Origin of the sequence: Paenibacillus elgii NBRC 100335 (assembly GCF_004000865.1) — a bacterium.
GTDB lineage: Bacteria > Bacillota > Bacilli > Paenibacillales > NBRC-103111 > Paenibacillus_G > Paenibacillus_G elgii.
This window is the reverse complement of record NZ_BIMB01000011.1, coordinates 57,672-172,823: the sequence shown is the minus strand read 5'-3', so window position 1 is coordinate 172,823 and position 115,152 is coordinate 57,672. Positions and strand designations below refer to the sequence as shown.

Annotated in this window: 98 protein-coding genes (1 of these 98 cut by a window edge); 63 read left to right on the top strand and 35 right to left on the bottom strand. The window is 56.3% G+C overall.

Features of this window, described 5'->3' with window-relative positions:
- Nucleotides 1–825, top strand: an 825-nt coding sequence (locus PEL01S_RS11335; protein WP_174806931.1) for an S-layer homology domain-containing protein, incomplete at its 5' end; no start/stop codon positions are given.
- Between the two features lie 79 nt (nucleotides 826–904).
- Here PEL01S_RS11335 and PEL01S_RS11330 read toward each other — a convergent pair.
- Nucleotides 905–1,393, bottom strand: coding sequence for a DUF6022 family protein (locus PEL01S_RS11330; protein ID WP_127460378.1), 489 nt, complete (start codon nucleotides 1,391–1,393; stop codon nucleotides 905–907).
- Between the two features lie 164 nt (nucleotides 1,394–1,557).
- Here PEL01S_RS11330 and PEL01S_RS11325 point away from each other — a divergent pair, with 164 nt between their 5' ends.
- Entirely contained in the window at nucleotides 1,558–2,259 is a 702-nt protein-coding gene (locus PEL01S_RS11325; RefSeq protein WP_239551271.1) for a MerR family DNA-binding transcriptional regulator, read from the top strand.
- A gap of 81 nt (nucleotides 2,260–2,340) precedes the next feature.
- Here PEL01S_RS11325 and PEL01S_RS11320 read toward each other — a convergent pair whose 3' ends face one another.
- A complete protein-coding gene (locus tag PEL01S_RS11320; RefSeq protein WP_127460376.1) occupies nucleotides 2,341–2,778 on the bottom strand; it encodes a DUF6843 domain-containing protein in 438 nt (145 codons plus the stop codon).
- Complete coding sequence (locus tag PEL01S_RS11315) at nucleotides 2,772–3,677, bottom strand: LysR family transcriptional regulator (RefSeq protein WP_063179940.1); 906 nt, start codon at nucleotides 3,675–3,677, stop codon at nucleotides 2,772–2,774. Before PEL01S_RS11315 ends, PEL01S_RS11320 begins: the two co-directional genes overlap by 7 nt.
- A gap of 233 nt (nucleotides 3,678–3,910) precedes the next feature.
- On the opposite strand from PEL01S_RS11315, the gene PEL01S_RS11310 reads away from it, so the two are divergent.
- The 5 genes from PEL01S_RS11310 to PEL01S_RS11290 are packed head-to-tail and all read left to right on the top strand — an operon-like array spanning nucleotide 3,911 to nucleotide 8,757.
- The gene (locus tag PEL01S_RS11310) at nucleotides 3,911–5,290 is read left to right on the top strand and encodes a GntP family permease (RefSeq protein WP_127460375.1); all 1,380 of its coding nucleotides are present in this window, start codon (nucleotides 3,911–3,913) and stop codon (nucleotides 5,288–5,290) included.
- Between the two features lie 25 nt (nucleotides 5,291–5,315).
- Nucleotides 5,316–6,101 carry a 3-hydroxybutyrate dehydrogenase gene (locus tag PEL01S_RS11305; protein WP_063179941.1) on the top strand — a complete coding sequence of 262 codons (786 nt, stop codon included), beginning with the start codon at nucleotides 5,316–5,318 and terminating at the stop codon, nucleotides 6,099–6,101.
- 35 nt (nucleotides 6,102–6,136) lie between these two features.
- Nucleotides 6,137–6,838, top strand: coding sequence for a CoA transferase subunit A (locus PEL01S_RS11300; RefSeq protein WP_063179943.1), 702 nt, complete (start codon nucleotides 6,137–6,139; stop codon nucleotides 6,836–6,838).
- Nucleotides 6,839–6,856: 18 nt separating this feature from the next.
- The gene (locus PEL01S_RS11295; protein ID WP_127460374.1) at nucleotides 6,857–7,528 is read left to right on the top strand and encodes a 3-oxoacid CoA-transferase subunit B; all 672 of its coding nucleotides are present in this window, start codon (nucleotides 6,857–6,859) and stop codon (nucleotides 7,526–7,528) included.
- Nucleotides 7,529–7,569: 41 nt separating this feature from the next.
- On the top strand, nucleotides 7,570–8,757 hold the full coding sequence (locus PEL01S_RS11290; protein ID WP_127460373.1) for an acetyl-CoA C-acetyltransferase: 1,188 nt from the start codon (nucleotides 7,570–7,572) through the stop codon (nucleotides 8,755–8,757).
- Between the two features lie 80 nt (nucleotides 8,758–8,837).
- Here the strand turns inward: PEL01S_RS11290 and PEL01S_RS11285 are convergent, their stop codons facing one another.
- The 4 genes from PEL01S_RS11285 to PEL01S_RS11270 all read right to left on the bottom strand — a co-directional run bounded on the left by PEL01S_RS11285 (nucleotide 8,838) and on the right by PEL01S_RS11270 (nucleotide 14,238).
- Entirely contained in the window at nucleotides 8,838–10,262 is a 1,425-nt protein-coding gene (locus tag PEL01S_RS11285; RefSeq protein ID WP_127460372.1) for a sugar porter family MFS transporter, read from the bottom strand.
- Between the two features lie 220 nt (nucleotides 10,263–10,482).
- Nucleotides 10,483–11,829, bottom strand: coding sequence for an AraC family transcriptional regulator (locus PEL01S_RS11280; RefSeq protein WP_127460371.1), 1,347 nt, complete (start codon nucleotides 11,827–11,829; stop codon nucleotides 10,483–10,485).
- Nucleotides 11,804–13,258 (bottom strand): sensor histidine kinase, encoded by a 1,455-nt coding sequence (locus PEL01S_RS11275; RefSeq protein ID WP_127460370.1) that lies wholly within the window; start codon nucleotides 13,256–13,258, stop codon nucleotides 11,804–11,806. The genes PEL01S_RS11280 and PEL01S_RS11275 overlap by 26 nt, the downstream gene beginning before the upstream one ends.
- The gene (locus PEL01S_RS11270; RefSeq protein WP_127460369.1) at nucleotides 13,255–14,238 is read right to left on the bottom strand and encodes a substrate-binding domain-containing protein; all 984 of its coding nucleotides are present in this window, start codon (nucleotides 14,236–14,238) and stop codon (nucleotides 13,255–13,257) included. Before PEL01S_RS11270 ends, PEL01S_RS11275 begins: the two co-directional genes overlap by 4 nt.
- 286 nt (nucleotides 14,239–14,524) lie before the next feature.
- Between PEL01S_RS11270 and PEL01S_RS35215 the strand changes: the two genes are divergently transcribed.
- The 5 genes from PEL01S_RS35215 (at nucleotide 14,525) to PEL01S_RS11245 (ending at nucleotide 20,271) form a co-directional block, all read left to right on the top strand.
- Nucleotides 14,525–14,611, top strand: coding sequence for a putative holin-like toxin (locus tag PEL01S_RS35215; protein ID WP_220388992.1), 87 nt, complete (start codon nucleotides 14,525–14,527; stop codon nucleotides 14,609–14,611).
- Between the two features lie 219 nt (nucleotides 14,612–14,830).
- Complete coding sequence (locus PEL01S_RS11265) at nucleotides 14,831–16,060, top strand: serine hydrolase domain-containing protein (RefSeq protein ID WP_127460368.1); 1,230 nt, start codon at nucleotides 14,831–14,833, stop codon at nucleotides 16,058–16,060.
- A gap of 1 nt (nucleotide 16,061) precedes the next feature.
- Nucleotides 16,062–16,682, top strand: coding sequence for a TetR/AcrR family transcriptional regulator (locus PEL01S_RS11260; RefSeq protein ID WP_127460367.1), 621 nt, complete (start codon nucleotides 16,062–16,064; stop codon nucleotides 16,680–16,682).
- A gap of 130 nt (nucleotides 16,683–16,812) precedes the next feature.
- The gene (locus tag PEL01S_RS11250) at nucleotides 16,813–17,997 is read left to right on the top strand and encodes a hypothetical protein (protein ID WP_163767783.1); all 1,185 of its coding nucleotides are present in this window, start codon (nucleotides 16,813–16,815) and stop codon (nucleotides 17,995–17,997) included.
- A 228-nt stretch (nucleotides 17,998–18,225) separates the two neighbouring features.
- Nucleotides 18,226–20,271, top strand: a complete 2,046-nt coding sequence (locus PEL01S_RS11245; RefSeq protein WP_127460365.1) for a methyl-accepting chemotaxis protein — start codon at nucleotides 18,226–18,228, stop codon at nucleotides 20,269–20,271.
- Between the two features lie 19 nt (nucleotides 20,272–20,290).
- Here the strand turns inward: PEL01S_RS11245 and PEL01S_RS11240 are convergent, their stop codons facing one another.
- Entirely contained in the window at nucleotides 20,291–21,940 is a 1,650-nt protein-coding gene (locus PEL01S_RS11240; protein WP_127460364.1) for an FAD-dependent oxidoreductase, read from the bottom strand.
- A 337-nt stretch (nucleotides 21,941–22,277) separates the two neighbouring features.
- On the opposite strand from PEL01S_RS11240, the gene PEL01S_RS11235 reads away from it, so the two are divergent.
- The 8 genes from PEL01S_RS11235 (at nucleotide 22,278) to PEL01S_RS11200 (ending at nucleotide 31,980) form a co-directional block, all read left to right on the top strand.
- The gene (locus PEL01S_RS11235) at nucleotides 22,278–23,681 is read left to right on the top strand and encodes an ABC transporter substrate-binding protein (protein ID WP_127460363.1); all 1,404 of its coding nucleotides are present in this window, start codon (nucleotides 22,278–22,280) and stop codon (nucleotides 23,679–23,681) included.
- A 70-nt stretch (nucleotides 23,682–23,751) separates the two neighbouring features.
- Complete coding sequence (locus tag PEL01S_RS11230; RefSeq protein WP_127460362.1) at nucleotides 23,752–24,690, top strand: carbohydrate ABC transporter permease; 939 nt, start codon at nucleotides 23,752–23,754, stop codon at nucleotides 24,688–24,690.
- A complete protein-coding gene (locus PEL01S_RS11225) occupies nucleotides 24,687–25,502 on the top strand; it encodes a carbohydrate ABC transporter permease (protein ID WP_025849374.1) in 816 nt (271 codons plus the stop codon). The genes PEL01S_RS11230 and PEL01S_RS11225 overlap by 4 nt, the downstream gene beginning before the upstream one ends.
- Before the next feature lie 58 nt (nucleotides 25,503–25,560).
- The gene (locus PEL01S_RS11220) at nucleotides 25,561–26,619 is read left to right on the top strand and encodes an NAD(P)-dependent alcohol dehydrogenase (RefSeq protein ID WP_127460361.1); all 1,059 of its coding nucleotides are present in this window, start codon (nucleotides 25,561–25,563) and stop codon (nucleotides 26,617–26,619) included.
- A 31-nt stretch (nucleotides 26,620–26,650) separates the two neighbouring features.
- Nucleotides 26,651–27,658 carry a zinc-dependent alcohol dehydrogenase family protein gene (locus PEL01S_RS11215; protein ID WP_127460360.1) on the top strand — a complete coding sequence of 336 codons (1,008 nt, stop codon included), beginning with the start codon at nucleotides 26,651–26,653 and terminating at the stop codon, nucleotides 27,656–27,658.
- A gap of 41 nt (nucleotides 27,659–27,699) precedes the next feature.
- Nucleotides 27,700–29,826, top strand: a complete 2,127-nt coding sequence (locus PEL01S_RS11210) for a BglG family transcription antiterminator (protein WP_127460359.1) — start codon at nucleotides 27,700–27,702, stop codon at nucleotides 29,824–29,826.
- Nucleotides 29,823–31,709, top strand: a complete 1,887-nt coding sequence (locus PEL01S_RS11205) for a PTS sugar transporter subunit IIA (RefSeq protein ID WP_127460358.1) — start codon at nucleotides 29,823–29,825, stop codon at nucleotides 31,707–31,709. The genes PEL01S_RS11210 and PEL01S_RS11205 overlap by 4 nt, the downstream gene beginning before the upstream one ends.
- Before the next feature lie 13 nt (nucleotides 31,710–31,722).
- Entirely contained in the window at nucleotides 31,723–31,980 is a 258-nt protein-coding gene (locus PEL01S_RS11200) for an HPr family phosphocarrier protein (protein ID WP_063180028.1), read from the top strand.
- A 607-nt stretch (nucleotides 31,981–32,587) separates the two neighbouring features.
- Here the strand turns inward: PEL01S_RS11200 and PEL01S_RS11195 are convergent.
- Complete coding sequence (locus PEL01S_RS11195; RefSeq protein WP_127460357.1) at nucleotides 32,588–33,037, bottom strand: DUF441 domain-containing protein; 450 nt, start codon at nucleotides 33,035–33,037, stop codon at nucleotides 32,588–32,590.
- Between the two features lie 144 nt (nucleotides 33,038–33,181).
- Here PEL01S_RS11195 and PEL01S_RS11190 point away from each other — a divergent pair, with 144 nt between their 5' ends.
- On the top strand, nucleotides 33,182–34,096 hold the full coding sequence (locus tag PEL01S_RS11190; protein ID WP_127460356.1) for an ArsR/SmtB family transcription factor: 915 nt from the start codon (nucleotides 33,182–33,184) through the stop codon (nucleotides 34,094–34,096).
- Nucleotides 34,097–34,173: 77 nt separating this feature from the next.
- Here PEL01S_RS11190 and PEL01S_RS11185 read toward each other — a convergent pair whose 3' ends face one another.
- Nucleotides 34,174–34,770, bottom strand: a complete 597-nt coding sequence (locus PEL01S_RS11185; RefSeq protein ID WP_127460355.1) for an HD domain-containing protein — start codon at nucleotides 34,768–34,770, stop codon at nucleotides 34,174–34,176.
- 380 nt (nucleotides 34,771–35,150) lie between these two features.
- Between PEL01S_RS11185 and PEL01S_RS11180 the strand changes: the two genes are divergently transcribed.
- From PEL01S_RS11180 to PEL01S_RS11160, 5 genes are read left to right on the top strand one after another with little or no spacing between them, the layout of a single operon-like run.
- Nucleotides 35,151–36,914: an ABC transporter substrate-binding protein gene (locus tag PEL01S_RS11180; RefSeq protein WP_127460354.1), complete on the top strand. Its 1,764-nt coding sequence runs from the start codon at nucleotides 35,151–35,153 to the stop codon at nucleotides 36,912–36,914.
- Between the two features lie 55 nt (nucleotides 36,915–36,969).
- On the top strand, nucleotides 36,970–37,926 hold the full coding sequence (locus tag PEL01S_RS11175; RefSeq protein ID WP_063180040.1) for an ABC transporter permease: 957 nt from the start codon (nucleotides 36,970–36,972) through the stop codon (nucleotides 37,924–37,926).
- A 12-nt stretch (nucleotides 37,927–37,938) separates the two neighbouring features.
- Complete coding sequence (gene opp4C / locus PEL01S_RS11170; protein ID WP_108530171.1) at nucleotides 37,939–38,880, top strand: oligopeptide ABC transporter permease; 942 nt, start codon at nucleotides 37,939–37,941, stop codon at nucleotides 38,878–38,880.
- A gap of 6 nt (nucleotides 38,881–38,886) precedes the next feature.
- Nucleotides 38,887–39,864 carry an ABC transporter ATP-binding protein gene (locus PEL01S_RS11165; RefSeq protein ID WP_127460353.1) on the top strand — a complete coding sequence of 326 codons (978 nt, stop codon included), beginning with the start codon at nucleotides 38,887–38,889 and terminating at the stop codon, nucleotides 39,862–39,864.
- Nucleotides 39,861–40,826, top strand: coding sequence for an ABC transporter ATP-binding protein (locus PEL01S_RS11160; protein ID WP_108530173.1), 966 nt, complete (start codon nucleotides 39,861–39,863; stop codon nucleotides 40,824–40,826). The genes PEL01S_RS11165 and PEL01S_RS11160 overlap by 4 nt, the downstream gene beginning before the upstream one ends.
- A gap of 571 nt (nucleotides 40,827–41,397) precedes the next feature.
- Here PEL01S_RS11160 and PEL01S_RS11155 read toward each other — a convergent pair.
- Entirely contained in the window at nucleotides 41,398–42,330 is a 933-nt protein-coding gene (locus tag PEL01S_RS11155; protein WP_127460352.1) for a DMT family transporter, read from the bottom strand.
- A gap of 255 nt (nucleotides 42,331–42,585) precedes the next feature.
- On the opposite strand from PEL01S_RS11155, the gene PEL01S_RS11150 reads away from it, so the two are divergent.
- Nucleotides 42,586–43,953, top strand: a complete 1,368-nt coding sequence (locus tag PEL01S_RS11150; RefSeq protein ID WP_127460351.1) for an MATE family efflux transporter — start codon at nucleotides 42,586–42,588, stop codon at nucleotides 43,951–43,953.
- Between the two features lie 41 nt (nucleotides 43,954–43,994).
- Nucleotides 43,995–45,338, top strand: coding sequence for an APC family permease (locus tag PEL01S_RS11145; RefSeq protein ID WP_127460350.1), 1,344 nt, complete (start codon nucleotides 43,995–43,997; stop codon nucleotides 45,336–45,338).
- Between the two features lie 12 nt (nucleotides 45,339–45,350).
- Here the strand turns inward: PEL01S_RS11145 and PEL01S_RS11140 are convergent, their stop codons facing one another.
- Together PEL01S_RS11140 and lhgD are read right to left on the bottom strand one after the other, a co-directional pair.
- Nucleotides 45,351–46,049, bottom strand: a complete 699-nt coding sequence (locus PEL01S_RS11140; protein WP_063180059.1) for a FadR/GntR family transcriptional regulator — start codon at nucleotides 46,047–46,049, stop codon at nucleotides 45,351–45,353.
- An 18-nt stretch (nucleotides 46,050–46,067) separates the two neighbouring features.
- Nucleotides 46,068–47,282 carry an L-2-hydroxyglutarate dehydrogenase gene (lhgD, locus tag PEL01S_RS11135; RefSeq protein ID WP_127460349.1) on the bottom strand — a complete coding sequence of 405 codons (1,215 nt, stop codon included), beginning with the start codon at nucleotides 47,280–47,282 and terminating at the stop codon, nucleotides 46,068–46,070.
- Nucleotides 47,283–47,530: 248 nt separating this feature from the next.
- Here lhgD and PEL01S_RS11130 point away from each other — a divergent pair, with 248 nt between their 5' ends.
- Entirely contained in the window at nucleotides 47,531–48,790 is a 1,260-nt protein-coding gene (locus tag PEL01S_RS11130) for a cation:dicarboxylate symporter family transporter (RefSeq protein ID WP_127460348.1), read from the top strand.
- 298 nt (nucleotides 48,791–49,088) lie between these two features.
- Here the strand turns inward: PEL01S_RS11130 and PEL01S_RS11125 are convergent, their stop codons facing one another.
- Together PEL01S_RS11125 and PEL01S_RS11120 are read right to left on the bottom strand one after the other, a co-directional pair.
- Nucleotides 49,089–50,327 carry an MFS transporter gene (locus tag PEL01S_RS11125; RefSeq protein WP_063180065.1) on the bottom strand — a complete coding sequence of 413 codons (1,239 nt, stop codon included), beginning with the start codon at nucleotides 50,325–50,327 and terminating at the stop codon, nucleotides 49,089–49,091.
- Between the two features lie 56 nt (nucleotides 50,328–50,383).
- Nucleotides 50,384–50,842: a MarR family winged helix-turn-helix transcriptional regulator gene (locus PEL01S_RS11120; protein WP_063915643.1), complete on the bottom strand. Its 459-nt coding sequence runs from the start codon at nucleotides 50,840–50,842 to the stop codon at nucleotides 50,384–50,386.
- Nucleotides 50,843–51,130: 288 nt separating this feature from the next.
- On the opposite strand from PEL01S_RS11120, the gene PEL01S_RS11115 reads away from it, so the two are divergent.
- The 10 genes from PEL01S_RS11115 (at nucleotide 51,131) to PEL01S_RS11075 (ending at nucleotide 61,019) form a co-directional block, all read left to right on the top strand.
- Nucleotides 51,131–52,639 (top strand): spore germination protein, encoded by a 1,509-nt coding sequence (locus tag PEL01S_RS11115; RefSeq protein WP_204343499.1) that lies wholly within the window; start codon nucleotides 51,131–51,133, stop codon nucleotides 52,637–52,639.
- Entirely contained in the window at nucleotides 52,632–53,720 is a 1,089-nt protein-coding gene (locus PEL01S_RS11110; RefSeq protein ID WP_127460346.1) for a GerAB/ArcD/ProY family transporter, read from the top strand. The genes PEL01S_RS11115 and PEL01S_RS11110 overlap by 8 nt, the downstream gene beginning before the upstream one ends.
- A 41-nt stretch (nucleotides 53,721–53,761) precedes the next feature.
- On the top strand, nucleotides 53,762–54,988 hold the full coding sequence (locus PEL01S_RS11105; RefSeq protein WP_127460345.1) for a Ger(x)C family spore germination protein: 1,227 nt from the start codon (nucleotides 53,762–53,764) through the stop codon (nucleotides 54,986–54,988).
- Nucleotides 54,985–55,209, top strand: a complete 225-nt coding sequence (locus tag PEL01S_RS11100) for a hypothetical protein (protein WP_127460344.1) — start codon at nucleotides 54,985–54,987, stop codon at nucleotides 55,207–55,209. The genes PEL01S_RS11105 and PEL01S_RS11100 overlap by 4 nt, the downstream gene beginning before the upstream one ends.
- Nucleotides 55,210–55,467: 258 nt before the next feature.
- Complete coding sequence (locus PEL01S_RS11095) at nucleotides 55,468–56,070, top strand: flavoprotein (protein WP_127460343.1); 603 nt, start codon at nucleotides 55,468–55,470, stop codon at nucleotides 56,068–56,070.
- A gap of 38 nt (nucleotides 56,071–56,108) precedes the next feature.
- Nucleotides 56,109–56,231, top strand: coding sequence for a hypothetical protein (locus PEL01S_RS35210; RefSeq protein ID WP_255320100.1), 123 nt, complete (start codon nucleotides 56,109–56,111; stop codon nucleotides 56,229–56,231).
- 64 nt (nucleotides 56,232–56,295) lie between these two features.
- Complete coding sequence (locus PEL01S_RS11090; protein ID WP_127460342.1) at nucleotides 56,296–57,687, top strand: radical SAM/SPASM domain-containing protein; 1,392 nt, start codon at nucleotides 56,296–56,298, stop codon at nucleotides 57,685–57,687.
- 25 nt (nucleotides 57,688–57,712) lie between these two features.
- Nucleotides 57,713–58,942: an MFS transporter gene (locus PEL01S_RS11085; RefSeq protein WP_127460341.1), complete on the top strand. Its 1,230-nt coding sequence runs from the start codon at nucleotides 57,713–57,715 to the stop codon at nucleotides 58,940–58,942.
- Between the two features lie 379 nt (nucleotides 58,943–59,321).
- Nucleotides 59,322–59,885 (top strand): HNH endonuclease, encoded by a 564-nt coding sequence (locus PEL01S_RS11080; RefSeq protein ID WP_127460340.1) that lies wholly within the window; start codon nucleotides 59,322–59,324, stop codon nucleotides 59,883–59,885.
- 153 nt (nucleotides 59,886–60,038) lie between these two features.
- Nucleotides 60,039–61,019: a YihY/virulence factor BrkB family protein gene (locus tag PEL01S_RS11075; protein ID WP_255320099.1), complete on the top strand. Its 981-nt coding sequence runs from the start codon at nucleotides 60,039–60,041 to the stop codon at nucleotides 61,017–61,019.
- A 55-nt stretch (nucleotides 61,020–61,074) separates the two neighbouring features.
- On the opposite strand, the gene PEL01S_RS11070 is transcribed toward PEL01S_RS11075, so the two are convergent.
- The 4 genes from PEL01S_RS11070 to PEL01S_RS11055 are packed head-to-tail and all read right to left on the bottom strand — an operon-like array spanning nucleotide 61,075 to nucleotide 66,469.
- Nucleotides 61,075–61,299 (bottom strand): hypothetical protein, encoded by a 225-nt coding sequence (locus PEL01S_RS11070; protein WP_010493440.1) that lies wholly within the window; start codon nucleotides 61,297–61,299, stop codon nucleotides 61,075–61,077.
- Between the two features lie 3 nt (nucleotides 61,300–61,302).
- The gene (locus PEL01S_RS11065; RefSeq protein ID WP_063180078.1) at nucleotides 61,303–61,488 is read right to left on the bottom strand and encodes a hypothetical protein; all 186 of its coding nucleotides are present in this window, start codon (nucleotides 61,486–61,488) and stop codon (nucleotides 61,303–61,305) included.
- Nucleotides 61,478–61,786: a hypothetical protein gene (locus PEL01S_RS11060; RefSeq protein WP_063915644.1), complete on the bottom strand. Its 309-nt coding sequence runs from the start codon at nucleotides 61,784–61,786 to the stop codon at nucleotides 61,478–61,480. The genes PEL01S_RS11065 and PEL01S_RS11060 overlap by 11 nt, the downstream gene beginning before the upstream one ends.
- A 27-nt stretch (nucleotides 61,787–61,813) precedes the next feature.
- Complete coding sequence (locus PEL01S_RS11055) at nucleotides 61,814–66,469, bottom strand: cation-translocating P-type ATPase (RefSeq protein WP_127460339.1); 4,656 nt, start codon at nucleotides 66,467–66,469, stop codon at nucleotides 61,814–61,816.
- Nucleotides 66,470–66,627: 158 nt separating this feature from the next.
- On the opposite strand from PEL01S_RS11055, the gene PEL01S_RS34465 reads away from it, so the two are divergent.
- Together PEL01S_RS34465 and PEL01S_RS11050 are read left to right on the top strand one after the other, a co-directional pair.
- Entirely contained in the window at nucleotides 66,628–66,792 is a 165-nt protein-coding gene (locus PEL01S_RS34465; RefSeq protein ID WP_164824272.1) for a hypothetical protein, read from the top strand.
- Between the two features lie 93 nt (nucleotides 66,793–66,885).
- Nucleotides 66,886–67,230, top strand: a complete 345-nt coding sequence (locus PEL01S_RS11050) for a glycine zipper domain-containing protein (protein WP_063180081.1) — start codon at nucleotides 66,886–66,888, stop codon at nucleotides 67,228–67,230.
- A gap of 46 nt (nucleotides 67,231–67,276) precedes the next feature.
- Here PEL01S_RS11050 and PEL01S_RS11045 read toward each other — a convergent pair whose 3' ends face one another.
- The 4 genes from PEL01S_RS11045 to PEL01S_RS34460 all read right to left on the bottom strand — a co-directional run bounded on the left by PEL01S_RS11045 (nucleotide 67,277) and on the right by PEL01S_RS34460 (nucleotide 71,486).
- On the bottom strand, nucleotides 67,277–68,305 hold the full coding sequence (locus PEL01S_RS11045) for a phosphotransferase enzyme family protein (RefSeq protein ID WP_127460338.1): 1,029 nt from the start codon (nucleotides 68,303–68,305) through the stop codon (nucleotides 67,277–67,279).
- Between the two features lie 140 nt (nucleotides 68,306–68,445).
- Nucleotides 68,446–70,377 (bottom strand): hypothetical protein, encoded by a 1,932-nt coding sequence (locus PEL01S_RS11040; protein ID WP_127460337.1) that lies wholly within the window; start codon nucleotides 70,375–70,377, stop codon nucleotides 68,446–68,448.
- Nucleotides 70,378–70,396: 19 nt separating this feature from the next.
- Nucleotides 70,397–71,335, bottom strand: a complete 939-nt coding sequence (locus PEL01S_RS11035) for a hypothetical protein (protein ID WP_063180093.1) — start codon at nucleotides 71,333–71,335, stop codon at nucleotides 70,397–70,399.
- On the bottom strand, nucleotides 71,325–71,486 hold the full coding sequence (locus PEL01S_RS34460; protein ID WP_157244031.1) for a hypothetical protein: 162 nt from the start codon (nucleotides 71,484–71,486) through the stop codon (nucleotides 71,325–71,327). Before PEL01S_RS34460 ends, PEL01S_RS11035 begins: the two co-directional genes overlap by 11 nt.
- 209 nt (nucleotides 71,487–71,695) lie before the next feature.
- Here PEL01S_RS34460 and PEL01S_RS11030 point away from each other — a divergent pair, with 209 nt between their 5' ends.
- The 8 genes from PEL01S_RS11030 (at nucleotide 71,696) to PEL01S_RS10995 (ending at nucleotide 86,184) form a co-directional block, all read left to right on the top strand.
- Nucleotides 71,696–73,474, top strand: coding sequence for a vWA domain-containing protein (locus tag PEL01S_RS11030; RefSeq protein ID WP_127460336.1), 1,779 nt, complete (start codon nucleotides 71,696–71,698; stop codon nucleotides 73,472–73,474).
- Between the two features lie 38 nt (nucleotides 73,475–73,512).
- On the top strand, nucleotides 73,513–76,902 hold the full coding sequence (locus tag PEL01S_RS11025; RefSeq protein WP_127460335.1) for a tubulin-like doman-containing protein: 3,390 nt from the start codon (nucleotides 73,513–73,515) through the stop codon (nucleotides 76,900–76,902).
- A gap of 268 nt (nucleotides 76,903–77,170) precedes the next feature.
- Nucleotides 77,171–79,588, top strand: coding sequence for a hypothetical protein (locus PEL01S_RS11020; protein ID WP_127460334.1), 2,418 nt, complete (start codon nucleotides 77,171–77,173; stop codon nucleotides 79,586–79,588).
- A complete protein-coding gene (locus tag PEL01S_RS11015) occupies nucleotides 79,578–80,120 on the top strand; it encodes a GNAT family N-acetyltransferase (RefSeq protein WP_127460383.1) in 543 nt (180 codons plus the stop codon). The genes PEL01S_RS11020 and PEL01S_RS11015 overlap by 11 nt, the downstream gene beginning before the upstream one ends.
- A gap of 21 nt (nucleotides 80,121–80,141) precedes the next feature.
- Nucleotides 80,142–81,440 carry a vWA domain-containing protein gene (locus PEL01S_RS11010; RefSeq protein ID WP_127460333.1) on the top strand — a complete coding sequence of 433 codons (1,299 nt, stop codon included), beginning with the start codon at nucleotides 80,142–80,144 and terminating at the stop codon, nucleotides 81,438–81,440.
- 17 nt (nucleotides 81,441–81,457) lie between these two features.
- Nucleotides 81,458–82,096 (top strand): hypothetical protein, encoded by a 639-nt coding sequence (locus tag PEL01S_RS11005; protein ID WP_239551347.1) that lies wholly within the window; start codon nucleotides 81,458–81,460, stop codon nucleotides 82,094–82,096.
- A gap of 15 nt (nucleotides 82,097–82,111) precedes the next feature.
- Nucleotides 82,112–83,377, top strand: coding sequence for a TRAFAC clade GTPase domain-containing protein (locus tag PEL01S_RS11000; RefSeq protein ID WP_063180105.1), 1,266 nt, complete (start codon nucleotides 82,112–82,114; stop codon nucleotides 83,375–83,377).
- Nucleotides 83,374–86,184 carry a GAP1-N2 domain-containing protein gene (locus tag PEL01S_RS10995; protein ID WP_127460332.1) on the top strand — a complete coding sequence of 937 codons (2,811 nt, stop codon included), beginning with the start codon at nucleotides 83,374–83,376 and terminating at the stop codon, nucleotides 86,182–86,184. Before PEL01S_RS11000 ends, PEL01S_RS10995 begins: the two co-directional genes overlap by 4 nt.
- 75 nt (nucleotides 86,185–86,259) lie before the next feature.
- Here PEL01S_RS10995 and PEL01S_RS10990 read toward each other — a convergent pair whose 3' ends face one another.
- Entirely contained in the window at nucleotides 86,260–87,759 is a 1,500-nt protein-coding gene (locus PEL01S_RS10990) for an oligosaccharide flippase family protein (RefSeq protein WP_163768006.1), read from the bottom strand.
- Between the two features lie 78 nt (nucleotides 87,760–87,837).
- On the bottom strand, nucleotides 87,838–88,950 hold the full coding sequence (locus tag PEL01S_RS10985) for an amidase domain-containing protein (RefSeq protein WP_127460330.1): 1,113 nt from the start codon (nucleotides 88,948–88,950) through the stop codon (nucleotides 87,838–87,840).
- A gap of 262 nt (nucleotides 88,951–89,212) precedes the next feature.
- On the opposite strand from PEL01S_RS10985, the gene PEL01S_RS10980 reads away from it, so the two are divergent.
- The gene (locus tag PEL01S_RS10980; RefSeq protein ID WP_010493405.1) at nucleotides 89,213–89,440 is read left to right on the top strand and encodes a hypothetical protein; all 228 of its coding nucleotides are present in this window, start codon (nucleotides 89,213–89,215) and stop codon (nucleotides 89,438–89,440) included.
- Nucleotides 89,441–89,454: 14 nt separating this feature from the next.
- Here the strand turns inward: PEL01S_RS10980 and PEL01S_RS10975 are convergent, their stop codons facing one another.
- Nucleotides 89,455–90,261 carry an AraC family transcriptional regulator gene (locus PEL01S_RS10975; RefSeq protein WP_127460329.1) on the bottom strand — a complete coding sequence of 269 codons (807 nt, stop codon included), beginning with the start codon at nucleotides 90,259–90,261 and terminating at the stop codon, nucleotides 89,455–89,457.
- Between the two features lie 138 nt (nucleotides 90,262–90,399).
- On the opposite strand from PEL01S_RS10975, the gene PEL01S_RS10970 reads away from it, so the two are divergent.
- Nucleotides 90,400–91,173: a sugar phosphate isomerase/epimerase family protein gene (locus tag PEL01S_RS10970; protein ID WP_127460328.1), complete on the top strand. Its 774-nt coding sequence runs from the start codon at nucleotides 90,400–90,402 to the stop codon at nucleotides 91,171–91,173.
- A gap of 29 nt (nucleotides 91,174–91,202) precedes the next feature.
- Nucleotides 91,203–92,222 (top strand): Gfo/Idh/MocA family protein, encoded by a 1,020-nt coding sequence (locus PEL01S_RS10965; RefSeq protein ID WP_127460327.1) that lies wholly within the window; start codon nucleotides 91,203–91,205, stop codon nucleotides 92,220–92,222.
- A gap of 64 nt (nucleotides 92,223–92,286) precedes the next feature.
- Here the strand turns inward: PEL01S_RS10965 and PEL01S_RS10960 are convergent, their stop codons facing one another.
- Nucleotides 92,287–92,772 carry a CcdC family protein gene (locus PEL01S_RS10960; protein ID WP_127460326.1) on the bottom strand — a complete coding sequence of 162 codons (486 nt, stop codon included), beginning with the start codon at nucleotides 92,770–92,772 and terminating at the stop codon, nucleotides 92,287–92,289.
- Between the two features lie 254 nt (nucleotides 92,773–93,026).
- Here PEL01S_RS10960 and PEL01S_RS10955 point away from each other — a divergent pair, with 254 nt between their 5' ends.
- The 5 genes from PEL01S_RS10955 to PEL01S_RS10935 all read left to right on the top strand — a co-directional run bounded on the left by PEL01S_RS10955 (nucleotide 93,027) and on the right by PEL01S_RS10935 (nucleotide 100,172).
- A complete protein-coding gene (locus PEL01S_RS10955; RefSeq protein WP_063180122.1) occupies nucleotides 93,027–94,085 on the top strand; it encodes a BMP family lipoprotein in 1,059 nt (352 codons plus the stop codon).
- Nucleotides 94,086–94,175: 90 nt separating this feature from the next.
- Nucleotides 94,176–95,711: an ABC transporter ATP-binding protein gene (locus tag PEL01S_RS10950; protein ID WP_127460325.1), complete on the top strand. Its 1,536-nt coding sequence runs from the start codon at nucleotides 94,176–94,178 to the stop codon at nucleotides 95,709–95,711.
- On the top strand, nucleotides 95,704–96,780 hold the full coding sequence (locus PEL01S_RS10945) for an ABC transporter permease (protein ID WP_063180126.1): 1,077 nt from the start codon (nucleotides 95,704–95,706) through the stop codon (nucleotides 96,778–96,780). Before PEL01S_RS10950 ends, PEL01S_RS10945 begins: the two co-directional genes overlap by 8 nt.
- Nucleotides 96,781–97,743: an ABC transporter permease gene (locus PEL01S_RS10940; protein WP_127460324.1), complete on the top strand. Its 963-nt coding sequence runs from the start codon at nucleotides 96,781–96,783 to the stop codon at nucleotides 97,741–97,743.
- Between the two features lie 191 nt (nucleotides 97,744–97,934).
- Nucleotides 97,935–100,172: a PAS domain-containing sensor histidine kinase gene (locus tag PEL01S_RS10935; protein WP_163768004.1), complete on the top strand. Its 2,238-nt coding sequence runs from the start codon at nucleotides 97,935–97,937 to the stop codon at nucleotides 100,170–100,172.
- A 74-nt stretch (nucleotides 100,173–100,246) separates the two neighbouring features.
- Here the strand turns inward: PEL01S_RS10935 and PEL01S_RS10930 are convergent, their stop codons facing one another.
- From PEL01S_RS10930 to PEL01S_RS10920, 3 genes are all read right to left on the bottom strand, one after another.
- Nucleotides 100,247–100,978 carry a nucleotidyltransferase domain-containing protein gene (locus PEL01S_RS10930; RefSeq protein WP_063180132.1) on the bottom strand — a complete coding sequence of 244 codons (732 nt, stop codon included), beginning with the start codon at nucleotides 100,976–100,978 and terminating at the stop codon, nucleotides 100,247–100,249.
- A gap of 85 nt (nucleotides 100,979–101,063) precedes the next feature.
- The gene (locus PEL01S_RS10925) at nucleotides 101,064–101,786 is read right to left on the bottom strand and encodes a class I SAM-dependent methyltransferase (RefSeq protein ID WP_127460322.1); all 723 of its coding nucleotides are present in this window, start codon (nucleotides 101,784–101,786) and stop codon (nucleotides 101,064–101,066) included.
- 65 nt (nucleotides 101,787–101,851) lie between these two features.
- Nucleotides 101,852–102,580, bottom strand: coding sequence for a polysaccharide deacetylase family protein (locus PEL01S_RS10920; RefSeq protein ID WP_082866888.1), 729 nt, complete (start codon nucleotides 102,578–102,580; stop codon nucleotides 101,852–101,854).
- 202 nt (nucleotides 102,581–102,782) lie between these two features.
- Between PEL01S_RS10920 and PEL01S_RS10915 the strand changes: the two genes are divergently transcribed.
- The 5 genes from PEL01S_RS10915 (at nucleotide 102,783) to PEL01S_RS34455 (ending at nucleotide 108,148) form a co-directional block, all read left to right on the top strand.
- Complete coding sequence (locus tag PEL01S_RS10915) at nucleotides 102,783–103,913, top strand: hypothetical protein (RefSeq protein ID WP_127460321.1); 1,131 nt, start codon at nucleotides 102,783–102,785, stop codon at nucleotides 103,911–103,913.
- 127 nt (nucleotides 103,914–104,040) lie between these two features.
- On the top strand, nucleotides 104,041–105,615 hold the full coding sequence (locus PEL01S_RS10910) for a spore germination protein (RefSeq protein WP_127460320.1): 1,575 nt from the start codon (nucleotides 104,041–104,043) through the stop codon (nucleotides 105,613–105,615).
- 40 nt (nucleotides 105,616–105,655) lie between these two features.
- Complete coding sequence (locus PEL01S_RS10905) at nucleotides 105,656–106,762, top strand: GerAB/ArcD/ProY family transporter (protein WP_127460319.1); 1,107 nt, start codon at nucleotides 105,656–105,658, stop codon at nucleotides 106,760–106,762.
- Nucleotides 106,755–107,978 carry a Ger(x)C family spore germination protein gene (locus tag PEL01S_RS10900; RefSeq protein ID WP_163768001.1) on the top strand — a complete coding sequence of 408 codons (1,224 nt, stop codon included), beginning with the start codon at nucleotides 106,755–106,757 and terminating at the stop codon, nucleotides 107,976–107,978. The genes PEL01S_RS10905 and PEL01S_RS10900 overlap by 8 nt, the downstream gene beginning before the upstream one ends.
- 11 nt (nucleotides 107,979–107,989) lie before the next feature.
- Entirely contained in the window at nucleotides 107,990–108,148 is a 159-nt protein-coding gene (locus tag PEL01S_RS34455; protein ID WP_164824271.1) for a hypothetical protein, read from the top strand.
- Between the two features lie 186 nt (nucleotides 108,149–108,334).
- On the opposite strand, the gene PEL01S_RS10895 is transcribed toward PEL01S_RS34455, so the two are convergent.
- The 4 genes from PEL01S_RS10895 to PEL01S_RS10880 all read right to left on the bottom strand — a co-directional run bounded on the left by PEL01S_RS10895 (nucleotide 108,335) and on the right by PEL01S_RS10880 (nucleotide 112,130).
- A complete protein-coding gene (locus PEL01S_RS10895) occupies nucleotides 108,335–108,964 on the bottom strand; it encodes a chromosomal replication initiator protein DnaA (protein ID WP_127460317.1) in 630 nt (209 codons plus the stop codon).
- A 149-nt stretch (nucleotides 108,965–109,113) separates the two neighbouring features.
- Complete coding sequence (locus tag PEL01S_RS10890) at nucleotides 109,114–109,533, bottom strand: hypothetical protein (RefSeq protein WP_127460316.1); 420 nt, start codon at nucleotides 109,531–109,533, stop codon at nucleotides 109,114–109,116.
- Nucleotides 109,534–109,660: 127 nt separating this feature from the next.
- Nucleotides 109,661–111,070, bottom strand: a complete 1,410-nt coding sequence (locus tag PEL01S_RS10885; RefSeq protein WP_127460315.1) for a hypothetical protein — start codon at nucleotides 111,068–111,070, stop codon at nucleotides 109,661–109,663.
- A gap of 241 nt (nucleotides 111,071–111,311) precedes the next feature.
- Nucleotides 111,312–112,130, bottom strand: a complete 819-nt coding sequence (locus PEL01S_RS10880) for a Cof-type HAD-IIB family hydrolase (RefSeq protein WP_127460314.1) — start codon at nucleotides 112,128–112,130, stop codon at nucleotides 111,312–111,314.
- A 558-nt stretch (nucleotides 112,131–112,688) separates the two neighbouring features.
- Between PEL01S_RS10880 and PEL01S_RS10875 the strand changes: the two genes are divergently transcribed.
- Nucleotides 112,689–114,977 carry a putative bifunctional diguanylate cyclase/phosphodiesterase gene (locus tag PEL01S_RS10875; protein ID WP_239551346.1) on the top strand — a complete coding sequence of 763 codons (2,289 nt, stop codon included), beginning with the start codon at nucleotides 112,689–112,691 and terminating at the stop codon, nucleotides 114,975–114,977.
- A 52-nt stretch (nucleotides 114,978–115,029) separates the two neighbouring features.
- Here PEL01S_RS10875 and PEL01S_RS10870 read toward each other — a convergent pair whose 3' ends face one another.
- Nucleotides 115,030–115,152, bottom strand: the final stretch of a protein-coding gene (locus PEL01S_RS10870) for a 5'-nucleotidase C-terminal domain-containing protein (protein ID WP_127460312.1). The gene runs 2,061 nt beyond the window's last position; the window shows 123 of its 2,184 coding nt (coding positions 2,062–2,184); the start codon falls outside the window, past its right edge; its stop codon occupies nucleotides 115,030–115,032.

Below are 115,152 nucleotides of genomic sequence, written 5' to 3'. Positions count from 1 at the left end.
TCGTACCGCGTGACGGGTCTGAGCAGCGACACCCGCTACACGTTCCAAGTCGAAGCGGTAGACGCCGCGGGGAACTGGACGGCCGGCCCGAGCGTCGCCGTGCGGACCGAAAGCTCATCTTCGAGCAGTGATGACAGCAGCGGTAGTAGCAACGGAAGCGGCAGCGGGGCCAATCCGGGAACTCCGGCTAAACCGGAGCAGCCGAAGCCGGAGCAGCCGGCATCTCCGAAGCCGGGCAAGGAAACGCCAACGGCTCCGACGCCTGTACAGGCAGCAAATCCTTTCCGCGATGTGACGGAGAGCTACTCGTGGGCCGGCGAAGCGATTGCCGTACTGGCTTCCAAAGGAATTATTCAAGGCACCTCCGACACGACGTTTGAGCCGGGCCAAAACATAACAAGAGCCGATTTTATCACCCTGTTGGTACGCACTCTTGGCTTGAAAGGCGATTTCGATGCCAACTTCAGCGATGTGAATCCGAGCGATTATTATTATCAGGCCATCGGCATTGCGAAGAAGCTGGGCATTACCGACGGAATGGGAGACAATAAATTCAACCCGAAAGAAAAAATATCGAGACAAGATTTGATGGTGCTTACGGCAAGAGCGCTGGATGTATCCAAAAAGCTCGAAATTCGGGGAGCTGCGGCAGATCTGGTTTCCTATAGCGACAAAGCCGCCGTTGCTTCGTACGCAACGAACAGCGTGGCCGCTATGGTCAAAGCCGGCATCGTGGAAGGCAACGGCAGCGGACTGAATCCGCAAGGACAGGCGACCAGAGCCGAGACGGCCGTCATCCTGTACCGGATCTTCAAGAAGCTGTAATTCATCCTGTTGTATTAAATAAGGGGTTTCGCATACTAGACATATCTAATATGCGAGACCCCTTATTGTTTCCCTCCCACTACTCCTTAAGCTGCCGAATCCCTTGAATGATCTGCTCCTTGACGCTCTCCCGTATCGTGTAAAACACCGGTGCTGAAGGGATATCAAACTTCAAATGAGAGTGGGGAATATCTGTCAGTAAAGCTCCAACCGGTTGACCTTGCTTATTTCGGACAACGTTCCAGAATACACGCGATCTATTGTCTTCCGGTCCCCATTTTTCAAGGGAGTTTCGAAAAATCAAGTTTTTGCCGATGACAAAATCGTCCGCCTCCAGGGTCTCCGATACTTCGAATCCGACTTCTTCCATCCTCTCAAATACAACCGGCATCAATTGATCCAGGAAAAGACCGTACGCCGCATCCTCGATTTCAAGAAAAGCATCGGTCAATTGGACATACATCGACTCGTACAAGGCCCTCCATTCAGATGCAATGTATCGGTTGCCTTCCGCCCCGATTTCTTCGATTGTCATGTCGCAATGGTAGGTGGGAAATGGTTTACTCATCCTAATTGAATACACCTCTTTTCTCAAATCTACTTTCATTCTATAACATATAAGCCAATTGAAAGGTTTGTCGCAAAAGAAGAAGGAAAATCAAATGTGATTCCAGAAAATCTTACAACTAACTTTAATTTTGGTCTTTTTAGGGGAGAGATCGCGAGTTGACCATGCGTCCAAAAAAACTGGCGGCCACGTTCAAGATTAGCGCCAGCACCTTGCGGAATTACGAGGCCAAAGGCCTCATTCCTCCGGCAGAACGATCCGTCAATGACTATCGTATTTATACGGACCTGCATGCAGCATACTTGGCATGTATTCAAGCTATGGCTCCGGCTTTTGGGATGGAAGCGACAACCGAAGCGCTTCATTATCTTCAGCAGGGCAAGACGCATGATGCTTTGTGGGTCATTAGGGAAAAAGAAGTCGCTTTATACGAGGACAAAGAGAAATTAGAGAAGCTGATCGAGGATATTCGACGACAAGTGAACGAAAATACATCTCCATATAAAAAAGAATGCTTCACCATCCATGAAGTGTCTGAGCTGACTCATGTACCTAAATCGACGATTCGCTACTGGGAGCAAGCAGGTTATGTAACGGTGAACCGAGACCCTGAAAACCGTTATCGTTGTTACGATGGAGCTCATCTGCTAAAAGTCAGGTTGATCCAAATGCTTCAAAATTCCGTTTATTCGGAGGAAACCGTAAAATTTAAACAATCAATCGCCGCTGCCGAACATACGGATCTGCAGATGCTCATGAAGATAGCTGAGAAAATCCGCACTTACCAAGATAAGAGGATCGAGTCCCAAATGTGCGGGATATCTTGTTTTTACAAATTAATACAATTGGCAAAAGCACCGATCTGACTCGGACGGAATCATACGTTCATGGGGCCACCCGATTACGTCCGCGGCGGCCCCATGATTTGTTTTAATAGAAAGCACGCTTCAATTGCGGCTTCTCTCCTCATTCCATTGCTGTTCCGTACCGACGAAAAAAACATTGACTGAGAGTTCTTCCTCGGTTCCGTTTGAGCTAAGAACGTATTTCGTTTTCATCGCCTGGGTGCGGATCATGTCAAGTTCAATTTTTTTACGGTTCCCCAGCTTGTCGAGATAATAAAATTTCATTTCTCCCGATGTGGGCGAATCCGACGTATTCAAAATCCCCGTGCGAGGAATGAGGTTGACATACTCCTCCCCCTCGCGCGGCAGCGGAGGACTGCCTTCCTGCTCATATCTAATTTCGACCCATCCCGTATAGCCGTCCGGCAATACATAAATATGGCTTTGCTGATCGTTAATCCCGTAATTCCCGATAACAATTGCACCGATGGAGATTCCAAAAAAGACGACAAGATAGACCACATATAATTTTTTCAACATACGGGCTCACCGCCGGCCGGGCCGGAGGTCTGTTCGACGAACCGGAGAAATTCGCGCATCGCGTAGGAAACGTAGCGCTCCTTGTTCCAAATAACGACGAGATTCCACGGAATCGCCGGATTCGTCATTGGCAGAACCCGTACGTCCGGGTTCACGACCTTGGAGCAGATCGCTTCAGGCAGCAGAGCGACGCCCAGTTCGGCGGCGACCATCTCCACAAGCAAGTCCCATTGGGAGCTTTCGTGCGCGATGAGCGGATGAAAGCCGGCCTGATGGCACGCTTCGAGCACGTGATGGCGGACGCCGAAGCCTTTGGCGAACATGAGGAACGGCTCCCGGCTTAGGTCGGCCAGCTTCACGGGGGGATGCTCCGCCAGCGGATGCGACCGGTGGAGCACCAGTGCCAATTGCTGCCGAATAAAAGGCATCGTCCCGAAGCCCGCTTCCTCGTCGGGAGAAATGACGACGCCCAGATCGATTGATCCGTTCAGGACCCGCTGCTCGACGTTTTTAGCGCCTTCTTCGACCATCTCGAATTGGAGCCGGGGATACAGCTTCTGAAACGGCGCGATGACGCGCGGGAAAAAAACGGAGCTGATCACGGGAGGCAGTCCGATCGTAAGCGTTCCGGTCTTCAGCTGGGAGACGTCGTCGAGTGTAATATACAGATCGTTCACCGCTTGCAGGATGTGATGGATTTGCTGGATCGCCGCGCTGCCCGCATCGGTTAATTTGACCTGCTTGCCCGAACGGTCGAACAATGTAACGCCCAGCTCTTCTTCCATGCTCCGGACCAGCTTGCTTAACGTCGGCTGCGTCATATGAAGCGCTTCTGCGGCTTTGGTGAAATTTTGCAGCTTGGCAACCTCAAGAAGATAAGTTAAGTTTCGCAAATCCAAAAAACTCATCTCCACCTATAATATTTTGGCATCGTTGTTATTCGATGTATGAATTTTACCTCGTGACGTTCCTCATTGTAAACTGGAAGAGCCGCGAGAACTTCCAATTTCGGGATGCAAAATTTCCAAAACAAAACAGCTTCGACAACCCGGTGGTCCAAGATTTTGTAATCGCTATTTTTGGAAGGGTTTGCAATGTATTCATCTTAGAGAGAAAAGAGGACAAGCGCGAGATGATCATCGAAGTTCTGGCCATTGTGTTCGCTTTGGGATTGCTCATGTTTTTTGCTTACCGGGGCTATCCGGTCATTGTATTTGCTCCGATTTTCACCTTGCTGGCCGTCGTCATCTCGGGCAATGCGCTCATGCCCAGCTATACGGAAACGTATATGACGAACGCGGCCAACTATGTAAAAAACTTTTTCCCCATATTCCTGCTGGGGGCCATATTCGGTAAAGTGATGGAAATGAACGGGGCGGCGGCTTCCATTGCGCAGTCCATCGTGCGGGCGCTCGGCTCGAAGCGGGCGATTCTGTCCGTCATTCTGGCCTGTGCGGTGCTGACGTACGGCGGCGTTTCGTTGTTCGTGGTTGCGTTTGCGGTGTATCCGTTTGCCGTGGCGATTTTCCGGGAAGCGAACGTGCCGAAACGGTTAATTCCGGGGACGATCGCGCTTGGCGCCTTTACGTTTACGATGGACGCGCTGCCGGGCACGCCGCAAATTCAAAATATTATTCCGACCAGCTATTTCGGGACAGACGCCTATGCCGCGCCGATCGTCGGGATCGCCGGCAGTCTGATGGTATTTTTCGGCGGACTCTGGTGGTTGGAACGCCGGCGCAAGCAGGCCGAAGCCGCAGGAGAAGGGTATGGCACGGATCATAAGAACGAGCCGGAGCTGCTGACAAACCAGACGTATCCGAGCCTGTGGATCTCCGTGCTGCCGCTGCTGCTCGTGCTCGTCTTCAACTATTTGCTCAGCCGCGGCTTTTTGGACGTAACGACCTGGTATAATGCGGAGCTGCTAAAATCGTTTAATATCGCCAGTGTGAAAACGGTTGCATCATCCTGGGCGCTCATTATCGCGCTGTGCATCGGGATCGTCAGCGCCTTGTGCATTAATATTCGCCAGGTGCAGAGCAAGCTGGCGGCCGGACTGACGGCGGCGGCGATGGGGTCGCTGCTGGCGATTTTCAACACCGCCTCGGAGGTCGGCTTCGGAAACGTGGTCAAGACGCTGCCCGGCTTTAAATTGATTCAGAATTGGATCATGGGGCTAAGCTCGCAGCCGCTCATCTCCGAAGCGGTATCGGTGAACATTCTCGCAGGCGTGACCGGTTCGGCCTCCGGCGGGTTATCCATTGCACTTGAAGTGATGGGCAAAACGTACATGGCCGCGGCCCAAACAGCGGGCATCAGCCCGGAGCTGCTGCACCGGATCGCTTCGATGGCCTCCGGGGGTATGGATACGCTGCCTCACAACGGCGCGGTAATCACGCTGCTGGCGATTACCGGCTTGACGCATCGCCAATCGTACAAGGATATTTTTGCGGTTACCGTGCTGAAGACGTTAACCGTGCTCATTTTGGCCGTAATCTTCTCGTTTATTTAATACATACCCAGCGGAGGGATGGACTATGGGAAATTTCTTAACGAATAAAGTCGCGTTAATTACGGGGGCGGCCAGCGGCATCGGCCTGGAAATGGCCCGCACCTTTGCCAAGGAAGGGGCCCGCGTGGTCGTCTCTGACATGCACGGGGACAAAGCGGAGAGCGCGGCGAAAGAGCTGCGGAGCGCGGGCCACGAAGCGATGGGCGTGAGCCTCGACGTGACGCGGGAGAGCGATTTTGCGGCTGCGGTCGAAGCGGCTCGCGGCGCTTACGGGAGACTGGATATTCTGGTCAACAATGCGGGACTGCAGCATGTCGCGCCGATTGAGGATTTTCCGGTGGAGAAATTCGATTTCATGCTGAGGGTGATGCTGACCGGCGCTTTTATCGGGATCAAGCACGCGTTCCCGATCATGAAAGAACAGGGCTGGGGCCGCATCATCAACATGGCATCCATCAACGGGGTGATCGGCTTCGCAGGCAAAGCCGCCTATAACAGCGCCAAGCACGGGCTGATCGGCCTCACGAAGGTCGCGGCCCTGGAAGGGGCGGCGCACGGCATTACCGTCAATGCGCTGTGCCCGGGCTACGTCGATACGCCGCTCGTTCGCGGCCAGCTGAACGATCTGGCGAAAACCCGTCAGGTGCCGCTGGAGCGGGTGCTGGAAGAGGTCATTTACCCGCTCGTCCCGCAAAAGCGGCTGCTGTCGGTCGAAGAAATCGCCGAATTCGCTGCGCTAATCGCCAGCGACAAAATGAAGGGCGTCACCGGAGCATCACTGCTGATCGACGGAGGCTACACCGCGCAATAAACCATAATCTACCAGATTCTAGAGGAGGAGAGGACATGGGCACAAGTAAAGTGATGGGCTCCATGGCGGAAGCCGTACGGGATATTCAGGACGGAGCCGTGCTGATCGTCGGTGGCTTCGGGCTGTGCGGCATTCCGGAGCATCTGATCGCGGCATTGAAGGAGCAGGGGACGAAGGATTTGACCGTCGTCAGCAATAACTGCGGCGTCGACGACTGGGGATTGGGGCTGCTGCTCGCCAACCGGCAAATTAAGAAAATGGTGTCTTCCTACGTTGGGGAGAACAAAACGTTTGAGAAGCAGTTCTTGAGCGGCGAGCTGGAGGTCGAGCTGGTGCCGCAGGGCTCGCTCGCGGAACGGATTCGGGCAGGCGGCGCGGGGATTCCCGGCTTTTACACGGCGACCGGCGTGGGGACTCCGGTTGCGGAAGGCAAGGAGCACAAGACGTTCGACGGACGTACGTACCTGCTGGAGCGGGCGATTGTCGGGGATTTTGCCTTGGTCAAAGCTTGGAAGGCCGATCCGATGGGGAATCTCGTCTTCCGCAAAACGTCGCGCAATTTCAATCCAATGGCCGCCGCGGCGGGCAAAATTACGATTGCGGAAGCGGAAGAGATCGTCGGCGTCGGGGAGCTGGACCCGGATGAGATTCATACGCCGGGCATTTACGTGCAGCGTGTCGTACAGGGCGGAAGCTACGAGAAACGGATCGAGCGGTTGACGGTCCGCAGCGTGTAAAAGAGGAGGATTCCACACATGAGCGATAGCCGAACCAAAATTGTGAAACGGGCCGTTCAGGAAATTCGAGACGGCATGTATGTGAATTTGGGCATCGGGATGCCGACGCTGGTCGCTGACGAAATTCCGGCTGAACTGAGCGTCATGCTGCACTCGGAGAATGGGCTGCTGGGGATCGGACCTTATCCGAAGCAAGGCGAGGAAGATCCGGACTTGATCAATGCCGGGAAAGAAACGGTCACGGCGATCCCGGGCGCTTCGTATTTCGATAGCGCAGAGTCGTTCGCGATGATTCGCGGCGGCCATATCGATCTGGCGATTTTGGGCGGGATGGAAGTGTCCGAAGGGGGCGATCTGGCCAACTGGATGATTCCCGGCAAAATGGTCAAAGGCATGGGCGGCGCGATGGATCTGGTGAACGGAGCCAAGCGGATCGTCGTCATTATGGAGCATGTCAACAAGCACGGGGAAGCTAAGGTGAAAAAGGAATGCACGCTCCCGCTGACCGGCCAAGGCGTCGTGCACCGACTCATTACCGATCTTGCCGTCTTTGACTTTACCGCTCAAGGGATGGTGCTGGTCGAATTGCTGGTCGAATTGCTGGACGGAACAGGGCTGGATGAGGTTCGGGCGAAAACGGAAGCTTCATTCACGGTCGATCCCCGGCTGGCGGAGAAGCTGGGCAATTAAATTCGAAATGTCGTTTGAACAAAGCTTTAAGGGAGGTTCTCATGAATAACGATGCGGTGATCGTAAGCGCCGTCCGTACGGCGATCGGCGGGTTTCAAGGAGGGCTGTCGGGTATTCCCGCTACGGAGCTCGGCAGCCTTGTGATCAAGGACGCGCTGGAGCGGGCGGGCGTCAGCGAGGAGCAGGTCGACGAGGTGATTATGGGCAACGTGCTGCAGGCGGGGCTCGGACAAAATCCGGCGCGCCAAGCGTGGCTGAAAAGCGGCTTTTCCCATGCGGTTCCCGCGGTGACGGTGAATAAGGTGTGCGGCTCCGGCCTCAAGGCCGTCATGCTGGCGGCGCAAAGCGTGCGGCTGGGCGATGCGGAGATCGTTGTGGCGGGCGGCATGGAAAACATGAGCCAAGCGCCTTACTTGCTGGAAGGCGCCCGTTCGGGGCTGCGTATGGGCGACGGGAAGCTGGTCGATTCGATGGTCCGGGACGGACTATGGTGCGCCATGTGCGACATTCATATGGGGATCACGGCGGAAAATATCGCGGACCGGTATGAGCTTACCCGGGCGGAGCAGGACGAATTTGCCGCTTGGAGCCAGCAGAAAGCGGAGCAGGCGATCCAATCGGGCCGTTTTCGGGATGAGATCATCCCCGTATCGATTCCGCAGCGAAAAGGCGATCCGGTCGTCTTCGACACCGACGAGCATCCGCGCTACGGTACGACGGCGGAGACGCTCGGCAAGCTTCGCCCTTCGTTCCGCAAGGACGGCACCGTGACCGCCGGGAACGCGTCGGGCATCAACGACGGAGCGGCTGCGCTGGTCGTCATGTCCGCGGCCCGTGCAGCGCAGCTCGGACTGAAGCCGCTGGCGCGGATCAGAGGCTATGCGCATGCGGCCTTGGACCCTTCGGTCATGGGACTCGGTCCTGTCGATGCGGTCCGCAAGCTGCTTGGCAAAACCGGCGTGTCGATGGATGACATCGACCTGCTGGAGCTGAACGAAGCGTTCGCCGCCCAATCGCTTGCGGTCGGACGGGATCTTAGCGTGCCGCGGGAGAAGCTGAACGTGAACGGTGGCGCCATCGCGCTCGGCCATCCGATCGGAGCGAGCGGCGCGCGCGTGCTCGTCACGCTGCTCCATGAGCTGGGCAAGCGCGGAGGGAAGCTTGGCCTCGCGGCGCTGTGCATCGGCGGAGGGCAAGGGGTTGCGATGCTGGTGGAGCGGGAGGCATAACGGCTAACGCGATATTTGTACGTAAAAAGAGGAGCGCTCAAGGGAGCGACTCCTCTTTTTGATATCGATATGCAAGGCCCTTAATCGACCGCTGAAGCCAGAGCCGGTTGGTCGCCCGTTTCGGCTTTCGCTTTGGCTGACCAGACGGCTTCGATTTCCTCCAGCGATTTGCCTTTCGTCTCGGGCACGACGCGCCACGTGAACAAGAACGTAACGAGCGACAGCGCGCCGAAAATCCAGAAGGTCATCGCAGGCCCCGCGGTATTCAGCATCGGCGGGAACGACTGGGATACGATATAGTCGGCCGCCCAGAGCGACATGGAAGCGATCGCCGTCGCCCGGCCGCGGATGCGGTTCGGGAATATTTCGGACAAAAGTACCCAGACGACCGGACCGAGCGAGATGGCGAAGGCGGCGACATAGATCAAAATAAAGACCAGCACCAGCGGACCCGATGTCTGCCCGCTATGGAATGCGATGCCGATAACCAGCAGAGAGACGGTCATCAATGCCGAGCCGACCAGCAGCAGCGCTTTGCGCCCCGCTTTATCGATCAGCCACAGGGCCAAAATCGTGAACAGGAAGTTGATCAGCCCCACCAAAATGGTTTGAACCAGCGAGGCATTCGTTCCGGCTCCGGCTTGTTTGAAAATTTCCGGGGCATAATACATGATGGCGTTAATTCCCGTCACCTGTTGCAGCACGGCCAGCACCACACCGACGAGCAGAGCGGTGCGCAGCCCGGGGGTGAACAGCTGGCGGAGCGAGGCGTTTTCCTGCTTGAACGACTCCTTGATGTCCAGCACTTCCTGCCGGGCCAGATCGTCGCCGTGAATTTTGAGCAGGATCGGCAGCGCCTCAACCGGTCTTCCCTGCTTGATCAGCCAGCGGGGGCTCTCCGGGACGAAAAACAGCAGTACCAGAAACAGCACGCCCGGAAGCACTCCGACACCGAACATCCAGCGCCAGCCGGTGGCGATATTCCAGGCGTCATCAGCGTAGCCAGCAATGCCCGAGTTGACGAAGTAAACGAGGAAAATGCCGGTCACGGTGGCAAACTGGTTCAGCGCCACCAGACGGCCGCGGTACCGGGCCGGAGCGATTTCCGCGTTATATAGCGGGCACAAGGTAGAGGTGATGCCGATCCCGATCCCGCCGATCATCCGGGCAATAATGTAGCCGGTGAATGTCGCCGGGATGGCGGAGCCGACCGAGCCGATAATGAACAGCGCCGCTGCGGCGATCAGCACCTTTTTCCGGCCGAATCTGTCGCTCAGCATGCCGGAAAGGGCGGCCCCGACGATGCAGCCGATAATCAGGCTGGAGACGGCCCAGCCGACCTCCAGTTCGTTCAAAGCGAAGCGCTGCTTCATAAAACCGATTGCGCCCGATACGACAGCCGTATCAAACCCGAACAATAAGCCGCCCAATGCGGCAACGATAGAAACAAGCGTGACGAACTTCATGCTGACTTGTCCGTTTGGCGTGTTGGGAATCGTGCTCATCATACATTCTCCTTTCCGTGAATCCGGAAGTGGGTTCATTATAGCACGCGAATCTGCGCGTCTTACCTCCAATTACCCGCACTTATTTGTGCTCTATCCGCATTTAATTCGGAATTCCCTTGCTTCGTCCGCCGCACAGCGCGGGCTAGCATTTTCTTGTTCTCCGAACGCAAAAAAGTCCATGCCTTCTTAAGAGAGCATGGACATCCGCATGATTCGTTTATTTCGTTTGGCTCCGGTAGTCGGTTGGCGTTACGCCGGTCACTTTTTTGAACACGCGGCTGAAGTAATTCGGGTCTTTATACCCGACCTCGAAGCATACTTCCTTCAGGCTTAAATCCGTCGAGGCCATCAGCTCCTTGGCTCTGCCGATTCGCAGGTTCGTCACAAAGTCGATAAACGTTTCGCCTACCTGCTGCTTGAAAATTTTACTGAAATAGTGGGGATTCAAATGCACGAAATCCGCTACTTCCTCCAGCGACAGCTCTTCGGCAAACCGTTCTTGAATATAGCCCTTGGCTTTGTCGAGGACGGTGACCGTCTGCCGCTCGCGCTCTTCCCGAATGCGCTGCAGCGCCAAGATCACGTACGACTGACGCGCCGTATCTCTGGAGCCGGACCTTGCTTCGGGCTCTTGGATCACGCCCGCCTTGGCTTCTTTCAGTTCGTCGAAAAGGCATACTTTGCCGCCCTGCTCGAAATAAGTGGAGGCAAAAACGGCCTCGAAATACGAGGTGCGAAGCCCTTCTGCCTGCTTGCGGACCGATCCGATGCCGACCGATACCGACAATTCGAGCTGCCGCTCGGTTAATTCGCACAGCTTTGCTCCGAACAGCTTGATTTTTTCCCTCCATGCGGCCTCCGAAGCTTCTTCCGGGTTCTTGCGCACGAAAATTGCCATGTGGCGGTCGATCAGCGAGCTGACGATGCAAGGCTCCCCCTGAGCCTTGACAAAGCTGCGGATGAGGTCGTAAATTTTCTTCTTATCCGGTATGAGGGCAAGCTCCGGGAAAGCGACGACCATCGCGCAGCCCTGATCGAGAGGGAAGCCGAGCCATTCGGACAATTGCCCGGCGCCGGCGTCCAGCACTTGGTCGACCATGAACATCAGAGCCAGCTCGTTTTCCATCAAAGGGAGCTGCTGAGACATTTTGTCCCGGAGCTCCAGTTCTTCCGTCCGCTTGCGCTTCTCCCGTTCCAGTTCCTCGACGAGCTGCTGCAAAATGCGGACGATTTGCTCCCGTTTCGCCGGTTTTACAATATATTCTTTTACGCCGAGCGACAAGGCTTCCTTGGCATAAGCAAAATAGTCGTAGGCCGTGACCACGACCAGCTTCGCGTCGGGCAGCCGCTCCTTAATTTCGCGCAAAGCGGCCAAGCCTTGAATGCCGGGCATATTGACATCCATCAAAATAATATGCGGACGATGCTCCTCCGCCAGCTCAATGGCTCTCCGTCCGTTCTCGGCATGAACGACCCGGAACGTATCCGGCATCGCGCGCCGGACGATCCATTCCAGCCCTTCGCGCTCCAGCGCTTCATCATCTGCGATCATCAACCGGTACATACGCCGTCTCGCCCTCCTTTCTGCGGGGAATCCGGATCATCACCGTCGTTCCCTCTCCCGGTTTGCTATCGATGTCTACCAGATCGCTACGCCCGAAAAACAGCTGCAGCCGCTTGAACACGTTGCGCGTTCCGAGCCCGGTGGATTCCTTTTTTGCCGCGCCTTGCTCGGGTCTTGCGCCGTTGTCGTCCTCCAGCCTCAGCAAGGCTTGCCGGACTTCCTCGCTCATGCCGTGGCCGTTGTCCGAGACGGTCAGACACACGTGCTCCGGCTCCTGCCGGACCGCTAGGCGGATCACGGCGCCATGCTCCATCCGTTCGATGCCGTGTACAAACGCATTCTCCACGATGGGCTGAAGCGTCAGAGCCGGGACGGGCTCCTGCAGCGCGGACTCGTCGATGTCCGTCTCAAACCGGAACCGGTCGCGGAAGCGGGCCTGCTGGATCGTCACGTACTCCCGGACGTGCTCCAGCTCTTCGCGCAGCGTCACCGGTCGGTCCAGCTTGCGCAAATTGTAGCGCAGCAGGTTCGACATCGACACGATCAGGTCGCTTGTCCGCTCCGCGCCTTCGAGCAGCGCCAGCTTGGAAAGCGCATTGAGCGTATTGAACAGAAAGTGGGGATGAATCTGGCTTTGCAGCGCCTGAAGCTCCAGCTCCTTCACCAGCCGGCCCATCTCCAGCCGTTCTTTATCCTTCTCGATCAACAGCTTGAGGTCGGCCAGCATCCGTTTGAAAGCATCTGATAAAATGCCCAGCTCATCCTCCGATTGCAGCGGCGGAGGCTCCGGATTCAGATTTCCCCGGGAAATTTGCCCGGCCATCTCGACCAGCCGGTTGACCGGCCCGGTAACGCTGCGGGAGATCCAGATCGCGACTACGACGCTGAGCAGCGTAATGACGACGAATACGGCTGCGGCCAGCTGGTTCATACGGTCGTTTTCCGCCTGAATCTGCTTATAAACCGGCTGATACGAGCTCAGCTCCAGATCGACGAGATGCTGCTCCTCCTCGCGGATAAAGCGGGTCGTGGTCTCCGCTTCCTCGTAACGGGCCGGGGCGCCTCCGGGCAGGGCAGCGAGCGCCTGCTCCATCTGCGTATCGAGCAGATGGAGGTAGCCGGTCAGCTCCGACGTATGGGGAGACGCGCCGCTCAGCCCGGCAAGCGCAGCCCGTAGCTCCAGCAGCTTGGCCCGCTCCCGGTCAAGCTCCGCTTTCCGGTCTTCGCCCGGATTCAGCAAATACGCATAGAGCGTTTTGAGATGATCCTCCGCCGCTTGGGCGGACTGCTTGTACAGCAGAATCCGGTTCATCATCAGATCGTAGCTTTGCTGCACGACTTTTCCGCTTTGGAATAAAAAGAACGTGACCGAGTTGACAAGCAGCACGAGCAGGGGAATAAACAGCAGCAGCTTTTTACGGATCGTCATGGGCAGCTTCCCCCGATCCCCAAGGCGCTGCGGTCGAGCACGGACGTAGCGGTATAGTGCTGCGGCTGCGGCGTTTTTCCTTGAAAATAATCGTGCAGCAGCGCTACGGCATCGAAGCCCATTTGACGCGGCTGTTGGACGATCGTAGCGGCAAGCTTACATTGCCGGATGCCTTCCTTCGTTTCCGGCAGGTCATCGAACGCGAAAATGCGCAGCCCTTGCGGCCGGACGCGCCCTGCGGCTTCCAGCATGCCCGGGCCGTCCAGGGCGCTGAACCCGACCAGATAGCCGGTCCGGGGCTGTGCGCTCAGCATGGCTGCCGCTTGCTCGGCCGCTTGCAGGCGCGAAATGTTCGACGAGCGCACCTCGGTGATCTCTAGCTTCGGATAACGGCCGATTACCGCCCGGAAGCCTTCGAGCCGCAGCCGTTGATTGGGCGCTTCGCTTCCGATCAGAACGCCGATCGTTCCCGAGCCTCCCGACGCCTGCGCTACAAGCTCGCCCATCCGTTTTCCGGCTTCCGTATTGTCCGTGCCCACATAAGCCAGCCGCCGGCTTTCCGGCTCGTCCATATCGACGGCGATCACAGGAATGCCGCGGCCGGCCGCTTTGTCGATCAGTCCCCGGTACTGCGGGTCGCCGATGCCCTGAAGCAGAATCGCATCGGCTTTGGCTGCGATCGCTTTTTCCAGCAGCCTGGACTGTTCGGTCGGGTTGATGCGGAACGGTCCGGTATAGTCCAGCTCCATGCCGTACTCCCGGGCCGCCTCGCGGGCGCCTTGCTCGATAGACCGCCAATACGGGTTATCCAGCTCCTGAGGGATCAGGACGATATGGCGGGGGCGTCCGTCCGAGGGACCGGATTCGAGCGGCCGGACCAGCTCCCTAATGCGCAGCGTAGAGAACACAAATTGCAGCAGCAGGCAAGCAAAGACGGCAAAGAGGAGAAGAAGTCCCAAATTCCATTTTCGATTTGACATGCGGACGCTCCTTATATTCCGCGTTGAAATATAGGCTCATTATACGTGACGGCTTCCCGGGAGTAAACGTAGGACTACCCGGAATTTGCATGCTTGTCATTCCCGACGGTTCGTCAAGCTTGCACCTAGTATTCCCTGACAAGCCAACATTCGCTAGCGAAAAATGTTGAAACAAAAAGTTCAAAAATAGTTCTTAATGTTCTACCAGTTTTAACCATTTTGGGCTAAATTTAAAGTACAACTTGTAAGATGGTGGAGCAGCTCTTCGAAAGGAGGAGGCTGTTAAATGGATTTATTTCAGGCTCTTTCTGTTCTCTTCGCGTTCGGAATGTTTATAATTACATTGTTGGGTTATATTGAAAAGAGGAAATAATCCGCTTGGTTCTTGTTTTGGTGTGAAACCATACTGACTGAGAAACATCCGCCAATTACAAGTTGATTAATGAGTTGGATCATCCGATCTGACTCATCTTTTTTGAGGAGAGAATTCGATTTCTGTTGAATGGGCTTCGGTAAGAAGCTTTTTTATTGCTATTTATATGACTATAAATTATAATTTGGTCATATAAAACGAATATGAGGCGACATTATCATGATACGATCGAAGAAGTCCACCCTCGTTGGCGGAACGGTTAAGCGGGGCTTTGAGGGTGTAAAAGAGGCTTTTGTCCGCAATTTCGAGTGGCTTGGGGAAACCGGTGCCGCGTGCGCCGTCTATTGGCGAGGCGAGAAGGTGGTTGACCTGTGGGGAGGCTACGCGAACCCAGCGCGGCGGATTCCGTGGGAGGAGCATACGATGGTGCCCGTGTTTTCCAGTACGAAAGGGTTCGCGGCCCTCTGTGCCGCCGTAGCTCATTCGCGAGGCTGGTTCGGTTACGACGACCCGGTAGTGCAATATTGGCCGGAATTCGGGAAGCACGGGAAAGAGCGGATCACAATCCGGCAGCTGCTGTCCCATCAGGCCGGCTTGTGCGCGCTGGATGGGCTGGAGCTCCATAGGTATGCGGATTTGGATACGGCGAATGTTGCAAGCCGACTGGCGGAGATGAAGCCGGAATGGGAGCCGGGCTCGGCGCACGGTTATCATACGTGGACGATCGGCTGGTTTATCGGCGAGCTGCTGAGGCGGACCGATCCCCGGGGACGAAGCCTCGGACGGCTGCTGCAGGAGGAAATTTGCTGGCCGTTGCAAGCGGAATTTTACATCGGCTTGCCGGACGAGGTGCCGGATTCGAGACTCGCCAAGATCCGGGGGATCGATAGTCCCTTGGACTTATTGTTTCACCTTCATGAAATCCCGATGGCGCTGTTCGCCGGATTTTTGAATCCGAGATCGCTTACGTCCCGCAGCATGGTGGACCGCAGACGGCTGGTGGCCAACGCGAACTTCAACGATCGGGACATGCTGTCAATCGAGTTCCCGTCAGGCAACGGAATCGGCGAGGCCCGGGCTATGGCGCGGATTTACGGCGAGTTCGCTACGGGTGGGGAGAAGCTCGGGCTGGCTGCCTCTACGCTGAAGGAGCTGTGCCGGCCTGCGGAGCCGCCTGCCTCGGGCTGGTTCGACCGGGTAAACCGGGTCGACCTCGGGTATTCGCTCGGGCTGTGGAAGCCGATCCCCAAGCGGATGTTCGGCAGCAGCCTGCACGCGTTCGGGCATCCCGGCGCGGGGGGCTCGTTCTGCTTCGCGGACCCCGATCATGGGATCGGCTACGCCTACGTTTTGAATCGGATCGGCGGGTATATGGACCGCAATCCGCGGGAGAATGCCGTGCGCCGCGCGGTGTATGACTGTCTGAAATCAATGGGGGAGGAAGAGTAAGATGCCCAAATTTCGCAAAGAGGAAAAAGAAGCGATTCGCGAATGCTTGTTATCCAAAGGAAAGGAGCTGTTCGTCCAGTACGGCTTGAAGAAGACGAGCCTGGACGATATCGTGGCCGCTTGCGGCATCGCGAAGGGCTCATTCTACAGCTTTTTTGCCACCAAGGAGGAATTGTACTTCGAGATCGCCAAGCGGGAGGAAAGCTTCAAAGACCGGCTGTTGGCGGACATGCTGTCCTCGGAGCTTCCGCCTAAAGTCCTGCTCCACGAGCTGTTCCGGACAAGCTTCGAGACGATTGATGCGAATCCTTTTCTGCAGCGGGTATTCCGGCAGGATGAATGGGAGCAGCTTGTCCGGAAGCTGCCGCAGGAAACGCTGCAGCAGCATGCGGAGGAGGATACCCGTGCCGCACAGCAGCTCTTCGAGAAATGGCAGAGCCAAGGGGCCATGCTTCCGCTGGAGCATGAGGTCGTGGCCGGGCTGCTACGAGCGGTCGTCTTCGTCTCGCTGCACAAAGCCGAGCTCGGGGACGTCTACAAGCGGGTAGTGGAGCTGCTGATCCGTTTCGTCGTTAACGGGCTGACGGCTTCGGATACCGATGGAACGAGAGAAGGCCAATGAACCGGCGCGTGGACGTTTGCCGTTTTGAAGACCAGCTACTGGAATACTCGGTTATAGGAGAGGGAGGGCCGATTCTTGTGATGCACGGTTACGCTTTATCGGCTGGAAAAAGGAGGCGTTCCGCCCCGACTTGTCCGGGTCCAACCCGCGGAATCGCGCGTATACGGCGACCCTGCCCGATTTCCCGGTAACGATAAGCAACAGCTATATCGATAACGGGAGTGAGCCGTTTCCATTGCTGGAATGGAACGACGTCACTTATTTGCCGTTGACTTGGAAATACGCACACGACATGCTGGGGCTGGAGCTCGTATGGGACGAAACCAAGGGACTGAACGTCATCGGCGGACAGCAGCAGGTGCTCGGGGCGATTTACTATGACGATAAGGATTACTTGTATATGTACCCCGAGCTTGTTACGGAACCGGGCCGCGGCGGCCTGAAAGTAAAAAAGTCATTGGAAGAGACGCCGATATGGATGACCGAAGAAGAGACGGGGGAGCTGCGAAAGCGCGTCGAGGAGCTGGAGAGGAAGAACGCAGGCGAACCGGTTTCTTTGGAGACGAAGGATGACGGGCTGTATTATCAAGGGCTGCGGCTGATGACCAAGGAGCAGATGACGGTAAGTCCGGGAGAAGCGGGCATGGCGCATATCAGGGAACTGAAGGGGGCGCGTTTTGATCTGTCTTCCGGTATAACGTTGGTGTCCGTTGAAAAAATCACGGCTTACAACATTGGACGTTCATTATATGAATATCGTACGTTCCTCATTCTTGGAAAAGAGGTATCGGAAATCATGGAGCTGAAGCAACCTCTGGATCGGATCATTGCAAATGACGACGGGAGCTTCTGGCTGGTATCAAATGGAATGCCTACGCATGGTCGGATTATGACCGGCACCCAACGGATCGCACTGCTGGACGCCAAGGGTAACGTCCGTCTGGCGAACGAGGCGCTGAATGAATCGGACATTGTGGCGCCCGGCGTATCGACATCGGGACTGAAGGACTTGTTAACGGATGATGGAAAGCTGCTGATTTACCGCAGCGGCATAAGCAATGACGGGAAATTTACACCGAAAGATACGCAAGGGTATTATTGGCTGGACACTAGTTTCAACGTCTCCAAAGTGGACGCTCTGGATGCGCTGGCGAAGGAAGTGAATTCTCCGGACCGTCCGAGCCTGAACAAGAGTGTCTACATGGGGAGCGACCGCAAATTTTACCTCCTACGCACAAAGAACAATACGATATTCAACTACTCGGATAACAAAACGGGCAGATGGTATGATGCTGAGCTGCTCGCCACGCAATAAGTAGCATGATGCTATAAGCGCTCGTGACCGCTCTAGCCCCAGTCTTACAAATCCGGACTGGGGCTTTTTGCGATTCATCGACCGGCCGAATAGAGGGAGCTGAGCCGCTGCTTGGGCGAAAATATAAATGCTTTGTAAACTTGCGGGAGCCAGAGGGTTTTGGCGAAATATGTCGAATTATGTTCAGCATATTCCTCTAAATTTTGCGTCTAAAAGGGAGCTGCCTTCATGAGACTTCGAAGCGTCAAAGCCAAAACGTTCCTCTTGTTTATGCCCGCCGTGCTTGTTTTGTTTGCTGCCGTCCTAGTCGCCGCTTATGTTTATGCCAAAGGGATCATTCTCGACCAGAGCCGGTATGGCATGAACGAGCAATTGAAAAGCATCGCGAACGACATCGACACCCGGCTCGTTGCGCATACGAGGCTGCCCGAGATGATCGCCCATTCGGTCGAGGATACCTATACAAAACTTACGCTTCAGGATTACCAGTCCATGACGAAGGGCGGTTTGCAAGTGAACGGGGAGACGTTCGGTCTCGGGATTTTTTTCGAACCCGGCGCCTATAACGCGAAAACAAAATATTTCTCCACGTATGCCTTTCGGGATAAGGATAGCATCAAATCGACGGAAGACTACAACGATCCCAACTACGATTATTTGAGCAAAAACTGGTACAAAGCCGGCGTCAATCAAAAGGCTGCCGTTTATACCGATCCGTATTACGATGAAATAACGAAAGTGTCTATGGTGACGGCGTCGGCTCCCGTCTATAATGCCGGGAAACAGTTTATCGGCGTGGTGACGGGCGATATCGACCTGTCCACGCTGCAAAAGACCGTGTCGGACATGAAGGTCGGGGCCACGGGATGGGCGTTACTTATCCATAAGGACGGCACCTATTTGGCCGGCCCGGATCAAGGAAAAGTCATGAAATCCAAACTCCAGCAGGACCCCGACTCCGCCTTGGCCGGTTTGGGTCAAGAGCTGCTGCAAAACAAAAACGGGAACACGACGTATGCAGGCGCAAACGGCGTGAATCATGTTTTCTATAAAGAAATTCCAAGGACGCAGTGGATTCTCGCGGTCGTGATGCCGGACAAGGAATTAACGGAGCCGCTTTCGCAGCTGCTGTTTAAGCTTTGTCTGATCGGATTGGCGGGGATTGTGCTGATCGCGGCGGTCATTCTGATCTACAGCCGCGGGATTACCGTTCAAATCGCCAAGCTGAACAAGCTGTCCGAGAAGCTGGCGGCCGGGGATTTCACGCATCACATTACAGTCTCGAGCCGAGACGAATTCGGGCAAATGTCCGAGCATTTCAACCGGACGACCGGCGAGCTTAGACAGATGCTGAATAAGGTGTCCGAGCATACGCTGCATGCCGCGTCCACCTCCGAGCAGCTGTCCGCCAGCGCCGAACAGACCAGCAAAGTGGCGGAAAACATTTCTACGACGATTCAGGAGGTGGCGATGGGTTCCGATGTGCAGCTTCGGGGAGCGGAGGAAACCGTCCGGGCGATGGATGAACTGACGCTCGGGATTCAGCGCATCGCCGAGTCGTCTTCCTTAGTCCGCGATTCCTCCGAGGAAACGACGGCGAAAGCTTCGGAGGGCAACGAAAAAATTCAGGAAGCGGTAGCCGGTATGAATCACGTTAACGAGAACGCCAAGCAGACGGCCGACATCATCCGGCAGCTCAACGCGCGCTCCCGGGAAATCGGCAAAATTATGGAAGTGATCACCGGGATCAGCAACCAAACGAATCTGCTCTCGCTGAACGCGGGGATTGAAGCGGCTAGGGCCGGGGAGCACGGCAAAGGGTTTGCCGTGGTGGCCCACGAGATCCGCAAGCTGTCCGAGCAAACCAAGCAATCCGCCGAGCAGGTCGGAGAGCTGATCGGTCAAATCCGGAGCTTCGCCGCGGAGGCCGCCGCTTCGGTGGAAACGGGCGCCGAAGAGATGGAGCGGGGGACCCGCCTGGTTGGTCAAGCGGGCGAGGCGTTCCAAGCTATTCTGGACCACATTCATGCGATGGACGACCAAATCCAAGAGGTTTCCGCCGCTTCCCAGCAAATGTCCGCCAGCTCCGAGCAGGTGAACGCAACGACGCAGGAGCTGTCCCGGATCGCACGGGAGGCTGCGGCCAATGCGCAGCATGTGGCCGCCTCCAGCGAGGAGCAGCTCGCGGCGATGGAGGAGATTGCCGCCTCCTCCGAATCGCTGACGCTCATGGTCGAGGAGCTTCGGGAATTGATGTCCCGGTTTAAGGTGTGACCCTCTCCTTGCTCTGTCGTTAAACGTCCTGGGTCGAGTGCCCGCCGGATTCGCGGCTCAGAATCTGCACCAGCGCCGGTACGAGCTCCTGTTCGTGATCGTCCGTGACGCCGTCGCTTCGCCAAGCGACGAAGCCGTCCGGGCGGACCAGCACAGCCCCGCCGGGACTCAGCCTGAACGCCTCCTGTCCGAGACCGTCAGGGTCCGAGAGATCGCCATCCGGGCCGAGCAGATAGACCTCGATGCCGATACCGAGGCGCTTGCGAGCCGTGTCGGCGGCTATACGCCATGGCGCCCCGTCGGGTCCGGCCACAAGCACGAAGCTCCGTTCGAACAAGTCCAGCGTGGAGATTCGGCCGCTCCGATGCCCGACCCAGACGTGCGGGGCCCGGGTGCCGGGAGCTGCGTGAAACTCCGGCTGGTCTTGCGGCGCTTCGCACTCGTCGCTAGCAAGTACGGCGGTCGACTTGTAACGGTACCCCATGGCGGTGACGAGCACGTTGGCGAGTGTTCCCTCCGTTCTCCCTTTGAACAAGGACAGCATGCTGTTCGCCGCAATCAAGCCGGCCTGCTTTGCCGTAAACCGGGCGACGGGCCGGCGTTCGTTTTCATACGTTTCCAGCAGCCCGGGGCCTGCATGACCGCGCAGCACCGCCGCCAGCTTCCAAGCCAAGTTGTGCGCATCTTGCACACCGGTATTCGCTCCGAAGCCGCCAGTCGGCGGCATGACGTGCGCCGCGTCTCCGGCGAGAAACACGCGGCCCGCTTGGAATCGCTCGGCTACGCCTTCGGCGGCTTCCCAAGGCAGCACGCTGAGGATTTGAATGTCGAGGCCGGTGAAGCCGAGCGCTTTGGCGATCAGCTCCTTGCACCGCTCCGGCGTATAATCCTCCGGTGATTCGGCCCGCGGGTCGTAGGGGGCATGGAAGCACCAGCGGTCGCTGTTGTTAATGGCAACGAGCATTCCGGTCGCTTCTGGATGCATGATGTTGCAGATGCTGAATTCACGCCCCTGCACCATATCGCGGAGATCCGCCTGAAAGTAGATATTGATCAGAAAACCGTGCGAGTATTCATCCGTCATGGAGATGCCTAAGGCCTGCCGGACCGGGCTTTTCGCTCCGTCGGCAGCGATCATGTAGCGGGCCCTGACGGTTGAGGCTGTTCCCGTAGCCCGATCGACCAGCTCGGCAGTGACCCCGTCGCGATCCTGTCGGAAGGAGCGAAGCTCCGTCGAAAAGCGCAGATCGCCGCCACGGTCGCGGGCGGCCTGCAGCAAGAGCGGCTCGACGCCGTCCTGGGTGCATCGGTTTCCTCGCGTGGGGCTGATGTCGTCGTTCGGAACGAACGGGTTCATAAGGCGAAGCGTCGATTCGGGCACGCCGTTTTGGGGCAGATCCAGCTCGGCGGCGGCCAGCGTTTCCGCCGTATACATCCCTTTGCTTTTCGATAAGGAAGCGCCGGCCTCGCGGATTGCCTGCTCCAAGCCTAAATTCCGGTACAGCTCCATCGTGCGCAGATTGAAGCCGCGGGCCCGGGGATGGATGGACGTGCGGGAATGCCGCTCCGCCAATAGATAAGAAATGCCCTGCCGGTTTAGAAACAAGGCGGCGGACAAGCCGACCAAGCCTCCTCCGACGATAATCACGGGTACGCTGTACGTTGTCATCAAAATGACTCCTTTCACGAGTGGGATTGAATGTAAAATGTAAAAGATGATTCTGCGCTTAAGCTTACTGCACGTTTTTAAATACAGTGTAAATAAATTACAATTTGTTCTCGGCAAGCTGGCGTCCGTAGTAATCGGCGCCGGCTTTTTTTCATCACTAGGCCCCGGACTATTTAATCCTGGCATCAATGAGATGGCGTCAAACTTCCGTATGATGTTATATACATCACATTTTTACCCCCGTTATAATAGCTTCAAGGGATCGCATAATTAAAAATTGTCATGATTGCCATCATGGATCGTCTCCATGAGAGGTCCCTAACCAGAACAGGGGGTAATGATCTTGAAGAAATGGACAACATCGCTCGGGCTGCTTTCTTTGTCCGCGTTGGTAGCGCTTACGGCTTGCGGGACGCCGGCGTCCCCGGGAAAAGAAAGCAAAGATGCCGCAACCGGCGAAGCGGCTGCGGACGGCGGCAAGAAGACGCTGACGATCGCGACGGTGAACAACCCTGATATGGCCATCATGCAGAAGCTGGCCAAAGACTACGAGAAAGAAACCGGGACCACAGTGAAGTTTTCGGTGCTGCCGGAAAACGATCTCCGCAAGCAGGTGACGGTCGACGTCTCTATGGGCGGGGGTAAATACGATATTGTGACAATCGGCAACTACGACGCGGCAATCTGGGCCAAAAACAAATGGATCGAGCCGCTTACGTCCTACTTCGACAGCATGCCTGCCGATGCGAAAGCGAAATATGATCTGGAAGATATTTTTCCGGCTGTCCGCGACGGCCTGACTTACGACAAACAATTGTATGCGCTTCCTTTCTACGGCGAAAGCAGCATGCTCTACTACAACAAGGACATGCTGGCTAAAGCCGGCGTGACGATGCCGGAGCATCCGACCTGGGAGCAGGTGGCGGAGATCGCCAAAAAAGTGAAGGCGGCCAACAACGTGCCGGGGATCGTGCTGCGCGGGCTTCCGGGCTGGGGCGAGGTGCTTGCGCCGCTCAACTCGATCATCCATGCGTTCGGCGGCTCTTGGTACGACATGAACTGGAATGCGAAGCTGAACAGCCCGGAAACGGTCAAAGCCGTAAAGTTTTACGCGGATCTGCTGAAGGAAGCGGGGCAGCCCGGAGCGACGACGACTGGCTTTACGGAAGCGCTCACGCTGATGTCGACGGGTAAAGCGGCCATGTGGTATGACGCGACGGTTGCGGCCGGATTTTTGAACAATCCGAAAAACTCCCAGGTCGTGGGCAAAATCGGCTATGTAAAAGCGCCTTCGGCAGCCAAGGACAACACCGGCTGGCTGTGGTCCTGGAACCTGGCGATCGAAGCGGCGAGCAAAAACAAAGCGGAAGCGTTCAAATTCATGACGTGGGCAACGAGCAAGGAATACATCGCCAAAGTCGGCGAAAGCGAAGGCTGGGTCGTCGCGCCTCCGGGCACGCGCAAGTCGACGTACGAGAATCCGAAGTACAAGGAGGCGGCGCCGTTTGCTGACATCGTGATGCAGTCGATGATATCCGCGGACTACAAGAAGCCAGCCAAAGATCCGGTGCCGTACCAAGGCATTCAATTCGTGTCCATTCCGGAGTTCCAGCAGCTCGGCACGGAGGTTAGCCAAGACATTGCCTCCGCGCTGACCGGCAGCATCAGCGTCGAGGATGCAATGAAGAAGGCGCAGGAAAAAGCGGAAAAAGTCGCCGTCAGCGGCGGATACAAGAAATAAACCCATCCGGCGAAAGGGGAGCGGCCGGTCCGTTCCCTTTTGCCGCACTACATCACGCGAGGAGAGGCGAATGAACACGGTAGAATGGAGTAAAGCCGATATGAAACCTTATACCGCGAAGGCCAGACGGGCGGACAATACGTCCGCCGCGGCAAAAGGGCTATTGTGGCCGGGCATCGCTTTTGTCGCTTTAATTACGCAGATCCCTTTTCTCGTCACCCTGTATTTGAGCGTCCATCAGTGGAACCTGATGCGGCCGGATCAAGGCATTACGTTTGCGGGGCTGTCCAATTTCGTTGCGATTTTGGGCGAAGCGGCCTTCTGGGAAGTGTTGAAAAATACGTTTTTGCTGACGATTCTTTGCTTGGCGTTATGTCTGGTCGGTGGCATGGGGCTGGCGCTGCTGCTGAACCGTGACTTTTTTGGCAAGGGCATCATCCGTACGCTGTTTGTTTCGCCCTTCTTCATCATGCCCGCCGTGTCCGGCATCGTATGGAAGACAGTCATTTTAAATCCGAATTTCGGCTTTAGCGCGTATTTGTCTGCGAAGCTGGGCCTGCCTCCGGTCGATTGGCTCGGACAGTATCCGCTGGAAACGATTATTTTCGTCGTCGCCTGGCAGTGGATTCCGTTCTTCATGCTGGTGCTGCTCGCCGGATTGCAGTCGGTTTCCCCCGATCTGATGGAAGCCTCCGTCTTGGACGGCGCCAACCGGATTCAGCAATTTTTCCATGTGACTATTCCTCATCTGTTGAGATATATAGAGGTGGCTTTGCTGCTCGGCTTGATTTTTATTATGGGAACATTCGGCGAAATTTACGTCACGACGGCGGGCGGCCCCGGCTATGCGTCGACGAACTTGCCTTTTTATCTGTACCGGATCGGGTTCCAAGGCTGGGATATCGGCGGCGCTTCGGCGGTCGGCGTCATGATCGTCATCCTGATGACGGTGTTTATGACCGTGCTGTTTAAGTTTATGCGCAGAACGTTTGGAGGGGAATTGTCATGAGACGACCGCTGTCCATGCTGCTGACGGCCGGAACGTATGTGCTTGCGCTGATTTATTTTTCCCCTGTGCTGTGGCTGCTGATCACCGGCTTCAAGCAGGAGGGGGATGCCGTGGCGATGCCGCCGTCGCTCGTGTTCCAGCCAACCTTGGACAATTACCGCTTGATCTGGGATTCGGGCGCGGGCTCGTTCATGGGGCATTCGGCAATCGTCTCGATCGTCTCCACGATCTTTGCGCTCGCATTCGGCGTACCGGCCGCATATGCGCTCGCCATGTTCAAGATCAAGAAGGCGGACGACATTTTGTTCTGGTTCATCTCGACCAAAATGCTTCCGGCGGTCGGCGTCATCATTCCGCTTTATCTGGTGTTTAAGCAGCTGCATTTGCTGGATTCGTTAACGGCGCTGATCGTGCTGTATACGGCGATGAACGTACCGCTGGTCGTCTGGATGATGCGCTCGTTCTTCAAGGATATCCCTTACGAGACGATCGAGGCGTATCAGGTGGACGGGGCGACCGGCCTGCAGGGCTTTTTCAAAATTACGCTGCCGCTGGTCCGGCCGGGGATCGTCTCGACGTCGCTGCTCTGTCTCGTCTTCGTCTGGAACGAGTTTTTCTTCGGGGTCAGCCTGACCTCGACGGACGCGGCCACGATGCCGGTCTATATGTCGTCGTTCATGACGCAGGAAGGGCTGTTCTGGGCCAAAATGTCGTCCGTCGCCACGCTGGCCGTTCTGCCTGCGCTTGTGCTGGGCTGGTTTACCCAGCGGCAACTGGTCCGCGGCTTGACGATGGGCGCGGTGAAGGGCTAGCTGTGAGCTAGACGAGAAGATATATATAAATTTCCAAATTCGGAAGAGGGAGAACCATATGCAAAAGCAAATGATGAAAGCGGCGGTGTTGGACCGCCCGTTATCGATTGAAGTTAAGGACGTGCCGATGCCCGAGCCGCGTCCGGACGAAGCGTTGGTGAAGGTGCACTGCATCGGGATTTGCGGCTCGGATGTACATTATTACGAGCATGGCCGGATCGGGCGATACGAGGTCAAGCAGCCGATCATCCTCGGGCACGAGGTGGCCGGCACGGTGGTGAAGGTCGGCAGCGCGGTGACGAATGTCGCGATCGGCGACCGGGTCGCCGTGGAGCCGGGCGTGACGTGCGGCCGGTGCGATTACTGCAAGTCGGGCCGGTATAACCTGTGCCCGGACGTCGTCTTCATGGCGACGCCGCCTGTGGACGGGGCTTGGGCGGACTACGTCGCAGTGCGCAGCGACTTCCTGTTCAAGCTGCCGGAAGCGATGAGCTTTGAAGAAGGCGCGCTGCTGGAGCCGCTGTCCGTCGGCATTCACGCGATGACCCGGGGGCGCGTCAAGCCGTCCGACCGCGTGCTCGTGACCGGGCTCGGGCCGATCGGCCTGCTGGCGCTGGAAGCGGCCAAGCTGTTCGGCGTGACCGAAATTTACGGCAGCGACGTGATGGAAAGCCGTCGGGCGCTGGCGCTGGAGATGGGCGCGGCCGGAGTGCTCGACCCGGCGGGTGCGCCGGTGAAGGAGCAGCTCGACCGCTTGACGGGCGGCGAGGGCGTCGACGTCATCGTCGAAACGTCCGGCAGCGCCAGAGCGATCGCCGATACGATCGGGCTGGCGAAGCGGGGCGGGCGGATCGTCCTGGTCGGACTGCCGACGAGCGACGCGATTCCGCTGGATATCCCGGCGCTGGTCGATGCGGAGCTGGACGTGTACGGCGTGTTCCGCTATGCGAATACGTACCCGGCGGCGATTCAATTGCTCAGCCATCGCGAGCACAGCATCGCCAAGACGATTACGCACCGGTTTCCGCTTAGCCGGATTCGCGAAGCGGTGGAAACCGCGCGGACGCAGAAGGACACGAGCATCAAAATCATGATTTACCCGAATGAGAATGAATGAAGAAATGGAAGCGAATAGGGGGAAGCTTATCATGAAAGCTCTGGTCATCGAAGGGCCGCGCCGGGCCGTGGTCAAGGAAGTGCCTTATCCGGCGCCGAAGCGCGGCGAAGTAACGATTCGAGTCAAAAACGTCGGGATTTGCGGCACCGATTTTCATATTTTCGAGGGCGAATTTATTTCCCCTTACCCGATTATTCCCGGACATGAGTTTTCCGGCATTGTGCACGAGGTGGGCGAAGGCGTCACCGGCCTGCAGCCGGGAGACCGGGTCAGCGCCGATCCGTCGCTGTTTTGCGGGGCCTGCGAATTTTGCCTGACTCACCGAAGCAACCAATGCGAAAATTGGCAGGCACTCGGCAACACGGTGAACGGCAGCATGGCCGAATACGTGGCCGTTCGGGCAGGCAACGTGGTGAAGCTGCCGGATTCGATGTCGTTCGAGGAAGGCGCGTTTATCGAGCCGCTGGCCTGCGTCGTGCACGGCATGAACCGGCTGCAATTGCAGGTCGGCAGCCGCGTGCTGCTGTTCGGCGCAGGCGCGATGGGTCAGCAGCTCGTTCAGGCGATGGCCCGGGCGGGAGCGTCGGAGCTGGTCGTCGTCGATGTGGCGCAGGAAAAGCTCGATATGGCCTTGCGCTATGGCGCGACGAAGGGCGTGCTGAGCCGCGACCTGGAAGCCGAGCTAGGCAAGGACACGTATCCTTATGGGTTCGACGCAGTGGTGGACGTGACCGGGATTCCGGCGGTGATTGAGCAAGCGCTGGGATATTTGGGGCCAACGGGCAAGTACCTGCAATTCGGCGTGACGGCGGAGAGCGCAAGCATCCGGATCAACCCGTTCAAGCTGTACAACAAGGATTGGACGCTGCTCGGCTCGATGGCGATCAACCAAACGTTTATCCCGGCGTTTCATTGGCTCAAGGAAGGCCGGATCGACGTCCGCCCGCTCATTTCCCGGACGATTACGCTGGAAGAGACGGTCGAATTTCTGGAAAAGCCCAAAGCGCCCGATCTGATGAAGGTGCAAATTGTGATATAATCGATTGCAAGACAACGAAGGAACGGAGGAGGTACGCTGCAATGGAGCCGCGCTTAACGTTAAATTCCAGACAGAAGCAAATGTTGGCGCTGCTTCTGCAGGCCTCGGCTCCCGTTACGCTGAAAGAGATGGCGGGGGAACTGGGGCTCAGCGTACGCACCATGCAAAGGGAACTGGAAGGGATAAGCCGGAGGCTTGTCCCTTTCGGCGTCACATTGATCAAAAAGACAGGCGTCGGCCTGAGCGTCGAAGGAAGCGAAGCGGCCAGGAAGCAGCTGCTCCAGCAGCTGTCCGTCAGCCCTTCGCTCAAAATTTTTTCCCCGGAGGAACGCAGGCATCTGCTGATCCGGCTGCTGCTGACGAAGCGGGAAGCGGTCAAGCTTTTTTACTTCAGCAGCAAGCTGGACGTGACGGAAGCGACGGTCAGCAACGATCTGGACAAGCTGGAGCCGTGGTTTGCGAAGCATCGGATCGCGCTGGTGCGGAAGCCGGGTCTTGGCGTCTACATCGAAGCCGACGAGAAAAGCATCCGCGCCGCGATGATCGATCACTTGTACGAGCATCTGTCGCAGGAGCAGCTAATGGATATGCTGTCGTCGTATTCGCTGTCGTTTACGAACCAGCGCAAGCTGGAGCTGTCCATCCGCAATCACCTGCTGCATTTTATCGATCCCGGCATCATCGGCCAGATCGAGGAAATCGTCCGCAGCAGCGAAATGCGGCGCGGCTACGAGATGACGGACAGCGCCTACGTCGGCTTTGTCGTACACATTGCGCTGGCTGTGCAGCGGCTCAAGAGCGGGGAAAACATCTCGATTGACGCCGAAGCGCTGGACAAATTAAAGGCGGCGGGCGAGTTCAAATGGGCGCAGCAGATGGCGGAAGAACTGAGCGCCCGCCTGGACATCGACATCCCCGAGAGCGAAGTTGGCTATATTACGATGCATTTGCTTGGAGCAAAGGGAAAGCGCATACTTACGCCGGCCGGGGAACCGCAGGAGAGGGGCGCGGAGGCTTACGCCGCCCGGATGATCCGGATCGTGGAGAACGAGCTCAAGCTGACGCTGGAAAACGATCCGTCCCTGTACGAGGCGCTGCTGGTACATTTGGAGTCGGCGATCAATCGCATCCGCCTGCACATGGAAATTCGCAACCCGCTGCTCGCCCATATCCGCGAAACGTACCCGGATATTTTTGCGGCTGCGGCGAAGGCGTCCCGTTATCTGCAAGAGGAGCTTCAGGCCGAGGTGCCGGAGGAGGAAATCGGCTATCTGGCGATGCATTTCGGAGCGGCCGTCGTTCGGACGAAGACGACCTCGCCGCAGCGCTTCCGCGTGCTCCTCGCCTGCAGCAGTGGCATGGGCACCTCCCGGCTGTTGGCGGCCCAGATCGGCAAAAGCTTTCCGCATATTCATATCGTCGATACGGTGTCTTTGCTGCAGTTGGAGGCAGCCATCCGCAAGCATTCGCCGATCGATCTGATCGTCTCGACCGTGCCGTTCGAGCATGAGACGCACCGTGTCGTGGTGGTCCATTCGTTTTTGGAGCAGGACGACATCGAGCTGATCGAAACGCATTTGCACGGGCTGCCGCTCATCGGGACCACGGCCCGTGAAGCTTATACAGAAATCGAGGATACCGTAATGACCGTGAATCGTTATGGCGAAGGCGTCGTTCAATTGACGAACCACCTGTTTTTTGCCGACGGGCTCGAAGCGGCGTCGAAGAGGGAAGCCATCGCGGCGGCGGCCGCTTTTGCCGGTTCGGTCGTGCCTGGCATTCCCGCGCCGCAGCTGGAGGGCGACTTGCTTCAACGGGAAGAGCTCGGGGGCATCGTCGTGGAGGAAAGCAAGCTTGCGATGCTGCACTGCCGCAGCACGGCCGTCCCGGTGCTGATGGCTTGCGTGCTGCGGTTCGCGCAGCCTCTCTCCTGGCAGGCGCCCGGCCAGGACGCCGACGTCCGGACGGTGCTGCTGCTGCTGGCTCCGCGTTCCGCGCCGAAAGAGCATATCGAGATGATCGGCGAGATCAGCGCGATGCTGATTGAGGAAGACTTTGCCGAGACGGTGGCCGGCGCCCCCTTCGACCTGGTGCAGAAGGAGCTGAAATCGGTGATCGGGCAAGGATATATGAATCGAACCGGCGTCTTCTTTCGGGGGACGCAATGAACCGGATCAATCGAATCGGCCGCTTTTTAAGCTATCTGGTGTTTCAAAATATCGCCGGTCTGATCGGCCTGGGCCTGATCCGCGTCCTGTTCGGGGAGCGTGGGTGGTTCCCGAACCCGGCGGTGCAGGACATTATCAATCCCGTTCTAAAATATTTCCTGCCGCTCCTGTTTGCCTATACCGGAGGGCGGATGATCGGCTCGCACCGCGGCGGCGTGATCGCCTCCTTCGTCATGATGGGCATGATCGCCGGGAACACGACGGATTACAGCATGCTGATGCCTGCCATGCTCGTCGGACCGCTGACCGGCTGGATCATTGCCCGTACGGACCGATGGCTGATGGACCGCATTCCGGTAGGGCTCGAGCTGCTGTGCTATAATGTAGCTGCCGGTTTGATCGGCGTCGTGCTGTGCCTGTTCTGCTATGCGGAGGTGGCCCATTGGTTCGTCTTCGGCATGCAGGGCATTCATGGCGCGGCCAGGCTTGTGCTAGAATCCAACTATTTGCCTTGGGTCGCGCTCGCGGTGGAGCCGGGCAAGGTGATGTTTTTGAACAATGTGATGAATCACGGCATTTTTGAGCCGCTGGGCATCCAGCAGGCGAAGGAATTCGGCCAATCCGTGTTCTTTTTGCTGGAAACGAACCCCGGTCCCGGGGCCGGCTTGCTGCTGGCCTATTATATGCTGTTGAAAAACAAACCGCGGGACAACGCCCGCTCGTCGCTGCTCATTCATTTTGTCGGCGGCATTCACGAGGTGTATTTTCCGTATGCGCTGATGCGTCCGCTTGTCATTGTGCCGCTAATCGCGGGGGGACTGGCCGGCAATTGGGTGTTCGTGCTGCTGCACGCCGGATTGGTCGCGACCCCTTCGCCGGGAAGTTTCATCGCGCTCATGCTGATGGCTCCGAAAGGGATGCACCTCCCGGTGCTGGGCGGGGTGCTGGCTTCCGCCGCGGTCAGCTTTGCGGGCTGTTACCTGGTGCTTTCGTGGAAGGGCGGGCCGGCTTTCGACGATCCGGCGGCTTTGGCAACGGTTCATCACTTATCCGAGAAATCCGAGAAATCTGAGGACGAGATTCCCTTGAAAGAAGAGTCACAGCGGAAGACGATCCGCAAAATTTATTTTGCCTGCGACGCCGGCATGGGCTCCAGTGCGATGGGAGCTGCCCTGCTGCGCAAAAAAATAAAGCAAGCCGGCCTGCCCGTTGAGGTAAGCAACTGCTCCGTGGACGGCATTCCCGCGGATGCGGATCTGGTCATTTCGCAGACTATGCTGACGGCGAGGGCGCAGGAAGCTGCACCGCGTTCGGAGCATCTGTCGATGGTCTCCTTCGTCGACGCCGCGTTTTACGACAGTCTGATCGGCCGTCTTCGCAGCGAGGGGCTGCAGGGCCGCTTGGACGAGCAGGAAATCGGCGGAAGCGGGGCGCTGTTTACGCCGGACCATGTGCTGATCGGGGCGCAAGCCGCCGACAAGTGGCAGGCGATCCGGCAGGTTGGCGGCTTGCTGGTTCGGCTGGGGCTTGTCCGCGACGATTATATCGATCGGATGATCGAGCGGGAGCGGGTGCTGTCCACCTTCATCGGCAACGGCGTCGCCCTGCCTCATGGCGTCGGCGCTGCCGATCCCGGCATCTTGAAGCCGGGCGTCGTGATCGCCCAGTACCCGGATGGGGTGACATTCGACGAAGGGAACAAAGCTTATTTGCTTATTGCGGTGGTCGGCGGGGAACAGCAGATGGGACTGGTCTCGCGGATCGCTTTTATGATCGAGAATCCAGACACCGTCCAAGCTCTCGTGCGCGCTGGGAGTCCTCTGGAAATGCACCGTCGGGTCTCCGCCTTTTTGCAGGAGCCGGCAAGCGAAACGAACGAATGAAAGGGGAAGGGGCATGGTTACAGAAGGAGTCACCGTGAGATGCCAGGCAGGCCTTCATACCCGCCCCGCCAAGCTGTTTGCTCTTGCCGCCCAACGATTCCGCGCGGACATTACGGTGGAATTCGAAGGACGGCAGGCGAAGGGAAAAAGCATCATCAGCCTGCTTCAGCTGGGAGCGCCGAAAGGGAGCCGTCTGTGGGTCAGCGCGGAGGGCGAGGATGAACGGGAAGCGGTCCGGGCGCTGTGCGAGCTGCTTCGCGGTTGCGAGTAACGGGCGGTGCGCGGGTGCGGCGAGAGAGGGATCGCCCCCTGTGCCGTCCCAACCGCGCGTCGAATGGGCACACACGCCTGCACTTGGGCCCGGCTTGCGCCAGCCAGGCAGACAACCCGTAAAATTAGCGGAACTACAAGTGCTCTATTTGGCTCAATATGCTGGTTTGGATAAATTAGAGGAACTGGGATGTGCTAATAGGCCAATTTCGGAGGGTGTGAACATTTTTCGACACGATTAATACCCTCTGAGTTCCTCTAACAATCATGGAACGATTGAATCACCCCTTTTAGCGCACCCTACTTCCTTTATTTTTAAATTGCGGAGGGGTCAAATCCAGAAACCTCGCGGAACCTTGGACTGTTTTTTCCCAAGCTTGCGATCCGAGAGGAGTTTGCCGAAGGTTTGTTCATTGGTTCCAACCCGCAACACAAGCTCAAGGCCGGGCAGGCGTCCGGCCTTTTTCGCATTGCGCAACCCGCGGTGGCCTATCGGAGAGGGGACCGTACAGAGCCCTTCTGTATGGGCCGTTTCACCGGTGCCGCCATCGAGCGCTTCAGCGAGTCTGTCGGCGATCCGCCTTCCCGTCGAGCGCTTCGACGGCGCGTCATTTCGCGATGAGCAGCGACAAAATCCCTGCCGCGATCAGCGGTCCGACCGGGACGCCCCGGAAAAAGGTCACGCCGAGTATCGTCCCGAGCAGCAGCCCCGTGACGACGGTCGGCTGACTCGCCATCAGCGCGGCGCCGCGGCCGCCTAAGTAAGCGACCAGCACGCCGACGCCCACGGCCAGCAGCGACTTCCAATGCAGGAACGAATGCAGCAGGTCCTGCAGGTTTGTCTTGCCGGAAGCGATCGGCGTCAGGATGCCGATGGTCAGAATGACGATTCCCCAGGTCAGTCCGTACTTTTCCAGCCAGGGAAACGTTTGATGCAGGTTCGTTACCCGCAATAAAAGCAGCACGAGCACGGCAATCGTAATGGACGAATTGCTGCTTAGAATGCCGAGGGCGGCAAACAGCAGCAGCACCAGAGAAGACGTATCGAAGGGAGCCATCGGCGGCCATACTCCTTTGTCGAGGGATTTTCTTTGTTCCGATGAAGTGTTAAAATCAAAATTGCTTAAAAATCGAAATACCGTTTTCCGGATCGCCAAAGTCTGAAAACGATACCCGAAAATGGCTTGAAGGAGTGTTCCGGAATGTCGTACGAACTGGAAGTGGCGTTCGGTCCCGCTAATGAGCTTTTGAACAGCCTCCATACGTATCTTTGCAAAAAGTTCTACAAAAAAACCGACCTCGGCTCCCCATGGGCCGGGCAAACGGAGCGGAAGCTCAGCCCAACGTTTGCCTCGGCGCTGGCCGAAACCGAAATTTCGGCGGAGTGGAAGCTGATGTATTTATTTCTGTACCTGTGTCCGCATAAGGAAAACGCAGAGCGTTTCCTGGCCTGGTTCGAACGGATGACGGCGGGCGAAATGTATGAGCTGCTGGCCCCATATATGAGCTCGTTCCCCGGCGAGCTGGGAGCGATCCGGGACCGGTGGCTGCACCTGCTGTCCGAATGGAACCGACAGTATTTCGCGGGCACCGACCCCAAGCTGCTGGAATGGCTAAGTGATGACGCCGCACGCAGACACGCGCAAATCGGAACGCTGCCGCCGGACGCGCTGGCTGAGCAGATTACGAACGGGCTGTATTTCGAGCCGGGAGCCGAGTGCGAAAAACTGGTATTGTCGCCGCAGTATCATTTTCAACCGGCCAACATTATTTATACGTTCGGCAGCTTGACCGTTTGCCAGTATGCCGTCGACGGCTCCTACGACGACCCGGCCGACGAGCCGTCCCGCCGCCTGTACCGCCAGCTTCGCAGCCTCAGTGAAAAAAGCCGCCTGCGTATCCTGCGCTATTTGAACGCCGGACCGCGTAGCTTTACCGAAATCGTGCGTTATATCGGCATTTCCAAAGGAATTACGCACGACCACATTTTCAATCTTCGTTCCGCCGGTTTGCTGCGCGTTCACATGTCCGGAGAATCAGCCGTAGCTTACAGCCTGCGGAAGGAGGCGATCGGCGGGCTGCAGGAATCGCTGCTGGGCTATCTGCTCGCCGATTGACGGCAGGCCGCAGCTCGCCGACGCCTTTGGCGCGAACCTTGCGATGATGATGCATCGGAAGGTTCTTTGGCGTTGGCCTATTCCCGAAACGGGGCGTTCGTTACCCAGTCCGCAAACCCCATGCGAAGCAGCGTCGAGCTCAAATTATCCGGAAGCAGGGCTTCTTTCAACCCGGCATCGTATTGAATCAGTTGAATCATCGCTTGCTTGAAGCCAAGTCTAGGGTAAGTCTCCACAATGTAAAGGAACGCTTCCTCCGGAATATCCTCTTGACGCAAACCCAGAACATCCATCCCCGCTCCGAAATGAACCATGGCGATTTCCGGCTGTTTTGCTGCGGCGATTTCCGAGGTATGCCAAATAATAGCTTCGCGCACCAATTCGATTTTATCTTGAGCAAAACCGTGGGTATGAAGGAAACGCTCCGCGTGATCGGCGCCCTCGTACTCAAATGAATGTTTGCGGCACACGTGGTCGGTCAGCCCGACATCATGCAGGATTGAAGCAAGATAAAATAGCTCCCGGTCGTACTTGAAGCCGTAATGATCCCCTAAAGTTCCGCCAAATGCATAGGTCCTCATGCAATGATTATAAAGAAATTGCGGTGAAATATCATATACCAATCGAGTTGCTTCTTGAGCTGCTTTACTGTCAGGAATCAGCAGATTATACATCCTTTCTCCTCCTTGGATAAGAACATCGATATGAACTAAAAAAGAAACCAACTGGTCTCTTTTTTAGTGTAAATCCACCGATCCGAAAACGCTATCCACAAATGTTGCAAATTTCCAACAAGGGTCAAGCGAAAAGGTGACGTAAAGCGTCTGCCTAGTCTTATTGGCTTTTCATTCGCCGCTCCTCTTCTTTTTATTCGGTTTCCGTCATAAATTCTTCAAATAAAGAAAATTTTTATTGTTCTCTATTTACAGAACAAAGTAAAATATTTATAATGATGCTTATCCATAGCAAAACATATTATACATATCGGAATTATAAAATTAAAGGGGAGCTGGAACTATTTCCTTCTTCCCGATCATGCCGGAGGGGATCATTTATGAAGAGAAAAAAAGCCTTGACGCTGTCCGTGTCGGCGATTGTCGCCTGCTCGCTGCTTCTGTCCGCCTGCAGCGGCCAAGATGCGGCGCCGCCGCCCGGAGGCGGCGATGCCAAAGGCACGGAAGCCGTAGGAACGCCTGGCGCGGGTCAGAACGGGGTGACCGGCATTAAGGATGGCTTGATACCGGCCTCCGACAAATCGAAAATTCCGGAGGCTGCGAAGAAGCGCACGGATACGTTCGTCGTCTCGCTCACCGAGCCGGGCGGCATTTTCAACCCGTACTTTTATCAGAACGGCTACGACGGCAACGTCAACTCTGTCTTGTTCGCCCAACTCGTGGACATCGACAAGAACGGCAAGCCGATTCCCGGGATGGCGGAGAAGTGGGAGCTGTCGGACGACCAGTTGACGTATACGTTCAAGCTGCGCGCCGGGCTTAAATTCAGCGACGGCTCGCCGCTTACGGCCGACGATGTCGCGTTCACGCTGACGCTGCTGCACGACCCTGCGTACGACGGGCAAACCGACATTGCCCAAGCCGCCGTCAAAGGGGGCAAGGACTACAAAGAGGGCAAAGCTGCGACGGTCGATGGCATTCAGGTCGTCGATCCGCAGACGATCAAGATTACGACGGACAAGGTCAACGCGCAAGCCTTGTACCTCCTCGGCGGACAGGTGCTGTCCAAAGCGTACTATGGCAAAGACTACAAGCCCGGCAAGCTAGACTCGATCAAGCAACTGCACGGCAAGCCGCTCGAATCGGGCCCTTACAAGCTGGAGAAGTTCATTCCGGGACAGGAAGTCCGGTTCGTGGCCAACCCGAATTTTTATAAAGGCAAACCGGCCGTCGAGCACTTCATCTACAAAACGACGGAAGGCGACGCCACCCAGTTTTTCCAAACCGGCGAGACGGATTATTCCGGCTTTACGGGCAACCAGGACAATATGGAGCTGCTCAAGTCGCTCGGCTTTGCCAATATCGACGTCTATACAGCCAGCTCGTACTCGTATATCAAGTTCAACCACTCGAAGCCGTTCTTCAAAGACAAGCTAGTAAGGCAGGCGTTCATCTACGGGCTGGACCGTCAAAAAATCGTCGACACCATTTACCAAGGCTACGGGCAGGTGGCGAATGTGCCGGTGTCCCCGATCTCTTGGGCGTACACGGAAGAAGGCGTCAACCCGTACCCGTTCGACCAGGAGAAGGCGAAGAAGCTGTTGGACGAAGCCGGCTGGAAGCCGGGCAAGGACGGCATCCGCGAGAAAGACGGACAGCGTCTGTCGGTTCGCTTCTTCGGCTCCAAAGGGAAAGTAACCGATATTTTGATCCCGATTGCCAAAGAAAACTACAAAGCGGTCGGCATCGATTTCCAGACCGAATTGATGGACTACAACGCCCTGCTGGCCAAATCGAAAAAAGGCGAGCACGATCTGGTTTCGTTCTCGACCTCGATTCTGATCGACCCGGACGACGGCGTGCAATCGTTCAACTCGAAATATAAAGGCAGCTTCACGGACACGAACGGCTACAGTAATCCGAAGGTCGACGAGCTGGTGGCCAAAGCGGTCGGCACGCTCGATATCGAGAAGCGGAAGCAGGCCTACAAGGAGCTGTACAAAGAGCTCAGCGACGACCCGCCGTACATTTTGCTGAACTACCGCAAAATTCTCGGCGCTTCGAACGGCCGGATCAAAGGGCTGGAGCTGAACGGCTTCAACAGCGTGAACGCCAGCCTGCCGACGGTCCAAATCGAGCCGTAACCGCAATTTACGCCCAGCCGGTCAAGGCTGGGCTCACTTTCTTGGGGGGACGATCATGAAATCGTATATCGTTCGCAGGCTGCTTTTAATGATCCCGATGCTAGTGGGGGCGTCGCTGCTTATTTTTGTCGTCTTCGCGATGACGCCGGGGGATTTCGTCGATACGAATCCGAAGCTGACGCTCGAGCGGGCGCAGGAGCTTCGGACCCTTTACGGGTTGGATAAGCCTGTGCTGGAGCGCTATTTTATTTGGCTCGGCAACTTGTTGACGGGCAACCTCGGATACTCGATGCAGTATCAGGAGCCGGTGTCGGACCTTCTGGGCAAGTTCATCTGGAACTCGTTTTTGATCGCGGTGGTGTCGATGATTTTGACGTGGACGATCGCTCTGGTGGTCGGCGTGTTCTCGGCCGTGAAGCAGTATTCCTGGTTCGACGGGCTGGTGACGCTGGGCGTGTTTGCGGCGATGTCGTTCCCGTCCTTCTTCCTCGGGCTCCTGATGATCAAAATATTCGCCGTGGACTTTGGCTGGCTTCCTCCGGGGGGCATCACGAATACAGGCAGCCAGACGGTTGGATGGGCGCGTGTCTGGGAAATGGCGCATCATATGATCCTGCCCGTGACGGTGCTGACGCTGCTGAGCGTCGGGTCGCTTACGCGGTATTTCCGCACGAACATGCTGGAGGTGATCCGCCGGGATTTCGTCCGGACCGCCAGAGCCAAAGGCTTGAAAGAGCGGGTCGTGCTGTTCAAGCACGCGCTGCGCAATGCGCTGCTTCCGGCGATTACGCTGCTCGGCTTCGAGCTGCCGGGGCTGTTCGCAGGCGCGATTATCACGGAGAAAATCTTTCATTGGCCGGGCGCGGGCTACATTTACTTCGGGGCGCTCAGCGTCCGGGATTATCCCGTACTGATGGGCTTCACCATGTTTCTCGCGCTGCTGACGGTGCTCGGCAATTTGCTCGCGGATCTGCTCTACGGGGTGGCCGATCCCCGGATTCGGTTAAAGTAGGGGGACGTCATGATGATCGATGCAAAAAGAACGGCCGGTCCCGGATTGCCCGGCGCTGCGGTGCCCGCCCGGAAGACGGCGGCGGATTCGCCGTGGAGGCAAGCGGCGCGCCGGCTGCGTAAAAACAAGCTGGCTTTGTTCGGCCTGGCGTTTTTGGTGTTTATGATTTTGTTTTGCTTCCTCGGGCCTTATTTGTCGCCTTACGCGAATGGCAAGGTCGACGTCGCCCGGCTCAACAAGCCGCCCAGTGCGCTGCATTGGCTCGGGACGGACGGTCTGGGCCGGGACGTACTGACCCGGCTGATGCAGGCCGGGCGCATCTCGCTGACCGTCGGCGTGGCCTCGGTCGTCCTATCCGTAGCGGTCGGCTCGGTGCTCGGCGCGCTCGCCGGCTTTTACCGCGGGATCGTCGATCAAGTCATTATGCGTTTTGCGGACGTGCTGCTGACCATTCCGAGCCTTCCGCTGCTCATTATTATGGGGGCGGTCATGTCGGAGTGGAAGGTGCCGTCGGACTACCGGATTTATATCGTCATGCTGATGCTGAGCTTCCTGGGCTGGCCGGGCTTGGCGCGGCTTGTCCGCAGCGAGCTGCTGGTGCTGCGGGAGCAGGCGTATATGCAGGCGGCGGAAGCGCTCGGGCTGCGAGATCGGCGCAAAATGTTCCGGCACCTGCTGCCGAACACCGTGCCGACCCTGATCGTGGTCGCTACGCTGCATGTCGCGGGCGCGATTATCAGCGAATCGACGCTCAGCTTCCTCGGACTGGGCGTCGTTCCGCCGACGCCGTCCTGGGGGAATATGCTCGATGCGGCGAACTCGCTCATCGATTTCCAGAAGCGGCCGTGGGTGTGGATTCCGCCGGGCGTGGCGATTTTGACCACCGTCATCGCCATCAACCTGCTTGGCGATGCGCTTCGGGACGCGCTCGATCCCCGATTGAAAGGAAGGTAAGCGGCATTGAACAAAACACTCGTCGAATTCAAACACGTACATACGTATTTTCATACGGAGTCCGGCGTCGTCAAGGCCGTCAACGATGTCAGCTTCCGCATTCGGGAAGGGGAGACCGTCGGCATCGTCGGCGAATCGGGCAGCGGCAAGAGCGTCACGGCGCTGTCGCTTATGCGGCTGGTCGCCGATAACGGGAAGATCGAAAGCGGAGCCGTCGAGATGGACGGTCGGGACCTGCTCTCGCTGAAGCCCGAGGAGATGCGGAGACTTCGCGGCAGCGAGATCGCGATGGTGTTTCAGGAGCCGATGTCGTCCCTCAATCCGGTGCTGACGATCGGCGAGCAACTGATGGAGCCGCTGATGGAGCATCGGCTGCTCAGCCGCAAGGAAGCGAAGGCGGAAGTCCTATCGCTGATCGGAAAAGTCGGCATACCCGACGCACCGCGCGTGTTCGCCGCCTATCCCCACGAGCTGAGCGGCGGCATGCTGCAGCGGGTCATGATCGCTTCGGCGCTCGCATGCAGTCCGAAGCTGCTCATCGCCGACGAGCCTACGACAGCGCTCGACGTGACGATCCAGGCGCAAATTCTCGATCTGCTCCGGCAGGTCAAGGAGCAGTACAACACGGCCATTCTGCTGATCACGCACGATCTGGGCGTTGTCGCGGAGACGGCGGATTACGTCGTCGTGATGTACGCGGGCAAAGTGATCGAGGAAGCGCCGGTAGTCGAGCTGTTCCGCCATGCGAAGCATCCGTATACGCAGGGCTTGCTGAAATCGAAGCCCGTCATCGGCGAGCGGAAGGACCGGCTGTACTCGATCCCCGGTCAGGTGCCGAACTTGATCGGTCTGGGGGACTCGTGCTATTTCAGCGACCGGTGCGAGCACTGCATGGACATCTGCCGCACGAAGCAGCCGCCGATGCGGGCGCAAGGCGCGGAGCATCGGGTCGCCTGCTGGCTTTATGAGGAGGAATCGCGATGACGGACGCCCTGCTGAAGGTTCAAGAGCTCAAAACCTACTACCCGATCAAAGGCGGCGTCTTCGGCGGCCGCGTCGGCGACGTCAAAGCGGTGGACGGCGTCAGCTTCACGATCCGACGCGGCGAGACGTTCGGACTCGTCGGCGAGTCCGGCAGCGGGAAAAGCACGATCGGCCGCACCGTGCTCCGGCTGACGGAGAAGACGGCGGGCGACGTCTATTTCAAAGGGACGGACTTGTACGGCCTGTCACGCGACGAGCTTCGCAAGCTGCGGCCCTCCATGCAGCTCGTGTTCCAAGATCCGTTCAGCTCGCTGAATCCGCGGATGCGCGTCGGCGAGGCGATCGGCGAAGCGCTGATCGACCACGGGCTGGCGTCGAAGGCGGAGGCCCGGGAGCGGGTGCGGGAAGTGCTGGCCGTCTGCGGCCTGCTTCCCGATCACTACGACCGGTACCCGCACGAATTTTCCGGCGGCCAGCGGCAGCGGATCGGGATCGCCCGGGCGATCATCCTGAACCCGGACTTCGTCGTAGCCGACGAGCCGGTGTCCGCGCTGGACGTGTCGATTCAGGCGCAGATCGTCAACCTGTTCAGCGACCTGCAGGAGCGCAGCGGAGTGACGTATCTGTTCATCTCCCACGACCTTAGCGTCGTGGAGCATCTGTGCACGCAGATCGGCGTGCTGTATCTCGGCACGATGGTGGAGCAGGCGCCGAGGGATGAGCTGTTTGCCCGCCCGCTGCATCCTTACACGCAGGCGCTACTGTCGGCGGTGCCGGTGCCCGACCCGACCGTACGGCGCGAGCGGATCGTGCTGAAGGGCGACATTCCGAGCCCCGCCAACCCGCCTTCGGGCTGCAAGTTTCATACACGCTGCCCGCTGGCGCAGCCGGTCTGCCGCGAGCAGGTGCCGGATTACCGCGATGTCGGGGGCGGCCATTACGTGGCCTGCCATCTTGTGTGAGTGAGAGAGGGGAGCGGGGGGAATAGAGCACTGCGGATGCGTTATTGCGTCAGGTAAGCCTTCGCACTGCGTAATAGAGGAACCCCGATGCGCTAAGGGGGCATGATTTGAGCATTATTATTTTTTTCGACACGCATAGGGAATCTGAGGTGTTCTATTTTTCTTTTAAGCCGGACCTCACGAGGCTTAACGCATCTCTGTTCCTCTATGCTGCTCAAATTGTCTATGATACGACTATTTCGGATATTTTTCAGAATCGCCTCCCGGGGGAGGCGATTCTTTGTCGTTTGCCGAAAAGGGTTGAGGTGCTTCCGAATGCGCTCTCTTCAACCAGTCGGCGGCAAAGATTCGTTTGCCCGGTTCGAGTATGTCCAGCACCGTAGAGCCTGCTCTTCCGGACTGTATTCGCCGTTGCTGCATATCGCCCGAATGACTGGATCGGGTGCCGCCACCCGCTTTTGCAAGATGCAAAAACTCGGGTTCCCGCTGCGTTACTTCCGGTTAGACGCTTTCTTCCGCTCATTTTGCGAAGGCTTCAAGCTGCAAAGTACCCGGTCGCCGGAAGACGTCTTCACGAGCCTTTGGTCTGCGCCGCCACGGGGGCTCTCCGCTTCGTCCGGGAGGAGGGCAATGTCGCAAACGCAATCCCGGCAAAGACGAAGGCAATCCCCAGAAAATGGTACCAGTAAAACGACTCATGCAAAAACAACGCCGACATGACGATGGTGCTGAGGGGCATCAACGCGGTAAAAGCCGCCGACGAGCCCGCCGAAATTTTCGCCATCCCCTGGTTGAGCAATATCGTGGCGATGACCGTAATGACGGCGCCCGTGTACAGTACAAGCAGCCAGTCCGTCGTGCTCACCGCGGCAAAATCGAAGCTTGCCGCATTGTAGGCCGCGAACGGCAAAAAAAACGCCGAGCCGAGCAAGCTCGTCATCGTCGCGATGGCGATCGGGCTGACCTGCTTGGAGACGAGCTTGCCGAACGTCAAGAACACGCCTTCCCCGGCAACGGCCAACAGCACAAGCAGGTTTCCCCACAACGTATGCAAGCTCCAGGACGCATTGAACATGCCGCCGAAAATATTGATGGCGAGTGCCCCAAGGACGGCGCATACGATGCCTGCCGTTTGATTCCACCGCAGCCGTTCCCTGAAAAACAACAGCGAAATGAGCCCGACCATCACCGGGGTCATGCTTGTGATGATGCCGCTCTCCAGCGCCGTCGTGTAGGTTAAGCCGTACAGCATAAAGAAGCTGAACAGAAATACGCCGATAAACGATTGGAAAAATAAAACGACCCAATCTCTCTTCGTCAGGGCCGGAAAACGTCCTTCGCGGACGAGCAGAAGCAGCGTCATAATGATGGCGCCGGTTAACAGCCGAAGCTCGGAGGCCAAAAACACGGGAAACGTGCGGATAATGATTTTATTGACGATGACAAAGCTTCCGACGATCAGCATCGCCGCCGCGACTTGCAAATAAGGAACTGCCGATTTCATGACTTCTCGAGTCTCCCCCATAATTTGGTACTTATTGTATTATGAATCTTGAAGAGAGCGTTGTAAAGAAGCAGCATCGATCATCTTGGTGATTAAGGCCGTCTGCTCGTTGATTTGATTGCCCGCTTGCCTTGTTTCCCGTATGGTCCTCCCACAGCCGCCTCGCAAAAAAATCTTGCCTGTAATCCCTTTCATCGCATAAACTGAAACGATGCGGCTGCAAGAAAGGTTAAAGGGGGTTCGGAATTTTTAATCATGAAATCGACAGACAAGCTATCTCAAAAAATAAAACAATTGTTCGTCATTTTGCTTCCCATCCTGGTGACGCAGCTTGCGATGTTTGCGATGAACTTCTTCGATACGTTCATGTCGGGGCATGTGAGCGCCAAGGATTTGGCGGGGGTGGCGATAGGCACCAGCATCTGGATTCCGATACAGACCGGACTCAGCGGCATCTTGTTTTCCGTTACGCCGATGGTCGCCCAGCTGGTAGGGGCGGGCCGTAAAGAGGAAATTCCATTTAAGGTTGTGCAGGCGCTCTATTTGGCCGTGGCCGTATCGGCTGTGGTGCTGTTGGCCGGAGCGTTCGCGCTGAATCCGATTTTGGAGAACATGAACCTGGAGGAGCCGGTGCGCCGGATCGCCCGTTTGTTCCTGATTTCGATTGCGTTCGGCATATTGCCGCTGTTTTTATATACGGTACTGCGCTGCTTTATCGATGCTCTTGGCCACACGAAGGTGACGATGTTCATCACGCTGTTGTCGCTTCCGGTGAACGGGGGGCTGAACTATGTGTTGATTTACGGCAAAATGGGGCTGCCCGCGTTGGGCGGTGCGGGAACCGGTGTCGCTTCGGCGATTACGTACTGGGTCATTTTTCTCGTGGCTCTGGCCGTGGCCGCCCGGATGCAGTCGTTCGCTGCGTTCGGCATTTTCCGCAAGCTGTATCGCGTCTCGATGTCCGTCTGGAAAGAGCTGCTGAAGATGGGCGTGCCGATCGGCTTCGCCATTTTGTTCGAAACGAGTATTTTCGCCGCGGTCACGCTGCTGATGAGCAACTTCAACACGGTAACGATCGCGGCGCATCAAGCGGCGATCAACTTCGCCTCGTTCCTGTACATGATTCCGCTCAGCATCTCCTTGTCGCTGACGATCCTGGTCGGCTTCGAAGCCGGGGCGGGACGGTACAAGGACGCCAGACAATACGGCTATCTGGGCATCGGCCTCGCGGTCGGAATGTCGCTGCTCTGCGCGGTCGTATTATGGCTGTTTAACGAGCAGGTGGCCGGAATTTACACAAGGGAACCGGACGTGCTCGCTTTGACGCAGCATTTTCTGATCTACGCGATTTTCTTCCAGCTGTCGGATGCCATCGCCGCCCCAATTCAGGGAGCGCTGCGCGGTTACAAGGACGTAAACGTGACCTTTATCGTTGCCCTTGTTTCGTATTGGGTCGTCGGTCTGCCGGTCGGCTACGGGCTGGCGAATTATACCGATCTCGGCGCTTACGGCTATTGGATCGGTCTAATATCCGGCTTGGCTCTGGGGGCGTTCGGCTTGTTCGCCCGGCTGGCGAGCGTCCAACGGAAGGCGCGGCTCGGACTTGCGGCTTTCGCCAAGTAACATCAATAGAAATGTGTATCTTAGAATAGGTGGAGGATCGCATGGAACAAAAAGCGGTATTGCAGCGTCGGCTGAAGCTGTGGCATATTGTGGCGATGGGGGTCGGCTATATGGCCCCGATGGCCGTATTCGATACGTTCGGCATCGTATCCGAAGTGACGGCGGGGCATGTGCCGGCCGCGTATCTGCTTACGATTGCGGCGGTGCTGTTCACGGCGATGAGCTACGGACACATGGTGAAGGTGTACCCGTCTGCGGGAAGCGCCTATACGTATACCCGGCAGACGCTTGGGCCGCACGCGGGCTTTATGGTCGGCTGGGTCTCGCTGCTCGACTATTTGTTTCTGCCGATGATGAACGCGCTGCTCACCGGGATTTATTTATCGTCGGCGTTCCCCGATGTGCCGCAGTGGGTATGGGTCGCCGGATTTGTGGTGCTGATTACGACGCTGTGCTTGTTTAACGTCAACGTCTCCGTCTCGGTGAATGCGCTGTTCGTGGCGTTTCAATTTCTTGTCGTGGCGCTGTTCGTCGTACTGGCCGCGTACCGGCTGAGTGCGGGCGGAGAGGCACTCGTATCGGCGCAGCCGCTGCTGTCCGCGGATGCGAGCTGGGGGGCGCTGCTCACCGGAGCGTCGATCTTGTGCTTTGCCTTCCTCGGCTTCGATGCGGTGACGACCTTGTCCGAAGAAACGGTAGAGCCCCGCACGACGATTCCAAGAGGTATTTTATGGATCACGATGCTCGGTGGCGGACTGTTTTTCACCGCCTCGTATTTCGCACAAAGGCTGTTCCCGGACGTGTCCGTGTTGAACAACCCGGAAGGTGCGTCCGCCGAAATCGCGCTGGCGCTCGGCGGCGTCTTGTTCCAGTCCGTGTTCCTGGCCGCCGCGCTCACCTCCACGCTTGCCTCGGGGCTCGTGTCGCAGCTCAGCGGATCGCGTCTCCTGTTTGCGATGGGGCGGGACCGGACGCTGCCGGGTCCGGTGTTCGGCTACATCCACCGCTCGCTCGGCACGCCGGTGTTCAACATTGTGCTGATCGGCCTCATTTCGCTGACGGCGCTCGTGCTGGATCTGCTCGTCGCCACGTCGTTCGTCAATTTCGGCGCGCTGACGGCATTTACTTTTGTAAATTTATCCGTCATCATCCACTATATATTCCGGGAAAAGCAGCGGTCCTGGCTGGCACTCCTGCGCTACTTGCTGCTTCCGCTGGCCGGCATCGGCTTCGTCTTGTTTTTCTGGACACATCTGGAGCCCAATTCCCTTATGCTCGGCGGCGCTTGGACACTGCTCGGCCTGCTGTACCTGCTCTGGATGACGCGCGGCTTCCGCCGGGAGCCAGGAACGATTCGCTACGAAGCGGCCGAGGGCAGCGGCTGACTCACGATTCACTCACGTTTCAAGAAACAAAAAGAGCTTCTTCTCCACATTCCGGACGTGAATCACGGACTGCACCTTCGCCAGCTCCGGCTCTCCGGCTTCGATCGCCAGCAAAATATTTTCGTGCTCGTTGTAGACGACTTGCTTTTTCCGTTTCAAGCCGATGTTTTGCTTGAGCGTAATTTCGAGCGATTTGCGGTACAGCGAAGATAGACTTTCCATCATGCGGATCAGGATCGGATTGTTCGTCGCCGCAATAATCGAGCGGTGAAATTCAAAATCCGCTTCCTGCGCCGTTCCGCCCTCCGTGTTTAAATCGTCCTCCATTCGCTTCAATGCCTCGCGGATGCTTGTGAGCTGCTCCGGCGTCCGTCTGGCCGCGGCGAGAGCGGCGGCTTCCGGCTCCAAAATTTTGCGCATTTCAAACAAGTGCCGGATGCTTTCGGCATCGGCATATTGAATTTGAAAGTGCTGGAGCAGGGAAGAGGGGATGGCGTCTTCCACATAGCTTCCGCCGCCCTGCTGCGAGGAGACGATTCCCATCGCCTGAAGCACGCTGAGGGCTTCCCGGACCGGCAGCCGGCTGACGCCGAAATGCGCAGCCAGCTCGGTTTCCGTGGGCAGCTTGGAGCCCGCCGGAAACCGTCCTTCCTCAATCATCGCGAGCACGTCGCGCACAATTTTTTGCGAAATCTTCTCTTTTTTGGCCATATCGTTTCCTCATCCTTCTTACCCTACGGCATAGGGAATGGAATGCTTCGGCTCCGGAATGCGCTCGCTGATCGATTCTCCGATGGCAATCGATGCGGTCGCGGCCGGGGAGGGCGCGTTGAGAATGTGGATGGAGCGCTCGTTCTGCACGATCAGAAAATCGTCGGCGAGCTTTCCGTCCTTCGTTAACGCCTGCGCGCGCACGCCGTTCGCGGACGGGATCAAGTCGTCCTCCCGAATTTCCGGGATCAGCCGCTGAAGGCTGCGCACGAACACGGCCTTGCTGAACGAGCGGAAGATTTCCTTCAAGCCTTCTCCCATGTTCTGCTTGGCGATTTTCCAGAAAGCCGGGTACGTCATCACTTCCATAAAATCGCGGAGGTCGAAATCCGTCTTCCGGTAGCCTTCCCGCTTGAGGCTCAGCACGGCGTTCGGCCCGGCGTGAACGTGACCGTCGATCATCCGTGTAAAATGCACGCCCAGAAAAGGGAAGTTGGGATTCGGCACGGGATAAATCAAATGCTTGACCAGTCCGTGCTTCTCTGGCTTCAACTCGTAATATTCTCCGCGAAAAGGAACGATCTTCATGCCGGTCTCTAGGCCCTGCATGGCCGCGATCCGGTCGCAGTGCAGCCCGGCGCAGTTGATCAAATAATGCGTCCGGTAGGTCCCGTTATTACATTCGACCTCGATCCCTTCGCTTCCTTCTCGGATGCGCTGTGCCTCGGTGTTCAAGAGAACGTCGCCGCCCCGCTGCCGAATGACGTCCGCGAACGCCACGGCCACTTTTTTATAATCGACGATCCCGGCTGCGTTGACGCGAATCGCCCGCAGACCGGCAGCGTGAGGCTCGATGGCGTGAAGCTGTTCGGCGTCGATCAGCTCCAGGTCCAGCTTGTGCTGCAGGCCGCGTGCGTACAAGTTTTCCAGCAGCGGCAGCTCCTCCGGCTCCGTAGCGACAATCACTTTCCCGCACATGTCGTAAGCAATCCCGTGCTGGTCGCAGAAGCGGCGCAGCGCATCCCCGCCTTCTTTGGAAAAACGCGCCTTCAGGCTGCCGGGCTTGTAATAAATGCCGGAGTGGATGACGCCGCTGTTATGCCCGGTTTGATGAAAGGCAAGCCGGCCCTCCTTTTCCATAACGAGAATTTTCGCCTGCGGATAACGGCGGGTGAGCGCATATCCCGTCGAAAGTCCGACAATGCCGCCGCCAATCACAATGTAGTCATACATATTTTGTCTCTCCTCTCGAGTCGTTCATTCCGATGTCCTTATAAGTTGTTATACAAAAATGAATTTAAAATTAGCTATAGACAAAATGAAAACGCTTTTGTATGATGTGAATGTGAAATTTGTCATACACATATCGCTATCATACGCGATGGGTTGTCGAAAATGCAAGTGTTTTGTCGGGAATTTGTATAACAACTTATGCGTGGTCTGATGCTTTTGTTCAACAACTTAGAAGGTGGGGGGACGTTATGAAAAAGTTTGGAATCGCGTATCAAATCTTCGCGGGGCTGGTGGCGGGAATTATCGTCGGCATCATTTTTTACAAAAACCCCGGGGTGGAAACGTACTTGAAGCCGCTCGGCGACATGTTTCTCCGGCTGATCAAAATGATTGTCGTCCCGATCGTCATCGCCAGCATTGTCGTTGGCGTCGCAGGGATGGGAAATGCCAAACGGCTCGGAACGCTCGGCTTCCGCACAATACTGTATTTTGAAATCGTCACGACGCTGGCGATTGTCGTCGGCTTGTTTTTCGCAAACTTTTTCCACCCCGGCGCCGGTGTCAACATGCAGGAGCTGACCAAAGGGGATATCTCCAAATACGTCGAGACGACGAATCAAGTCGAGGCCAAAGGGCATTTCGATATGCTGATCAACATCGTCCCGACCAATATCGTCGACTCCATGGCGAAGGGAGATTTGCTGGCGATCATCTTTTTCTCGGTTATTTTCGGGCTGGGGCTGGCAGCGCTCGGGGAGAGAGGTGCACCGCTGGTCGCCATGTTCAAGATGGTGTCCGAAACGATGTTCAATGTCGTCGGGTATGTGATGAAAGCGGCTCCATTCGGGGTGTTCGGGCTGATCGGGGTGACGGTGTCGAAATTCGGCGTGCAATCGCTGCTTCCCTTGGGTAAATTGATTCTCGTGACCTACGGCGCGATGGCTTTCTTTGTCGTCGTTTGCTTCGGGGCGGTGGCCAAGCTGGTGAACATCAAGCTTTTCGCCTTGCTCAACCTGCTGAAGGACGAGCTGATCCTGACCTTCTCCACAGCCAGCTCGGAAACCGTACTACCTAAGCTGATGGAGAAGATGGAAAAATACGGATGTCCGAAATCGATCGTTTCCTTCGTCATTCCGCTTGGCTATACCTTCAATCTGGACGGGTCCACCTTGTATCAGGCGCTTGCTTCCATCTTTATCGCTCAGCTTTACGGCATTCATATGTCGATTGGCGAGCAGCTCTCGCTGCTGCTGGTGCTGATGGTCACTTCGAAAGGCATCGCTGGGGTAGCCGGCCTATCGTTCGTCGTGCTGCTGGCGACGCTGAAATCGGTCGGGCTTCCGCTCGAAGGGCTGGCGTTCATTGCGGGCATCGATTTCCTGCTCAATATGGGACGAGCTACCGTCAACGTGATCGGCAATGCGCTGGCTACGATTGTGGTCTCGAAATGGGAGAAGCAGTTTAGCCCGCAAATGAGCGCCAAGCTGGTCCGGCAAAAAAGCGCGTAGCAGCTATAATATAAAAAGAGAATTGACCGCTGAGTTGCCTTAGTCTTGGCGAGAAAGTTGTCAAATGATGAAATAGAAGTTACGAGGGGGTGGGGTATCCACTTCCAACCGCTCTTGTCTTCGGGAAATTTGATTGGAAGCCGCTTAGTAGCGGACATTTCCCGAAGACAAAGGCGGCCGCTATCGCTTCTCCAGTGGATACCCCACCTCCGTTTGCATCTCTATTTTTGTCAAAACCACTTTCTTGACAAGCCTGCCTGACGGTCAATTCTCTATCGCTCTATTTATCCGCGTCATCTCATGCCGCGGCGGACTCTTCGGGTTCGTCCGCTTTTTTGCGGTACGCGATGATAATGATCAAACACGGAATCAGGCAAAACAAGCCGCACAGGAAGAACGCGCCGTTGGCCCCGTAATGATCGGCCGCGTAGCCGGCGAACAGGTTGCCGACCGGTGTCGAGCCGGCGAAGACGAGCGAGTACACGCTCATGACCCGGGCCCGATACTCTTCCTTGGAATGAATTTGCAGCGACGAGTTGCAGTTGGTCGAGAACAGGATGTTGCAGAAGCCCTGCAGCGCCAGCAGCAGGCCGAACGTGTACACGGAGCCAGCCATCCCGTTCAACAGCAGGAAAACCGAGATGAGAAGGCAGCAAGCGATGATCACGGACAGCCGAGGGCCTTTTTTGCTGCGGAACGACATCATCAGCGCCCCAAGCAGCGACCCGGCGCCGAGGCAGGACATCATCAGCCCGTACGTCTTCTCCTGCATATGCAGCACATCTTTCGTGAAGACGGGAATAAGCACGCTGAAGTTATAAGCCATGGTGCCGACGACGGCAACGAGCAGCAGCGTGCGCGCCAACAGCCGGTCCTTGGAAATGTACACGATACCGTCCTTAATCTCCTTGAGCAGCCCGGTGTCTTTTTTCTTCTCGCGGACGTAAGGCGTCGTACGGATTTGCAGCAGCCCGTAGATGACGGCTATGAAGCTAAGTCCGTTGAGCAGAAAGCACCACCCGGCTCCAAGGTAAGCCATCATGCCCGCGCCGATCGCCGGTCCCACGATGCGGGCCAGATTGAAGGTCGTCGAATTGAGCGCGATCGCGTTCATTAAGTCTTCCTTGCCGACGATTTCGATATTGAACGCCTGCCGCGTCGGCATGTCGAACGTGTTCGTCAGCCCGAGCAGAAAAGCAAGGACCAGAATATAGCCGTACTTGACCGTGTCCGTAAAAACAAGAGCAGACAGGATCAAAGCCAGAAACATCGATACCGTCTGGGTCACGATCAGAATGTTCCTTTTCGGAAACTTGTCGATGAGCGCTCCCGCAAATAGTGAAAAGCAGGTAACGGGCAAAAATTGGATCGTTCCTACCAGCCCGAGCAGCAGGGGCGAGCCCGTCAGCGTCAGCACGAGCCAGGATTGGCCGATGTTTTGCATCCAGGTGCCGATTAGGGAAACGCATTGTCCAAACCAAAAGTAACGGTAGTTTTTATGGGTCAGGGCATGAAAGTTGTTATTGACTACCCTCATCCCCGCATGCCTCAGATTCACAAGCGTTCACCTGCCTTCCAATGTAATTTCTCTGCTTATGCTTTCGGCGTCTTATCGTTTTCCTCGTTAAACCGGGCCGCATTGCTGCCCATCTTCTCCAGCAGTTCCAAGGCGAGCCGCTGCTCTTCCTCCGTCAAGCCGTCGGACAAGATGTGCCTCCAGTCAGTGAGTACCCCGCGCACCTCGTCCTTGATCCGCCAAGCCTTCTCCGTCAAAAAGACGCGGTAAGAACGCTTGTCCTCCTCCCGTACCTGCCGGAGCACATAGCCTTGCGCCTCAAGTTTTTTCAGCGCTTTGGCCGTTGTTCCTTTATCGATTTTCAAATAGCTCGACAGCTCCTCTTGACTGAGGCCGTCTTCTTTATACAGCGCGTTCAGAAAAATATGCTGGCCTTTGCCGATACCATGCGCTTTGAGCCGCTCGCCGATGTACATTTGTCCGTAACGGTACAGCAGCGATACCCACCTTGTAATCGTATGGCGCTGATCGATCATCCGGCTTCCTCCCGCTCTCAAAATAGTTGCACATGCCACTAATTACAGTATAGAAATAACTTGCCGCGTTGACAAACCGGACATACGCCGGATTTTACCCTTTTCAGCGAACAGGGCCCGAATTATCGAAGAAATTAACCGTCTCTCTTAGGGCCATCGGGTTGGATAAAATATTTCCAGCCAGGGAAACATGTGTACAAAACCCGCATCAGCGAGAGAGGATCTGCCGTGAACTTATTTTCCAAGCTCTTTTCGAAGCGGTTCGGCTCTTCTCGACAAGCAACTGGGATGCAGCAAGGGCCCGAAATGCGGACAGACGAGCTGTCGCTTAGTCTGGTGGACAACCTGGAGACATTAACCGCGCTGTATGAAAATTGTGCGGATGTCATTTTTCATCGTTTTCTCATCTACGGGCAGACGGACGCCGTCCTGATTTTCGTCGAAGGCATGTGCGATACGGGAATAATCGACGAGCATATTTTGGCTCCGCTTAAGCAGGACACCGGGCAGCTGGAAACTCCGTTCATGAAGCGGATCGCGATTTCTCATGCCCAGAAAATCAATACGGTAGAGGAGATCAACGATCATATCGTGAACGGCAATCCCGTCCTGCTTGTGGACGGAGAGAAGGAAGGCGTTTCACTGTGCGTAGCCAAATGGGATAAAAGAAGCATCGACGAGCCCGTGGCCGAAGCCGTCGTCCGCGGTCCGCGGCAGGGGTTTATCGAGACGCTAAACGTCAATACCACCTTGATCCGCCGTATCATCAAAACGCCTGCCCTTAAAATAAAAAAGGTCAAGATCGGGCGTTATACGCAAACGAAGACCGCCATCGTGTATGTCGAAGGCTTGGCCGATGCTTCTTTGATCGATGAGATTGAGAAACGGCTGGGGCGCATCGACATCGACGGCATTCTGGACAGCTCCTATATCGAAGAGCTGATCGAAGACAATCCGCGGTCCGTTTTTCCGCAGCTTCTGTCGACCGAGCGTCCGGACGTGGTCTGCGCGAATTTGCTGGAAGGCCGGGCCGCCCTGTTGATTGAGGGCAGTCCGTTTGCTTTAGTGATGCCGATTACGTTTTTCTCGCTGATGCAATCGCCGGAAGACTATTACGAGCGTTTCTGGGCGGGAACCTTGATCCGTTGGCTCCGCTACCTCTTCCTGGCGATCGCGCTGATCATTCCGTCATCGTATGTAGCCATTTTGACCTTCCATCAGGAGATGATCCCAACGACGCTGCTGCTGAGTGTCGCCAGATCGCGGGAAGAAATTCCGTTTCCGGCCCTGGTGGAAGCACTCCTGATGGAAGTATCGTTCGAGGCGCTGCGCGAAGCCGGTGTCCGGCTGCCGAAGCAGGTCGGCGCGGCTGTCAGCATCGTCGGTGCGCTGGTCATCGGCCAAGCGGCGATCGCCGCAGGGCTCGTCTCCGCCCCGATGGTCATGGTGGTGGCCATTACGGGCATTGCATCGTTTACGATTCCGCGGTACACGCTGGGTATTTCGGTCCGGCTGCTCCGGTTTCCGCTCATGTTCCTTGCGGGCATGCTCGGGCTTCTCGGCTTGATGCTCGGAGTCATTTCGATTGTTGTCCATATGAGCGCGCTGCGCTCCTTCGGCGTGCCGTATCTGGAGCCGGTTGCCCCGATGAAGTGGGGGATTTTCAAAGAAGTACTGTCGCGGGCGCCGCTATGGACGCACAACACGAGGCCGCATTTGACGGGCAGCTACAATCCGGTCCGGCAGTCTTCCGGACTGAAGCCGGGGCCGGAGCAAGGGGAGAACAAGCATGATTGAACGCGGGAAAATATCCGCTTTTCAGATGGGACTCCTGATGTACGCGGCGATTTTGGCTACGGCCATTCTTATCGTGCCCTCTCTCACGATGGAGCGCGCGGGCCGCGACATGTGGCTCTCCCCGGTCTGGGGCCTTTTTCTCGGGCTTGCGCTGATCTTAACGACGCACCGCTTGCATGCGCTGAACCCGGGCCAGACGCTGATTGCCATCGGCGAGCGGGTACTCGGCCGGCTGCTTGGCAAGCTGTTCGGCTTTCTGTTTTTTTTCACCTATTTGCACGACCTTGGTTTTGTAGCCCGGGAATATAGCGAATTTGTCGTAGGGAGCTTTTTGCCCCGGACGCCGGCCATCTTCGTGGTCAGCTGTATGATAGCCGTGTGCGCTTATGCCGTCCGCGGCGGCTTGGAGGTCATCGCCCGCTGCGCCCAGCTGTTTATTCCGTTTTTCGTCTTTATTCTGCTGCTGTTTATCGCTTTGCTGATTCCGGATTTCAATCCGGAGCATATGTTTCCCATGCTGGAAAACGGCATCAAGCCTTCCATCAAAGGCTCGCTCGTGCTTCAGAGCTGGTTTGCCGATTTTTTCATCCTTTCTTTTCTATTCCCTTTCGTGGCTGACCGCCCGAAGAGCCTGCGCTGGGGACTGCTGTCGCTTCTCGCCGTCACGGGGACGATGGTGGTCACCAATATTGCGGTCTTGCTGCTGTTCGGCGATATTACGGTGGGGTTTACTTATCCGCTGATGATTGCGACCCGCTATATCGCGCTGGCGGATTTCATCGAGCATTTGGAAGCTTTCCTGATGGCGATTTGGCTGCTGGGGATGTTCGTCAAAATTTGCGTTTACTACTACTTACTGGTCTACATAGCTGCGGAGTGGCTCGGTCTTTCCGATTATCGTCTGATCGTTCCGCCGATCGGATTGCTGGTAACGGTATTCAGCGTCTGGGTCACGCCCAATTTGCAGGTCATGGCTCATTTCTTCGCGACGAGCGGGGCGATCTATTTGTGGGTGGTCAAAGGGGCCTTGCCGATGCTGCTGCTGGGCGTGGCTTTGGTACGGCAAAAAGCGGGAGGGTAACCGCCGAACGAATCTGTACCAAAAGAAAGGAGGCATATTCCATGGTACCGGGAGCCGGTTGGAAGGGGCTCAGGCTTGCGATGACGGCATCGGCTGCGCTGCTGCTCTTGCTGCTGCCCGGCTGCTGGGATCGGAAGGAGGTCAACGATCTGGCGATTATTATGGCTGCCGGTTTGGATAAGGCAGAGGGCGGGCTCGTCAAGCTGTCGGTTCAGCTCTTCGTTCCGCGAGTTTCCGGAGGCGGTGGGCAGGATAGCGGAGGCTCCGGGGGAGGCGGAAAGACGTCTACCAGCGGGCAAACGATTCTTCGTTCGGCAACCGGCTATACACTGGCCGATGCGATGACCAAGCTGCAGGAGAAGCTATCGCGGCGTATATTTTGGGGACACGGCGAGGTTTTCGTTTTTGGCGAAGCGCTGGCGAGAGATGGCATCCGCGAGAACATCGATTTTATAATGCGGGACCCGGGTCCGCGGGAACGGGCGGAGATGTTCATATGCAAAGGGCGTGCGCAGGACATTTTAACTCTGATGCCTCCACTGGAGCGAAGCTCGGCCGAGTCGCTAAGGGAAATGGCTAAGTCCCAGACCGGACTTAAGGTCACGGTCAAAGATTTTGCGGAAATGCTCGTTAGCGATGCCGGAGCGGCGGCCCTTCCCTGGATCGAAACTTTGCCGGCGCAGCCCGGAAGTGATCCGAAACGGACGGATGCGTACATTAACGGCTCGGTCATATTGAAGAAGGACCGGATGGTCGGCTTCATTGACGATCGGGTGACTCGGGGGCTGCTCTGGCTCCGCGACGAGGTGGAGGCGGCTACCGTTACCCTTGCCCCCAAGGAAGGAAAGGGGCTCATCTCGTTCAAAATTTTGGACAGCCGGACAAAGCTGCTTCCCCTTATTGAAGGGGACCGGTGGAGTGTGACCGTCCGGATTCAAACGGAAGATGGCGTCATCCAAAACACGACAAACATAAATCTGGTGGACACGAAAGTGACGGAAAGCTTGGAAAAGCAGCTGTCCGCAGAAATCGAGAAGCGTATCCGCGAGGCGCTGGTTCATCCGCAAAAGGAGCTGCACGCGGATATATTCAACTTCGCAGAAGCGTTTCACCGCCGCTATCCGCAGCTCTGGAAAAAAGAAAAGCAGCGCTGGGAGGAACGTTTTCCGCAAGTCGAGGTACGTATCGAATCGAGGGCGCGTATTGTCCGCACCGGGATGGCTACGGTCCAGGCAAGCCGGCCCAAAAACGAGGTGAAACCGAAATGAAGTGGGGGTCTGTTGTCGTTGTGACTGTGGCCGTCTTGTTCATGATCGGATACGAATGGCCTAAATTCCGGCAATATTCCAAACGGGAAAAGCGGGCTTTCGCTATGCTTACGGCGATAGGCTGGGTATTGACCCTGCTGCTTGTTCTTTTCCCGGACCTGCCCGGGCCGACGCAGCTTGTCGACTTCCTTTTCGGACCGTTTGGCAAGCTGCTGGAGTGACCGGGGGAGGTCCATGATCGCGCGTTGCGACACGGAGGGATATATTCGTTTAAATTGATAAAAAAACTAAAAAAGTAATATTTTATTTAAAAAGTAATTTACAACCATGTTCTCGTGGTGTATATTATGTTTCAAGAACTCCTCAATCGAATATGTTAATTAAGAGAATCTACCTTCTGCAGACGGATGGATAGGAACTCCCCTCGACGCTTTTTTTAAAATTTTAAATGGAAGCGATTACATCATTCGTCCGCAACGATGCGTCGAATGGATTTGGATTATACCAAGGAGGGGGAATCTATGAAGCTGCTGATCGGAGCAAGCGCCTCTTCGGCGATCATCGAATTGCCGTATTATATACGGATTTTTCAGGACAAGCTGCAAGCCGAAGTAAGGGTCGTCGTTTCGGACAATGTTTCCAACTTCATCAACCCGCAATTTTTGGGCGCACATATCGAAGGGAAAGTCTATCAAAAAATGCTCGACCCTGCATATGACGTCGCCGTGCCTCATTCGTTCCTTGCCTCGTGGGCGGACATGTTCATCGTACTGCCCTGCACCGCCAACACGTTAGCCAAAGCTGCCAACGGAATCACTGATAATCTCCTGACGATGCTCATCCTTTGTTTTCCTAGACCTGTCTTGTTCTTCCCTACGATGAATATGAACATGTACAACACGGCCGTCGTACAAGCCAATGTGCAAAAGCTGCTGGATTTGGGCCACCGCGTTGCCATTCCGGACGGAAATGTAACCGTCACCGCAACGGGAGAAAAAATGTCGGGAGGCCATCCGCCTAATCCGTATACCTGCGCGAAATACATAAACAACATGTACGAGCTTTATTGTACTACCACATGATGATCCATCTTTTTCTTCATGAAAGGAGGTGATATCACATGAAAATGGAAAATACTTTCCATGGTGTAGACGTATTGGACGAGGCTGTAGATTTGGCGGAATTGTCCTCGATTATCGGCGGCGAAGATAGCGATGCGAACGATAACTGTAACAATTGCTAAGTATCACGGAGCTGGAGACATTCGTTTCCAGCTCTTCTAACTCTTAAAGAGGGCGGTGAATGGAATGGAACCATTTACAGTATTGCCGCAGCGCGAAGGGTCAACCGGTAAAAAAAGGTATCGCGCCTCCCGCTATAACATTAAGGCGGCGGAGCCGGATGGAAGCATGTACATCACGAATACGATGTCAGGCGCATTTATGCATATTTCGGCCGAGCAGGTTCCCTATATCGATCAACTGCTCAAGCTAGGAGCGGATGAACCGTTGGAGGGCGCGGCCGCCGTCTTGAAGAAGCAAGGCTTCCTCGTCCGCGAGGATATCAACGAGTTTTTTCGCGCCCGCATGCTGCACGAAATGATCGGGAGAAGCGAGCAGAAGCTCAGGCTCATCTTTTTGACGACCGAGCAGTGCAACTTCCGGTGCAAATACTGCTATGAGAAGTTCGAAAAAGGCAAGCTGCAGCCGGAGGTCATTCAAGGCATCAAAACGTTCCTTCGGCACAAAGTCCGCTTTCTTAACCATTTGCAAATGAGCTGGTTTGGAGGCGAGCCCCTCCTTGCGCTTGATGCGATAGAAGAAATCTCACGGCATATCATTCCCTTGTGCGACGAGTACGGCGTGAAATACCGGTCGAACATGACCACGAATGCATACCTGCTGACGAAGAAAACGATTGAGCGGCTGTTTGCCTGTCGCGTATTCGCTTTCCAAATTACGCTGGACGGCGACGCCGAGCAGCATAACGCCAACCGGTATTTGCAGAACGGCGCTCCCACGTTCGAAACGATTTTTCAAAACCTGCTGCACCTCAAGGAACGCCCCGAACCGTTCCGCTGTAAAATCCGCATTAACTTTGACCAGACGAACGTGCATCAGATTCCAAGCTTTATCCAAAAGCTCCGCGTCCATTTCGGAGAAGATCCGCGGTTCCGCATCGATTATTTCCCGATCGGCAAATGGGGGGGGAAGAACGACGACAATCTGGAAGTGGTGTCGCTCAAGGAGTCGGTGAAGCATCAATTGAATTTGTGCACGATGGGCCTAGAAGAAGGGCTTGGCAACGACCTGGAAGACATTTTGAAGCCGGGCGGTTACGTTTGCTATGCGGCCAAATCCAACTCCTTCGTCATTGGTTCGGACGGTATCGTCTACAAATGCACCGTAGCCTTGTACAACGAAAACAATCAAATCGGGCGCATCACGCCAGACGGACAAATGCAGCTCGATGCCGACAAGCACGCGCTGTGGATTATGAACGACGAGTCGGAAGATTCCGGCTGTAAATCCTGCTTCCTGCGTCCTTCCTGTCAAGGCGCGTCGTGTCCGCTTGTGCGGATCGAGAAGGGGGTAGCCCCCTGTCCCCCGCTGAAGTCCAAAATTAAAGACGTGATCCGCATCGTCGGCAAAGAAAAGCGCAAAATGGCGGTACAAAAGGCCACCTCCGCAAACGCCTAGGATGCGCGAGAAAGGGAAGTAAACCATGCTCAATAAAAATTTCCTGGCCTTTGTCGCATGTGGAATGGTGAGCAGCATCGGGGACTTGCTTTACTTTTTCGTATTTTCCTGGTATATCGCGTCGGCGACGCATTCCGTTCAATATATGGGGACGATTATGCTGGTCAGCGGGATCACCCAATTTGCCGCCAGCATATTTTGCGGGGCCTGGGTCGATGTATGGGGAGCCAAAAAAATCATCGCCGTCTCTAATGTGATACGTGCGCTCCTAATGGTTGGATTGATGCTGGTGAGCACGACCCAGGCCCCGTCCTTGGTTGTGCTTCTGCTGATCGCTATCGCTTTTGCCATCACGGATGCCAGCTTTTATCCTGCGGTAGAGACGATCAAGCCTCAGCTTGTGTCCGAGGACCACTTAAGCCGAATGAACGGCGTGTGGTACACCCTTGCCCGCGTCTTGTCCCTGATTGCCCCTTCCATAAGCGTACTATGCATGAATCTGCTCGGCATTCAAGCTTCCTTTCTTTGTATGGCCGGATGCTATACGGCATCGGCACTGCTTCTTCTATTCGTTCGTATCCAAAAGACGCAAACTGAACCTAAAGCGAAATCCGGCAAATGGAAGCATTATACGCAAAGCCTTACGGAGGGCTGGGTCTTTATTCGGAACAGCCGAATGATGATGACGCTCCTATGGCTTATTTTTTGTGTAAATATCGGGGCGAACAGCAACGGCTTGCTGCTTCCGTTTCTAATGAAAAGTATGAACTGGGATGCGCAGCATATGTCGTATATTTATACTTGGCAGGCCGCTGCCGGGATCGTCTGTGGGAGTTTATTGTCGGTGAAAAGCGTGAAGCAGCCGTCCTTCCTTTATGTATTGATCGGATTTTTGGGCCAGGGATTGGCGATTTTAACGGTCTGCTTTTCTTCCACCCTTGTGTTTTTATGTCTAAACTTCGCGTGGCTGAGCGTATGTACGGCATTGGTCAACATTTTTATCCGCACGATGATGCAGAAAGAGGTGCCCAATCGCTACATGGCGCGGGTCGGCAGTCTGTTTGCGGCGATTAGTATGACTTCTACGCCGCTATCCCGCTTTTTTACGGGATTTCTGACCGACCGCCTCGGGGTAAGACAGATGTATTTTTGGGCAGGTGCATTTGAGGTTATCGTGGTCGTTGTGTTTTTCATGCTCTATAAGCAAATTACCGCTCAGCCGGGGGTGAAATCGCAAACGGAGGTTAGCGGATAAGGCCGAACGGCCGAATAGAGTGTTGAGAAAGAGGTTTTGACTGAAATAGAGAAACATACGGAGGTGGGGTATCTACTGGAGGAGCGATAGCGCTCGCCTTTGTCTGCGGGAAATACCCGCTGCTAAGCGGCTTCAATTAAAAATTTCTTGCAGACAAGAGCGACCGGAAGTAGATATCCTACCCCCTCGTACACCTCTATTACTTCAATTAACCACTTTCTCAACAATCACCCGGAGAGCGACGCTCCGGCTTTTTTTTGTGCCGTTAATGATATGTAGCGTCAACGATAAGCGGCGTTAAAGAATGGAACATGCGGAAATCCCGGCAAACCTGTTATACTAATCCTTAGCGATGTCAGACGAAAAGAAGAGGAACAACATGATCGGAGCCTACTGCAGCTTGTACAAATCGTGCAAACGCTGCGGACAAAGCAAATATTACCGGCAGTTCCCGCCCCGAAGCGGCCGGAAAGCAAGCGGGTCCTCCCGCAAAAACATATGCCGCAAATGCGAGCGGAAAAAGCCGGCTGCGCCAGCCCCGCAAGCACCCCTGGTGCCTCGAGCGGCGAAGCTGCTGAGACAAGACCGGCAGGGTATGATTCGCATGAAGGGAAAAAGCAATAACGGCAGGCCGTGGATGCAAGAAATCGAATGGAGCCTCGCAGTGCTTTTGGTAGAGGAACAGGCGGCTGTCGTTGTTACGCCATACATGATCCGCCGATTGTACAGCAACGATGATTTCCGCAGCATGATTATGACCCGGGATCATTATACGTGCCGCTATTGCGGAGGATACGGCGATACGATCGACCATATCGTCCCGAAATCCAAGGGAGGCCATACGACGCCGGTGAACTGCGTATGCTCCTGTTATGCATGCAATCAGAGCAAGGCCGATCAAGATGCCGCCGGGTTTATGGAAAAGCAGCGTTCCCCCGTCTGAATGGAGACAGCGCCGGTTCGTGCTGCTGGGCGAACGCCACGGTTGCCGGCTGTCTGCTCTTGATTCATAAGAGGAGCTTTACGGTTAAGTAACCTCCAAGCACAATTCCAAGCTAAGCTGTCGAATATACGGCAGCGGAAGGGGGAAGGTGTGATGACGAGAACCGTAGAGCCCGGAGATCGGGAGCGCGCTTCGTTCGATGAAACCGGATTCGACATGGGTACGCGAACGTCCTTCGGCCGCAGAAATGCGAAGCGGCGGATAGGATTCGCGGCTTTTTTACAGCAGCTGTACTGCCGGTTTCAAGACGATGAGGTGCCCGCATTGGGGGCGCAGCTTACGTATTATTTGATTCTGGCTTTTTTTCCGTTTCTCATTTTCGTTATTGCTTTCCTTAGCTTCACCGATATTACGGCAGCAGAAGCTATCGACAGCATGGCCCGAATAATGCCGGAATTGTCAAGCCGAGCGGTGGCGGACGCTTACGAAGAAATTCAACGGTCGCGCAGCGGCTCCGTGCTTTCTATCGGATTGCTTGCTGCCCTGTGGTCGGCCTCGAACGGCATCAGCGCGGTTATTAAGGCACTGAACAAGGCGTACGACGAGGAGGAGAGCCGTCCGTTCTGGAAGGTGAAGGGAATCGCCGTTCTCTTTACCTTCGTCTTAGCCGTTGTCATTTTGTTCACCCTCGTGCTGCTAATCTTCGGCAGGATTATCGGTTTGGCGCTTTACAATATTGTACATTTCCCGGGAAATTTCGATTTGCTGTGGAATTTTGCGCAATACGCTATTCCGCTTGCGACTATTGCTGTCGTATTCGTCCTGTTATACCGCTTCACGCCTAATTTGCGGCTTACGTTCAGAGAAGTGCTGCCCGGCGCTCTGTTCGCTACCGTCGGCTGGGTGACCACTTCGCTGTTATTCTCCTACTATGTCAACCATTTCGGCAACTATACGAAAACGTACGGCAGCATTGGCGGCATCATCGTGCTTCTGACGTGGTTATATTTGTCGAGCATCGTCCTGATTCTCGGCGGCGAGATCAACGCCACCCTTCACTTTGAACGGCACGGCAAACGGAAGCCTGCCTGCAAGCCGTTCGGTTTCCCGCTGCGGTCGGACCGGCGAAATTGACGCGGTCTAATAAGACCGGGCAGAGCGCGCTCGCCAGGCTTCGGACCGATTCCGTCTAGCGAATGCGCGGGAAAGCGATCCAGCTCCACAGGTTGAGCTTGGATTGCTTTCCCTTTTCCCGGACCTGCTGAAAAAATTCCCCTAAAAATCGTTCCCACTGCTGTCCCACTTCTTTTTTGGCCGCTGCGTCCGCTTGGACATGAAGAATGCTTTTATTCAGCGCCGCATCCAAATGGGACAGCGCTTCGCGCAAATGGAAATCGACAGAGGGCTCCTGCATGCTTCAAGTCTCCTTTAGTTCCGTTTCTCGATTGCCGTCTCCAATCAAAAAGGCAAAAAAATGTCCCCATTGCTCCGACATTAATTGATGGGCTTCCTCATTGGAAGCTTGCAGCTTGGTCGCAGTTAAGGCTTGCTCCAGATGGAGCCGCGCCTGTTTCAGGTGAAATTCGACAGAGTCATCGTTCAAGCGCAGCTTCCTCCGCCTCGCTGCCGGTCAGCGCCGGTCCGAACTCATCCCCCGAAGAGGCGATTTCAAGGTCCAGCTTTTTTTTCATGCGCTCGAACTGTGCTTCGGCGACGATATCTTCCAGCTCCTCACGGGCCCGCTGCAAGGACGAACGGGCCGCGCCCGCCGCGCTCCGCAAGCCTTGGTAACCCGCTTCGGCAACAGGAAGCAGTGTGGTTTTGACAACGGGAAGGAGCGCCGACGCCGCAAATGTAAGCGCGGCGCCGACCAGCCATTTTTCGATTTGTTGTTCTCTCATGATTCTTACCTCCGAATAGACAGCAAGCTATGCGACGACGGCCGTCCGCATTTGTCGAACCGGATTCGCTGCCCCCGGGCGTCCCGACTCGATCCATGCCACGAGCGGCTTCGACAGCAGCGTTACCGAGCCGGCAACGGCAAGCACCGGAATCCAGTGGCTCCATGCGATCGGGGCTGCATGGAAGAAGCGGGCCGCCGGCGGTATATACAGGGCGGCGAGCAGCGAGAGCCAGGATACGCCGAGTGCTCCGACCAGAAAGCGGTCCTGGCTCCAATCCTTGACCGACTCGGCTGAGCCCTCCTGCCGCCACGAGAACGTCTGCATGAGCTGGCCCGACACCAGCGTGGCAAAAGCGATGCTCCGGGCTGCCGGGAGAGGAACTCCGGACGCGAGGCTTGCCGCGAACAGTCCAAGGGAGCCTAAGCCAAGCAGCGCGCCGCGTGCGAACACTTTCCGGTACAGATTGCCGTCGGCGATTTCGACACGCTCCGTCAGCTTTGTTTTATTCCCGGGATTGATGGCCAGAACCATAGCGGGCAGCGCATCCGTGATCAAGTTCATGAGCAGGATCTGTACGGGTACGAGGGGCAGCGGCATGCCCAGGATAACCGCGGCGCTCGACACGATGATTTCCGCCAAATTGCCGGTGAGCAGGCAGCCGAGCGCCTTGCGGATGTTGCCCATAATCGTCCGGCCTTCCTTTACGGCCTCGACAATCGTGCCGAAATCGTCTTCTTTCAGCACCATATCCGCCGTTTGCTTCGTCACCTCGGTGCCGGTTCTTCCCATCGCGATCCCGACATTGGCTTGCTTGATGGCGGGCGTGTCGTTAATCCCGTCACCGGTCATCGCCACAAGGTGGCCTCGCTGTTGAAAGGCGCGCACAATCCGCAGCTTATGCTCCGGCGACACCCGGGCAAAAATGGCGGTGTGCTCGACCGCTTCCTGAAGCTCTTCGTCGGTCATCCGGTCGAGCTCATGCCCCGAGAGCACCCGCTGCGAGCCGTCGTACATGCCGAGCTGTCTGGCGATCGAAATGGCTGTGATCGGATGGTCGCCCGTAATCATAACCGGCTTGACGCCAAGCGCCAGCGCTTCCTGGATGCTGTGCGCGGCCTCCGGCTTCGGCGGGTCCATCATGCCGACCATACCGACGAAAATCATGTCCCTCTCGTCCGGCTCGGGAAGGTCCCCATCCGTGAGCGGACGATAGGCGAAACCGAGCACGCGCAGCGCTTCGCCGGACAGCTTGCCGTTCTGCTCCAAAATGATTCGTTTGCGTTCCTCGGTCAGTTCGAGCAGCCGGCCATCCGACTGGACTTGGGTACAGCGCTGTAAGAGCATTTCTACAGCCCCTTTGGTAAACACATAGCAGTCCTGAGATTCGGTCCCGGCCGTATCCTTGCACACGACGCTCATCTTGCCGGTGTTCGAATCGAAAGGAATTTCTTTGCCGCGATGCCATTGCCGCATAGTTTCCGGACGGGTGCCCGCTTTGGCGGCAAAAGTAAGGAGCGCTCCTTCAGTCGGATCACCTTTGACGATCCAATGTCCTTCGTCGTCTTGCTCCAGCTTCGCATTGTTGCACAGCAGGCTGATTTGCAGGATGCGGGCAAGCTCAGGCTGCTGCGGGCTCTGTTCGAGTGCTGCAACTGCTCGGCCTGAGACGGCCGTACGGCGAATTTCACCGGACGGATCGTACCCGGTACCGCCCACTTCCCAGCTCCGGTTCAACGAGATGACGTGCCGGACGGTCATTTCGTTTTTGGTCAGCGTTCCGGTTTTGTCCGAGCAGATAACCGTCGTCCGGCCGAGCGTTTCCAGAGCGGACAGCTTGCGGACGAGCGCCTGCTTGCGGGCCATGCGGAAGATGCCGGCGCTCAGCGCGATCGTAATGGTTACGGGCAGCCCTTCGGGGATAGCCGAAGCCGCAAGCGCAATGGACGTGGAGATCATCTCCATCAGCGGAATGCCCCGAAGCAATCCTGTGGCGAACACGATGCCGCAGACGATCAGTGCTCCTTTGATGAATTTTTTGCTGATGGAGGTGACCTGCTTCTGCAGCGGCGTCAATTCTTTTTCGTCGTTCTGCAGCAGGGACATAAGACGGCCCATTTCCGTATGCAGACCGGTCTGGACGACGACGCCGGTCGCTTTGCCCCGGGTAACGTCGGTGCCCATATAGATCATATTGGAGCGTTCTGCCAGCGGGAGCGCTCCGTTGACGGGGGCTTCCTGTTTCGGGACAGGGACCGATTCCCCCGTCAATGCCGCTTCGCTGACCTGTAGATTATACGATTCGACCAACCGGATATCGGCAGGTACGCGGTCGCCGGCCTCCAACTGCACGATATCGCCGGGGACGAGCTCCAGTGCCGAAATCTCTTCCAAGGTTCCGTTACGGAGCACCTTGCAGGTCGGGGGCTGGTACCGGTTGAGCGATTCGATGACCTGCTCCGCCTTGCGCTCCTGCATCGTGCCGACTGCCGCATTGGCGAGCAGCACCGCACTCATGGCAATGCCGTCGTACAGGCCGCCGGTAAAAAACGACAAAGCCGTCGTCCCAAGCAGGATTAAGGTGGTAAATTCTTTGAACTGTCCCAAAAAGGAGGCGATCCAAGGCGTCGGCGGTCGTCCTTCCAAATGATTGCTGCCGTGAGCGCTTCGCAGCGCATGAACCTGTTTCGATTCAAGCCCGCGCCCGGTATCGGTGCCATAATGGCTGACGGCCCGCTCCCACGGAGCCTCGTGCCAAAGAACGGGCGCTTCCGCCGTAGCAGCGGCTTCCCGGTCGCCCGTCACAAGCTGCGGCAGAGCTGCCCGCTCGCTCGTTTGCCGGAAAGCGGACATAAACGCCAACGAAAGGGCGTCGGAAGCCAAATTGACAAGCGGCGCACGAATGAAGCCGAATGCTGCCAAGGCGGAGCCCAGCATGTTCCAGATTGCGGTAAGGCGGTAATTTCGGTGTACGCTGCGGTCCATGCGGGCGGCCAGTTCCAACGTCCGCGGAAGCTCGGACAACTGCTGCACCGTGATCGATGGAATGCCATATTCCTGACACAGGGCATGAACAGGCGAGGCATCGCCACTGGTCACCAGCAATGCGTTCTCTCCGCGCGGAACGCCGGCTGCCAATCGTTCGGCCCATTCGCCGGGCTGAAGCGATAGCCAGTGCGTATCGAGACCTTGCCGCTCCAGCAGCGAGATGTCCGTCCCTTCGCTGCAGCTTAAAGCGCCGATCGACCATCCTTGCGCTTTCAATTCGCGAATCAAGGGGGCGTGTGCCGAATGAAGCTGCCGCTTTTTGCTCAGCAATCCGATGCAGGTTCCCCCGCTGCTTTCCGCCTTAACCCCGATGAAGAGCACATCCGAGCCTTGCCTCGCCAATCTCTTGGCTTCCAGCTCGTACATTCCGCAGTCGATGCCCTGTTCCTGGCAGTAGGCATAGCTCCCGGCAAACACGCGGGAGCCGCTGATTTTGCCTTGTACGCCCTCCGCCGACTCTTCCACCTGAAACGCCGTCCGTAGGGTACGGCACGTTCGTCTGGCTTTTTCCGATAGCTCGGCTTTCCACGGATGGCTGCTTTTTTCAAGCAATGAGGCCGTTAAGCAAATCGCCTTATCGGGCTCCGTTTCTTTCGTCAAACATTGAATTTCTTCGCTTTCATCCCGATAAAGCGACGAAGCATCCTCCAAGAGCAGCGTTTTCGTTCTTGCCAGCTTGGACAAGGAGCCGCTGTCCGGCAGCAAGGCTCGATTTTCGGCGCACACAAGCTCCGCCTGCTGCCAGCCGTATTCCGCCGGAATGAACGCCGGTCTGGGGTTGGCGGCGAGCAGCACCGCAACCGCGCGCAGAGGATCGCGCGTTAGCGTAAGAGTCGCTCCGGCGCCGATTAGCCCCCATTTGTTCGCATTCTCCGTATATCGCTTAATTTCAGGTGGAAGCACCGCCGGCGAGCGGTTCGCCGCCACCTGATTTCGTTTCCACTCCACATATTGCAGAAGGCCGATTCCCGCCAAAACGATCAGATTTTCCCGCACCAAAGCAAGCGCTAACGCGCCCGTTCCCAGAAGCAGATCGGCGTTCCACCTGCGTTCCTTAGCAAAGCTGTGAAACCCCCGTCTCAGCAGCGGATAGCCCGTAATGACAGAGAGCCCGGCGGATAAATAAAATGGAGCCGGACTACGGGCCAAAGCCGATCTGCCAAGCAGCAGCTGCTTCGCGCCAAGCACGGCGAGACCGCCCATGCTGAGTGCAAGGGGAAGAGGCATGCGGTCTGAAGCTCCCGCTACGCATGATGCCTCAGGTGGCTCCGCCGCGGCCGCGGCTTCCCGCTTGGCGTACGATGCATCCGGGGAAGGGGAGGACTGCTCCCGAGTCGGAGGAGCATCATGTGCCCTGAACGGTTTCGGGTCGCCACAAGGCTGCGAAAGCTCCTCTTCCAACTGTTCGATGCGTTCGAGGACTTGCTCTGCCTTCAGCTGCCGCTGATCGTACGTCAGAAGAACCCTGCCTGAAAGCGGGCATGCCCGGACGAGGGTAATTCCGGTCCAGACTGAAAGCTCCGCCTGAATCTGCTGTGCCGTATCCGGATTGTTATGAAGACCGTAAAATTCGATGCGAATGCGTCCTGGCAGCATTCGAACAAACCGTCGATGTTTCAAGCTTTCCGTAGGCATACATACGCTCCTTGGGCTTCCTCGTTTTGGAGTCTGGGGCTGATTTTCGCTAGTATACACAGCCTTTAGTGATTTATGCAGCTCGTGTTCATGCATAATTTTTCGTCAATGTGGGATGATCTGTAGTACATTATTTTTTGAAAGGGTGGGGTGAGACCATGGCGAAGCTGCCGATCGGTTATATACTTGCGGGTGCCGCGATGATGCTGGCATTTTCCCCGGAAGCCCGGAAAACGATGCGCAAATTTGCGGTAAAAGGAACGGAAGCCGTGTTGAATTTGACGGAGCAGGCCAAAGATACGGTGGGAGGCTTACGGAAGTAAACCCGAGGGTCTGACAGAGTGTTTTGAATGCGGACAGGGCAAGCTAAAAGAACGGCCATGTGATGGCCGGATGACTCGAAACGAGGTGGGAGCATGTTTCAAAACGGTTCCGTATGGACCGGACTGATTTCGGGCGGCTTGTCTCAAATACAGGATACGAATGCGCTGGCCAAAGGGCAAATGAAGACGAAGGAATACGCCGTGCAAACCGTAGAAAATGTGACGGGAGCCGTCGGCGTTATGGCCGGGGTAGAGTACGGCGCGATGCTCGGGTCAACCGTGCTTCCGGGCTTCGGAACAGCGGTCGGCGCAGTGTTGGGCGGACTTGTAGGCAGCTCGGTCGGGCGCAGTGTTGGCCATCGGGCCGGGGATGCTTTGCTCAACAACCGAACGGTCCAAGGCACGAGTCAACCCCTGCAGCCGCAGCAGAATCAGTAAGAAGGGAAACCGGGGGACAGACTCCCGGTTTCTGCATGAATGGAGGCTACAACGGCGCTCGGCAGTAATCTTTTTTGAAGTAAAAAATCATGTTTTTCAGCTCCTGATTCACTTGCTTCGTATTTCCCGCCTTGATCTCTCCGAGCACTTCGTCCACTTGATAGCAGGCAAACGCCCTGCGCAATCCGATCAAGTCGTTCAGCAAGCTCCGTTCCCGCGTGTTCAGAGGACGGCTTCGCTCATAGCCGGCTATCACCGCCTCCAAGTATCGATCCCCTATGGCTTCGGAGGTTTCCTCGTTTTCCTTGTCCGCGGCATAAGCCAGAAACGATGCTTCTCCCGCCAAATGGCCGACAAAGACGTCCGTTCCTGCCAGATGAAAATCAATCACGCCGCACAGACGTCCGTTTTCATCCGCAAGCCAATTGTTTAAAGAAAAATCTCCTTGCACCGGACCGCCCGGCAGTTCAGACCAACCTGCCCGGAGTATGGAACGTTTTTCACGGTACAGGGCGAACAACTCTCGCACCAGTGGCGGCTCTGCGCCGCTAGTCTGGAGCGCCTTTTCCAAGGCTTGAGCATCCTGATCCAGCTCGTCTTCCTGGCCGAACAGGCTCCACGGGCTTCCGGAGGTAAAAGGGATCGGTGCGAGCGCCTGGCCAGCAATCCGGTGCATGGCTCCGAGCCATTCGCCTGCTTGTTCGGCGAGGCCAATCGCTAGGCTTTCCGGTTCTTTTCCCGGCAGCCAGGTTTCCACAGTCGCCCAGATCTCGCGTCCTTTCCGCGACAAAATCAGGTAAGGACGTCCGTCGCTTCCGTACAAGCGTGTCGGGACGTTAAGTCCGCCGCCGGAGAGCAGCCCGCACAAGGAGGCTTGTCCTGCAAGGTCCTCCAACGCCGAATAGGAGTTGGATATCATCCGCACGGCATAGCTCCGTCCGTCGGACGTCGTTGCTTTAAAAATAATGCGCAGGTCGTCCGGCTCCTCTTCATGCTGCACCCGGCTCAAACCGGCGAACGCCGGCAATTGAAAATGATCCCGTATTTTGTTTAGCAGACCTTCGTCATCGAACACAGCCCGTCAATCTCCGATCCTTAAAAGATATACTCCTCATACGGAAAAACCCGGTCATTTGTTGCAGCGTCAAACTAAAAAAAGGAAGACTCCGCCTCTGAAGACGGAAATCTTCCCTATTTTAACGTTGTATGGTCGGCTTACGGCTCTTCGTCCTGCACGAGTGACGATACTTGCACGACGTAAGCTTTCACCGTCTTGTTTCCTTGCTTCAGATCCTCGGTTGAAGTGTACGTGCCCGTGATGACCGCCGGGCCGGTGCCGAACTTGAATTTGCCAGTCAGCACGAGGAACACGTCGTCAGCCTTGACGATGGCACGGTTATCCGTAACCGATTGGATGTCGCATTGGAACACGACCTTCGAGTTTTTGTACTTCGGCAGCTCGTTGGCCGTAATGCTTTTAACTTCCTTCGCGCCTTCTTTGGCATCCTTAGTCGTGACGTCCTTCGGATCTTTTTTATCCGCGTCCGGCTTCACGTCGCCGTTTCCGTTCGTGACAGCGTTGTTCCCGTTTTCTTCGGACTTGACGAAGACATACCGCCCGCCGCGGTATTCGTAGACCGCTTTTGCTCCGGCTTGGGAGCCCGGGGCTGCCGTACCGTTCTTGTCCGTACTATTCTTGTCGGCACCGTTCTTATCCGTCCGCTCGGGCACGGGATTATCGGCGCTTATGACACCCGGACGCACCGACTCCAGCTTATCGGCCTCCAGATCGAGAATCGGCTTAAGCTCGGACCCGTGCGCTTCGAACGCCACATAGCGGGCTTTCCGCTTCTTGGAAGCCGCTTCGAGCAGCAGGACGGGCTGTCCTTCCGTGCTGAGCTCGTCAGCAGGACGAATCGATTTAACTGCGGCCAGGTCGCCCGGTACGGCTCCTTCTGCGATCTCGATGCGCTGGTCCGTGAACAGCCGGGCGAGTACGAGCTTTTTCTTGTCCATAACCGCAGCGGCAGCCGATTGCGCGCCGTTCGACCCTTTCAGACTTGTGGCGGCGGTGAGGGCGCCTTCGATCCCGGCCTTTTGAAGCAGCACGGCCGGATCGCTTTCCAATCGGCGCTGACCGAGCGCCTGCAGCTCTTGGGACGTGTCGCGGTAGGTGCCGAGCGTTTTGTACAGCTCTTCGGCCTCCGCATACTTTTTCGCGGCGATCAGCTGCTCCGCCCGGGCCATTCGGCCGTTCACCACCGTTTGGATATACCCGTTCAGCTTGCTGCCGCTGCCGAAGAACTCCTTGTAGGACTGCACGGTTTTGGCAGCGGCCAGGAAGCCGCCCAGATCGTTTTTCTCCAGCTTGGCCAGCGTGTCTTGTGCCACCTTCTCAAGTTTTGCAGAGACCCAAGGAGCTTCCCAGCCCCGATCCTTATATAATTTTTGGAGCTCCCCGCCTTCCTTCAACATTTCGTCCAGCGATTTGGATTTGACGAGTGCGTCCAGGCGGCCTTGGTCGTATTTTTGCAGCAGCGGGTTTAGAGCTTTTCGCTTCGCCGCTTCGTCCTTATAATAGACCGCGGGAATTTGCAGCAGGAAGCCGACAGCGGTATCGGCATCGAATTTTTTCTTGGTGACGGCGCCTTCGACGCTTTGGATCAGCGCCGTCTTGACCGAGCCGAACGCTTCGGCGAAGCGCGCGTCGATATTGTAGGAAGCCGCGGTTTCCGCGAACCGCTTCTGCGAGCCTTCGTCCAGCTTCGCGACCTGCGACTTAGCGCTCTGATACGATTCGTACGCTTTCACCAAGCTGCCGGCGTCGTTGACGGCAACCGCCGACGCGATCTGGTCGTTCAGGGACGAGAACAGCCGCTTTGCTTGCGTAACCGGCTGAAGAGAGCTGAGCGCCTGCTCCGTTTCCGCTTCTTTATAATCGACGAAGCCGATTTTTCGCGCCTTGAGGAACAGCTCTTCGGCTTCGACCGCGTTGCCTGCGGCAAGCTGGGCCGCCGCCTGCTGGTAAAGCTCCGCTTTTTGCCACCAAGCGTAGACTTTGACGCCCGCCGCCAAGAGCGTGAGGACGAGGACGGCAATCGCGGCGTTTCTGTAACGGATGGATCGTTTATACGTAGAGATAGACATAGGCAGCCTCCTTTCCTTTCTACAGGATGCCTTGGAATTCCGGGTCGAAGTCGTATTTCAGCTTCACGGCATCGCGCGCTTTCTGGGTCAGCTCGGGATCGGCGTCCGGCTGCTCGGCAAGCAGCCGGCACAGCCGCAGCAGCCGTTCCTTCGGCAGCTCTTGAGCGTGGTCCAGCAGCAGGCTGCGGTACGCGTGCAGATTGGATTTCACGCGCAGCGCGGCTCCGGCCGCCGCCGTGAGAACGTCTCTTCCCTCGGGAAGCCTCTCGATCATGCCCCGGTATTTCATGACGTAGTCGAGCACTTCGCGGGTGATGAGTTGCGGACGCACTTTGCCGATTTCATGCATGTATTCGACGACGTCTTTGTCGAAGCGGTTCGGCAGAAGGGAGCTGAGCTCGAGGTCCATGTCACTGCGCAAAATAAATTTGTTCAGGCAGTACACCTTTAAAATTTTGATCGAGTCGTCTTGAATGAAATAACCGATCTCGCGGAACTTTTCATAGGCGGTCTTGAAGTCTTCCGCCCGGAGGTCCGCTTCCGCATCGTCGATGTCGAGCAGCAGGCCTTCGCGAATTTTTTGCTGATCTTGCAGGAGTAAACGGCCTAACGTACGTCTATATAAGATAGGCTCGTAGCGCTTATGCAAAAAAATGTACAGCGCGAGCAGCAGAGCGGCGCCGACGACGGACAAAATCATCTGCTCCGCATTGCGGGCGAGCAGGAAGGCGAGGGCGCCGATCGCGCCAACAGCCAGCATGCCGGTCTGCCTGCGGTGCTTCAGAACCGCTCCGGCCTGCTCGGGGACGGCGCTGCGGCTATCCTCGGCTTCGCACGAGAGGCAGCGGTCGTCCCACAGGCAGGAATACCGGCTGCAGCGCCGGCACTGCTTCAAGCGGTCGAACAAATGCGAGGTCGCCTGCGTTTTGCGGAATTGAACGGCGGTTTTAGTCGTCATGGCTTTCACCTGGATCACCTTGATTTAATCTTGCCGCGAATGCAGCATCGATGTCCGCAAGCGGGACGTCTTGCTTCCGGCTATAAGAGCAGTACATAAAAAATGCTAGAAGAAACAGGGCTCCAAGAGCCAACACAGCTACGGTCAGCATGATTCTCTCCCCGGTATTTTCGAATTTGAAAGGCGATATCTTAAGAATTCTGTAAGGTTTCGCTAGTGGAATTTTACTTTCTGACCAGTTAATATGTAGATTAGTAGACGACATGCAGTTCCATTGTACTACCCTCTACGGCAATTTACTACACTATACCATATTGGTTCGGGATGGTTCGACATCGGGCCGTCCATAGGTTTGGAGGAATGAACCACGTGAAAATCATCAAAGCGCTGCTCCGACCCGCCGCTGCTCTGCTGCTCGCCGTCCTGATGCCGCTTCAGGCCGCTGCGGCCCCGGCGGGCGCCGTCGATATGAAGATGGACGCCGTTCTGTCGGTGGACGTCAGCACGTCCATGAACGAAAGCGACGTTAACAAAGTCAGCAACGAAGCGATGAAAATGTTCGTCGATATGGCGTCTGTGCAGGGCGATAAAATCGGCCTCGTCGCTTATACCGACCAAGTGATGCGCGAAAAGGCGCTGCTTCCCATCAACTCCGCCGCGGATAAGCAGGACTTGAAATCGTTCATCGACAAGCTCTCCAAGGGGCCTTACACCGACATCGCCGTCGGCGTAAGCGAAGCGGTGAAGGTGCTTGAATCCGGTACCGAGCCGGGGCACGTGCCGCTCATCGTGCTGATGACTGACGGCAACAACTCACTGAACGCCGGCCGCACGCAGCAGCAGTCCGATCAGGAGCTCAACGATGCGATCAAGAAAGCGCAGGACAAAGGCATCCCGATTTATACGATCGGGCTCAATGCCGACGGAACGCTGAACAAGGCGGTGCTGGAGCGCATCTCCAACGAAACGAAAGGCAAATCGTTCATCACGAGCACGGCGGACAATCTGCCGCAAATTTTGAGCGAAATTTACGCGAGCCATTTCAAGCTGAAGGTCGTGCCGCTGACCGGCTTCGTGGCGAACGGGCAGTTTCAGGATGTGAAGGTGACGATTCCGAACGCCAGCGTGCAGGAAGCGAACATTTCGATCATGTCTTCGAAGCCGGTGGAGGTGAAGCTGTTCGACCCGTCCGGCAAGGAGCAGAAAATTCCGTCGGATCGCGTCGTTTATACGGCTTCGAGCGCTTACTCTTTATTGAAGGTATTAGCGCCGGCGCAAGGCGACTGGAAGCTGCAGGTCAAAGGCGTCCAGAAGGAAAAAATTAACATTAATCTCGTTTACAATTATGATCTGCAGCTCGTCATGGAGCCCCTGGCATCGACGACGCTCAAGCCGGGCGACGAAGTGCAGGTCAAAGCGTATTTGCAGACCGCCGGACAAAAGACGGCCGATGCGGATTTGTACAAGGGCTTGAAGGCGTCGGCGGTCTTGACGGACCTGGATACGAAGAAGACCGAGGAGAAGCCGCTGACGATCGGCGCGCAAGGCATTGCGGGCAGCTTCAAGGTACCGGATGCGCACGATTACGAGCTCAAGCTCAAGGCGGAAGGTACGAACTTCCTGCGCGAGACGGCGCCCGTGAAGCTCACGGCCAAATCCGGCGGAGCGGCATCCAAGCCTGTGTCCGAGCCGACGAAGGAGGCGGCCGGCGCGCTCAGCCCGACCGTATGGGCGGCGATGATCGTCGGGGCGCTTGTGCTTGCGGGAGCCGTTCTGTATGCGCTGTCGGCTTACCGCAAAGCGAACAAGGGCTTCGTCGGGCAACTCGTGATTGAGGTCAAGGACGAGGACACGGGCGAGCGGACGAATCCGCAGTACCGCAAGCTGAACGCGTTCAAGGGCAAGGTGACGCTGCATCAGCTGCTCCAGCTCGCGCCGGAATTTGCGGAAACGCAAAATATCGTCTTCCGGCCCGGTCCGAACGACACGGTGCTGCTGCATAACGCAACGCCTTGCGTCGTCGAAAAAGGCGGGCGGGTGTTCGATGCCGCCAAAGGAAAAGAAATTCGTGCAAATGACCGCATCAAAATCGCACTTCAAAACGTCAATAAGTCGATAAGCGTCGAATACTTGAAATAAATATCCCATTTGGCCTTGGTAACAGGAGGAGTCCGGACATGAAAGCAGTAGTCAGAGAGCATATACAGCAGTTGGACGTATCCTTGGGCGGCGGCATTGTCAGCGAGAAAATCCGCGTTGACACGATCGATAACCCGATGCTGGTCATCGGTCTCGGAGGCACGGGCATCGATGCGCTGCTGCGGCTCAAGTATCAGGTGAACCGGCGGTTCAAGCTGCCGGAGGACCCGTTCACGAAAAAAAAGCGTGAGAAGCCCGACAACATCGAGTTTCTCGCGTTCGAGACGAACGAGCACGACCGCAACAAGCGGTACAAGGGCATCGGCCTCGATCCGATGACCGAATTCGTGCTGCTGTCGAACGCGGAGATCGGCAGCGTGCTGCAAAACCGCAGCATTTTGGAGCCGTACATGAAAGAATGGCTGTCTCCGGAGCTGACGATTACCGACGGCATCAACGGCGCTTCGGGCGTCCGGCAAGCCGGCCGTTTGCTGCTGTTCACGAAGATCGTGCAGGTCGTGCAGACGATCGAGCGCAAAATCAAGACGCTGTCGGTGGGCACGAACAAGAAGCTGATGGTGTTCTTGTTGACGGGTATCTCCGGCGGTACGGGCAGCGGCTGCTTCCTCGACATCGCGTATATCGTGCGCGGCATTCTGGAGCGGGATTACGGCTCGGCCGGCGTCGACAAAGTCGGCATTCTCGGCTACCTGTTCACGCCGGATGTCAATCTGGCGAACAAGGCATTGACCGAGCATTCGCGCGAATATATCAAGAAGAACGGCTATGCGGCGCTCAAGGAGCTCGACTACTGGATGAACGTGGATGAGCGAGGCGACCGGTTCAAGCAGCAGTACGCGAACATCCTGACGGTCAATTCGCCGATGCCGCCGTTTAACCTTGCGCATCTTATTTCGGCGACGAATCTTGAAGGCAAGCAGCTCGAAAATGCGTACGACTACTGCATGAACGTGACAGCGGAGAACATCACGAACTTCATGGCGAGCGAGCAAAAGCAATCCGGCGAGGAATTCGCCATTCACGACTATATCAGCAACATCCGCACGAACATCAATCAGATGCCGAAGACGTATGCGGCGAACTATCAATACAATATTTTGGGCGCGTCGTCCGCAGTTTTGCCGATCGAGGAAATGACGACGTTTTTGGCGTACAAAGTATTTCAGCGCATGTCGACGATGTTCGAGGCGGGTCCGAGTCAGGAGGACGTCGAGAAGCTTGCGCATAAGCTGGGCTTCGACCCGGATTCGATCCACCGCGAATTCGACAAAAACGTGCCGGAGCCGCTGCCCGGCTACCAGAACAGCGAGCGGCTCAGCTACAACAACGTCGTCAAGCAGCAGATCGTCCATATCGACACGGAGCTGGAGCAGAGCTACCTGTCCCGGGCCCGGGAGGAGTACATCAAGGCTCGCAAGCAGTTGCCGGGGGAAATCCGGGAAGTGTTCGCCGAGCAGATGGGCAAAATGTTCCGCCATCCCGAGCAGGGACCGTTTTACGTGTCGCGGATCATTTTGCAGGATAAAGGCTTCTGCCTGCTGAAGCTGATCTCGTCGTACATCGAATCGCTGAAGGAAAGCGTGTACCGCATTCCGCGGGATATCGAGGCGGCGGGCGATACCGCCATGCAGAAGCTGACCGAAGCGAAGAGCGCGTTCATCTCGAAGGACAAGAAGAAAGACGCGTACATCGAAGCGAAAATCCAGGAGTACCTGCTGCATGCCGACCGAGAGCGGATGGAGCAGATGATCGAGTTCTACGAGGATCTGTACACGCTCATCAACAACGACAACTCGCGTATTTATCAGGTGTTCACCGAAATCCTGAACGAGCTGAATAAAGTTTTCCAGAAAAACGGCGATATCCTTACCAAAGGCCAGGAGGAAGTCGATCACAAGGGCAACCGTACGTACTATTGGAACATCGTCAGCGTGCCGGATATGGCGAAGCTGATCGGCGACGTCACCGATGAGAAGAACGTCACCGAGCTGATCCGCGACTTTACGCAGGAGCTGCTGGAGAAGTCAAACCAGTGGATCAAGGAGCAGGAAGTGGACGTCGTCAGCTCGATTTCCGAGTTTTTGACCGAGCAGTTCAGCGACCTGATTACGAAGTCGATGGAGGATTTCCTGATCATCAAATATGGCCACGAGGATTCGCTGGAGAAGCTGGTGGAGCAGAAGATCGCTGGCCGTCTGTACGAGGAAGCGAAGCCGGTGTTCCATCTGACCAACAGCTCGGGCAATTTCAACTTCCCGTCGTGGGGCTTCGTCTCCGTGCCGGTGAAGGCGCCGAATATTTTCAAGGGCATCCGCAACTTCCAGGACAACGCCATCGCGAACTCGCGCTTCACGATCAAGGAGAGCGAAGTGAAAAACCGCGTCTTCTGGCTGAACACCCAGAACGGCATTCCGTTGTTCCTGTATACGCCGCTGAAAGTATATGAGGAAAGCTACGAGCGCTCGATTTTGGAGCCAGAAGGCGTCGGACGCCATCTCGTCCAGACCGAGAAGACGAACTGGACGTACCTGCCGTCACCGATCCCGGAAAAATCGTGGGGCGACACCTACGAAAACGCCCGCGTAAAACATTACAACGCCGACGTCCGCAGCATGTTCGACCAATCGCTGTCCTTGCGCATTATTCACGAAAAATCGGCGGATCAAGGCACAACGGGCCGCTACGAGTGCGTATTCACGAAGTCGTTCGATCTGGAGCAAAAGCTTACGGCGTATCCGATGCAGCTTGACGCGGCGAAGCCGAACCTCGGCGAGATCAAGCGCTGCGTCGCCGACTTGAAGGCGCTTGTGGCAGGCGGTCTGGAGCAGGACGGCCTGAAGGACATCTTCGGCAGCGTGAACGAGGAAATGGCGAAGGAGAACTTGATCCGCTCGCCGGAGCTGCTGCGCCGCGTCCGCGAGGAGTTGGGCAAATACCGCCGGATCGAAGCGAAAATCGCCGAGCTGGAGCAGGTGCTCGCCGCCCATCAGGACGAGGAGAAATTCATCCAGCAGTTCATCGAAGCGATGTATACCGGCGCGATCGTCAAAAAAGGCGCGCTGTACGTATACGACCATGAGGCGGAAGAGGACCCGTGGGAGCCGTTCGTCAACCTGATGCAGTCCGGCAAATTCCCGGAATACGAAATTTACCGCAAAATCCGCGCCCTCGACGCGAAGCGCCTTGGCCTGCTTCAGCGCAAATCGTCGAAGCTCAGCCAGCAGCTTACCGCTCAAGAAGACATCAGCGGCCTGTTGACGAAGCTGCAGGACATGGCCGGCGCTTATCAGGACGCCAAGTCCGCGCTCGACTACGACCGCGGCGAATATGTCGACGGCGAAGATATGTACCAATTCTACAAGCAAGTCGCCAGCAAGGTGAGCGACATCCTTCGCAGCTTGAAATAGCAGCTTGGTAGCGATAGCGATAGCATATAAATACGCAGCCGATCCAAGGCTGCCGCGGTTTTTTAGTTATATTTCGTTTGAGATTTCGTCGTGAAACAGGTGACCTGTCCCCCGGAAGAAGCGCTTGCGCTGTCCGCCTTTGAAATCTGTGAAAATACCATTAAATTTCAATTCAACTTTCACAGGTTTCAAGAGCGGCTGGAGGGGGATAGGTCACCGTCCCAACAAACGGCGAAATCTCAAACTCCCCGATGGGAGGGTCAGGATCATGCGGGAGAAATTGATGCAATTCGCGAGCGCATACGCCGCGGAAACAGACAGCATGGGAACGGGCGGGGATGAGCTTCGCAGCATCAACCATCCCCTCGTGTTCCTGTTCGTCGGCGACCGGTCGGCAGAGGCGCTGGAGCAGGTGTACGACCTGAACCGGAAAAAGTGGAACAACAGCGCCGGCGTCGTTTATTTACATATCGGCACGGAGGATGGCGCACAGGAAGCCGCCGCGCGGGACAACGTCTACAGCTGCCGTCTTGGTGGAAGCGGCGGAGACAAGAAAACGCAGCGCGCCGAAGGGTATAAGCAGTTTTACCGGGACGAGGCGAAGCTGCTTGAATTGAACGTTCTCCTGCGGCAGATGAACAGCCGCATCTCGGAGTACGGACGGCTGTACGCCTCGCTGCAGCGGGTCAATATCGCCGTGGTCACGCGGGTGGACGATCCGCTCAACGCGCTCGTGCCCGAGCTGACGGTGCTGATGAAATCGATCTTCAGCGAGAGCTTCCGCTCCGTGGTCGTCGACTTGTACGGACTGCTGCAGGAGCAGCAGCCGGGCGACGATTTCGCGTATGCGGCATCGCTCGGCGTCAGCTTTATGCGCGAGCTGGACGAAGTCCAGCGGCGGGAGTTCCGTTTCAGCGCGGAGCTTCAGGTGACGGGTGACGGCATCAGGCTGCCGGTCGAGCACCGGGACGCGGCATTGTTCGACACGGTGTATATGATCGGAGACAAAGACGAGCGCGGGCTATTTGCGGCTGGCGGCATGCAGCGATGCTATGAGATCGTGTGCCATTTGAACCTGCTCAAGAACCGCAAAGCCGCTGACGAGGTCGATCCGAGGCATGGCGCTTACAACCACCAGCAGTTCAAGCAAAACATGATGCCGCCGGGCGAGGCGGGCGGCATTTACGCCTCCGCCGGATTCGCCAAGGTGACGCGGCCCAATCAGGCGATCGCCCTGACGGTGCTGTATCATCTGTACCGGGGGATGCTGCAGCGGATGCGCGATAACGCGGTGATCCATCCGACGGAGCTGCTGGAGCTGGCCGAACTGGACCCGCGGAAGGCGGAGGCCAGCGTCCGGGCCGTAGCAGGGGAACGGGCGAATCCGGTCGACGCCATGTACGGCTTGCTCTATGAGAACGTGCCGCACCACGAGCTGCGGTCGATGTCTCTGCGGCAGGCGGAGGCGGCTTTGTTCGGGGGGAACGCTCGGGCCTTCTTCGAGACGAATGCCGTTCGGGTCATGGAAGCGGCGCTTGAGGCGCGGGACGGGGCCGGAAGGCTCGCGCAAACGCTGCAGCGCAAAGCGGTTGACCATCCGTCGTACGGTTGCTACTGCATGTATCTGTGGACCTCGGAGCAGGAACGCGGAGCGGAAACGCCCAGTCTTATCGCCATGGTCCGGGAGTGGCGCTTCGAGGCCGAGCGGCAGCTCGAAGACGGCAAGCTCGACCTCGAGGCGCTGTACGAGGAGCGGGTGGAAGATCAGCGGTATGCCAAAGGCTCGCTGCTCGGTTTTCTATCCGCCAAAAGTCAGGTTAAGCCGCTGGCTCGCGGAATGCTGGAACAAATCTACGGCTTGAAATACGAGCTGCTGCTGCTGGAGCTGACCATCCGCGAGCTTCGGAGCTACGAGCGGAAGCTGGAAGAGCTCCACGACCGGATGAAGCGGTATGTCCAGCGGCTTCACGACATCGAAGCGACGCTGCTCGACGCAAGCCGCCGCAGCATCTCGGAGACGAACGACGAACTGGGGCGGAACATAAACGAATACTACGGTCATGTCGTCGAAGTGATCGCCGCCGAAACGGAAAACCGCCGGGGGCCGCAGTTTTATTTTGACGAACGGTGGGTCGGGAACGTCACTGCGCTGCTTGAGCAGAGCGACGAAGCACTGATCGACAAGCTGATTGCGGCGGCGAAGCGGGAATGGTTCGTCCATCCGCTGTTCCATCAGCCGTTCGAGCAGGAGCTGCTGGCGCGGGCGAACGTGGCGGTCAGCTACGACAACCGCGAGGTGCTGACGAAGGAAGAGCTATACCGCGATCTGTACGTGACGCTGGAGAGCGAGGCGGCGATCCGGCTGGACGTTTACAACTACACGCACAAGCATCGATATGAAGAAAAATATTTTTTCGGCGATTTTCAAAGCGAATTGATCCAGTATGCGTACAGCGTCGATCACGGCAGCCGCACCTACAAGCTCGGCTGCATTCATGAGAAGAAGCAGAGCGGCGTCGAGAAGCTGAATCTGATGGGCGGATTCCGCATCGCCGACCTGATGTACTACCGGAACGGCAGGCGGTATTACGATACGTATGTGCGCAGCGGGTATGAGTTTCACGGACGTGAGATGCCGGAAGAACCGGCGGCGGAAAGGAGAGAGGACGGCCATGATGAGCGATAAGGGCTCGCCCGTGTATATCCGATTTTTCGAACCTGCGGATGCGGAGGCGCTGCTGGCCCTGCATGTGCGCAACCGGGACTTTTTCCAGGCGTATATGTCCATCCGCGAAGAATCCTTTTTTACGCTGGAGGCCCAGTCGGACTGTATCCGCCAATGGAGCGACGAGCGAAATCAGGACCATCGTTATGCCTTCGGCATATTTCTGGCGGAAACGGACGAATTGATCGGGCAAATTTCGCTGTTCAATGTCATACGCGGGCCGGTGCAAAAGGCCACCATGGGGTACTGCTTGGACCAACGGCATAACGGGAAAGGATATGCATCCGAGGCGGTACGGCTGGTCGTGGATTTTGCGTTTAATGAGGCCGGCTTGCATCGGATCGAAGCGGGCGTGATGCCCCGTAACGGGGGCTCCATGCGCGTTTTGGAGAAGGCGGGCTTCCGCCCGGAAGGCTTGGCGCGCAAAAACGTGAAAATCAACGGAGTGTGGGAAGATCATCAAATGTTTTCGCTTTTGGACGAGGACGTTTGAAGTAGAAAGTGAGGAAGGCCGATGAAACGTCGGAAATGGAATCCGCTGCTGACCGGACTCAGTATCGTGGGTGGCTTTCTAGGATTTATTGCAGGGGAAATGATGCTTAGCCGGTGGGAAGGAACGCTGCACGAAACCGTGCTGATGGGGCTGTATTTCGGGGTGTTCGCCCTGATCGTCGGGCTGTGCTGTCTGCTGGCGGAGATCCTGTCCCCGCAATTGAACGGAAGAAACTGGCGTCTTCGCTATGCCTCCGACGGATGGAAGCTGCTCGTTCCCGGCACGCTTCTTCTTCTTTTTGCGGCAGGGGCGCTGTTTCAGTGGGCCTATGGGCTATATTTCGATTCTGCGAAATCGGGGCGGCCGCAAGATTACGTGCTCATTTTGGATACGTCCGAGAGCATGAAGCAGAACGACCCGAACAAGCAGAGCTTGCAGGCGGTCAAGTCGTTGATCGGGCAAATGGACAGCAACAAACGGGTCGGGGTGCTGACGTTCAATGATACGGTGACATGGGTGCAGAAGCTGACACAGCTCAGCAGCGAAGCCGTCAAAAGCCAGGTGCTGGCGCAAATCGACGCGATTCCCGCCCCGACCGGGGGAACCGATATCGCGCAGGCGCTTACCCAGGCGATCGACCATATGCAGAAGGAATCGCATCGCAAAGGAGCCGTTATTCTCATCTCGGACGGCTACAGCGATGTGGATGTCGCCCGAGTCGTACAGCCTTATAATCTGGAAAATGTCACCATACACACGATCGGGATGAAGCAGCCGAACGAGGAAGGGAGCCAACTGCTGCAACGGATCGCCGAAGCGACGGGCGGAACGTTCCAAGAGGTGAAGCAGGCCGAGCTGGTGACGGACGCATTCCGCAACATTTATTTGAAAGACCATCATTTCCATCTCATGAACGAACGGCAGGGACAGATGCAAGGCAGCGGTTGGCATGCGGCGCTGCGGGTCGTGCTGATTCTGTTCATCGGCGCGCTGCTCGGGCTGTCGCTTGGCATCGTGTTCGACAACCGCTTCCTGGCGCGCAGCTTTGCTCTAGGGGGCGCGGTAGCAGGCTTGCTCGCAGGTCTGATGCTGGAATACGGCCTGCCTTCGGAGCATCCGGGCACCGTGCGCGCTATAGCGGACCTTATTCTGGCCGTCGTGCTGTCGCTGTCCACCTTGCTGTTCGCCGTGCATGAAAGCACCGGCGCGAACACCGGGCTTCGCCGCGGCAGACCGCGTGAGCTGTATGATGGTCCGGATGGCGAGAGCAGCCGCTATGGCGGAAGAGACGGCAGCCGGACCGGCAAGCGGTTCCGGTAACGACGGGAGGCTGGCAGATGATGCAATGGAGCGAACCAGACGAGCGGTACCGGATTACGAAAGCGGCCTCCGAGGTCAGGGAAGGTGAATGTCTTCTGACCTGGCATTGGCCGAAGGAAATCACTTACGTCTACATCGACAGCTTCGAAGACGGGGTCGAGCAGCCCCCGGACGGGTTGGACCCGAAGCGGCTCAAGCTGTTTACCCGGGAGGAATACAAGGCGAAAAACGGCTACCGCGCCCGCGTCGACTTTACGGGGCCGTACTTTTACCGGATCTATCCCTGCGTGATGCTGAAAGGACGGTTGACCCCGCTGCTGCAGCGGGACGGAGACAATCTGACCCGCGTCAGCGGAGGCCGCGCGAAAATCCGCTACGGCATCAAATACGGCGGCGGCTGGTTCAGTAAATATAAGACCGTGCAGATCCGGCTGTTCTGCGAAATTCCGGTCCCCCGGGAAGCCCTGTGTTATGTGAAAAAAGAAGGAGCGGCCCCGCGAAATAAGGAAGACGGGACCTTTTATCCGTTCATGAACGATTTTCCGCCGGGGCGCACGGAGCTGCCGCCCATCGAGGTCGGCAAAAACGACTATATCCGGTTGTTTTTTACCGACGGACCGATCTATGGCGAGCGGTTTGAACTCATTCCGGACTAAAGGAGGGATCTGGGCATGTTGGGGTTTTTTAAGCAATTTTTCGAAAAAAAGCCTGTGGAAAAAGAACGTCCGCCTTATTACAGCATCGTTTGTCCGTACTGCTTCCATAAATTCGAGCCGGACGAGGTCGTGTTCCGCGCCGCGCATACGAAGGAGAACGACGACGAATTCACGCTGCAGGAAGACGAGCGACTGAACGCATGGCGGCGCAAGTTCAATCTGTCGCAGCAGGACATGGAGGCGGTGATCGAGCCGCACACAATCCCGGAAGAGAACCACGTCTATTCGGAAAACGTGCTGGTGGCGGTCATCGACCGTTACGGCGTGGCGACGCGCCGGCGGCTCTGTCCGAGCTGCCACAACGAGCTGCCGATTTCGTCCGGCAAAATGCCGAGCAACATTATTTCCATCGTCGGGGCGTCGCAGGTCGGCAAATCGGTCTATATGACGTCGCTCATCCATACGCTGCAATCCTCGACGGCTTCGAATTTCGACGCGGCCTGCATGCCGCTGAGCGCCGAAATCAGCCGGAAGTTCCGGCAAAATTATTTGGAGCCGATCTTCGACCGCGGCATGATGCTGGAGTCGACGAACCCGAACGAGCAGCAGGAGCCGTTTATTTTCCAGTTCGTGTTCAAGGACGACCGGCGCGCGCCGCTCACGCTCGTCTTCTTCGATGTTGCGGGCGAGGGCATGGTGGAGCGCGATTATTTGGAAATCTATGCGTCGCATATTAAAAATTCGTCGGGCATTTTGTTTCTCGTCGATCCGCTGCAAATCCGCACGATCCGGGACAAAATCCGCCTGAACGTCGGCCAGGAGGAAGGCGAGTTCGCGAGCCGCTACGACGAGCCGCGCGAGGTCGTCATCAGCTTGTTCGAAAACTTCATCGCCCACCAGCAGGGCAGCAAGACGAAAATTCCGACGGCGATCGTTCTGACGAAGAGCGATATGCTGCAATATTTGAAAGAGGAAGACAGCGAATATATTCAGTCCAACAGCAACGTGTTCCGCAACGTCATTCACAAAGGCTATTTGGACCAGACCGAATTTGAGAATATTAACGGCGAAATCCGCCGTTTTATCGAGAAGGTGGACCGGCCGTTCAAGGATGCGGTCGACGTGTATTTTCAGAATACCGCGTACTTCGCCGTATCCGCGCTCGGCTCGAACCCGGTGAACCGGCAGGTGACCGGTGTCATTAGTCCGACCCGGGTGGACGAGCCGTTCATCTGGCTGCTTCACCAGCTCGACTACATCGACAGGAGAGATGCGCCGTGAGCCGGGATCGAAATATTCAGCAGCACTATTTTACCCGGGACCGGGAAGGAATTTTCCGCACGAACGAAGGGTTCGATACGGTAGCGAAATCCGCCGGGCTCGATAACGGTTTTATTAAAGCGGCGCTGCATCCGTACTGCGTGTACAAGGCGCCGCAGGAGCTGCTCGCACGCGGGGAAGCGGACGAGGGCCGGTATCCGGAAGCGTTCGGCGTCTTCCATGCCGACAGCGGGGAGCTTGTGATCGGACGTACCGTTTACGTCAGCGCCGACTTCACCGGACAGCGGAGCGCTTTTTTCACGCATCATTACGTTGTGCCCAAGGAGCGTCAAGAGGCCTTCGTGCGCGAACCGGAACGCTTGTTTGCGCTTCGAGGCTTCCGAAGCAGCTACGATATTCAGGACGGGAAGACGATTCCGGAGCTGGACGAGCTGGATTACGGCGCCGCGGCCAAACCGGAGAACCCGGACCGGCTGCTCGGCAGACTGAAGCTGGACCGCACCCGGTTTCTGCAGCTGCTTTACGCCGTGATGGCGTCGCTTACGAACAAGAAGAAAGTGTACGTCGCGCTGGATGCGGACGTGTCGGCCGGGAGCGAGGAAGCGAAACGGCTGATGGAGCTCGTCTACCGCTGCCTGCCGTATGCGATGCGCCGACAGCTTGGATTCGTTACGTACCAGAGCGAGCCGGAAGGCAAGCAGCATTACCATGTCATGTTCGTGGAAAAAGGCAGCATCCGTCTGCCCGACCGTCAGCTTGAAAAAGATTATTTGTTCGATCTGCCGAATGAGCGGGTCCATGGCGTGGACGCATCCGGCACCGAGCATTCGGTTCTGGACTATGTCTGGGAGCACCGGGGAGATCGGGATGGCCTGGAACGGTTGTACGACTTTTGCGAGGAAGCACTGCTGGACGTTGGTCATCCCGCTGCGCTTGCCGTTCCGACCTATTCCCAGCTGAGCGAGCTGTTCCGGATCGAGCAGGGGCAGGACAGCTTGTATGAGCAGAATCGGGCGGGCACCGTGAAAAGCATCCTTCAGTACTTGACCGCGGAAACCGCAGGACGGAAAAAACGGCTGAACGATATGCTAGTCAAGCTGATCCGCAAGGAATTGATGGATGGGGACAGCGTGCCAACCGCGGAATTCGTTATCCCGCTGCTGGAATATTACGCTTTTGCCGACGAGGGAACGAAGAAGCTGTTGATTGCCAGCTTTGCGCTGTATATCAGACGAGCGGCTTCTGCAGCCTCCGGCGATATCCGCGCGGCGGTTCCGCTGATCGATCCGCTGCGGCAGCAGAATGCGGTTTTTCTCTCCGTTCTGAAGCAGCTGCACGAACAGCATCCCCAGACGGCGGAGCAGTATGCAGCCTATCGCATCACGGCGAGCGGATCGATCAAGGAGTTTTTGGAAGAAATCAAGTTTTGGCTGGTCTCTGCAGATGATCTGCTGCTGCAGCACTTCTTCCGCAACGAAGTATTGAAAAAAGTGAAGCAGCTGCTCAAGGCGGAGAAATCAAGACGGATGGAAGTGGCCAAAAATACATACATCTACTTCGACCGTTTGCCGGAGCGTGAAGGAAAGCCGCAGTTCGAGGACTTCTGCATGCAGATCAAGCTGGAAATCCAGCTCGAATTGCTGGAAGACCTGACCCCAGCCGGACTGAGCTACGAAGACCTGATGCAGCTTGAGTTTATGCTGGACCCGCCGCAGCCGGAGCTTTTGCACAACCTGAACAGCGGCGGACGCATGACGCTGGACCTGCTGACCGCCGTATACCGGGTGCTGACGCTCGAGCGGCGCAAGCCGACCGATATCGTAGCAACCATCGAGCGGCTTGGTCCGCTGGACTTGGAGCGGGCGCAGGAACTGCTGAAGAAGACGCTCGGCGATAAGGTAGGACCGGAGACGTTCGGCAAAATCGCCTACGCCTTCAGCCGTCCGGATGCGGGAGTCCGGGGCGGGGGCGGATACGAAGCCGGGTATGACTTCGACCGGATGCTGGAGTACGTAGCCGCTCAGACCCGGGGGACGGATACAATCTACGAATTTATGCTATGGAGCGCGGGAGATTCCCGGTTTTCCGGCGGCTCGGGAATCGACGTTCATTATCGCGCTGCGTTGACGCGGTATTTTGACCGGCACGATTCCAAGGCGTTCAAGAACAAGCCGATCAAGGAAATGCTGCTTGGCGTGCCGAACGAAGCGTTTGCCGCGGTGTTTAAAGAAATCAAGCTGAAGCAGGACCCGGGCATCGTCCAGTTTGTGCTGCGGCGTAAAAGAAAACTGTTTCGGCTAGGCCTTCTCGTGCTTCCGCTGCTGCTCATCATTATTCTGCTGTCCACGTTCTGGACGCCGATGATGGGCTCGATTCTTCGCCCGACCCCTACGCTCACGGTCGAGACGCTGCCGGAAAAAACAGCCCAGCCGGTTGTTACCGTGAAAGCAAGCGCGACAGACGGCGGCTACGATCCGAGCCCGAGCATTTTCATAAACGGGCAGCAGGTCGGTACCGGTCAGGTATCGGCGCCTGTCGTCCTGATGATCGGCGAGAATACGATCGAGATCAAGGCGGAGAACAAATACGGCAAAGCCAGCGAGCCGATCGTCAAAAAAGTGAAGCTCGACCTTCCGATGCAAGGCCCGCCGCTTCCGGCGAGCGGAGCATCCAAAGCCGGCGGAGGAACGCCTAGCGGCGGCGCTTCCGGCGACCAGGCCCCCTCTGACCCGGTCGCGGGCCCGAAGTTTACGCCGGCGAACGGCAAGGGGAAGCCGGATCAGCAGGCCAATCCCGGCGCGCGCTAAATCAAAGCAGCCTGAATCCTTTCACGACCGAAAGGGTTCAGGCTGTCTCCGTTTCCGGCGCTGCTCTACGATGGATTACTTGTGACGCGTTAGCGCGACGAGCACAACATAACCGACGGAGCTCGCGAACGTCAGAAGCATGAGTGTTAGCTGCAGTGCTATTCCGGAGAAGCCTGCCGCGGGCAGCAGTCGGCCTCCCCAAAGCGAGACGGCGCCGGTTAGCAGCAGCAGGACGACGGCGTTCATGACAAGCCTCCTCCCGGAGAAGGACAGCTTCAGATCGCGGCGGATCACGGTAAGATTCCACAGCACCGGAATCGTTTCAAGCAGCAGCACGCCCACCGCTATCCCGGTATAGCCCCATCCGGGAATTCCGGTTAATACGTAAAGCGCCGTTATGGAACAGGCAATGCCGGCAAGAATACCGCGCATCGGCTCTTTTTTCAGGCCGACGGCCCATAGAATGCTTGTTGTCACTTCTCGTAGTCCCGCAAGCAGCGGACAGAGCGAAAGCAAGCGAATCGCTGTCGCAAGCTTCTCTTGGTCGAACAGCAGGCGCGCCAATTCTTCGGCGAAGGTGAACAGGAAGAGCGACGCGCTGATTCCCCATAGTATGGTTAGGTTATGAGCCTTGCCGATTCTCCGGAAGGCGCGGTCGAACTGCCGGGCCTGCCAATCGGCGGCTATTTTCGGGGACAGCGTATGGGTGAGCGAAAACGTGATCAGGGTCGGGATATAGACGATCGTCATCGCCATGCCCGTCATTTCGCCGAATATGGCAAGTGCTTGTCCCGGTGAAAGTCCGGAGGCTTGGAGCTGCATAGGAACGATGGACGCTTCCAGGAAATCGGACAAAGGAATGATCAGCCGGGTGGCCGTCAAGGCAAGCGCCGTATGCGCGAACATGCGGAGATTGTGATCCGGCATTGCTTGACCTGAGACGGCACTCACGGAAGAAGACCGTGAATGGCGAAGCAGCATCACAAGCAGGAAGGCCAAGGCGCAGACGGCCCCCGTCGATGCGCCCAACGCAGCCGTGCCCAAGGCTTGCGGCATGCTGAGGCTCGTGCCGATCGAGAGGAGCAGAAGAATGGTCCCGACCCGGAACGCTTGCTCGACGAGTTCGGAGACGGCGATAGCCCCGAACGCCTCCAAGCCTTGAAGATAACCGCGAAGCAGGCTTAGTAGAGGAACGAGCCAGAGCGCCGGCAAGAACATGCGAATCGCCAGCTCCAGCTTCTCGTTGCCGAGCCGAAGCGCAATTTCGTTCGTGAACAGGAAGAAGCTTGTGCACAGCAGCGTACAAACCCCGATGTAAAGCACGGACATGTTGCGGTAAATCCGCCAGCCATTTCCGGCGTTTTTGGCGGTGAACAAGGTCAGCGCCATAGGCATGCCGCCGGTGAGCAAGGTCAGGACGAGGCCGTAAAACGAGTAGGCAATCTGATATAAGCCCACTCCTTCCGGACCCAGATAACGAAATAACGGAATGCGGAGGAGCAGCCCGAGCAATTTCACAATTAACATTGCGCTTGTCCGAAGCGCCATCTGTTTGAATATCGGGGGCAGAATCATCCGCATCACCACCTCGGCCGGACGGGAAAGTATTGTCCACTTTCATCTTATGTCCGAGGCGGCGATCGTATGATTTCCCTAATCGGCGATATGAATCAATACAAAATGGGTGTAATTTTCCCAGCCCAGATCAAAGGGAACATGGTAACGGTCTGTCGTGTGGCAGTTGATCAAGGGCAGTCCCTGCTCATCCTTGCCCACGACGACGGCAAAATGGTCCACGTCGTTGTTGTACATGTAAGCAATCAGGTCGCCCGGCTGCAGTTTGGACCAGATGCCGGGCGCCGAAGGGTTCCGCATAATCTGGTTGAAGGTGCCGCTGGCGATGACTTTCCCGTAACCGGAATAAAGGAGGAACGACTTTAAAGCGTCGGTGCTTACCCAGGCCCGGCTCCCGTTGCCGCCGCTGTACCTCCATGTAGGTGTCATCGGCAGTCCTCCGCCTTCGGCCGGATCGCCGATGACTTGAGAAACGAAGTTCGTACAGTCGCCCCCGATGCCGGTATAGTCGCGGTATTTTGGATTGTAACGGTTATCGTTCCCGGCTCCCCAAGCCGTACCGGCGTACTTATTGGCATACGCCACGGCTTTCTCGCGGTTGTATCGCCGTTTTTTCGGGGACTTAAACACCGTTTCGGACTCCAGGCTTTCGGTTTCCTGCTCCGGATTCGATGGGGCAGAAGACTGGTGAAGCCAGGCATCGTCTGAATCGATATCGAGCGGATCGAGATACCATTCTTTAAGCACCCGCAGCTGCCCGTTTTCTTTTTTCAAGGTAAGAACATGCCGTGTTCCGATCCCGAACTCAGCCGGCGTTCCGTTCCCTTGGGCATACGAATAAGTGACCTTCATCCTGTGCACGAGCGATACCTTGACCAGCGAATCGGTGGGCCTGATGCGAAAGATCTTCAGCATCCCTTCGGCGGCATGGACGGCGATGTCTCTTTTGCTGGCCCAGGCTTGAAAATAAGCCTTCCGTTTTTTTTCAAGATACAGGGCTTGCTGGCTTGTTGGCACCTTTTCAAAATAAAAGGTATCGATCGGTACGTCCCGGATTAGAAATTCCGATCGAGCCCGGTATAAATCCGTAAGAAAATTGCGGACCTCCTCGGTTTCCGACGAAGGCTCGGCACTGGCTTGAAACGGGCCCAACATCAGCGATAAGACAATGATCCAAGCGATACGGCGCATGCCGTTCCCTCCATCCCATCACACATTCAATCCCGCATTAGTATGAGAAAAATCGGGGAAAACATACTTCCTTTTACTCGGCTTGCTGATTTCCGGGAACCAACGCTTGCGAAACGATCGTGAGAAAACACAGTGCGAACGGAATTTTAAGAAAGGGTTAAGAAACTTGTTGACAAATTGTAATATTATTTTAAGCTTATTTTAATGATCGTAATTTATTCTATTAGCAACTAGTAAAATATGAAGTAGGGACGGTGTGAGGATGAAAGTTTTTGTAACCATTCAAAACAAAGAGATCCCCGTTTTCGCCGACAACTTGAATAAAAAAACATTGAAGCTCCTCAAACTGGCGCTGGATAAAAAGGTAGAAAACGGAAGGCGGACATTGAAAAAGTGTCTTCAAACGTTAATCAGCATCGAAGTGATCGGCTGCGAGGCCATTCTGCATTCGTTAAACGAAAAAGATTCGCTTGCTTTGTCTCTCTACTAAACAGAGAGACTTTTTTATTTCCGGCGTTCGCCGCTTCGATAGGCGCCCGGGGAAATGCCGAACTTGTCCTTGAATACCCGGTGAAAATACGAATATCCGCCGAACCCGCAGCTTTCGGCAATTTGTTCGAGTGTCATGGCGGTATATTTCATCCGTTCCAGAGCGGCGGCCAGCCGAATTTCGAGCGCGTATTCGAGCATCGTTTTGTCATAGCATTCCTTAAACAGATGAACCGCCCGGGATACGCTGAGCCCGGCCTGACGCGCGGCATCCTCTACTTTGAACGTCGAAGTGGCATGCTCCTCCACGAACCGTTTCATCCGAAGCGCCGTAAAGGACCGGCCATAGGAGGGGGCGCTTTCCGTCGCCGCCCGCTCAAGCGACAGGCAAAGGGCCTGCAGCAAGCAGCCGATGAGCTCGCCGGTCTGTTTGTCCGCCGGACGCTGCTTTTCAATAATCAAGTGTCGCCACAGCGCCAGCAGCTGCTCTCCCGGATCGATCCGCGCGAGCGTCGGCTTGTCTCCGCGTTTCCACCATTGGTCCATCCAACGGCCTCCGCAGATCAAGTAGTAATCCCCGCTGGAAATCGATCTTCCCTTGGACGTTGTTTCGTATTCGTCTATGAATAGCTCGTAGGTTCTTCCGGGATTCAGCAGCAGCAGATCTCCTTGTCCGAGCCGATGCGTTTTGCCGTCGATCACCGCCTCGCTGGCCCCTTCCGTCTGAAGCCGGAACAAATAGAGCGGCAGCCCGGTTTTATAATGGGTATGAAACCGCTGTGCATGATACGAATACCCGCATGTGAATACTTCCGCTTCCATGGCCGTCTCCCCGATTCGTAAAAAATTAATAGCAAAATTGTTGATGTTACGATTATATCGTTTATGTTCATTTTAGGACATTCTCGTGTATGATGAAAGCAAATAAGCAAGCTATTCCTAAACTAGGGAGTGTTCACGATGAGAAGAATGGGCATCGGGCTTCAGCTTTACACATTACGGGATGAAACCGCCGCCGATTTCCGCGGCACGTTGAGGAAAGTGGCGGAGCTTGGCTACGAGGGCGTCGAATTTGCCGGATACGGCGGCTTGGCGAAGGAAGAGCTGAGAGATTTGCTTCAGGAGCTGGGACTTAAAGCGATTGGCAGCCATGTCGGCCTGCAGCAGCTGCGGGACGATCTGCAGGGCCAAATCGATTATTTAAAAACGATCGGCGGACAATATTTGATTTGCCCTTATGTGGCCGAAGAAGACCGCCGTACCGAAGAAGATTGGAAATCGTTGTTTGCCTTCCTGCAAGAAGCGGGAACGGAAGTGCGCAAGCAGGGGCTTATTTTCGCCTATCACAATCATGCTTTTGAATTCGAAATGAACGTCGGCAGCTCTTATGTATTCGACGCGATGTACGAAACGACTTCTCCCGAAGCGGTGCAGGTCGAAATGGACGTCTGCTGGGTGCAGTTCGCCGGACAGGACCCGCTTTCCTACATTCCGAAATACGCAGGCCGGCTGCCGCTGCTGCACTTGAAAGATTTCGGCAAAGACGACAACGGGCAGATGAAAACGCTGGAGCTGGGCCTCGGGGGCGTCAACCTGCCTAAGGTCATCGCCGCCGCGTCCGAAGCAGGAGTAGAGTGGCTCGTCGTCGAGCAGGACGTATGCCAGAAGCCTCCGCTGCAAAGCGTGACGAACAGCTTGCAGTGGGTGAAAACGAACTATTTGCAAACGATTTAATTTAACAAAACGAAGGAGCCTTGAATTCCATGAGCAAATTGAGAGTGGCCGTGATCGGCTGCGGCGCGATTTCCAAACACCGTCATATTCCCGAGTACGCCGCTAATCCTCATGTGGAGCTGGTCGCTTTTTGCGATCCGGTTCAGGAGCGAGCCGAGCATTATGCCGGACAATACGGGGCAAAAGCTTACACCGATTATGAAACGCTGCTGCGCGAGGTAAAGCCCGACGCAGTGAGCGTGTGCACCCCAAATGCCCTGCATGCTCCGGTATCGATTGCCGCAGCGAAGGCCGGAGCTCATGTGCTGGTCGAAAAGCCGATGGCCGCGACGGAAGAAGAAGCGCTGGCGATGATCGAAGCGGCGAAGGAGAACGGCGTTTATTTGATGGTGGGCCACAACCAGCGGCTGATGCCTCACCATATGAAGGCCAAGCAGATTTTGAACGCGGGCGCTCTCGGCAAAGTGCTGACGTTCCGTACTTCGTTTGGACACCCGGGACCGGAAAGCTGGAGCGTCGACGGCCGGGATAGCTGGTTTTTCCGCAAGGATGAAGCGATTATGGGTGCCATGGGCGATCTGGGCGTGCACAAATCCGACCTGATCCGCTGGCTGCTCGATGACGAAGTGGCGGATGTCGCCGGCTTTATCGGCACGCTCGACAAAGCGGGAACGGACGTTGACGATAACGCGGCTTGCGTGCTTCGCATGAAGAGCGGCATCATCGGTACGCTCGTCGCAAGCTGGACCTATTACCAAGGCGGGGACAACGGCACAGTGCTCTGGTGCGAGAACGGCATCATGAAAATTGATACGCATCCAGATGATCAAATTATCGTGGAGCTCCGCAACGGTTCGATCGAGCGGCATAAGGTGGGCGCCATTGCGACCAACGAGAAGCAGACGGTCAGCGGCGTGATCGATGCGTTCGTGGAATCGATCGTGACGAAAACCCCGCCGAGCATTTCCGGGGAAGAAGGCATGCGTTCGCTGAAGGTGATTTTGGCGGCGTTCGAATCGCAGGCTACAGGCCAGGTCGTCAGGCTGTAATAACGAAATAAGGCAGTTCTTCGCATTCGAAGGACTGCCTTTTCTCATGGACTATTACCCTGCGTTAAGCGGCTATCCGCCGCAGCTTGCGGTACTGCAGAAGCATGGCGGCACGCCATGGAACGATCATTCCGAAAGCCAGAAGGAAGAAGATCGCTCCCGTCTGCGGAATCGATATATATTGCTCGATGTAGCTGTGCAGCGCCAGGCGCAAGACGAGGAGCCCGAGCAGCACGAACATAAACGATTTGGACCGGTTAACGTACACTTCGCCGCCGCGAAGCTCCAGTTTGGAGCTGTGGATAAGCGGGTAAGAAAACAGCAGCAGCCCCGCGGCCAAGGCAAGCAGCGCCCACAGCGCAGGGATCCGGCAAGCCGGTGCGGCAAACATGAGAAATCCGGTGCTCATGCCGATAGGCGGCATGACGATTTTCGCCGGGGAGACCGGTTTGCGGCTTGCCCGCGTCCGAACGAATATCGCCAGCAGCGCCATCGCCGCCATGCCGATGCCCGATACCGCCTGCAGATGAAGTGCGCCGAAATGGATCATAGAACGCATCCCTCCTAATACTCGTCGCTATTTTTCATTATATCACTGCGCGCATATGGTTATCTACAATCGGAAAATAACTTCTCCTATGAGAAAATGTGACTTCAGGCGCAGAAATGTAACAAAATTCGCGTTTTTTTTGAAATTTTGTTCAGAAACATATGGACGATGGTTAAATAAAACTATTATAATGGAGATTGCTACAGAACTTATTTTAACGCTTACATACAGATATATGGAAGGGGAAAACAAAAATGAAAACATGGTTCAAATCGACGGCAGGCCTCGTGCTCGCGGCTACGCTCGTCCTGAGCGGATGCGGAACGAAGCCGGCGCCACAAGATGCGGCTGGCAGCGGCTCCAAACCTGCGGAGAACTCTGCGGGAGCCAGCAAAAAAGGGGAAAAATTTAACATTGGCATGGTAACCGACATCGGCGGCGTAAACGACAAGTCGTTTAACCAAAGCGCTTGGGAAGGCTTGAACGAGGTTAAGAAAGAAACCGGCGCCAATGTGAAATACCTGCAAAGTAAAAGTGACGCGGACTTTATTCCTAACCTTAATCAATACGTGAAAGACAATTACAATCTGACCTGGGGAATCGGGTTCCTGATGGGCGACGCCATCAAGACGGTTGCGGCGCAAAACCCGAAATCGAACTTTGCAATTATCGATAACGTTGTGGAAGGGCCGAACGTCGAATCCGTAACATTCGCGGAGCAAGAGGGAGCGTATCTGACAGGTGTCGTAGCCGGTCTGATGACCAAAACGAATAAAATCGGCTTCGTCGGCGGTCTTAAGATTCCGGTCATCGAGCGCTTCGAAGTCGGCTTCAAGGCCGGCGTTGCTGCGGTGAATCCGAACGCGAAGGTCACGATCAACTACGCTGCGGCTTTCGACAAGCCCGATCTTGGAAAAGCGGCGGCAGCCACGATCTATAACGACGGCGCGGACATCATTTTCCATGCGGCTGGCGCAACCGGCAACGGCGTGTTCAACGAAGCGAAAGACCGTGTCAAAGCAGGCAAAAAAGTATGGGTCATCGGCGTGGACAAAGACCAGTCGCTTGAATTCGGCGACGACGTAACGCTGACCTCGATGGTAAAACGCGTCGACCAAGCGGTTAAGCGCGTGACGATGGACGTGATCGACGGCAAATTCCAAGGCGGCAAAAACGTTGTCCTCGGCCTCAAAGACGACGGCGTAGGCTTGCCGGAAACTTCCAAGAAGAACGTACCGGCCGACGTGTTGAAGAAAGTGGACGAATACAAAGAGAAAATTGTTAAAGGCGAAATCAAAGTTCCGGAAAAATAAATTCCAATTCGACAAGGCTGGTGACCCACCGGCCTTGTCGTTTGATTTGCACCTTGAACTGACTTGTATATTTTGCGGGGAGGGAAGCTCATGAGTTCACCCGACATGATGGTCGAGCTGCGAGGGATTACGAAGCGTTTTCCCGGCATTACGGCCAATGACTCCATCAGCTTGAAGCTGCGCAAGGGAGAGATCCATGCGCTGCTGGGCGAGAACGGAGCAGGCAAATCGACGCTGATGAACATTTTGTTCGGTCTGTACCAGCCGGATGAAGGCGAGATCTGGGTAAAAGGCAGCAAAGCCGCCATCGACAGCCCGACGAAGGCGATCGAGCTGGGAATCGGCATGGTGCATCAGCATTTCAAGCTCGTACAGCCGTTCACCGTGACGGAAAACATTATTCTTGGCAGCGAGCCCCGGAAGGGCGCTTCCATCAATTATAAAGAAGCGAACGAGAAGGTTAGAAACATCTCGGAGCAGTATGGCCTCAAAGTCGATCCAAGAGCAAAAATAGAAGATATTTCTGTCGGCATGCAGCAGCGTGTCGAGATTTTGAAAACGCTGTATCGCGGGGCGGACATCCTCATTTTCGACGAACCGACCGCCGTGCTCACGCCGCAAGAAATTCAAGAGTTGATGGATATTTTGCGCCGGCTCGCCGCCGAAGGGAAATCCATCATTCTGATCACGCATAAGCTGAAGGAAATTATGGCGATTGCCGACACCTGCACGATTATCCGCCGCGGCAAAGTTATCGATTCGGTGAAGGTAGCCGAAACGAATCCGCAGCAGCTCGCCGAGAAGATGGTCGGGCGCAGCGTTACGTTCAAGGTCAATAAGACCAAGGCTTCGCCGGGAGCTCCGGTGCTGCAGATCCGCGGCCTGACGGTCAAGGATAACCGGAATCTTCCCGCCTTGAACAGCCTCTCGCTCGAGGTGCGGGCCGGAGAGATTCTTGGGCTCGCGGGTGTGGACGGCAACGGGCAAAGTGAGCTGATCGAGGCGCTGACGGGGCTGCGTTCCGTGGACGGCGGAGAGATTATACTGAAGGACATGCCACTGACCAACCGGTCCCCGAGGTTCGTCTCCGAGGCCGGCGTATCGCATATTCCGGAGGATCGGCATAAACACGGACTCGTGCTGGACTTCTCGATGAGCGAGAATATGGTATTGGAGACGTATTACCAGCCGAAGTATAACCGCGGCGGCTTTTTGAACAGCGAGGCGATCGATACGCAGGCGCAGCGGCTGATCAGCGAGTTCGACGTGCGTACGCCAAGCATCTATACGAAGGCGCGCGCGCTGTCGGGCGGGAACCAGCAGAAGGCGATCATCGCCCGCGAGCTGGACAAAGATCCTGAGCTGCTGATCGCGGCGCAGCCGACCCGGGGCCTCGACGTCGGCGCCATCGAATTCGTGCACCGCAAGCTGATCGAAGCCAGAGACCAAGGGAAAGCCGTGCTGCTGATCTCGTTCGAGCTGGATGAGATTCGGAACGTATCCGACCGGATTGCGGTCATTCACAGCGGCCAGATTGTCGGCGAGGTGGACCCCGAAACGACGAATGAAGAAGAGTTGGGACTGCTGATGGCCGGACATGGACAAGGAGGGACCAACCATGGATAAATTGATTAAAATCGTAACCAAAGATTCGGCGTTGGTCCCGCTTGTCGCGATTCTGATGGGATTGCTCTTCGGAGCACTGGTGATGCTGGCTGGCGGCTACAATCCGCTGACCGCCTATGGCGCGCTGGTGGGCAAAGTATTCGGAGACCCTTACGATTTCGGTGAGACGGTCCGCGAGATTACTCCGCTTATTTTGACAGGATTGTCCGTCGCTTTTGCGTTCCGGACCGGGCTGTTCAACATTGGCGGGGAAGGACAGTTCATGATGGGGATGACCACAGCCTCCGTCATTGGGATCAAGCTGCAGCTGCCCTGGTTTATCCATGCGCCGCTCGCTGTTGTCGCCGGCGCGCTGGTCGGCGGGCTGTGGGGCGCGATTGCCGGATATTTGAAGGCGAAGCGCGGCGTGAACGAAGTTATTACAACGATTATGCTGAACTGGATTGCGCTGTTTTTGTCCAACTACGTGGTCAATCAATTTTTACTGCAGCCAGGACAGCAGCGTTCGTACCCGACGCAGGACTCAGCCTCGCTCTCGTTCGGCTGGCTGTCCGAAATGATGGGCAACGCCCGGATGCACTGGGGCACGTTCATTGCCTTGGCGGCGGCAACGGTATTCTACGTGCTGCTGTGGAAGACGAAGCAAGGCTATGAGCTGCGAGCCGTCGGACATAACCCGCACGCCGCCCGCTATGCGGGAATGAACGTGAACCGCAACATCGTCAAGTCGATGTTTATCAGCGGCATTTTTGCGGGACTGGCCGGCGTTGTCGATGTTCTGGGCGTGTTCCATTACCAAACGGTGGTGGCCGCTACACCAGGCTACGGCTTCGACGGGGTCGCGGTAGCGCTGCTAGGCGGCAATACTCCGCTTGGCGTCGTGCTGGCCGCTGTGTTGTTCGGCTCGCTAACGTACGGGTCCGCCGGGATGAGCTTCGCTGCGGACGTTCCGCCGGAAATCATCCGCGTCGTCATCGGCTCGGTCATTTTCTTCGTAGCCACTCACGGTATCGTGCGCTGGGTACTGCTCCCGATATACGCCAAACGTAAAAAAGAGGAGGCGGCTTAGATGGATGTATTGAATGTCTTCGGCGAGCTGATCAACACCACGCTGGTGTTTTCCACTGCGCTGATCTTTGCCGCCTTAGGCGGTATTTTCTCGGAGCGGTCGGGCATCGTCAATATCGGCTTGGAAGGGCTGATGATCGCCGGCGCATTCGCCGCCGCCATTGCCACGCATTTCGCCGAAAAGGCGGGGATGGACGGAGCGGCGCCGTGGATTGGTCTGATCGCCGCCATTATATTCGGAGTCGCCTTCTCCCTGATTCATGCCGTGGCGACGGTCACGTTTAATGCGAACCAAGTCGTCAGCGGCGTCGTCATCAACTTTTTGGCGGCCGGACTTACGGTATATCTGGTCAAAATTCTTTTCGAAGGGTCGGGGCAAACGGAAACGCTGAATGCGGTATTTACCAAAGTGGCGATTCCGGGACTGTCTTCCATCCCGCTGATCGGCGAGGCCTTCTTTAAAGCTTATCCTACGACGTACCTGGCGCTCATTCTGGTTGCCGTGACCTATTACGTCATCTATAAAACGCCGTTCGGCTTGCGTTTGCGATCGGTAGGGGAGCATCCGAGCGCCGCCGATACGATGGGCATCCGCGTCTCGCGTTACCGGTATATCGGCGTCATGATCAGCGGAGCGCTTGCCGGACTTGGCGGGGCGACGATTACGCTGACGACGACAAGCAGCTTTTCGCATAATACGATTTCCGGTCAAGGCTTTATCGCTCTTGCGGCGATGATCTTCGGCAAATGGCACCCGGTCGGCGTGTTGGGCGCTGCGCTCTTCTTCGGCTTTGCCCAAGCACTCCGCAACTTCGTGCAGCTGTTCGATTTTGCCAAGAGCATTCCGATGGAGTTTCTCTTCATGCTGCCTTACGTGCTGACGATTCTGGTGCTTGCCGGCGCCGTAGGCCGGGCAGTGCCGCCCGCTTCGCTTGGCGAGCCTTACGAACCCGGCAAACGATAATTTCTTTGGCGAACAAGGACGCAACGTTCCGAACGGAGCGTTCGCGTTCTTGTTCTTTTTTTGTAAAAACGGGAGGAGAACCTACTTTTCCATAGAATGTTAACTAATAGGACATGGCAGCCCGCTATGTCCGGATGCCTTTCGATGATCGATCATTTCTGATAACTGTAGGCTCGAAACAGGAGGCACGCATGAACTTTGACGTGGACTTGGACCTCACTTCACATGCTCTTTTTTACCGAACCTTTCAGTATAGTCCAAATGCGATAGCTCTCGTTTCTGCCGGCGGCCGCTGTCTTGCGGCCAATCCGGCGTTGTACCGGCTCTTGGATGAGACGGAGCCGAATTTGAAAGAGCGTTCGATAGCCCAGCTTTGCCATCCGGACGATGGCGTCGTTTGGGCCGAGTTTTGGCAGGAATTGACGCACAATGTCCAGGATGACAGTCCCCGCGAAATATCTCTTCGCTTCCTTCAGCGGGAAGGGGACGCCGTACCGGTAAGAGTAACCGTGACACGCTGCTCGTACGAACAAAATGAAGCGCTTACGTTCTATATTGCATATATCGCGGCTTGCGATCCCGTACGCTGGCAGCCGTACGAACAGCGTTACCGTTCATTGTTTGACGATCATCCCGATCCGTTGTTTGTATTGGATTTGGACGGTTATTACGTGGATGTGAATCCCGCGTTCGAGAAGCTTGCAGGCTATACGCGGGAGGAAATCGCACAGATGCGGCTTCATTACCGCACAATGATCGACACCTCGGAGCATAGCAAGGTTCGCGACTGCTTGACGCTGGTGGCCCAAGGGGCACCCCAGCGTTTTGACATTGTCGGGATCGACCGGCGGGGGCAGTACCTGAACCTTGATGTGACGGTCATTCCTTTTGTCGAGAACGGTCGGATCACGGCGCTGCAGGGCATCAGCAAAAACGTTACCGAACAAAAAAAGCTTTGGGAGCATTTGTGTGAAAGCCAGAGGCAGTACGAGCTGATATCGTCCCACAGTCAGGACATTATTACGCTTTGTTCGCCGAACGGCAGCGTCCAGTATATTTCTCCGGCCGTGTGTACGCAGCTTGGATACGATCCGCAGGAATTGATCGGCGTTTTGGGACAAACGCTGGTTCATCCCGAGGATTATAAGCGTGTCTTCGATTCCGTCGCCTCGGCCCGTTCGGACGAGAACCGGCATATGCTCCGAAAGCGCCATAAACAGGGTCATTACATTTGGTACGAGAGCTCCATTAAATTTATTCGGGACCAGCACGGTGAGGTTTGCAACATTGTCGCCGTGGCGCGGGATATATCGGAGCGAATGCAGGCGCAGGAAAAGCTGTTCCATAGCGAAGAAAAATACAGGTCGCTGGTGGAGGAGCTTCCCGTAGCGGTATTTATCCATCAAGCGGACCGGTGGGTTTATGCCAACGATACGGCGGTCAAGCTGCTTGAGGCATCCGCTCCGGAGGAACTGCTCGGCCGGTCGGTTTACGATTTTCTTCACCCTGATTATCACGCGATCGTGCTCAACCGGATTCGTATGTTGGAGGGCGGTCAATCTCTGGCTCCCATGAAGCAAAAGCTCATGACGGTCGGCGGACGGCCGATCGATGTGGAGGTGTTTTCGTTTCCGACCTGGTTCGAAGGACGGTTCGCGAGCCGGGTGATGGTAAGGGATATTACCGATGCCGAAAAAGCGCGGGAGCTGCTGGAGCATTCCGAAAAGCTGTCGCTTGTAGGCCAACTTGCCGCAGGTATCGCTCACGAGATCCGCAATCCGCTGACGGCGATCAAGGGCTTCATTCAACTGCTGAAATCGAACGCTTCGGACAAGCCGTATTATTTCGATATCATCGCCTCCGAAATTAACCGGATCGAGGAGATCATCGGCGAGATGCTGGTGCTGTCCAAACCGAAGGAGGCGCAAATTCGCCCGCAGGACATCCGCCCTCTGATCGGACATGTCGCTACGCTTATCGACGCGCAGGCGATTATGAACAATATCGAGGTCGTTACCGAATATGAGGAGGACTTGCCTCTTCTGGAGTGCGACGAGAACCAGCTCAAGCAAGTGTTTATCAACCTGTTGAAAAATGCGGTCGAAGCGATGCCGAATGGGGGAAAGCTGACCCTGCAAGTGGCTGCGGAGGCCGGGGGAAGGCAGATCGCCGTACGGGTCATCGATCAAGGCTGCGGCATCCCGGCGGAGAAGCTGGCGAGCATCGGTCAGCCTTTCTACACGACGAAGGAGCAGGGAACCGGGCTTGGCATGATGGTGAGCATGAAAATTATTGAGAATCATGACGGCACGATGTCGATTGCCAGCGAAGAGGGACAAGGAACGAAGATCGAAATCCGTTTGCCTGTCAAGGCTCGCCCCAAGGAGAGCCCGGCGTATGAAGAGCATCCCCCAAGAGCCGGACATTAACATAGGAAAATAGGGAACGTAAACAAAGTGCTTCCGTGCCGCAGGTTATGCGTACGAAGCACTTTGTTTTTGCGTTACGGCCCGGTTTCTTCTTCGCCCGGATCATCGCCTTCGGCATATCCTTCAACAAGAAAGCCTCCGAACGGCTCCAGCAGCTTTTGCACGAAAGCGGAAAGGGGCTCGGTGCGATCCAGCCGGTAGTAGGCTTCCAGCGCTTCGTACAGCTCTTCCGCCAAGGCCGGGTCCGACTGCTTAAGGCTGCGCTGCAGCCACTTCCCGTCTCCGATCCAGAAGCCGCCGGTCCGCAGCGCGAATTCGGCGAGCATCCCGGCGAGCTTCGCCGTTATGAACAAGCCTTCCGCTCGCGAGGCGGTGCATTCCAGGTCCGTCAGCGTCTCGCCGATTTCATACCGTGCCCGGTCCAGCTCTTGGATGGACCAGGCCGGGGGACCGGCATCCAGATCGCGTCTGGCTTCCTCGATGATGGACGCGATGTGCTCGTGACCGTGGAGCACAATACCTTCCGAGCACATCCGCAGCAGAGAGGGGATGGCCGAATCCACGGCCTGGTCGAAAAAGTAGCGGTACGTATCCCTATTCAATACGAACGCTTCGATGATCCATCCGAAAGCCCGGTACGTCTTTCGGAATGGCCCAAATTGGGATTCGTCGAATAGAACGAGGTCCAGGTCCGACCCCGGCGTCGCACCGCCTTGGACGACGCTTCCGGCCAGAATGGCCGCTTCGCTTTGCGGAAACCGCATAGTCACAAACCGCTGTGCGGCTTCGAGGCCCGACAGGCTCATGGCAGACATCACGCTCGACTTAATTAAGATAGTTCAATATATGCTTAAGCCGGCCTGATGTTGCTTCTTTTCGCCGGGACTTTCGTCATTTTCGGGCAACGAACAGGGCGTGCTCCAAGTAATCGTGATTTGCCGCAATCAGATCGTCGTGCGCAAGCGACGTTCGCCAGACGGATGCATCGAGCACGGTTCCCGGATCCATAACTTGATTCATATCGGGGTAGGCAATTTGGTCGTCCGTGATGTGCTCGACAAAGGCGGAGCGGTCGCAAATGGTGATTTCGGCGAAACCGGACGCCTGAAGCAGCTCGATCCACTTTTGCTCCGTGAGCAGAGCGTTCAACTGAAAAAAGCCGGTGACCTCCCGGTAAGCCTCTTCCGTGATCGAGGGCGTCGCGATCACTTCCCGGTCATAAAGAGTACCGCCGGGCCGGAGCACCCGGCCGTATTCGGCCAACGCCCGCCCGATGTCGGCAAAATTCGTAACTGATTCCGCCAGCACGATGTCGAAGGTCGCGGCTTCGAACGGCAGCGCCGTGATATCTCCTTCCACGAACCTCACGTCAAGCTGCTCGGCTTCGGCCCGGAGCTTCGCTTTGGCCAGCATCTCGGGACGAAGATCGAGCCCTGTAATGTCAAACCCTTGCTTTGCCAGATAGCAGGACGTTCTTCCCGTTCCGCATCCGACCTCCAGCACGCGGCTTCCCGCGGGCAGCGGAAACCGGGAAAGCTGGGACATGGTGGCGGAGAAGCCGCCGGGGTGCGCGCTTCCGACGCCCAAGCGGGTCAGCATATCCAAATAATTCACCGCACTGCTCCTTCCTCTTCCGAAAGTACAGATCACTGTATTGTATGGAAAGGGAAGGCATCTGGTTATGGATGGATGTCCGGGGTGCGCAACTTTTTTACGGGGTTCGTTTTGCCGTAGGTCAGCAGCTCCGATACGGTAACGAAACGAAATCCGCGCTTCTTCAGCTCGGGTAAAATTTCTTTGAGCGCATCGGCGGTTTGGCCTTTCCCTTCAACATAATCGTGGAAGAGCACGATATCCCCGTTGCGCGCATTGCCGAGAACCTTGTTGACGATTTTGTCAACTCCGGGGGTACTCCAGTCCCTCGTATCATGATGCCAAGACCACATCACGACCATGTATCCTTCACTCTTTGCCATTTGGATCAGCTTCTCGTTATAGAATCCCCCTGGCGGCCGGAACAGGCGGCATTTTTGCCCGGAGGCTGCATAGATGAGGTCCTCTGCGCGCCGTATATCTTCTTTCACCTTGGCAACGGATCCGTTTCGTTTAAAATACGTATGGCTGTACGTATGATTGGCCAACTCGTGGCCTTCCTCCGCCTCGCGCTTCACCAGCTCCGGGAACCTCTCTACCTTATTGCCGACAAGGAAAAACGTTGCTTTCGCCTCGTAGAGCTTGAGAAGATCGAGAATTTGCGCGGTATCGTCCGGATCGGGGCCGTCGTCGAACGTAAGCGCAATGACTTTTTCCGCCGTCGGCACTTCCCAGATGACTTCGCCTCGTTGTTCGTAGTAGGCCCTTCCTTTGCGGGGCGCGTCCTCCGCCGTAACGGAGGAAGTCTGAACCATAAGCAGGCCTACGGCGGCAGCCGCCAGTGTAGCCGTAATGATCTTACGAATGACCGATCCCTCCTGAACGCAAATGTTAGATTTTAGGATGGCCTGTCCGGTGAGGATTATAACGTTCTTCCGCTTCTACCTTTTTCCTTGTGTGAAAATGCCATCGAACCGGCAAGCTAATGTCATATCCTTGAAGGTACGGAGGAAACGTATGAAAAAAGGGGTTCTGATCTTGGCGGCGACTGCGGTCTGCATCGGTCTTGGGTCGCTGCCCGTCCGCGCAGGGGCGCCTGCCGCTCCGGCCAAGCTCACCTTCGTCGTACAGACTTCGCCCGAATCGGCTATGCGCAGCGAGCTGACGGTCCGATCGCCCAAGCTGCTCAAGAAGCTGCTGCCGGATAAAGTACGGCCTGTGCAGCAGGTTCCGCTTACGGATGTGTATGCGGTACTAGAGAAGCAGGGGGCGGCGGTCCGGTATGCGATCGACGCGCATGGGAACTGGTATGATACGCAGCATAGGCAATCGCTGGAGCTGCCGCAGGTCCTTAAAGATCGGCTTCACGGCTATGCCGAAGCAGTCCGTACCGCCCACTACGGCCAATTGGCTTCGTGGGAGGAAGCGCGCAAGACGGTTGCCATGAAAGCGGTATGCCGGATCGTCGACTTGGAGACGGGCCTCGCCTTTCAAGCGCAGCGCCGCGCCGGCAGCAGCCATGCGGATATGCAGCCGCTGACCAAAGCGGATACTGCGGTAATGAAAGAGATCTACAAAGGCGCATGGAGCTGGAAGCGGAGAGCGGTATTGGTCGAAAAGGACGGGAGGTCGTTTGCCGCTTCGATGCACGGCATGCCGCATGGCGGGGACGGCATTCCCGGCAACGGATTTTCAGGGCATTTTTGCGTTCATTTTCTCGGGAGCACCACCCATCGCTCCAAAAGTGTCGACCCCGATCATCAATGGATGGTATATAAAGCGGCCGGACGCCTGGAGGAAGGCTTCAGGCTTGCTTCGCCTTATGCCGTGACGGACAGCTTCCTGATCGCGATCAATCAACAAGACCCGCAGCTGCTAAGGTACGCTTTCGGCGATACGGCGAACCCTCAGCTGGAGCAATACATAAGCGGCATAGACAAGATAAAGGCCATCCGTCGAATCCATCCGTTCCGTGAACAGGATACGAGCGGCCAGCTTGGATTGGAGCTGCCCGTCGATGTGACGGTCCATGAGGTCGGCCGTCGGCCGAAAAAGCAGAAGCTTACCTTTCACTTGAAACGCAGTGACGAGAGCGCCAGATGGGTTATCGAGCGTATCGAGCCTCCTTCTTTTCCCCCAGCCAAATAAGTCCGCCCCGTCTGTCGCGCGCTTGCCAGCGTGATACGGCGGGGCTTTTTGTGCATAAAATGCAGGGATTTCAGGAATAATCTGCTACATAGCAGTGTTCGGATCGAGGAGGGGAGGAGGAACTGCCATGCTGCGATTTTTGTTCCGCCAGCGGCTTCGGAAGCAGCAGACAGCTGGCGAGACTCCGCAAGAACCGGTAGCCCGTTTAACGGAATCGGTCAAGCACAACGTATCCATGATCAAAGAGCTATTGGGTTCTCCCAACGACCTGATCATCCGCGAATTCAGGATCGGGCCGCACAAGCATCTCTGCTCTTTAATTTCCATCGACGGCTTGATTAATGCCGATCTGTTGGACGAAGAGGTGCTCCGGGTGCTTTTAACTGGAAGATGGTTAGAAACCCACACGGCCCCCGCCGAAGGCAGCGCCTTGCTTGACCTGCTGCACAAAGAGATCCTATCGGTAAACAGCATCGATCGGGTCGATTCTCTGGACCAAACGATGCTGAGCATATTATCCGGGCTTGCGGCGCTTTTGGTGGACGGTACGTCCGACGCGCTGCTGATCTGCAGCCAGCGTTGGCAGGAACGACCGGTGGAGGAGCCCCAAACGGAGGCGCTTATTCGGGGGCCGAGGGACGGTTTCACGGAAAATTTGCGGACCAATACGGCATTGGTGCGCCGTCGGCTCCGCGACCCTCATCTGCGCTACCTCTCCTACCGCATCGGCCGCAGATCGAGGAAGGAAGTCATTTTTGCTTATATCGACGGCATCGCACATCCCGATCTGATCGCGGAAGCGAAGCGGCGATTGGAAACCATCGACATGGATGAGGCGGAAGGCTCCGGCTATATCGAACAGTGGATGATGGACAGCTTTCTTACCCCGTTTCCGCTGATTCATAGCACGGAACGCCCGGATAAAACGGCTTCGGCGCTTCTGCAAGGAAAGGTTGCTCTATTGGTCGACGGTTCGCCGTTTACGTTGATTATGCCGGTCACCATCGGCACCATGTTTCAATCGCCGGAAGACTATTATCATCATTGGCTCATTTCTTCGTTGATGCGGCTTTTACGGACGGTTTCCGCTTTTTTGGCGACGTTTCTTCCTGCGCTGTATATTGCGCTCGTCGAATATCATCAAGGCATGATCCCGTCCAAGCTTGCTTTTTCGATCGCAGGCTCACGCGAAGGCGTGCCGTTTCCGGCCGTTGTCGAGGCGATGCTGATGGAAGTGACGCTGGAAGTGCTGCGCGAAGCGGGCATCCGGCTGCCCAAGCCTATCGGACAAACGATCGGCATCGTCGGCGGGCTTGTGATCGGGGAAGCGGCAGTAGCGGCGGGTATCGTTAGCCCGATCATGGTTATCGTCGTTGCCATAACGGCCATTTGTTCGTTTTCGCTGCCATCCTATTCGTTTGCGATCTCGCTTCGCATGCTGCGGTTTCTGATCATGCTGGCCGCGTCCATGTTCGGCTTGTACGGGATCGTGCTCGTGTATATCATGATCAACATCCATATCGTGAACCTCAAGAGCTTTGGCATTCCGTTTACCGCACCGTTCGCACCGTTCTTTTGGAACGATTGGAAGGATCTGATTCTGCGCGCGCCGGTTACGGTGCTCGAAAAACGGCCGCAGCTCATGCAGACGCTGGACAAGGTGCGGATGAACAAAAAGGGTGGATCGAAGGGGCAGGAATAAAAAAGCAGGAAGACAACCTGACGGAAACGGAGGACTTCACGTGAGAAGGTTCGAATACAGCGATGATGAGATTAATGGTACGGAGCTGCTGTTTTCCGTCGCTTCGATGATTCTCGGCCTCGGCGTATTGACGCTGCCGCGCGGCATCGCTAAGGCAGTGCCCTCGTCGGACGGCTGGATCGCCATTCTGATTGCCGGCCTACTCTGCATGATGTTCACGTTGGTTTTGGCGAAGCTGGCGATTCGCTTTCCCAAGCAGCCGTTCACCGAGTTTGCGCCCCGCATTGTCGGGAGACCGCTGGCTGTCGTCTTATCCGTATTCTTCTTCATCGCGTTTGCCATGTTCTCCAGCTATGAGGTACGGGGGGCGGCGGAAGTCGCTAAAGAGTATTTATTTACACGTACGCCGGTCGAAGTCATCGGCCTTATTTTTTTTCTGGTTGTCATTTACGCGGCGTCCGGGCCGCGGGTTGGGATCGTGCGTCTGAATTTGCTGTTTCTTCCGTTCGTCATCGTCGTTTTTGTGCTGGTGCTTGTGATGAACGCCGTTTTTTTCGAATTCGAGCAGTTGAAGCCCGCAGGGATCAGCGACTGGAGGAAAATGGGCGGGGGCATCGAGACAAGCTTGTTTTCATTTTTGGGTTTTGAATGCGTCGTTTTTTATGCCGCTTTAATGAACCGGCCTAAGGATACGGTCAAGGCCGCCGTCATCGGCATGTCCATACCGCTTATCCTTTACACGGTCTTGTTCATCGTGACGATAGGCGTCTTCTCGGCCAAGGCTACGGCGGAGCTGCAGTATCCGACGGTGGAGCTGGCCAAAGAAATTGAGGTGCCCGGGGCGATTCTCGAACGGTTCGAGTCGTTTTTTTTTACGATTTGGCTGATGACGATCTTTAATTCCGCTGCGATGACGCTTGACATTTGCATTTGGATCGCAGGCACGTTTTTTCGCCGGTCAAGCAAACGGACGGTAGCTTTCGCCTTGGCTCCGTTCATTTATCTGGCCGGTTATTTGCCGAAAGATTTAACGCAGCTCTCCGCCTACGGGCGGTTGTTTAGCTATGTCGATTTTTTTGCCGGTATTTTGATCCCCTCGCTGCTGCTTGTGATTGCCAAGCTTAGGGGGGTGTCGGGCAGTGCTTAAAACGCCGGTTACCGTTCTGTTGGCGTTGGTTCTTCTGGTGCTGACGGCGGGGTGCTGGGATCGTGTTGAAATCGACGAGCGCGGCTTTGTGATCGGTGTTGCGATAGATGTTCCAAAAACGTCCCAAAAGGCGGAACAGCGAAAAGCTGAGGGGGAGAAGAGATCCCGAGGCAAGGCGCGATATTCGGTAACGTATCAATTCGTCGTACCGGGCAAGCTGCAGAGCGCCGGCGGTTCGAAAAGTACCGCCTCGGGTCAGGCTTATCTGAACCTGACGTCGGAGGGAGACGCGTTGTTCGATATTGACAAGCAGCTTGCGGGACGTGCGAGCCGCTATCCGTATTACGAGCATTTAAAAGTGATTGCAATCTCGGATCAGGTGGCGAGGAACGACCATGAATTCGCCCGCGTGCTGGATTTTTTCCTGCGTGAGCCCGAGATGCGACGCAGCGCCAAGGTATTCGTCACGGCAGGCAAAGCCCGGAACATATTGAATGTCGAGCCCAGCAACGAGAAGCTGCCGGTCATGTACATCAATTCCGTTTCGGAGAATAGCGTAAGGAACGCCAGTATTTTGCCGGAAACGAAGCTGGGGGACATTCATGAGCATTTGCTCGGTCAACGAAGCTTTGTCGTTCAGCGGATGATGAGCGCAGAGGACAGGCACGAGGTGAAGCTCGAAGGGGCGGCCGTAATCCGGGGAGAAAACTCGCAGATGGCCGGGGCGCTTGGGCCGGAAGAGACGGAAGGCCTGAACCTGCTCACCGGGAAATTTCGGACCGGAAATGTGAAAGCCGAAGTGAAAAATAAGCTGGTCGTATGCGATCTCACGATGAAGAAGAGAACCATCGCCGCCGACGTCAGCGATCCGCAGCATATCCGTTTTCAAATTCGCATCGAAGCGGAGGGCTCCATAGGCGAAAGCTACGCGCAGTCACTCGATTTATTGAAAAGAAAATCGGTGGATAGGGTCGAGCAGGCGGCGGAGCGGGAGATCGTCCGGATGACGAAGGCGGCGATTCGCAAGCTGCAGCGCGATTTTCAGGCGGATGCGATGGGTCTTGGCGCCAACTTGCAGCAGAATCATTACAAAGTATGGAAACAGATCGGCGATGATTGGGAAAAAGGGAAGCGTTACTTTACGCAATGCGAAATCCAAGTGGAGCCCCGTGTCATTATTCGCCGGACCGGAACCGTAGACCGTTCGAACCGATAGGAGGCGATTGCATGATTCAACTCATAAAGGAATATACGCCGGCGGGCTCGATTTGGCTGTGCGCATTTTTATCTTGGGCGATCCCATACACCATTTACCGGATCAACCGCAAGCTGCACGAATTGGCCGATCCGCCTTGGAAGAAGGAGGAGCAGGATAAATCAAACTAGGAAAAGAAGCGCTTGGATCTTCGACGGATCGATCGGCCAACATGTGAAAAATCCCCTGCAACGGCGCATGGACTTAAATAAAGTTAGAACAGTAGGCTGCATCAGCGATCGGGAATATAACGGCGGCGGTCGCCTTAGCCTGCAGGAAACGTCCGCCGCCAAGCGTGATACCTTGCACCGGAAGCACTATCTGGTCTGAGTCGGTACCCTCTGCCCTTGATAACCGCCTGGCCAGGTTGGATACCCTGCGCCCGGAGCGCCCCCCGGCCAAGTTGGATACCCCGCGCCCGGAGCGGCCCCCGGCCAAGTTGGATACCCCGCACCCGGAGCGGCCCCCGGCCAGGTTTGATAGCCCGCGCCTGGAGCGTATCCCGGCCAGGTTTGGTACCCCGCGCCCGGAGCGTATCCGTCGGGCTGGGATGGATACCCCGCGCCCGGAGCGTATCCGTCAGGCCGGGATGGATACCCCGCGCCCGGAGCGTATCCTGGCCAAGTTTGGTACCCCGCACCCGGAGCGTACCCTGGCCAGGTTGGGTACCCCGCACCCGGAGCACCCCCCTGCCAGGATGGATACCCCGCGCCCGGAGCGTACCCCGGCCAGGTTTGGTACCCTGCGCCTGGAGCGCCCCCCGGCCAGCCCGGATATCCACCGGCGCCAGGAATACCGCCTAGTAAGCCCCGATAGCCCGTTCCCGGGGTGCCTCCATACGCACCAGAGCCCCCGCGTTCGTCGGGATGTCTTTCCTGGTTTGCGCCATCGTCTGGTGTCTCGAACTGACCATGCGAATCGACGTAAGGAATTTCCTCATAACTCATGGAACCCTCTCCCTTTTGGCTTGGTAGGAAGCATATGTACTATGCTAATGTCCATAGTCCTAACCAAGTATATGAGACGGACGCCCAAACTTGACCGGAAAAATGGAAGAGCTTGTTTCTTTTTTTACAGCGAAGATTGGCTTAATATTCTACTTCGGGCCGACCTGCCCTCTATCGTTCACGTCAATGGCTTCCTCGGCGTTATGTCTTCCGTAGCCCGGCTGCCTGTAATCCGAGTTGCCCAGTTTCTCTATGATCCGCATCTTTTCGATATGTCCGCGCGTTTCGGGCGTCCCCAGCCGATAGATCATAGTGTACAGCTCCCGTACTTGGGAGTTGTACTCATCCGTCGCCTCGTCATGGTCCGCCGATTTATAGGGCACTCCCGCGCGGGCGAACGTCTTTTCCGTTTCAGCCTCGTAACTGCCCATCAGCCGCCGCAGCTCCCGAATTTCCTGATCGGTGGCTTCCACCGCATATTCATAGGAGTAGTTTCCAAGATCCGCAAGCGTTTGCGCATCCTCGATCGTACCTGTACCGACGGAAACGTAATAGCTTTTTTTGAGCATAGTAAACCCTCCCGTTAAGAAAACGTAACTCTTCTTAACCTGAGGGGGAGAGCTTGAACCAAAGCACGGACCCTAGCGGAGCTGAGCGACCGGAAGTTCTGTACAAATGTTCTTTCCAACGCCCGTATCACTCTAAAAATATCGCGGCAATCGCCGTAACGATCAGCCCCGCGACGACGGGCTTCAAATTGCGCCGCGCCAGTTCGAACGGATCGACGCCGCAGATGGCAGCCGCCGGGATAAGCGCCCACGGCACAAGGGTGCCTCCGCCGACCCAAATCGCGGCAATCTGCCCGAGTGCGGTCAGCGTGGCAACCCCCGAGCCGATCGCGGCGGCGAATAGACGGGCGATCGAGCCGGCCAGCGAAATGCCGGAGAAGCCGGAGCCGTCAAGACCGGTAATGGCGCCGACGGTCGTCAGCGTGACCGCGCCGATCGCCTGATTAAGCGGCACCGCATGGGCGAGCGCATAGCCGAGATCGTTGACGAGACCGTGCGAGCCTTCGGGCAGCACGCTGCCGAAAATGTCCGTAAGTGCCGAGTCGCCAAGGTAAAAGAACGCGGCTATCGGAATGACCGGTCCGAATACCTTAAAGCCGAACAAGAAGCCGTCGATCAAATAGCCGGTCGCCCGTTCCAGCCCTTGCCCCCGGTGCGTCAGCAGCGAGACGAGAAGCATCGCAAGCAGCGCGGTTCCGCCGACAAGCGCAGTGGCATCGCCGCCTTGCAGCTTGAACGCGAACATGGCGGCCACATCGGCGGCGAACAGCATCGCTATGACCCAAGATAGCGCGACCCGGCCCGCGCGCGGCAGCAGGGCTGCTTTGGCCTCCGTTTTGCCGACTTCTGCCTCGTAAGCCGTCGCTGCGCTGCCGATGCTCGACGGAAGCCGTCCCTGCCGCATCTCGCGGCGCAGCATCCAGAAGGCGGCGATTGTCGTCACGGCGCCCATGACAATGACGAGTGGCACGCTGGCTTCCATGACGGCCGCAACGGGGATACCTGCCGCATCGGCCGTCAGCTTCGGTGCGCCCTGGATGACATAGTCGCCGGACAGCGCGATGCCGTGGCCGAACAGGTTCATCGCCATTGCTGCGCCGATTGCTGGCAGGCCTACCCTTAGTGCGACCGGCAGCAGGACCGCGCCTACCAGCGCAACGGCCGGGGACGGCCAGAAAAAGAACGACATCGCCATCATGAGAATGCCAATGACCCAGAAAGCAAGCGCCGGGGTCCGGATGAATCGGGCAAACGGCGAGATCATGGTCTCGCCTACGCCGCTCTGTTCCAGCACCTTGCTCATCGCCACGACGATACAAATGATCAGGATCGTGCCGAGCAGCTCTTTCATGGCATAAATAAAGCTGTTGAATACGCCGCCGACCGAAGCGTGAAGCGATCCCGTCGAGAGCAGCCCGATCAGCACAATGCCGGCAATGCAGACGATCGTCGTATCCCGGCGCATCACCATGAATCCGATAATCAGCAAAATGAACAGCAGGTACGCATAATGAAGTGAAATTAGAGTGATCCCCAATCATCCCACCTCCACTGGACAAAAGCCTAACGCCTTTGTACTACAGCGTATGCGGACAGCGGAAAAGGGTGAGAACATGCTGTGCTTTTGCCGATGGAGCAAGCGTCGGGGCGAAGTACGCCAAAAAGACCGCTCTAGGAGCGGTCCGGCTATTACAGATGTCTGCACAAGCTTTCATAGCTTACTAACGAGCTAGTCCGATATTACCGGGACGTTCCCCGTCCTGATCCGGCATCAAGCCTCAGTTGCCGCTCCCTACTTCTTCGCGGCGCAGCACGAATTTCTCGACGACGTGCTTGACGCCGTCCTCATTATTGCTGAAAGTCACATAATCGGCGATTTCCTTCAACGACTCGACGGCATTGCCCATCGCGACGCCAAGTCCCGCCACCTCCAGCATTTCGCGGTCGTTCCAGCTGTCTCCGATACCGATGACCTGCTCGAGCCCAATGCCGAAATGCTCGGCTAAATGCGCAAGCGCATGCCCTTTGGTGCCTTCGATATGCACGATCTCCAGAAAATGCGGCTTCGATTTCGTAATATGCACCTGCCCGCCGGTCAAGCCGCGGAGCCGCTCCGCGACCCGGTCCAGCAGCTCCGGTTCGTCGATGATCAGCAGCTTCATCGAAGGCTGGGCTGCCAGTTCTCCGAAGTTCGGGTACACGGTATAGGGGATTTTCGAAAGCGCGGCATATGCTTTCGCTTTATCGTTGTCTTCCTTAACATACAGCACGTCGTTTACGTACGTTTGCAGATGCAATCCTTCGGATTCGCAAAAATCGAAAATGAGCCGCGCCGCCTCGGCGGGCACGGTCCGTTCGTACAAGACTCGTCCGTCGATTGAATTTTTGACGAGCGACCCTTGATATGTAATCAGCGGCACGTTCAGTTCCAACTGACCGGCGAGCTGTTTGGCCGAAGCGTACATGCGCCCGGTGGCCAGCGTAACGATGACTCCTTCGGTCAGCGCTGCGGCGAGTGCCCCTTTGGTTCCTTCCGTGATCTGCTTCTCGTCGTTGATCAGCGTATCGTCGATGTCGATTGCAAGCATTTTGTACATGGTGCGGTCTCCACTCCCGTAAGTCAAATTGCCCTCATTATAACGTACGGCGCATATTTTTCAAGCTTTTTTGTTCGTACGCTTGATAGGGAACCGTTTCGGAGGCATATGCCGGCTGAACAACCCTTATATCAAGTCCCTCTGTACCTTACTCTCGATTCGTTTTTGCAGCGTGCCGTCCACATCGAAATCGGTTTCTCCTTGTTCCGCGAGTAGACAACCGTCCTTGACAAAAACCATAATGTCCTCCAGCTAGTAACGAAGCGTAAAAGCCGTGATGCCAGATAGTCTTGCGATATCGCTGGTCGAATACATATCGCATTCACCACGCGCTGGCAGCAAAAAAATGGAAAGAAACATTACACTCATCCATCTGAATGATTTCTATGCGAGATGACAAGGGATGTCTATTTTTGTGAGTAATTAGTGCTAAAGAATTAGTTCGAATTACCCGATGATTAATTTATAATTAATTTATTGCTAATTTAAGGCTTAGACTTGTGCAGCGCTTCCCTTGGCATCAATACGCGATACAACAATGAGATGAGGCGGATGGATATGGACTGGATCGCTTGGCGTAAACCGATGATCGCGGTGATAGCGGTCTATTTTGCGGTATTCGCTGCGGCAAAATGGGGCTTTGGGGCGGACGCGCGCTTTTTCCTGCTGTGGGAGGTCATTCCGCCTGCCGCTTCGGTAGCGATGCTGCTGAGGACTTATCGAACTCAGCGGGGCAGCGCGGGAACGTTCTGGCTGCTGATGACCGCGGGCGCCTGTTTCTATTTGCTGGGTCAACTGGTATGGTCCTTCTATGCTTGGGTGCTGATGTTTCCTCTCCCGACGATCAGTTTAGCCGATCTGTTCTGGAACCTGCAGACCGGGCTGTTTTTTGCCGCTTTGTGTTATTTGTTGTTCCGGGAAAAAAGCATCTCGCAAGGCATCCGGTTTCTCTTCGACTGTATCATGATCCTGCTGATCGTCGGTACGGTCAGCTGGGAATTCGTTATCAGTCCCAACCTGCACAGGATGCTGTCCCATCCCGACGGGTTCGGTCAGGCGGCGGTGCTGTCGTATCCGATAACGGATTTCGGGATATTGCTTTGCCTGTTTGTCTTCCATTTTGCTTATACGCCTTTGCTCGACCGGCGGGTACTTGCCTTGATCACCTTCGGGTTCGTCGTCTTTGTCGGTGGGGATACCATTTATGTGCTCGACGTGATCTCGGGGCAATATCAGGGAGGGCAGTGGTACGACCTGCTGTGGAGCGCGGGGCTGTTTGCATACGGTTTCGCGGGCTGGCATGCTTCCCACCCCAATGACCGGCCCGCACCGGAGCCGCGCTTTGTCGTTTATGCCCGTCTGCAGCGTCTACTTTTTCCTTACGCCGGCTTCGCGATCTTATTCATGTTAATGCTTAACCGCATCGACAAGCCGGACGCTGTCGTGACAGGAACGGTCTTGGTTACCGTCTTGATCTTGGTGCGCCAAATCTCTATGCTTCTGGAGAATGAAAGGCTGGTCAGCCGGCTCAAGCAAATGCTCGAAAAAAGCGAATTTCTCGCAACGCATGACGACTTGTCCGGGCTTCCGAACAAGCGCTTGTTCGAGCGGAAGGCGCAGGAAGCGATCGAGAACGCTTCACAGGACGGACAGCCGCTTGCGGTGCTATTTCTCGATCTGGACCGCTTCAAATACATAAATGACAGCCTGGGGCATGTGACAGGCGACGAATTAATTCGTCAAGTGGCGGAACGGATTCGGGGAATCGTTCCGGAGACTTGCATCGTCGCCCGTCAGGGGGGCGACGAATTTACAATCTTGACCGGGCCTCTGGCCTCTTCCCGGCAAGCGCAAGCGCTTGCGGAGTCGATCCTTCGGGCCGTCGCCGAGCCTTTCAAGGTGAGGGTCCACGAGATTCAGACCTCAACCAGTATCGGCATTGCGGTCTATCCGGAAGACGGGCTGTCCATAGCCGACCTGATGAAGCATGCGGATGCGGCCATGTATCAGGCCAAGGAGCTGGGCGGAGGCCGGTTCCGGTTCTTCACGCCTACGCTGAAGGACGGCATGCTGAGAAGCATCCTGATGGAGCGCGCGCTGCGGCATGCGCTGGATCATGACGAGCTGTTTTTGTGTTACCAGCCGCAGGTATGCTCTAAGGAATTGACGATCGTCGGGGCAGAAGCGCTGCTGCGCTGGAGGAAAGCGGACGGGCAGCTGGTGCCGCCATCAGACTTTGTGCCGCTTGCCGAGGATACCGGCTTGATCGTGCCGATCGGCGATTGGGTCATTCGGACAGCTTGCAGGCAGGCCGTTCAGTGGGAGAGGGAAGGGAGACCGCCGTTGAAAATTGCGGTGAACGTCTCGCCCAGACAGCTCGTGCAGGATGGCTTCGTAGAGAAGGTGGCCGGTATTTTGAGGGAAACGGGAATGAGCGCCAGCCGGCTCATTATCGAAATTACGGAAGGCGTCGCACTGCAAAATACGAAGGAAACGACCGATACGCTTCTGCGCCTTAAAGCGTTGGGGCTGCAAATCTCGATGGACGATTTCGGTACGGGGTATTCGTCGCTCGGCTATTTGCGGACATTCCAGGTCGATTCGCTCAAAATCGCGCAGTCGTTTGTCGGAGAAATGGCCGAGAACGGAGGGCATGCCGGCATTGTCAAAGCGATTATGGCTATGGCCCGGAGCCTGAATTTATCGGTCGTCGTCGAAGGGGTGGAGACGGAGGAGCAGGTGAAGCTGCTTCAAACGATCGACGACTGTACGATTCAAGGCTATTATTTTTATAAACCGCTGCTGCCTGACGAATTTTCCGCTGTGCGGGATAAGGTGAAGCAATAAAACCCGCAGTCCTGAACGAGCCAGGGCCTGCGGGTTTCCTTGAATAGCGGCGTTATTTTTTCAGATCCAGCCGGATTTCGCGGCCGTCGTTCGGCAGGGGGAGAGGTTGGCCGGAAGCACCCTTCTCCTTCATATAATCGACCCAGGCATCCAGCATGATCATGCCGTCCTTCCA

Excerpts from the sequence above, each read along its gene's own strand:
- PEL01S_RS11220 (WP_127460361.1), top strand. The coding sequence starts at position 25,561 with ATGCAAAAGCAAATGATGAAAGCGGCGGTGTTGGACCGCCCGTTATCG.
- PEL01S_RS10990 (WP_163768006.1), bottom strand. The coding sequence starts at position 87,759 with ATGATTCTGCCCCCGATATTCAAACAGATGGCGCTTCGGACAAGCGCA.
- PEL01S_RS11035 (WP_063180093.1), bottom strand. The coding sequence starts at position 71,335 with ATGACGACTAAAACCGCCGTTCAATTCCGCAAAACGCAGGCGACCTCG.
- PEL01S_RS35210 (WP_255320100.1), top strand. The coding sequence starts at position 56,109 with ATGAAAATGGAAAATACTTTCCATGGTGTAGACGTATTGGACGAGGCT.
- opp4C (WP_108530171.1), top strand. The coding sequence starts at position 37,939 with ATGATCGATGCAAAAAGAACGGCCGGTCCCGGATTGCCCGGCGCTGCG.
- PEL01S_RS11150 (WP_127460351.1), top strand. The coding sequence starts at position 42,586 with ATGAAATCGACAGACAAGCTATCTCAAAAAATAAAACAATTGTTCGTC.
- PEL01S_RS11230 (WP_127460362.1), top strand. The coding sequence starts at position 23,752 with ATGAACACGGTAGAATGGAGTAAAGCCGATATGAAACCTTATACCGCG.
- PEL01S_RS11105 (WP_127460345.1), top strand. The coding sequence starts at position 53,762 with ATGGTACCGGGAGCCGGTTGGAAGGGGCTCAGGCTTGCGATGACGGCA.
- PEL01S_RS11125 (WP_063180065.1), bottom strand. The coding sequence starts at position 50,327 with ATGAGGGTAGTCAATAACAACTTTCATGCCCTGACCCATAAAAACTAC.
- PEL01S_RS10930 (WP_063180132.1), bottom strand. The coding sequence starts at position 100,978 with ATGAGCCTGTCGGGCCTCGAAGCCGCACAGCGGTTTGTGACTATGCGG.
- PEL01S_RS10920 (WP_082866888.1), bottom strand. The coding sequence starts at position 102,580 with ATGGTTCAGACTTCCTCCGTTACGGCGGAGGACGCGCCCCGCAAAGGA.
- PEL01S_RS11310 (WP_127460375.1), top strand. The coding sequence starts at position 3,911 with ATGATCATCGAAGTTCTGGCCATTGTGTTCGCTTTGGGATTGCTCATG.
- PEL01S_RS10970 (WP_127460328.1), top strand. The coding sequence starts at position 90,400 with ATGAGAAGAATGGGCATCGGGCTTCAGCTTTACACATTACGGGATGAA.
- PEL01S_RS10965 (WP_127460327.1), top strand. The coding sequence starts at position 91,203 with ATGAGCAAATTGAGAGTGGCCGTGATCGGCTGCGGCGCGATTTCCAAA.
- PEL01S_RS11145 (WP_127460350.1), top strand. The coding sequence starts at position 43,995 with ATGGAACAAAAAGCGGTATTGCAGCGTCGGCTGAAGCTGTGGCATATT.
- PEL01S_RS11010 (WP_127460333.1), top strand. The coding sequence starts at position 80,142 with ATGAAACGTCGGAAATGGAATCCGCTGCTGACCGGACTCAGTATCGTG.
- PEL01S_RS10985 (WP_127460330.1), bottom strand. The coding sequence starts at position 88,950 with ATGCGCCGTATCGCTTGGATCATTGTCTTATCGCTGATGTTGGGCCCG.
- PEL01S_RS11290 (WP_127460373.1), top strand. The coding sequence starts at position 7,570 with ATGAATAACGATGCGGTGATCGTAAGCGCCGTCCGTACGGCGATCGGC.
- PEL01S_RS11275 (WP_127460370.1), bottom strand. The coding sequence starts at position 13,258 with ATGACGATCCGTAAAAAGCTGCTGCTGTTTATTCCCCTGCTCGTGCTG.
- lhgD (WP_127460349.1), bottom strand. The coding sequence starts at position 47,282 with ATGTATGACTACATTGTGATTGGCGGCGGCATTGTCGGACTTTCGACG.
- PEL01S_RS11210 (WP_127460359.1), top strand. The coding sequence starts at position 27,700 with ATGGAGCCGCGCTTAACGTTAAATTCCAGACAGAAGCAAATGTTGGCG.
- PEL01S_RS11005 (WP_239551347.1), top strand. The coding sequence starts at position 81,458 with ATGATGCAATGGAGCGAACCAGACGAGCGGTACCGGATTACGAAAGCG.
- PEL01S_RS10945 (WP_063180126.1), top strand. The coding sequence starts at position 95,704 with ATGGATAAATTGATTAAAATCGTAACCAAAGATTCGGCGTTGGTCCCG.
- PEL01S_RS10910 (WP_127460320.1), top strand. The coding sequence starts at position 104,041 with ATGCTGCGATTTTTGTTCCGCCAGCGGCTTCGGAAGCAGCAGACAGCT.
- PEL01S_RS11025 (WP_127460335.1), top strand. The coding sequence starts at position 73,513 with ATGAAAGCAGTAGTCAGAGAGCATATACAGCAGTTGGACGTATCCTTG.
- PEL01S_RS34455 (WP_164824271.1), top strand. The coding sequence starts at position 107,990 with ATGATTCAACTCATAAAGGAATATACGCCGGCGGGCTCGATTTGGCTG.
- PEL01S_RS11000 (WP_063180105.1), top strand. The coding sequence starts at position 82,112 with ATGTTGGGGTTTTTTAAGCAATTTTTCGAAAAAAAGCCTGTGGAAAAA.
- PEL01S_RS11160 (WP_108530173.1), top strand. The coding sequence starts at position 39,861 with ATGACGGACGCCCTGCTGAAGGTTCAAGAGCTCAAAACCTACTACCCG.
- PEL01S_RS11305 (WP_063179941.1), top strand. The coding sequence starts at position 5,316 with ATGGGAAATTTCTTAACGAATAAAGTCGCGTTAATTACGGGGGCGGCC.
- PEL01S_RS11215 (WP_127460360.1), top strand. The coding sequence starts at position 26,651 with ATGAAAGCTCTGGTCATCGAAGGGCCGCGCCGGGCCGTGGTCAAGGAA.
- PEL01S_RS10875 (WP_239551346.1), top strand. The coding sequence starts at position 112,689 with ATGGACTGGATCGCTTGGCGTAAACCGATGATCGCGGTGATAGCGGTC.
- PEL01S_RS11100 (WP_127460344.1), top strand. The coding sequence starts at position 54,985 with ATGAAGTGGGGGTCTGTTGTCGTTGTGACTGTGGCCGTCTTGTTCATG.
- PEL01S_RS11115 (WP_204343499.1), top strand. The coding sequence starts at position 51,131 with ATGCAGCAAGGGCCCGAAATGCGGACAGACGAGCTGTCGCTTAGTCTG.
- PEL01S_RS11020 (WP_127460334.1), top strand. The coding sequence starts at position 77,171 with ATGCGGGAGAAATTGATGCAATTCGCGAGCGCATACGCCGCGGAAACA.
- PEL01S_RS11040 (WP_127460337.1), bottom strand. The coding sequence starts at position 70,377 with ATGTCTATCTCTACGTATAAACGATCCATCCGTTACAGAAACGCCGCG.
- PEL01S_RS11095 (WP_127460343.1), top strand. The coding sequence starts at position 55,468 with ATGCGTCGAATGGATTTGGATTATACCAAGGAGGGGGAATCTATGAAG.
- PEL01S_RS11185 (WP_127460355.1), bottom strand. The coding sequence starts at position 34,770 with ATGTATAATCTGCTGATTCCTGACAGTAAAGCAGCTCAAGAAGCAACT.
- PEL01S_RS11245 (WP_127460365.1), top strand. The coding sequence starts at position 18,226 with ATGAGACTTCGAAGCGTCAAAGCCAAAACGTTCCTCTTGTTTATGCCC.
- PEL01S_RS10980 (WP_010493405.1), top strand. The coding sequence starts at position 89,213 with ATGAAAGTTTTTGTAACCATTCAAAACAAAGAGATCCCCGTTTTCGCC.
- PEL01S_RS11240 (WP_127460364.1), bottom strand. The coding sequence starts at position 21,940 with ATGACAACGTACAGCGTACCCGTGATTATCGTCGGAGGAGGCTTGGTC.
- PEL01S_RS10960 (WP_127460326.1), bottom strand. The coding sequence starts at position 92,772 with ATGATCCATTTCGGCGCACTTCATCTGCAGGCGGTATCGGGCATCGGC.
- PEL01S_RS11295 (WP_127460374.1), top strand. The coding sequence starts at position 6,857 with ATGAGCGATAGCCGAACCAAAATTGTGAAACGGGCCGTTCAGGAAATT.
- PEL01S_RS34465 (WP_164824272.1), top strand. The coding sequence starts at position 66,628 with ATGGCGAAGCTGCCGATCGGTTATATACTTGCGGGTGCCGCGATGATG.
- PEL01S_RS10940 (WP_127460324.1), top strand. The coding sequence starts at position 96,781 with ATGGATGTATTGAATGTCTTCGGCGAGCTGATCAACACCACGCTGGTG.
- PEL01S_RS10955 (WP_063180122.1), top strand. The coding sequence starts at position 93,027 with ATGAAAACATGGTTCAAATCGACGGCAGGCCTCGTGCTCGCGGCTACG.
- PEL01S_RS11175 (WP_063180040.1), top strand. The coding sequence starts at position 36,970 with ATGAAATCGTATATCGTTCGCAGGCTGCTTTTAATGATCCCGATGCTA.
- PEL01S_RS11265 (WP_127460368.1), top strand. The coding sequence starts at position 14,831 with ATGATACGATCGAAGAAGTCCACCCTCGTTGGCGGAACGGTTAAGCGG.
- PEL01S_RS11090 (WP_127460342.1), top strand. The coding sequence starts at position 56,296 with ATGGAACCATTTACAGTATTGCCGCAGCGCGAAGGGTCAACCGGTAAA.
- PEL01S_RS11325 (WP_239551271.1), top strand. The coding sequence starts at position 1,558 with ATGCGTCCAAAAAAACTGGCGGCCACGTTCAAGATTAGCGCCAGCACC.
- PEL01S_RS11060 (WP_063915644.1), bottom strand. The coding sequence starts at position 61,786 with ATGAGAGAACAACAAATCGAAAAATGGCTGGTCGGCGCCGCGCTTACA.
- PEL01S_RS11110 (WP_127460346.1), top strand. The coding sequence starts at position 52,632 with ATGATTGAACGCGGGAAAATATCCGCTTTTCAGATGGGACTCCTGATG.
- PEL01S_RS11205 (WP_127460358.1), top strand. The coding sequence starts at position 29,823 with ATGAACCGGATCAATCGAATCGGCCGCTTTTTAAGCTATCTGGTGTTT.
- PEL01S_RS10950 (WP_127460325.1), top strand. The coding sequence starts at position 94,176 with ATGAGTTCACCCGACATGATGGTCGAGCTGCGAGGGATTACGAAGCGT.
- PEL01S_RS10975 (WP_127460329.1), bottom strand. The coding sequence starts at position 90,261 with ATGGAAGCGGAAGTATTCACATGCGGGTATTCGTATCATGCACAGCGG.
- PEL01S_RS11075 (WP_255320099.1), top strand. The coding sequence starts at position 60,039 with ATGACGAGAACCGTAGAGCCCGGAGATCGGGAGCGCGCTTCGTTCGAT.
- PEL01S_RS11235 (WP_127460363.1), top strand. The coding sequence starts at position 22,278 with ATGATCTTGAAGAAATGGACAACATCGCTCGGGCTGCTTTCTTTGTCC.
- PEL01S_RS11190 (WP_127460356.1), top strand. The coding sequence starts at position 33,182 with ATGTCGTACGAACTGGAAGTGGCGTTCGGTCCCGCTAATGAGCTTTTG.
- PEL01S_RS10880 (WP_127460314.1), bottom strand. The coding sequence starts at position 112,130 with ATGTACAAAATGCTTGCAATCGACATCGACGATACGCTGATCAACGAC.
- PEL01S_RS11320 (WP_127460376.1), bottom strand. The coding sequence starts at position 2,778 with ATGTTGAAAAAATTATATGTGGTCTATCTTGTCGTCTTTTTTGGAATC.
- PEL01S_RS10895 (WP_127460317.1), bottom strand. The coding sequence starts at position 108,964 with ATGAGTTATGAGGAAATTCCTTACGTCGATTCGCATGGTCAGTTCGAG.
- PEL01S_RS11085 (WP_127460341.1), top strand. The coding sequence starts at position 57,713 with ATGCTCAATAAAAATTTCCTGGCCTTTGTCGCATGTGGAATGGTGAGC.
- PEL01S_RS11015 (WP_127460383.1), top strand. The coding sequence starts at position 79,578 with ATGAGCGATAAGGGCTCGCCCGTGTATATCCGATTTTTCGAACCTGCG.
- PEL01S_RS10890 (WP_127460316.1), bottom strand. The coding sequence starts at position 109,533 with ATGCTCAAAAAAAGCTATTACGTTTCCGTCGGTACAGGTACGATCGAG.
- PEL01S_RS35215 (WP_220388992.1), top strand. The coding sequence starts at position 14,525 with ATGGATTTATTTCAGGCTCTTTCTGTTCTCTTCGCGTTCGGAATGTTT.
- PEL01S_RS11285 (WP_127460372.1), bottom strand. The coding sequence starts at position 10,262 with ATGAGCACGATTCCCAACACGCCAAACGGACAAGTCAGCATGAAGTTC.
- PEL01S_RS11080 (WP_127460340.1), top strand. The coding sequence starts at position 59,322 with ATGATCGGAGCCTACTGCAGCTTGTACAAATCGTGCAAACGCTGCGGA.
- PEL01S_RS11055 (WP_127460339.1), bottom strand. The coding sequence starts at position 66,469 with ATGCCTACGGAAAGCTTGAAACATCGACGGTTTGTTCGAATGCTGCCA.
- PEL01S_RS11330 (WP_127460378.1), bottom strand. The coding sequence starts at position 1,393 with ATGAGTAAACCATTTCCCACCTACCATTGCGACATGACAATCGAAGAA.
- PEL01S_RS11120 (WP_063915643.1), bottom strand. The coding sequence starts at position 50,842 with ATGATCGATCAGCGCCATACGATTACAAGGTGGGTATCGCTGCTGTAC.
- PEL01S_RS11030 (WP_127460336.1), top strand. The coding sequence starts at position 71,696 with ATGAACCACGTGAAAATCATCAAAGCGCTGCTCCGACCCGCCGCTGCT.
- PEL01S_RS10915 (WP_127460321.1), top strand. The coding sequence starts at position 102,783 with ATGAAAAAAGGGGTTCTGATCTTGGCGGCGACTGCGGTCTGCATCGGT.
- PEL01S_RS11260 (WP_127460367.1), top strand. The coding sequence starts at position 16,062 with ATGCCCAAATTTCGCAAAGAGGAAAAAGAAGCGATTCGCGAATGCTTG.
- PEL01S_RS10935 (WP_163768004.1), top strand. The coding sequence starts at position 97,935 with ATGAACTTTGACGTGGACTTGGACCTCACTTCACATGCTCTTTTTTAC.
- PEL01S_RS11050 (WP_063180081.1), top strand. The coding sequence starts at position 66,886 with ATGTTTCAAAACGGTTCCGTATGGACCGGACTGATTTCGGGCGGCTTG.
- PEL01S_RS11280 (WP_127460371.1), bottom strand. The coding sequence starts at position 11,829 with ATGTACCGGTTGATGATCGCAGATGATGAAGCGCTGGAGCGCGAAGGG.
- PEL01S_RS11195 (WP_127460357.1), bottom strand. The coding sequence starts at position 33,037 with ATGGCTCCCTTCGATACGTCTTCTCTGGTGCTGCTGCTGTTTGCCGCC.
- PEL01S_RS11140 (WP_063180059.1), bottom strand. The coding sequence starts at position 46,049 with ATGGCCAAAAAAGAGAAGATTTCGCAAAAAATTGTGCGCGACGTGCTC.
- PEL01S_RS11180 (WP_127460354.1), top strand. The coding sequence starts at position 35,151 with ATGAAGAGAAAAAAAGCCTTGACGCTGTCCGTGTCGGCGATTGTCGCC.
- PEL01S_RS11155 (WP_127460352.1), bottom strand. The coding sequence starts at position 42,330 with ATGAAATCGGCAGTTCCTTATTTGCAAGTCGCGGCGGCGATGCTGATC.
- PEL01S_RS11200 (WP_063180028.1), top strand. The coding sequence starts at position 31,723 with ATGGTTACAGAAGGAGTCACCGTGAGATGCCAGGCAGGCCTTCATACC.
- PEL01S_RS11270 (WP_127460369.1), bottom strand. The coding sequence starts at position 14,238 with ATGTCAAATCGAAAATGGAATTTGGGACTTCTTCTCCTCTTTGCCGTC.
- PEL01S_RS11130 (WP_127460348.1), top strand. The coding sequence starts at position 47,531 with ATGAAAAAGTTTGGAATCGCGTATCAAATCTTCGCGGGGCTGGTGGCG.
- PEL01S_RS34460 (WP_157244031.1), bottom strand. The coding sequence starts at position 71,486 with ATGCTGACCGTAGCTGTGTTGGCTCTTGGAGCCCTGTTTCTTCTAGCA.
- PEL01S_RS11070 (WP_010493440.1), bottom strand. The coding sequence starts at position 61,299 with ATGCAGGAGCCCTCTGTCGATTTCCATTTGCGCGAAGCGCTGTCCCAT.
- PEL01S_RS11225 (WP_025849374.1), top strand. The coding sequence starts at position 24,687 with ATGAGACGACCGCTGTCCATGCTGCTGACGGCCGGAACGTATGTGCTT.
- PEL01S_RS11300 (WP_063179943.1), top strand. The coding sequence starts at position 6,137 with ATGGGCACAAGTAAAGTGATGGGCTCCATGGCGGAAGCCGTACGGGAT.